Annotated in this window: 93 protein-coding genes and 6 tRNA genes; 68 read left to right on the forward strand and 31 right to left on the reverse strand. The window is 59.6% G+C overall.

Annotation, left to right across the window (positions count from 1 at the left end; genetic code table 11):
- Positions 1-2,742, forward strand: a 2,742-nt coding sequence (locus tag V0U79_RS12140) for an Ig-like domain-containing protein (protein WP_330199784.1), incomplete at its 5' end; no start/stop codon positions are given.
- 570 nt (positions 2,743-3,312) lie between these two features.
- Here V0U79_RS12140 and V0U79_RS12145 read toward each other — a convergent pair.
- Positions 3,313-3,388, reverse strand: a tRNA-Asn gene (locus tag V0U79_RS12145).
- A 254-nt stretch (positions 3,389-3,642) separates the two neighbouring features.
- Between V0U79_RS12145 and V0U79_RS12150 the strand changes: the two genes are divergently transcribed.
- Positions 3,643-3,990 carry an Mpo1-like protein gene (locus V0U79_RS12150; RefSeq protein ID WP_330199785.1) on the forward strand — a complete coding sequence of 116 codons (348 nt, stop codon included), beginning with the start codon at positions 3,643-3,645 and terminating at the stop codon, positions 3,988-3,990.
- Between the two features lie 53 nt (positions 3,991-4,043).
- On the opposite strand, the gene V0U79_RS12155 is transcribed toward V0U79_RS12150, so the two are convergent.
- Positions 4,044-4,117: transfer RNA gene (locus V0U79_RS12155), tRNA-Cys, on the reverse strand.
- Between the two features lie 141 nt (positions 4,118-4,258).
- On the opposite strand from V0U79_RS12155, the gene V0U79_RS12160 reads away from it, so the two are divergent.
- The 6 genes from V0U79_RS12160 (at position 4,259) to V0U79_RS12185 (ending at position 11,984) form a co-directional block, all read left to right on the forward strand.
- On the forward strand, positions 4,259-4,912 hold the full coding sequence (locus V0U79_RS12160) for a protein-L-isoaspartate O-methyltransferase family protein (RefSeq protein WP_330199786.1): 654 nt from the start codon (positions 4,259-4,261) through the stop codon (positions 4,910-4,912).
- Between the two features lie 143 nt (positions 4,913-5,055).
- Positions 5,056-6,405 (forward strand): TolC family outer membrane protein, encoded by a 1,350-nt coding sequence (locus tag V0U79_RS12165; RefSeq protein ID WP_330199787.1) that lies wholly within the window; start codon positions 5,056-5,058, stop codon positions 6,403-6,405.
- 94 nt (positions 6,406-6,499) lie between these two features.
- Complete coding sequence (locus tag V0U79_RS12170) at positions 6,500-7,123, forward strand: DUF2497 domain-containing protein (RefSeq protein WP_330199788.1); 624 nt, start codon at positions 6,500-6,502, stop codon at positions 7,121-7,123.
- A gap of 68 nt (positions 7,124-7,191) precedes the next feature.
- Positions 7,192-9,915, forward strand: a complete 2,724-nt coding sequence (locus V0U79_RS12175; RefSeq protein WP_330199789.1) for a valine--tRNA ligase — start codon at positions 7,192-7,194, stop codon at positions 9,913-9,915.
- Positions 9,916-9,960: 45 nt separating this feature from the next.
- Positions 9,961-10,950, forward strand: coding sequence for a DUF3137 domain-containing protein (locus V0U79_RS12180; RefSeq protein ID WP_330199790.1), 990 nt, complete (start codon positions 9,961-9,963; stop codon positions 10,948-10,950).
- On the forward strand, positions 10,947-11,984 hold the full coding sequence (locus V0U79_RS12185; protein ID WP_330199791.1) for a hypothetical protein: 1,038 nt from the start codon (positions 10,947-10,949) through the stop codon (positions 11,982-11,984). The genes V0U79_RS12180 and V0U79_RS12185 overlap by 4 nt, the downstream gene beginning before the upstream one ends.
- Here V0U79_RS12185 and V0U79_RS12190 read toward each other — a convergent pair.
- From V0U79_RS12190 to erpA, 5 genes are all read right to left on the reverse strand, one after another.
- Entirely contained in the window at positions 11,957-12,805 is an 849-nt protein-coding gene (locus V0U79_RS12190) for a DUF2145 domain-containing protein (RefSeq protein WP_330199792.1), read from the reverse strand. The genes V0U79_RS12185 and V0U79_RS12190 overlap by 28 nt on opposite strands.
- On the reverse strand, positions 12,802-13,179 hold the full coding sequence (locus V0U79_RS12195; RefSeq protein WP_330199793.1) for a hypothetical protein: 378 nt from the start codon (positions 13,177-13,179) through the stop codon (positions 12,802-12,804). The genes V0U79_RS12190 and V0U79_RS12195 overlap by 4 nt, the downstream gene beginning before the upstream one ends.
- Before the next feature lie 99 nt (positions 13,180-13,278).
- Entirely contained in the window at positions 13,279-14,067 is a 789-nt protein-coding gene (locus V0U79_RS12200) for an exodeoxyribonuclease III (RefSeq protein WP_330199794.1), read from the reverse strand.
- Positions 14,068-14,076: 9 nt separating this feature from the next.
- Positions 14,077-14,799: a nitroreductase gene (locus V0U79_RS12205; RefSeq protein ID WP_330199795.1), complete on the reverse strand. Its 723-nt coding sequence runs from the start codon at positions 14,797-14,799 to the stop codon at positions 14,077-14,079.
- Positions 14,769-15,098 (reverse strand): iron-sulfur cluster insertion protein ErpA, encoded by a 330-nt coding sequence (erpA, locus tag V0U79_RS12210; RefSeq protein WP_330199796.1) that lies wholly within the window; start codon positions 15,096-15,098, stop codon positions 14,769-14,771. The genes V0U79_RS12205 and erpA overlap by 31 nt, the downstream gene beginning before the upstream one ends.
- An 83-nt stretch (positions 15,099-15,181) precedes the next feature.
- Here erpA and V0U79_RS12215 point away from each other — a divergent pair, with 83 nt between their 5' ends.
- The 16 genes from V0U79_RS12215 (at position 15,182) to V0U79_RS12290 (ending at position 28,985) form a co-directional block, all read left to right on the forward strand.
- Entirely contained in the window at positions 15,182-16,372 is a 1,191-nt protein-coding gene (locus V0U79_RS12215) for a deoxyguanosinetriphosphate triphosphohydrolase (RefSeq protein WP_330199797.1), read from the forward strand.
- A 73-nt stretch (positions 16,373-16,445) separates the two neighbouring features.
- Complete coding sequence (locus tag V0U79_RS12220; protein ID WP_330199798.1) at positions 16,446-17,282, forward strand: SPOR domain-containing protein; 837 nt, start codon at positions 16,446-16,448, stop codon at positions 17,280-17,282.
- Entirely contained in the window at positions 17,279-18,292 is a 1,014-nt protein-coding gene (nagZ, locus tag V0U79_RS12225) for a beta-N-acetylhexosaminidase (RefSeq protein ID WP_330199799.1), read from the forward strand. Before V0U79_RS12220 ends, nagZ begins: the two co-directional genes overlap by 4 nt.
- Positions 18,289-19,092: a segregation and condensation protein A gene (locus V0U79_RS12230; RefSeq protein ID WP_330199800.1), complete on the forward strand. Its 804-nt coding sequence runs from the start codon at positions 18,289-18,291 to the stop codon at positions 19,090-19,092. Before nagZ ends, V0U79_RS12230 begins: the two co-directional genes overlap by 4 nt.
- Complete coding sequence (gene scpB / locus V0U79_RS12235) at positions 19,089-19,859, forward strand: SMC-Scp complex subunit ScpB (protein ID WP_330199801.1); 771 nt, start codon at positions 19,089-19,091, stop codon at positions 19,857-19,859. The genes V0U79_RS12230 and scpB overlap by 4 nt, the downstream gene beginning before the upstream one ends.
- 78 nt (positions 19,860-19,937) lie before the next feature.
- Entirely contained in the window at positions 19,938-20,177 is a 240-nt protein-coding gene (locus V0U79_RS12240) for a twin-arginine translocase TatA/TatE family subunit (protein ID WP_330199802.1), read from the forward strand.
- Positions 20,178-20,186: 9 nt separating this feature from the next.
- A complete protein-coding gene (tatB, locus tag V0U79_RS12245) occupies positions 20,187-20,633 on the forward strand; it encodes a Sec-independent protein translocase protein TatB (RefSeq protein WP_330199803.1) in 447 nt (148 codons plus the stop codon).
- Entirely contained in the window at positions 20,630-21,448 is an 819-nt protein-coding gene (gene tatC, locus V0U79_RS12250) for a twin-arginine translocase subunit TatC (RefSeq protein WP_330199804.1), read from the forward strand. The genes tatB and tatC overlap by 4 nt, the downstream gene beginning before the upstream one ends.
- 65 nt (positions 21,449-21,513) lie before the next feature.
- Positions 21,514-22,791, forward strand: coding sequence for a serine--tRNA ligase (gene serS / locus V0U79_RS12255; protein ID WP_330199805.1), 1,278 nt, complete (start codon positions 21,514-21,516; stop codon positions 22,789-22,791).
- Positions 22,788-23,576, forward strand: a complete 789-nt coding sequence (surE, locus tag V0U79_RS12260; protein WP_330199806.1) for a 5'/3'-nucleotidase SurE — start codon at positions 22,788-22,790, stop codon at positions 23,574-23,576. The genes serS and surE overlap by 4 nt, the downstream gene beginning before the upstream one ends.
- Positions 23,573-24,220: a protein-L-isoaspartate(D-aspartate) O-methyltransferase gene (locus tag V0U79_RS12265; RefSeq protein ID WP_330199807.1), complete on the forward strand. Its 648-nt coding sequence runs from the start codon at positions 23,573-23,575 to the stop codon at positions 24,218-24,220. The genes surE and V0U79_RS12265 overlap by 4 nt, the downstream gene beginning before the upstream one ends.
- Before the next feature lie 75 nt (positions 24,221-24,295).
- Positions 24,296-25,282 carry a peptidoglycan DD-metalloendopeptidase family protein gene (locus V0U79_RS12270; RefSeq protein WP_330199808.1) on the forward strand — a complete coding sequence of 329 codons (987 nt, stop codon included), beginning with the start codon at positions 24,296-24,298 and terminating at the stop codon, positions 25,280-25,282.
- A gap of 84 nt (positions 25,283-25,366) precedes the next feature.
- A complete protein-coding gene (gene yajC / locus V0U79_RS12275; protein WP_330199809.1) occupies positions 25,367-25,741 on the forward strand; it encodes a preprotein translocase subunit YajC in 375 nt (124 codons plus the stop codon).
- 6 nt (positions 25,742-25,747) lie between these two features.
- A complete protein-coding gene (gene secD, locus V0U79_RS12280) occupies positions 25,748-27,334 on the forward strand; it encodes a protein translocase subunit SecD (protein WP_330199810.1) in 1,587 nt (528 codons plus the stop codon).
- 9 nt (positions 27,335-27,343) lie between these two features.
- Positions 27,344-28,312 (forward strand): protein translocase subunit SecF, encoded by a 969-nt coding sequence (gene secF, locus V0U79_RS12285; RefSeq protein WP_330199811.1) that lies wholly within the window; start codon positions 27,344-27,346, stop codon positions 28,310-28,312.
- A gap of 61 nt (positions 28,313-28,373) precedes the next feature.
- On the forward strand, positions 28,374-28,985 hold the full coding sequence (locus V0U79_RS12290) for a urate hydroxylase PuuD (RefSeq protein ID WP_330199812.1): 612 nt from the start codon (positions 28,374-28,376) through the stop codon (positions 28,983-28,985).
- 64 nt (positions 28,986-29,049) lie between these two features.
- Here V0U79_RS12290 and V0U79_RS12295 read toward each other — a convergent pair whose 3' ends face one another.
- Entirely contained in the window at positions 29,050-29,655 is a 606-nt protein-coding gene (locus V0U79_RS12295) for a superoxide dismutase (RefSeq protein ID WP_330199813.1), read from the reverse strand.
- A 113-nt stretch (positions 29,656-29,768) separates the two neighbouring features.
- Here V0U79_RS12295 and V0U79_RS12300 point away from each other — a divergent pair, with 113 nt between their 5' ends.
- Positions 29,769-30,581 carry a squalene/phytoene synthase family protein gene (locus V0U79_RS12300; protein WP_330199814.1) on the forward strand — a complete coding sequence of 271 codons (813 nt, stop codon included), beginning with the start codon at positions 29,769-29,771 and terminating at the stop codon, positions 30,579-30,581.
- Here V0U79_RS12300 and V0U79_RS12305 read toward each other — a convergent pair.
- Positions 30,578-32,548 (reverse strand): S9 family peptidase, encoded by a 1,971-nt coding sequence (locus V0U79_RS12305; RefSeq protein WP_330199815.1) that lies wholly within the window; start codon positions 32,546-32,548, stop codon positions 30,578-30,580. The two genes, V0U79_RS12300 and V0U79_RS12305, sit on opposite strands and share 4 nt — an antisense overlap.
- An 87-nt stretch (positions 32,549-32,635) precedes the next feature.
- Positions 32,636-34,021, reverse strand: coding sequence for a methylenetetrahydrofolate--tRNA-(uracil(54)-C(5))-methyltransferase (FADH(2)-oxidizing) TrmFO (gene trmFO, locus V0U79_RS12310; RefSeq protein WP_330199816.1), 1,386 nt, complete (start codon positions 34,019-34,021; stop codon positions 32,636-32,638).
- Between the two features lie 98 nt (positions 34,022-34,119).
- On the opposite strand from trmFO, the gene V0U79_RS12315 reads away from it, so the two are divergent.
- The 4 genes from V0U79_RS12315 (at position 34,120) to V0U79_RS12330 (ending at position 38,201) form a co-directional block, all read left to right on the forward strand.
- Positions 34,120-35,265 carry an energy transducer TonB gene (locus V0U79_RS12315; RefSeq protein WP_330199817.1) on the forward strand — a complete coding sequence of 382 codons (1,146 nt, stop codon included), beginning with the start codon at positions 34,120-34,122 and terminating at the stop codon, positions 35,263-35,265.
- Between the two features lie 30 nt (positions 35,266-35,295).
- On the forward strand, positions 35,296-36,210 hold the full coding sequence (locus V0U79_RS12320; RefSeq protein WP_330199818.1) for a hypothetical protein: 915 nt from the start codon (positions 35,296-35,298) through the stop codon (positions 36,208-36,210).
- Between the two features lie 70 nt (positions 36,211-36,280).
- The gene (locus tag V0U79_RS12325; RefSeq protein WP_330199819.1) at positions 36,281-37,255 is read left to right on the forward strand and encodes a hypothetical protein; all 975 of its coding nucleotides are present in this window, start codon (positions 36,281-36,283) and stop codon (positions 37,253-37,255) included.
- A gap of 61 nt (positions 37,256-37,316) precedes the next feature.
- Entirely contained in the window at positions 37,317-38,201 is an 885-nt protein-coding gene (locus tag V0U79_RS12330; RefSeq protein ID WP_330199820.1) for a hypothetical protein, read from the forward strand.
- Here V0U79_RS12330 and uvrA read toward each other — a convergent pair whose 3' ends face one another.
- Entirely contained in the window at positions 38,202-41,093 is a 2,892-nt protein-coding gene (gene uvrA / locus V0U79_RS12335; RefSeq protein ID WP_330199821.1) for an excinuclease ABC subunit UvrA, read from the reverse strand.
- Positions 41,094-41,218: 125 nt separating this feature from the next.
- On the opposite strand from uvrA, the gene ssb reads away from it, so the two are divergent.
- The 6 genes from ssb (at position 41,219) to V0U79_RS12365 (ending at position 47,347) form a co-directional block, all read left to right on the forward strand.
- Positions 41,219-41,692: a single-stranded DNA-binding protein gene (gene ssb / locus V0U79_RS12340; protein ID WP_330199873.1), complete on the forward strand. Its 474-nt coding sequence runs from the start codon at positions 41,219-41,221 to the stop codon at positions 41,690-41,692.
- Positions 41,689-42,435, forward strand: coding sequence for a hypothetical protein (locus V0U79_RS12345; RefSeq protein WP_330199822.1), 747 nt, complete (start codon positions 41,689-41,691; stop codon positions 42,433-42,435). Before ssb ends, V0U79_RS12345 begins: the two co-directional genes overlap by 4 nt.
- Positions 42,436-42,654: 219 nt before the next feature.
- Positions 42,655-45,411, forward strand: a complete 2,757-nt coding sequence (gene gyrA / locus V0U79_RS12350) for a DNA gyrase subunit A (protein WP_330199823.1) — start codon at positions 42,655-42,657, stop codon at positions 45,409-45,411.
- Positions 45,408-45,902, forward strand: coding sequence for a pantetheine-phosphate adenylyltransferase (coaD, locus tag V0U79_RS12355; protein WP_330199824.1), 495 nt, complete (start codon positions 45,408-45,410; stop codon positions 45,900-45,902). Before gyrA ends, coaD begins: the two co-directional genes overlap by 4 nt.
- The gene (locus V0U79_RS12360; RefSeq protein WP_330199825.1) at positions 45,899-46,891 is read left to right on the forward strand and encodes a peptidylprolyl isomerase; all 993 of its coding nucleotides are present in this window, start codon (positions 45,899-45,901) and stop codon (positions 46,889-46,891) included. The genes coaD and V0U79_RS12360 overlap by 4 nt, the downstream gene beginning before the upstream one ends.
- 3 nt (positions 46,892-46,894) lie before the next feature.
- Positions 46,895-47,347 (forward strand): peptidylprolyl isomerase, encoded by a 453-nt coding sequence (locus V0U79_RS12365; protein WP_330199826.1) that lies wholly within the window; start codon positions 46,895-46,897, stop codon positions 47,345-47,347.
- On the opposite strand, the gene V0U79_RS12370 is transcribed toward V0U79_RS12365, so the two are convergent.
- Positions 47,344-48,378, reverse strand: a complete 1,035-nt coding sequence (locus V0U79_RS12370) for an endonuclease/exonuclease/phosphatase family protein (protein ID WP_330199827.1) — start codon at positions 48,376-48,378, stop codon at positions 47,344-47,346. The two genes, V0U79_RS12365 and V0U79_RS12370, sit on opposite strands and share 4 nt — an antisense overlap.
- A gap of 68 nt (positions 48,379-48,446) precedes the next feature.
- Here V0U79_RS12370 and queA point away from each other — a divergent pair, with 68 nt between their 5' ends.
- Together queA and tgt are read left to right on the forward strand one after the other, a co-directional pair.
- Positions 48,447-49,502 carry a tRNA preQ1(34) S-adenosylmethionine ribosyltransferase-isomerase QueA gene (gene queA / locus V0U79_RS12375; protein ID WP_330199828.1) on the forward strand — a complete coding sequence of 352 codons (1,056 nt, stop codon included), beginning with the start codon at positions 48,447-48,449 and terminating at the stop codon, positions 49,500-49,502.
- 107 nt (positions 49,503-49,609) lie between these two features.
- Positions 49,610-50,740 (forward strand): tRNA guanosine(34) transglycosylase Tgt, encoded by a 1,131-nt coding sequence (gene tgt, locus V0U79_RS12380; protein WP_330199829.1) that lies wholly within the window; start codon positions 49,610-49,612, stop codon positions 50,738-50,740.
- Here the strand turns inward: tgt and V0U79_RS12385 are convergent.
- Positions 50,737-51,357 (reverse strand): hypothetical protein, encoded by a 621-nt coding sequence (locus V0U79_RS12385; protein ID WP_330199830.1) that lies wholly within the window; start codon positions 51,355-51,357, stop codon positions 50,737-50,739. The two genes, tgt and V0U79_RS12385, sit on opposite strands and share 4 nt — an antisense overlap.
- 109 nt (positions 51,358-51,466) lie before the next feature.
- Between V0U79_RS12385 and V0U79_RS12390 the strand changes: the two genes are divergently transcribed.
- The 6 genes from V0U79_RS12390 (at position 51,467) to astB (ending at position 58,388) form a co-directional block, all read left to right on the forward strand.
- Positions 51,467-51,542, forward strand: a tRNA-Lys gene (locus V0U79_RS12390).
- A 450-nt stretch (positions 51,543-51,992) separates the two neighbouring features.
- Positions 51,993-53,147, forward strand: coding sequence for an OmpA family protein (locus V0U79_RS12395; RefSeq protein WP_330199831.1), 1,155 nt, complete (start codon positions 51,993-51,995; stop codon positions 53,145-53,147).
- A 171-nt stretch (positions 53,148-53,318) separates the two neighbouring features.
- Positions 53,319-54,590 carry a hydrolase gene (locus V0U79_RS12400; protein WP_330199832.1) on the forward strand — a complete coding sequence of 424 codons (1,272 nt, stop codon included), beginning with the start codon at positions 53,319-53,321 and terminating at the stop codon, positions 54,588-54,590.
- Positions 54,584-55,591, forward strand: a complete 1,008-nt coding sequence (gene astA / locus V0U79_RS12405) for an arginine N-succinyltransferase (RefSeq protein ID WP_330199833.1) — start codon at positions 54,584-54,586, stop codon at positions 55,589-55,591. The genes V0U79_RS12400 and astA overlap by 7 nt, the downstream gene beginning before the upstream one ends.
- Complete coding sequence (gene astD, locus V0U79_RS12410; RefSeq protein ID WP_330199834.1) at positions 55,588-57,048, forward strand: succinylglutamate-semialdehyde dehydrogenase; 1,461 nt, start codon at positions 55,588-55,590, stop codon at positions 57,046-57,048. The genes astA and astD overlap by 4 nt, the downstream gene beginning before the upstream one ends.
- Positions 57,045-58,388, forward strand: a complete 1,344-nt coding sequence (gene astB, locus V0U79_RS12415) for an N-succinylarginine dihydrolase (protein ID WP_330199835.1) — start codon at positions 57,045-57,047, stop codon at positions 58,386-58,388. The genes astD and astB overlap by 4 nt, the downstream gene beginning before the upstream one ends.
- Here astB and V0U79_RS12420 read toward each other — a convergent pair.
- Together V0U79_RS12420 and V0U79_RS12425 are read right to left on the reverse strand one after the other, a co-directional pair.
- Positions 58,385-59,962, reverse strand: coding sequence for a beta/gamma crystallin-related protein (locus tag V0U79_RS12420; RefSeq protein WP_330199836.1), 1,578 nt, complete (start codon positions 59,960-59,962; stop codon positions 58,385-58,387). The genes astB and V0U79_RS12420 overlap by 4 nt on opposite strands.
- A gap of 77 nt (positions 59,963-60,039) precedes the next feature.
- Positions 60,040-62,133 carry an AsmA family protein gene (locus V0U79_RS12425; protein WP_330199837.1) on the reverse strand — a complete coding sequence of 698 codons (2,094 nt, stop codon included), beginning with the start codon at positions 62,131-62,133 and terminating at the stop codon, positions 60,040-60,042.
- Between the two features lie 92 nt (positions 62,134-62,225).
- Between V0U79_RS12425 and V0U79_RS12430 the strand changes: the two genes are divergently transcribed.
- The gene (locus tag V0U79_RS12430; protein WP_330199838.1) at positions 62,226-63,008 is read left to right on the forward strand and encodes a M48 family metallopeptidase; all 783 of its coding nucleotides are present in this window, start codon (positions 62,226-62,228) and stop codon (positions 63,006-63,008) included.
- Here V0U79_RS12430 and V0U79_RS12435 read toward each other — a convergent pair.
- Entirely contained in the window at positions 63,005-63,403 is a 399-nt protein-coding gene (locus V0U79_RS12435) for a DUF6491 family protein (RefSeq protein ID WP_330199839.1), read from the reverse strand. The genes V0U79_RS12430 and V0U79_RS12435 overlap by 4 nt on opposite strands.
- Positions 63,404-63,459: 56 nt before the next feature.
- Here V0U79_RS12435 and V0U79_RS12440 point away from each other — a divergent pair, with 56 nt between their 5' ends.
- From V0U79_RS12440 to spbR, 3 genes are all read left to right on the forward strand, one after another.
- Complete coding sequence (locus V0U79_RS12440) at positions 63,460-64,554, forward strand: NAD(P)/FAD-dependent oxidoreductase (RefSeq protein ID WP_330199840.1); 1,095 nt, start codon at positions 63,460-63,462, stop codon at positions 64,552-64,554.
- Between the two features lie 60 nt (positions 64,555-64,614).
- Positions 64,615-65,418 carry a hypothetical protein gene (locus tag V0U79_RS12445; protein ID WP_330199841.1) on the forward strand — a complete coding sequence of 268 codons (804 nt, stop codon included), beginning with the start codon at positions 64,615-64,617 and terminating at the stop codon, positions 65,416-65,418.
- Between the two features lie 101 nt (positions 65,419-65,519).
- Positions 65,520-66,665 (forward strand): SpbR family protein, encoded by a 1,146-nt coding sequence (gene spbR, locus V0U79_RS12450; protein ID WP_330199842.1) that lies wholly within the window; start codon positions 65,520-65,522, stop codon positions 66,663-66,665.
- Here the strand turns inward: spbR and V0U79_RS12455 are convergent.
- The 4 genes from V0U79_RS12455 to V0U79_RS12470 all read right to left on the reverse strand — a co-directional run bounded on the left by V0U79_RS12455 (position 66,641) and on the right by V0U79_RS12470 (position 69,494).
- Positions 66,641-67,159, reverse strand: coding sequence for an Hpt domain-containing protein (locus tag V0U79_RS12455; RefSeq protein ID WP_330199843.1), 519 nt, complete (start codon positions 67,157-67,159; stop codon positions 66,641-66,643). The two genes, spbR and V0U79_RS12455, sit on opposite strands and share 25 nt — an antisense overlap.
- A gap of 19 nt (positions 67,160-67,178) precedes the next feature.
- A complete protein-coding gene (locus V0U79_RS12460; RefSeq protein ID WP_330199844.1) occupies positions 67,179-67,544 on the reverse strand; it encodes a hypothetical protein in 366 nt (121 codons plus the stop codon).
- Between the two features lie 80 nt (positions 67,545-67,624).
- Positions 67,625-68,401 carry an NAD kinase gene (locus tag V0U79_RS12465; protein ID WP_373696474.1) on the reverse strand — a complete coding sequence of 259 codons (777 nt, stop codon included), beginning with the start codon at positions 68,399-68,401 and terminating at the stop codon, positions 67,625-67,627.
- Positions 68,402-68,438: 37 nt separating this feature from the next.
- Entirely contained in the window at positions 68,439-69,494 is a 1,056-nt protein-coding gene (locus V0U79_RS12470; RefSeq protein ID WP_330199846.1) for a DUF2336 domain-containing protein, read from the reverse strand.
- A gap of 145 nt (positions 69,495-69,639) precedes the next feature.
- On the opposite strand from V0U79_RS12470, the gene V0U79_RS12475 reads away from it, so the two are divergent.
- Positions 69,640-70,410 (forward strand): class II aldolase/adducin family protein, encoded by a 771-nt coding sequence (locus V0U79_RS12475; protein ID WP_330199847.1) that lies wholly within the window; start codon positions 69,640-69,642, stop codon positions 70,408-70,410.
- A 65-nt stretch (positions 70,411-70,475) separates the two neighbouring features.
- Positions 70,476-71,165 carry a hypothetical protein gene (locus V0U79_RS12480; RefSeq protein ID WP_330199848.1) on the forward strand — a complete coding sequence of 230 codons (690 nt, stop codon included), beginning with the start codon at positions 70,476-70,478 and terminating at the stop codon, positions 71,163-71,165.
- Here the strand turns inward: V0U79_RS12480 and V0U79_RS12485 are convergent.
- Entirely contained in the window at positions 71,162-71,677 is a 516-nt protein-coding gene (locus V0U79_RS12485; protein WP_330199849.1) for a c-type cytochrome, read from the reverse strand. The two genes, V0U79_RS12480 and V0U79_RS12485, sit on opposite strands and share 4 nt — an antisense overlap.
- 143 nt (positions 71,678-71,820) lie before the next feature.
- Between V0U79_RS12485 and V0U79_RS12490 the strand changes: the two genes are divergently transcribed.
- From V0U79_RS12490 to V0U79_RS12515, 6 genes are all read left to right on the forward strand, one after another.
- Positions 71,821-74,208, forward strand: coding sequence for a M1 family metallopeptidase (locus V0U79_RS12490; protein WP_330199850.1), 2,388 nt, complete (start codon positions 71,821-71,823; stop codon positions 74,206-74,208).
- Positions 74,208-74,702 carry a DUF6702 family protein gene (locus tag V0U79_RS12495; RefSeq protein ID WP_330199874.1) on the forward strand — a complete coding sequence of 165 codons (495 nt, stop codon included), beginning with the start codon at positions 74,208-74,210 and terminating at the stop codon, positions 74,700-74,702. The genes V0U79_RS12490 and V0U79_RS12495 overlap by 1 nt, the downstream gene beginning before the upstream one ends.
- Positions 74,703-74,759: 57 nt before the next feature.
- Positions 74,760-75,197: a hypothetical protein gene (locus V0U79_RS12500; RefSeq protein ID WP_330199851.1), complete on the forward strand. Its 438-nt coding sequence runs from the start codon at positions 74,760-74,762 to the stop codon at positions 75,195-75,197.
- A 62-nt stretch (positions 75,198-75,259) separates the two neighbouring features.
- Positions 75,260-76,561: a hypothetical protein gene (locus tag V0U79_RS12505; RefSeq protein ID WP_330199852.1), complete on the forward strand. Its 1,302-nt coding sequence runs from the start codon at positions 75,260-75,262 to the stop codon at positions 76,559-76,561.
- A 43-nt stretch (positions 76,562-76,604) separates the two neighbouring features.
- The gene (locus V0U79_RS12510) at positions 76,605-77,009 is read left to right on the forward strand and encodes a DUF1330 domain-containing protein (protein ID WP_330199853.1); all 405 of its coding nucleotides are present in this window, start codon (positions 76,605-76,607) and stop codon (positions 77,007-77,009) included.
- The gene (locus tag V0U79_RS12515) at positions 77,006-78,100 is read left to right on the forward strand and encodes a 2-hydroxychromene-2-carboxylate isomerase (protein ID WP_330199854.1); all 1,095 of its coding nucleotides are present in this window, start codon (positions 77,006-77,008) and stop codon (positions 78,098-78,100) included. Before V0U79_RS12510 ends, V0U79_RS12515 begins: the two co-directional genes overlap by 4 nt.
- On the opposite strand, the gene V0U79_RS12520 is transcribed toward V0U79_RS12515, so the two are convergent.
- The 3 genes from V0U79_RS12520 to V0U79_RS12530 are packed head-to-tail and all read right to left on the reverse strand — an operon-like array spanning position 78,080 to position 82,316.
- Entirely contained in the window at positions 78,080-79,243 is a 1,164-nt protein-coding gene (locus V0U79_RS12520) for a HupE/UreJ family protein (protein ID WP_330199855.1), read from the reverse strand. The genes V0U79_RS12515 and V0U79_RS12520 overlap by 21 nt on opposite strands.
- A gap of 20 nt (positions 79,244-79,263) precedes the next feature.
- The gene (locus tag V0U79_RS12525; RefSeq protein ID WP_330199856.1) at positions 79,264-80,046 is read right to left on the reverse strand and encodes a peptidyl-prolyl cis-trans isomerase; all 783 of its coding nucleotides are present in this window, start codon (positions 80,044-80,046) and stop codon (positions 79,264-79,266) included.
- Positions 80,043-82,316, reverse strand: coding sequence for a DUF3604 domain-containing protein (locus V0U79_RS12530; protein ID WP_330199857.1), 2,274 nt, complete (start codon positions 82,314-82,316; stop codon positions 80,043-80,045). Before V0U79_RS12530 ends, V0U79_RS12525 begins: the two co-directional genes overlap by 4 nt.
- Before the next feature lie 263 nt (positions 82,317-82,579).
- On the opposite strand from V0U79_RS12530, the gene V0U79_RS12535 reads away from it, so the two are divergent.
- The 4 genes from V0U79_RS12535 (at position 82,580) to V0U79_RS13710 (ending at position 84,992) form a co-directional block, all read left to right on the forward strand.
- Positions 82,580-83,803 carry a site-specific integrase gene (locus V0U79_RS12535; RefSeq protein WP_330199858.1) on the forward strand — a complete coding sequence of 408 codons (1,224 nt, stop codon included), beginning with the start codon at positions 82,580-82,582 and terminating at the stop codon, positions 83,801-83,803.
- A gap of 173 nt (positions 83,804-83,976) precedes the next feature.
- Positions 83,977-84,162 (forward strand): helix-turn-helix transcriptional regulator, encoded by a 186-nt coding sequence (locus V0U79_RS12540; protein ID WP_330199859.1) that lies wholly within the window; start codon positions 83,977-83,979, stop codon positions 84,160-84,162.
- Positions 84,163-84,439: 277 nt separating this feature from the next.
- Complete coding sequence (locus tag V0U79_RS12545; protein WP_330199860.1) at positions 84,440-84,757, forward strand: winged helix domain-containing protein; 318 nt, start codon at positions 84,440-84,442, stop codon at positions 84,755-84,757.
- Positions 84,744-84,992: a transcriptional coactivator p15/PC4 family protein gene (locus V0U79_RS13710; protein WP_373696473.1), complete on the forward strand. Its 249-nt coding sequence runs from the start codon at positions 84,744-84,746 to the stop codon at positions 84,990-84,992. Before V0U79_RS12545 ends, V0U79_RS13710 begins: the two co-directional genes overlap by 14 nt.
- 795 nt (positions 84,993-85,787) lie before the next feature.
- Here the strand turns inward: V0U79_RS13710 and V0U79_RS12550 are convergent.
- Positions 85,788-86,360, reverse strand: coding sequence for a hypothetical protein (locus tag V0U79_RS12550; protein ID WP_330199861.1), 573 nt, complete (start codon positions 86,358-86,360; stop codon positions 85,788-85,790).
- 253 nt (positions 86,361-86,613) lie between these two features.
- On the opposite strand from V0U79_RS12550, the gene V0U79_RS12555 reads away from it, so the two are divergent.
- A complete protein-coding gene (locus V0U79_RS12555) occupies positions 86,614-87,111 on the forward strand; it encodes a hypothetical protein (RefSeq protein WP_330199862.1) in 498 nt (165 codons plus the stop codon).
- Between the two features lie 116 nt (positions 87,112-87,227).
- On the opposite strand, the gene V0U79_RS12560 is transcribed toward V0U79_RS12555, so the two are convergent.
- Both V0U79_RS12560 and V0U79_RS12565 read right to left on the reverse strand, forming a co-directional pair.
- Positions 87,228-87,303 (reverse strand) — tRNA-Thr (locus V0U79_RS12560).
- A gap of 55 nt (positions 87,304-87,358) precedes the next feature.
- Complete coding sequence (locus V0U79_RS12565; protein ID WP_330199863.1) at positions 87,359-87,766, reverse strand: DUF1761 domain-containing protein; 408 nt, start codon at positions 87,764-87,766, stop codon at positions 87,359-87,361.
- A 114-nt stretch (positions 87,767-87,880) separates the two neighbouring features.
- On the opposite strand from V0U79_RS12565, the gene metG reads away from it, so the two are divergent.
- Positions 87,881-89,593 (forward strand): methionine--tRNA ligase, encoded by a 1,713-nt coding sequence (metG, locus tag V0U79_RS12570; RefSeq protein ID WP_330199864.1) that lies wholly within the window; start codon positions 87,881-87,883, stop codon positions 89,591-89,593.
- Here metG and V0U79_RS12575 read toward each other — a convergent pair whose 3' ends face one another.
- Positions 89,594-89,857 carry a GlsB/YeaQ/YmgE family stress response membrane protein gene (locus V0U79_RS12575; RefSeq protein ID WP_330199865.1) on the reverse strand — a complete coding sequence of 88 codons (264 nt, stop codon included), beginning with the start codon at positions 89,855-89,857 and terminating at the stop codon, positions 89,594-89,596.
- A gap of 1,248 nt (positions 89,858-91,105) precedes the next feature.
- Here V0U79_RS12575 and V0U79_RS12580 point away from each other — a divergent pair.
- The 4 genes from V0U79_RS12580 to V0U79_RS12595 are packed head-to-tail and all read left to right on the forward strand — an operon-like array spanning position 91,106 to position 94,484.
- The gene (locus tag V0U79_RS12580) at positions 91,106-92,431 is read left to right on the forward strand and encodes an amidohydrolase (RefSeq protein ID WP_330199866.1); all 1,326 of its coding nucleotides are present in this window, start codon (positions 91,106-91,108) and stop codon (positions 92,429-92,431) included.
- Between the two features lie 2 nt (positions 92,432-92,433).
- Positions 92,434-92,832 carry a RidA family protein gene (locus V0U79_RS12585; protein ID WP_330199867.1) on the forward strand — a complete coding sequence of 133 codons (399 nt, stop codon included), beginning with the start codon at positions 92,434-92,436 and terminating at the stop codon, positions 92,830-92,832.
- Positions 92,829-93,242: an avidin/streptavidin family protein gene (locus tag V0U79_RS12590; RefSeq protein WP_330199868.1), complete on the forward strand. Its 414-nt coding sequence runs from the start codon at positions 92,829-92,831 to the stop codon at positions 93,240-93,242. Before V0U79_RS12585 ends, V0U79_RS12590 begins: the two co-directional genes overlap by 4 nt.
- Before the next feature lie 27 nt (positions 93,243-93,269).
- Complete coding sequence (locus tag V0U79_RS12595; RefSeq protein ID WP_330199869.1) at positions 93,270-94,484, forward strand: DUF819 family protein; 1,215 nt, start codon at positions 93,270-93,272, stop codon at positions 94,482-94,484.
- On the opposite strand, the gene V0U79_RS12600 is transcribed toward V0U79_RS12595, so the two are convergent.
- The 3 genes from V0U79_RS12600 to V0U79_RS12610 are packed head-to-tail and all read right to left on the reverse strand — an operon-like array spanning position 94,481 to position 96,353.
- Positions 94,481-94,843, reverse strand: coding sequence for a GFA family protein (locus V0U79_RS12600; RefSeq protein WP_330199870.1), 363 nt, complete (start codon positions 94,841-94,843; stop codon positions 94,481-94,483). The genes V0U79_RS12595 and V0U79_RS12600 overlap by 4 nt on opposite strands.
- A gap of 2 nt (positions 94,844-94,845) precedes the next feature.
- A complete protein-coding gene (locus tag V0U79_RS12605) occupies positions 94,846-95,511 on the reverse strand; it encodes a Fe2+-dependent dioxygenase (protein ID WP_330199871.1) in 666 nt (221 codons plus the stop codon).
- Positions 95,512-95,561: 50 nt separating this feature from the next.
- Complete coding sequence (locus V0U79_RS12610; RefSeq protein ID WP_330199872.1) at positions 95,562-96,353, reverse strand: TrmH family RNA methyltransferase; 792 nt, start codon at positions 96,351-96,353, stop codon at positions 95,562-95,564.
- Positions 96,354-96,489: 136 nt separating this feature from the next.
- On the opposite strand from V0U79_RS12610, the gene V0U79_RS12615 reads away from it, so the two are divergent.
- The 3 genes from V0U79_RS12615 to V0U79_RS12625 all read left to right on the forward strand — a co-directional run.
- A tRNA-Tyr gene (locus V0U79_RS12615) sits at positions 96,490-96,575 on the forward strand.
- 19 nt (positions 96,576-96,594) lie between these two features.
- Positions 96,595-96,668 (forward strand) — tRNA-Gly (locus V0U79_RS12620).
- A gap of 262 nt (positions 96,669-96,930) precedes the next feature.
- Positions 96,931-97,024: GTP-binding protein (locus tag V0U79_RS12625; RefSeq protein WP_273020513.1), on the forward strand; the 94-nt coding region annotated here is incomplete at its 3' end.

A 97,024-nucleotide genomic window follows, 5' to 3' on the forward strand; every position in this document is an offset into this window, starting at 1 on the left:
ACGGTGGATGTTGCGGCCGATGTCGCCGCAGACGCTGCCGGCAACAACAACACGGCGGCGACACAGTTCTCTGTCGAGAATGACCAGACAGCACCCATCTTGTTGTCTATCCTGCGCAACACGCCGGCGACTGAGCAGACCGATGCCGACAGCTTGGTATTTGCGATCGCGTTCGAAGAGGCGGTGACTAATGTCACGGCCGAAGATTTTGTGATCTCGGGAACAAGCGCAACAGGAGTTCTAGCCGGATCGGATGCCAGCTATTTGCTAACGGTTTCCGGCGGTGACCTGGCTAGCCTCAACGGCCGCGTCGGCCTGGATGTGGCTGCTGGTCAGGATATCGCCGACCTAGCAGGCAATACCCTCAATGGCGCTGAGCCAGCGACCGATGAGACCTATAATGTCATCAACGATACGGAAGCGCCCACGGTGGTGTCGATACTTCGCGACCTAGAAGGCGAGGTGACGAACAGCGATACGCTGGGCTGGACGGTACGCTTCTCTGAAGACGTGACGGGCATTGATACGGCCGACTTTGTTATATCTGGTACGACCGGCACGATCACGAATGTCTCCCCGCTAGCGGTGGCCCTGCCGCCAAGCGTGACCGGCGGTAACCTTGCGGCTCCGTTTGCGGTGTCTTCATCTTCCTTCACGGTGATGGCCTCAGGCGGGGATCTGGCGAGCTACAATGGCGTGGTTGCGCTGTCTTTTGCTGCAGCCCAGAACATTACTGACGAAGCGGGCAATGCATTGATCAACACGACACCGACCGGCGCGAACGAGGCCAGCTATACGCTCGATAACACGGCGCCGACGGTTTCGATCACGACCGCAGCAATGAGCCCAGTAAGGGCGCCTTTCGAGATCTCGATCTCGTTTTCGGAGGCCGTTTCTGGCTTTTCCATAGACGACATACGGTCTGGCGGCGATGCCAACGATTTTGATGCTCAGAATCTGATTGCCCTCAGCGAGTTGGAATACACTGCCACGATTTTCCCGGGTTATGGGGCCAATCTGGTTATCGAGATTCCTGCCGGTGCTGCGCGTGATGAGGCCGACAATGAAAATACGGCAGCTACACCGCTTTTGATAACTCATGATCAGAACCGTACCCTGACATTGCAGATGCCGGGTGTCGGAGCCGGTAGGGTTACCAGTAGTCCTGCTGGCGTGGACTGTACTGCCAGCTGCGCTACCGATTTCACTTATGCCTCGGTCGTCACGCTGACGGCAACGCCCGAGCCTGGCTCCTCGTTTGCCGGATGGCAAACCGGAGACTGCCGTGAGGAAACGGAAACGACGTGTGAAATTGGACTAAAGCGGGATGCGACCGTGACGGCTCGATTTGTACTGGACAACCCACCAGCGGGCCAGATCGTTGCCGCGACCCTTCCCGGAGCGCGCTCTGGCTATGTTGGCGGTCCCGCCCTGTCTGCGTTCCTGTCTGTGGTAAGTTCAGCGACAACACCTGCCCAATCTTGCCGTGTGACGGCGCCGTCAGATGCGCCCTTCACTCTGAACTACAGCCAGATAGACGCCTCAGGAAACCCAACCGGACCGTCTGATCCACTCTTTGATATTGCGGCAGGTGGAACCCTTAGCTTCGTGCTGGGTATGACGCCGTCGGCCCAAACTGGCGATGGTGGGTATCAGTACTTGCCCATGGTGGTGTGCGAAAATGCCAGCCTCGATCCCATCGTCGGCGTGAGTTCGGTTTCGCTGAATATCGGCCCAGCTCCGACCCCAGACATTCTATCAATCAACGCGACGATATCAGGTGACGGTGTGATCCGCATTCTGCCGCCTGACCGGATCGCATTTATGACCGCTTCGGCGATTAATATAGGTGTAGGTGACGGGACGGCCGGGCCTGGCCAAGTTACCTTAACCGTCTCGGTTGATACAGGTGCCGTAAAGCTGCCCGTTGCGGTCGATGTCTGCCAGATCAATGCTTCATCCGTCTGCATTACACCGCGTAGCAGCAATTTGACCACAGTGATGAATGGTTCCGATCCATTATTCTTTGCGGCTTTTGTTCGCGATGTCAGCGCTGCCGGCATTCCGTTTGATCCTGCGAACTCTCGGGTGTTCTTGCGCTTTAGAGATGGCAATGGCGTCCTGCGCTCTTCGACGAGTGCCGCTGTTATGGCTCCCACATCCGATGATGATCCATTTATGGTGTCATCTATGCCGTCTGGTCGCTGGAGTGTGTTGCTTCGGCAGCCGGATGGCGTCTGGCCAGGGCTGACGCGCGCCGACTTGTTCGTCATGGAGGGGGGGGCCGTTCTCGTGGATGATGGTCAAATGGTTTCACAGTTGAGCATTGCGGCTCTGGGTGAGCCAACAGACGGCCGCGGCCTCTTTTTGCTCTCCAATGAAGTGGGTATTTGGATGAGTAATGGTGCGATCCACTTTGGTCCGCCTTGGGCGCCTGAGACGGGCCACTTCTGGGGCGTGCGCGATATGCGTGGCGACAGCGCAGAAAGCTGGTTGGATTATGCCGGCCGTTTCGGTGAAGATGTTGTCTTGACCGAGGCAGGCGAGTTGCGTGGTCGGATTGGGTCTTGTTCGGTCTACGCCGACGCGCCGTTGGCTGCGCGGGATGCGGCAACGGTGATACTTAGTGGCTGTTCACACTCTGGTGAATATCTTGGCGTCCTCAACATACCGGTCAATGACAACGGCGAGGCTGTACTGTTAATTGCGAACGCCAATAGGGGCTGGCGACTTCCACAATAAGATGAAAATTTTAGCGACTGCTGGTTCCCGATGCAAAAGTGACGATCTGTTGGGGCGGCGAAAGTCAGTATTCCGATTTCGATAGCCGGTAGTCGCGCATGGCCTAATTCGCATTTTGGATATCGATCGGTGGCATCAAGCGCCATCTTGTAGGCTGCTTATGTGCCGCCTTTCGCTTAATCCCTCATGGCACAAAGCCGCTCATGACCTTCTGGGCCCTGACTTTAAACTCGGACCACCAACCAGGGGCACAGAAGTTGACAGTGCTTTCATTCAAACAGTTTCTGCGAGCGGGCCTTACAACCCATGCGACAATCCCAAGATCCGGTAATCTGAATTAATTTGGGTCGAGCAATCTCTGTATCGGATTGCCGCGAGATATTGATGCGCAATAGACTTGTGATTCTGCTCCGGCGGGAGTTTTTACGTCCCACAGTTACCGCCTTAGGGGTTTCATTTCTGCATTTGGCGGGTGTGGGGGTAGCGGCTGTTCGGAACCCCAGCGGAACCCCAGACGCAAAAGAGGGCCCACCGCGGGCCCTATAAAACATACTAAGCTATTGAAAAAGATGGCTCCCTGGGACGGGCTCGAACCGCCGACCCGGTGATTAACAGTCACCTGCTCTACCAACTGAGCTACCAGGGAATAACCAACTCAATGAGCGGGCGGCTATATCACCGGAACGCTTCCGCCGGCAAGCCTTGCAATCCACTCAAATGCACAAAGAAAGATCGGGAGCCAAAAGGCTCCCGATAAGGCATTGGGTGGATGGTGGGGTGTCTTCACGGGAAGACAGTTACACTTTCCCTAAAGAGGGTAAATGTTAGGTTAACGACTTGCGGATTGGGTCGAAAAAGATTCAACCTGTTTGAAAAAGTCTTATCGGGAGGGCGCCGTATATGCGCGAATACACAACATATCGCGATTTCTTTCCCTACTATCTACAAGAGCACGCCAAGCCGGTGACTCGCTATTTCCACTATATCGGATCGATTCTGGCGATCGGAGTGCTGATATATGCGCTGGCGACACAGACCTGGTGGGCGCTGTTGCTGCCGCCGGTTGCCGGATATTTCTTCGCCTGGGTCAGTCATGCCTTTGTCGAGCGCAACAAGCCGGCGACGTTTACCTACCCGTTGTGGTCGCTGCGCGGCGATTATCACATGCTGTGGCTGGCGCTGACGGGAAAGCTGGATGCCGAGCTGGAACGCGCCGGAATTCCCGTCACGCCCGCCGGACAAAGTTGATTCATTGCGTGAAGTGCAACGGAATGAGTTTCTGAAGTTCTTGCCGGAAGTGCTGGAGGCTCCGCCCGGAATCGAACCGGGGTACACGGATTTGCAATCCGCTGCGTCACCACTCCGCCACGGAGCCATCCTTGCGGTGAAGCGCGTTTGTAACCGAGGCGAATTCATGCGGCAACGTGTCTTCGCACGAATGCCGTCATCAGGTGTTGCCGCAGGCTTTCAACGCGCGATATAAGCGGCGCGCATTAACGACAGAAGGGGGGCATCCGTGCTCGATTTCTCACGCGAACGCGACGCCATGGTCGACAGCCAGGTTCACACAGCGGACGTTACCGAACGCCGTCTGCTGAAAGCCATGCGGACCCTGCCGCGGGAGACCTTCCTGCCGAAAAGCAAGCAGGCCATTGCCTATGCTGATTGCGAGGTCGAGGCGGCGTCCGGGCGCTGGATGATGCGGCCGCGCGAGCTGGCCATGCTGATCCAGGCTGCTGATATCGGCGACAAGGATCTGGTCCTGAACATTGCCAGTGGGCGAGGCTATGCCGCAGCGGTTCTGTCGCGCCTCGCGGAAACCGTGGTAGGTGTCGAAGCAGACGACAAGCTGGTTGAGAAGGCTTCCCTCGCGCTCAGCGATGCCGGCTGTGACAATGCCGTGGTGATCAAGGGCGACCCTCATGCCGGCGCTGCGGGGCAGGGACCGTATGACGTGATATTCGTGGAGGGTGCTGTCGAGGAAACGCCGCGCGCCTGGTTCGACCAGCTCAAGGATGGTGGTCGGCTGGCCGTGGTGGCCCGCAAGGGTCCTGTGGGCAAGGCGACGATCTACACCCGCTCGGGCGACAGTATCGGTCACCGCGTTGTGTTTGACGCTACGCCGCGGCTGATCCCCGGATTCGAGCGCGAGCCCGGATTCGTGTTCTAGGCCTGACGGCCTGCTTGATTTTGGGTGGGGGCTTACTAAGTGAACGCTGTTCACTTAATTCGGCTTCGTTATAAATCTTACAAAGCCGACACTATGCTGGCGTGCATTGCTGTATAAACTGCGGTGAAATTCGAGGAACCCACATGTTCAAGCAGATCATCTGTACCGGTGTCTTGGCCGCCGCTGTCATCGCCAATCCCGCCAATGCCCAGACTTTCGAAGAAACGCTGGAGCTGACCTACCGGTCGAACCCCACCCTGCAGGCCGAACGGGCCGGCGTCAGGGCCATTGAGGAGAGCGTGACACAAGCGCGCTCTGCCTGGCTTCCCAGTGTGTCGGCGCAAGCCAGCATTTCCAGCACGCGCACCGAACAGTCGGGTGGCTTCTTCGGCAACCGCACTGACAGCGTAACACCGCAGAATTATCGTATTGATGCCAGCCAGGCGATCTGGCGGGGCGGCGAGATCACTGGCGCCATCAATCAGGCCGAAGCCAATGTGCTGGCGGCCCGTGAAGGTCTGAGGACCACCGAACAGACCGTCCTTTTGCAGGCCGCAACCGCATTTCTGGACGTCCGGCGCGATGGCGCAATTGCCCAGATCCGCCGCAATAATGTTGAAGTCCTTCTGGCACAGCTGGACGCCGCCGAAGACCGGTTCGAAGTCGGCGAGATTACCCGCACGGATGTTTCCCAGGCTGAAGCCCGTCTCGCCAGCGCCCGCGCCCAGCTGGCTGCAGCCCTGTCGCAACTGGCCGCCAGCCGTGCCCGCTATGACGCCGTCGTGGGGCAATATCCGGCAACACTGACGCCAGAGCCGCCGCTGCCCGAAATGCCGCAATCGGTCGAGGATGCTCTGGAAATCGCTCTGGATTATAGCCCCGTTCTCCGTGCGGCCGCTTTCAATGAAGATTCGGCGATTGCAAATATTCGCTCGGCCCGTGGCGCCTACTCACCAGATGTTTCGCTGAACGCGTCTGCCAGCCGGACCAATGACCAGAATTTGTCTGGCGATCAGACAGATCGCTACTCCGTTACTGCGTCGGTTTCTGTGCCACTCTATACGGGCGGCCTGAACCGGTCGCGCGTTCGTCAGGCGACCTTCAATGCAGATCAGGCCCGCATCCGGGTGATTGCCGCCCGCCGTCAAGTTGAGGAAGTCGTGACCACGGCCTTCAACACGCTGATTGCCAGCCGGTCGGTGATTGATTCGAGCCAGCGCTCGGTCGAGGCCAATGAGATCGCGCTGGAAGGTGTGCAGCAGGAAGCTTTTGTCGGCCTGCGGACGACACTGGATGTTCTGAACGCCGAGCAGGAATTGCTCGAAGCGCGACTGACGCTGGTCAGCGCAGAGCGTGATTCGTATGTAGCCGGCCTTACCCTGTTGCAGGCGATGGGCCTTCTGACCGCGGAAACGCTGGAAATTTCCGGCGACCCGGAACCCTATCTGAGCGAGCCTACACGCGCGAATTTCGATCTGACGCCGTGGAATTAGCATTGAAAAACTGGTGTTGGCGGCTGGACACATAGCCCCAACACCGGTTTTATTCCCTCAACAGGGGAAGCGATGAACAAGGAATCGCGCGCTTATGACTGAAGCTGCTGAAAACGAACCGTCCATGGAAGAAATCCTCGCTTCGATCCGCCGGATCATTGACGAGGACGAAGACAGCGGCGAGAGCGAAGCTGCTGCGGAGCCGGAAGCCGCAGCCGAGCCCGAACCTGCTGCCGAGCCAGAACCAGAGCCCGAACCGGTCGCCGAGGCTGAGGAAGAACCGGAAGAAGAAGTGCTCGAGCTGACCGATACGGTTGAGGACGAATCGTCCGGGACCGATCCGCTGGCTGTCGATGATGATCTGATGATTGTAGATCGTGAAGACGAGCCGGAAATTGCTGCCGAGCCGGAACCCGAACCGGAGCCTGAGCCCGAGCCGGCCATGGAAGCCGAACCGGAACCGGCCCCTGAACCGGTTGCGGACGTCAGCGAGGATGCCGAAACGCTGGTCGGGGCTCCGGCCGCGACGGCGGCTGCCGGCGCATTTGACGCCCTGGCTGAAAACCTTCGTGTTGCCAGCGCAGACGGCCTGACCCTGGAAGGCATTGTCCGCGAGATGATGCGCCCGATGCTGAAGGAGTGGCTGGACGCCAATCTGCCACGCATCGTCGAGGAGAAGGTCGAATCGGAAATCGAGCGAATTTCGCGTCGACGCTGAGCCTTTTCTGAAACAGACAACAACAGGGCGTCGACGAAACCGTCGGCGCCCTTTATGTATCCGCCGCCATGCTAAACAAGACCTTTGATCCGAAAGCCGCCGAACCGCGCCTCTACGCGGAGTGGGAAAACGCCGGGACCTTCCAGCCGAAGGACGCCCCGAACGCTGAAACGTTCTCGATTGTCATTCCCCCACCCAACGTAACGGGCAGCCTGCATATCGGCCATGCTCTGAACAATACGCTTCAGGATGTGCTGATCCGGTATCAGCGCATGCTGGGCAAATCTGTGTTGTGGCAGCCGGGCACCGACCATGCCGGTATCGCGACCCAGATGGTGGTCGAGCGCCAGCTGGCCGCCGAAGGGAATATCTCCCGCCGCGACATGGGCCGCGATGCCTTCATCGAGCGCGTCTGGGAATGGAAGGAAGAATCCGGCGGCACGATCATGAACCAGCTGCGCCGGCTGGGGGCCTCCTGTGACTGGAGCCGCGAGCGTTTCACCATGGATGAGGGCCTGTCCAAGGCGGTGCTGAAGGTCTTCGTCGCGCTTTATGAAGAAGGCCTGATCTATCGCGACAAGCGCCTGGTGAACTGGGACCCGCATTTCCAGACAGCGATTTCCGACCTCGAGGTCGAGAACAAGGAAGTCGACGGGCATTTCTGGCGCTTCCGCTATCCGCTGGCGGATGGCTCGACCTATCAATTCCCGATTGCCTTTGACGAGGATGGCAAGCCGACCGAGTGGGAAACGCGCGACTATGTCGTCGTGGCCACCACGCGCCCGGAAACCGTGCTTGGCGATACCGGCGTGGCCGTGCACCCGGATGATGAGCGCTATGCCGGCCTTGTCGGCAAGACATTGCGCCTGCCCATCGCTGATGTGGAAATTCCGATCGTGGCCGATGAGCATGCCGATCCGGAGCAGGGCTCCGGGGCGGTGAAGATTACCCCGGCGCATGACTTCAACGACTTCATGGTCGGCGAACGGCAGGGTCTGCCCATGGTCAATCTGTTTGACCGTGAAGCCCGGCTGATCCGCGAAATCACCGATGAGAAAGTCGACGGGTTGGACCGCATTCCCGAGGAATGGCGCGGTCTGGACCGGTTCGAGGCGCGCAAGGAGCTGGTTGAGCGCATGGAGGCGCTGGGTCTGCTGGACGGGGTCGAGGACCGCAAGGTGCAACAGCCCTTCGGTGACCGGTCCGGTGTGGTCGTCGAACCCTTCCTGACGGACCAGTGGTTCGTGAAGGCCGATGTACTGGCGAAAGACGCCATTGCTGCAGTCGAGGGCGGCCGCACCAAATTCCATCCAAAGAACTGGGAAAACACCTATTTCAACTGGATGCGCAACATCCAGCCCTGGTGCATTTCGCGCCAGCTCTGGTGGGGACACCGGATTCCGGCCTGGTATGATGAAGACGGTAATGTCTATGTCGCCGAGAGCGAAGCTGAGGCTATTTCCAAGGCGGGCGGCAAGACCCTGACCCAGGACGAGGACGTTCTCGACACCTGGTTCTCCTCGGCGCTATGGCCGTTCTCGACGCTGGGCTGGCCGGACGAGACAAAGGAACTGGAACGCTTCTATCCGACCTCGGTGCTGGTGACCGCGTTCGACATCATCTTCTTCTGGGTTGCCCGGATGATGATGCAGGGCCTGCATTTCCGCCACGAGATCCCGTTCCATGACGTCTATATCCACGCGCTGGTCCGTGACGAGCACGGCGCCAAGATGTCCAAGTCCAAGGGCAATGTGATCGATCCGCTCGAGCTGATCGACGAATTCGGCGCCGATGCCGTCCGCTTCACCCTGGCCGCGTTGGCCGCGCAGGGGCGCGATATCCGCATGTCGAAAGAGCGCGTCGAGGGCTACCGGAATTTCGGGACCAAGCTTTGGAATGCGGCGCGCTTCTGCCTGATGAATGACTGCCTGCCGCAACAGGATTTCGATCCGAAGGCGGTAAAGCAGACGGTCAATCAATGGTTGCTGGGCGAGGCTGAAGCCGCCAGCGCCGCTGTCGCGAAGGGACTGGAAACCTACAAGTTCAACGAGGCGGCGGGCGCAGCCTACCGCTTTGTCTGGAATGTGTTCTGCGACTGGCATCTGGAATTCGCCAAGCCGCTTCTGTCTGGCGATGATGAAGCCGCCAAGGCCGAGACGCGCGCAACGACGGCCTATGTGCTGGAAGTGGCGTTGAAGCTGCTTCATCCCTTCATGCCATTCGTGACCGAGGAATTATGGGCCAAGACGGCAGGGGATTCTGGACGTGATGGCCTTCTGATCGTTGCTGACTGGCCGAAGCTGGACGGGCTGGCCAATGAGACCGCGCAGGCGGAAATGAACTGGCTGGTCAGTCTGATCACCGAGATCCGCAAACTGCGCTCGGAAATGAATATTCCGCCAAATGCCAAGCCGGATGCGCTGGCGGTGAGCGGCGATGCCGATCTGGCTGCGCGTCTGCAGCGTCATTCGGCGCTGATTTGCCGGTTGGCCCGGTTGGAATCGATCGCGCCTGCGGCCGCAACGCCGGACGGTTCAGCCCAGATCGTGGTCGACGAGGTGACCTATGCGCTGCCGCTGGAAGGGGTCATCGATTTTGATGCCGAGCGCGCACGCCTCGAAAAGGAAATCGAGAAGGTCGCCGGCGAAATTCTCCGGCTCGAGAAAAAGCTGGGCAATGAGAAATTTGTCGCCAATGCGCCGGAGGCCGTCGTCGCCGGAGAACGCGCGAAGCTGGTGGAATATACGGCGCAGAAGGATGCTCTGAGGGAAGCCCGGGCACGGTTGGGATAACGAAATTGGGTTTGACCCTTTTCGCGAGGCCGTTAGCCTCGGCCCATGACCGGGACTCAACAACTATCCTCTGAAATGGAAACCATCTGGCGCGAGGAACTTTCGCCCTTCCTTGCCGAACGTGAATCCCGGCGGAAAGTGGCGGTTCGTGAGCTGTTCATCGGCACCGGCGGCGGGATTGTTGGCGGCGTGGTTGGCCTGATCGTCCTGGCCGGGCTGGGCGTGCCGCAGTTCGGCTTTTTTGCGCTGATCGGATTAGGTGTGCTCGGCGGATATCTCGGTGGCCGGAAATTCACGGCCCTGCGCCGTGAGGTGAAAGTCGGGCTTCTCAACCGTCTCGCAGAAGTATCCTCCATGCGTTATTCGTTGAAGCCGCCCGTCCCGGCGCGGTTTGATGTATTCCGCGAGCATGGTCTGATCCCGTCCTCGGACCGCCGCTCCTTCGAAGATCATTTTATCGGCGAACGCCACGGCTCGGTTTTCGAGCTTTATGAGGCCAAGCTGGAAGAAAAACGCCATTCGGACAAACGCACCTATTGGGTGACCGTGTTCCGGGGGCTGATGATCCGCATCGAGTTTCCCCGCACTGTCGAAGGGCTGACGGTCATTACCCGCGACAAGGGCATATTCAACGCTTTTGAAGGATGGGGCCGGAAGACGTTCGGCAACAAGCTGAAGAAGGTCGGTCTGGTCGATCCGAAATTCGAGAATATTTTCGAGGTCTATTCCACCGATCAGGTGATGTCCCGCTACCTGCTGACACCCACCTTCATGGAGCGGCTGATTGCCCTGGAAAACGCCGTGAAGGGCAAGAAAGTGCGGGCCGCATTCGATGAACGCCAGGGCGGCGGAGAATTGCTGATTGCCGTCGAGACGGGCAATCTGTTCGAGCCGGGCAGTCTGTTCAAACCGCTTGATGATGAAGGCCGCGTCCGAACCCTGCTGCATGAAATCGAGATGGTAACCGGCATGCTCGACCTGATGGTCCGCCCGCCAGAGCTGGACGAGGATGTTCTGGCGGATCAATCAAAGTGACGGCAATTGAAGCCGGCAAAGGTTCCGGGCGCGTTCGAGAAGTCGAGCGCCGCCTGGCCCCATACAAGAAACGCTATGGTGCCGCTTACCGTAATTTCCTGATGTTGAGCCTGGCTTCAGCGGTGGCGACGGCCGCGGGACTTTGGTGGATCGACCTTGTTCCCGCACCCTTGCGCGTCGCTCTCTGGATCTTGATCGCGGGGGCTGCCGCCAGCTTCGCTTATCGCCCATTGGGCGCACTGGAAAAAGAACTCAAACCAATCATCGAACAAACAATCCTTGAGCCCTATGAGCTATCAAGTCAGGGAAGTCAGCGGACCGACCCGCATATGTCGCCATTCAGCGATGCGTTTGGTGATACCGACCGAAATCAGTGTCATTCGCCATTCGACATGCTCGATCTGTTGCCTAGCGGGGAAAAGGTAGTCTATTCGCGACGGTATGCGCGAAGTGCGCCGAATGCTCTTTCGATTCAGGAAATCGAAGTGAAGCAATTGCAGCTCAACAGGGTGAATTATCCTGACCTTTATCGGCGCAACTGGCGGACTGTTTTTATCGGGCAGGGCGTTGAGGCTGGATTGCCGGATTATTCTGGCCCGCCGTTCGTGCTGGTTCCGCGCCGGCGTGAAATTCACAGTCTCGAGCTGTTGGAGCGAAATACATATCTCCAAGAAAAATATGAAAGGCGCGTGGAAGACTCTGCACTTTCAGAAAGGTATCAAATATGGATCCCGGAGAGACTTCGCTCGTTTAAAATTCCGGGCGGAACTGTGTGCGAGGCAGCGCTGAAATCTGCCGATCTGTTTCCATATAATCAGCTGTGTTTGGCCGTAACGCCCGATAATGGCGGCGACTACATGTTCAGACTCACCATCGATATCGGTCGCCTCTTCAGAGACTCTTCAAGCTCTCGCGGTGCCATGGATATGGTCGTGATCGCTGGTTTTGATGAGAAGTTGCACAAGATTATGGAGGCCGTATCGGTGATGACGAAGGCCCTGAATAATCATGCATCAGACTCGCCCACTCCCTGAGAAAGGTGATCGGCCGTGAGTTCGTAGACATCCGATGCGAGATTGTTCGTCTGCATGAAGTCAGCCAGTGAGCGGAAGGTCACGGTGCGAATAGCGCCATTGTGATCGTCGATCCGCAGGCGCTCGTCCACCGAGGGGCCAAACACCCGCATCATGAATCCCGCACGGATATGAGCTGGGCGGAAATGCGTGTTGATGGCCTCCTGGATGAATACCGGATCATCGGTTTCCCAGACAGCGGCTGCGAGAACCCGCAGAATGAATTCATTGCAGTTCTGATAGCGGCCGTTGAACGGGTTCGAGACCAGCGAGTAGGCCGGGTTATGCATGTCGGAATAGGTCGAAGAGGTCATCACCTCGAACAGGCGCCGCTGCATTTCCGGTGACGGAATAATGATCCCGGCCTCGCCGACCACATCGCCGCGGGCAAAATCCAGCGGCCAGTCCTGAACGAGGTTTGAAACCAGACGATCCTCCTCACCGTGATAGAGATTGTAGACGGCATACCCGTAGAGCGTTTCACCGTCTTCGGTCCGGATTGGCTGGTAGACCCAGAATGCGCCATGCGTGTAACGGACTCCGTCGGGCAGATCTTCGCGGTCCCGCCCGGTCCGGAAGACGAGCGCGATCCGGGCGCCTCTGGCGGCTAGATCGCGTTCGATTTGTTTGGAGAAATCGGCTGCCTCTTCAACTGAGAAGCGGTTGGCGGGCGCCGCACCCGACCCGGCATTGGCGTTGGGAACGATCACCAGAAAGAGGACCGCCAACACTATTCCGGTCAGTCCTGCATAGCGGATTCGCAGCAAGATGGAGCGGCTCATTGTGGTTTGCCTCCCGGCTGCAGGGGATCGTCAGCCGGCTCGAAGGGGACATCCGGTGCCGGCGGGGCGGCGACGATCACTTCGTCGCTGACAAAGAGCGGCCCGGCCTGTTCAAAGCCGAATGACATGATGTCTGCGCCCAGTTCCGCGCCTTCTTCGAGATAGACAATCTCTCCGGTTGCCAGGGCAATCGTCCCGCCGGCCAGAAGAACAGCCGAGCCGAGCGCAACCGGGATGCCGGATTCCACCAGTTCACCCGTTAGAAGGGCCGAGCCTTCAGCAGAGTCACCGGATGCCGCGGCCGAGTCCTGTGCGAATGCAGGTGGGCTTGTCGTGAGAAGGCCTAGGGCTATAATGCCAAATGTAAATTTCATTCACTCCTCCCTCATCTGGGTAGGTATGTGAATGATCACGCACTGAATGCTTGATGAATAAAAGCGTGAATCAAATTTACATTTGAATCTGCGAGCGCTCTATATTTCGAACGTCCCGACTACCGGCACGTGATCGGACGCTTTCGTTTTACCTCGCACCTTTTTATGGATCTCGACCGATTTGAGTTTGTCTGCAGCCTGGGGCGAGCAGAGCAGATGGTCGATGCGGATGCCATGGTCTTTTTGCCAGGCACCGGCCTGATAATCCCAGAACGTGTACTGGTGCGCGCGGCCATCGCATTGCTCGAACGCGCTGGAATATCCCTGGAATAACAGCTCGCGGAATGCGGCGCGGGATTCCGGGCGGGTGAGGGCATCGCCTTCCCAGGCCGCCGGATCATGGACATCGCTGTTACCGGGAATGACATTGTAGTCGCCGGCAAGCACCAGAACTTCCTCATATTTGAGGAGCTCTGTGGCGCGAGCATTCAGGCGCTTCATCCAGGCCAGCTTGTAATCGAATTTCGGCCCCGGAGCCGGGTTGCCATTGGGCAGATAGATAGAGGCGACACGCACCACACCGCTATCGGCCGAGATCACCGCTTCGAGATAGCGCGCCTGCTCGTCCTGATCATCGCCGGGCAAGCCGGCCACGACGTCCTCGATCGGAAATTTCGAAAGAATGGCCACGCCATTATAGCTCTTCTGGCCGTGGGTCTCGACATTATAGCCAAGGTCCTCGATCTCCAGTCGCGGGAAATTCTCGTCCACCGTCTTGATTTCCTGCAGGCAGACAATGTCAGGCGATGCCTCGCGCAGCCAGTCGAGCACATTCTCCAGGCGGGCCTTGATCGAGTTGACGTTCCAGGTGGCGATAGTGAGGGTCATGGGCTCTGCTTATGCCGCGTCGTTTGAGCCGTCAAAGCCCCGGAAGCCTGCTATTTCATCGACGCTTGCCCGCGCCGTGCGCATGGTGTTCAGTGGCGCGTCCGGATCGGCATAACCCAGCGCCAGGCCGCAATAGACCTGCTCGTCTTCGGGCAGATCCAGAACTTTTCCAACCGTGAGGGTAAACCTTGTCCAGGCTTCCTGCATGCAGGTGGCGAGGCCATGGCCTTCGGCGGCGAGGGTGACGGCATAGATGAACATACCAAGATGCGCCCACTGATTGGGGTTCATCTTCGGGTCGATGGTGAAGAAGAGGCCGACGGGTGCATCGAAGAAGTCGAAATTCTTCAAAACTTGGCCCAATCGCCCCATCTTGTCTTCGCGCGGGATGTTCAGGATCTCATACATTTGCTCGCCGACCGCATAGCGGCGCGAGCGATAGGGCTCCCAAAGCTTTTCCGGATAGACCGGGAATGAATTCTCGTCAGCGAAGGGATCGGTCTCCATCTTTGCCTTCACGGCATCAATGACGGCCTGCCTGGCCTTGCCCGCCACGACATGGACTTTCCAGGGCTGGAGATTGCCGCCGGATGGTGCCCAGCGCGCATCATCCAGAATGGCGCGGACGGTGTCTTCAGACACCGGCTTGTCCAGGAAGGCGCGCGTGGAAATCCGCTCGCGGATTGCGGTGAGAATGTCCATCAGATCGAAAAAGACACGCCGCAGCCACACGCCGCTGTGGCATTGGGGTTCTCGATCCTGAAGGTTGCGCCGATCAGATCGTCGGTGAAATCGATCGTGCAATCAGCCAGGAAGGGCAGGGAGGCCGAGTCGATTGCCACCTTTGCGCCGTCGCGTTCCAGAACAGTATCATCGTCTGTTGCCGACTGGTCGAGGTCAAACTTGTAGGAAAAGCCGGAACAACCGCCGCCTTCGACGGAAATCCGCAGAAGGCCGGCTTTCTCGCTTTCGAGAATGGCATTGATGCGCTTTGCGGCGCGCTCGGTCAGTTCGATCTGGGGCGTTGTCACAGGGACGGGCTCCGCTTTCGTTTTATCCTGTGGTGATATATGGACCGCGCAAGGCGGAACGCAAACCCCGCGATGGAGATGCCATGAGTGTCGGTGCGACAGACCGGAGCCGTGCGGCCTATGCCTGCCACCCTTCGCAATCGCGCGGGCGGGTCTATCCGCAAGCCGACAGCGCCTCGCGAACCGCTTTCCAGAGAGATCGTGATCGGATCATCCATACAACTGCCTTTCGCCGGCTGAAGGAAAAGACACAGGTTTTCGTTGCGCATGAAGGCGATCACTACCGAACGCGCCTGACCCATTCACTGGAGGTGGCCCAGATTGCCCGCACCATCGCCCGGGCTCTGAATGCGGATGAGGATTTGACCGAAGCGCTGGCGCTGGCCCACGATATGGGCCACCCGCCTTTTGGTCATGCCGGCGAACGGGCACTGGCCGAATGCATGAAAGATTTCGGCGGCTTCGATCACAACGCCCATACGCTGCGTATCGTGACCAAGTCCGAAGTGCGTTATGCCGAGTTTGAAGGCCTGAACCTGACCTGGGAGACAGTCGAGGGGATCGTCAAACACAACGGTCCGCTGATCACCAAGGCGCGGCCGGAAAGCGCACTCAACTGGGGTATCACTGATTACTCGCACTGGCGCGAACTGGAGCTCGACAGTTTCGCGTCTCTGGAAGCCCAGATCGCCGCCCTGTCCGATGATATCGCCTACAATAACCACGACATTGATGACGGGCTCCGGGCCGGTCTCCTGGATCTGGATGAGCTGGCCAAGCTGGCTCTGGTTGGCCGCACACTGGACCGGGTTCGCGCGCGCTATCCCGCTGCCAGCGGCGAAATCCAGGTTCTGGAAATGGTGCGTGAGCTGATCGGTGTGATGGTGGACGATGTTCTGAAAGAAACCCGCAAGCGCCTGGAAGTGCTGCAGCCCGACAGCGCGGATGCCGTCCGCCATGCTGGAAATGAAACCGCAGCCTTCTCGAATGATATGCTGATCGAGCTGGCCGATCTGCGCCGCCATCTCTTTGCCAACATGTACCGTCATTACAAGGTGAACCGTATGATGGCGCAGGCCGAGCGGGTGGTGAAGGAATTGTTCGAATTGTTCACCGCCGACCCCGGTCTTTTGCCGACCCGGTTTCGCAAACAGGCGGGTGATCCGGGCAGTACGGAGCTGGCCCGGCTGGTTTGTGACTACATTGCAGGTATGACCGACCGCTATGCACTGGAAGAACACCGGCGGTTATTCACAGTTCAGGGCTATTTCTGACCCCCTTTGACACCTTTTATTGGTGTTATCCTGAAGGCAGTCAGGTGATTCGCCGCATGAAGAACGGAACGCCATGAGCGATCGCGACAGCGAATATCCCCACGGGGACGACTATGACGATGAAGAAACCTTCGACGCGCGCGGAGAATCGCGGCGCGGACCCTTGCTATTGACCACAGCCTTTGCGGTTTTTGTTCTGTTCGTCGCCGTGGTCTGGAGTGCTTATCAGCAGGGCGTGCGCGACCGAGATGCTCCCCCGCGAATACTCGCCGATTCCTCGCCCTACCGTGAACGCCCGGCAGATCCCGGCGGTGCAGAGACGCCGGACCTCGATATCGAAGCCTACAATCTGATCTCCGGAGAAGACGGGGACGGCGCCGGTGAAACAACCGTGCGCGACGGGCCTGAAGAACCGGTCACGGACGGCGGCCGGCCTGCGTTGAGGCTGGAGGAGACCACGCCGGATGAGGCGGCAATCCAGACGCCAGCGGAACGGCCGGCCGAAACACCTGACAGCCCGCCCGCGCAACAGCAGGCCGCAGTCGAGGCAGAGGAGGAGACGACGCCGGTTCCGCCGCCACCACCACCGCCTCCGCCGCCACCACCTGCGCAAGAAACCAATACGGCGGCGAGCCTTGCTGTTCCCGCGCCAGTGTCCGATGGCAGCTGGGTGGTGCAGATCGGATCCTTCCGCACCGAGGAAGAAGCTGAAGGTGCCTGGGTGAATTTTGTCACCGGTTTTTCCGACATTGCGGCCGGCGCATCGCCGGATATCCAGGCCGCCGAAATCGAGGGACGTGGAACCTATCACCGCTTGCGTATTGCGGCTTTTGCCGGACGCGATGAAGCGTCGGCCTATTGCCAGGTGCTGCAATCGCGCGGGCAGGATTGTTACGCCACCCGCCGATGAGCGCACGGGCAATGATCTTCGGCCTCAAGGGGCCGGTTCTCGATGAGGGCGAGCGGCGTTTTTTCCACGATGCGGATCCGTGGGGGTTCATCCTGTTTGCGCGTAATGTCGAAAGCCCCAAGCAGTTGGCGAAACTGTGCGTCAGCCTGCGTGACAGTGTGGGCCGCAATGCGCCGGTTTTCATTGATCAGGAAGGTGGGCGCGTGCAGCGCCTGCGCGCGCCGCTATGGCGCGAAGCGCCACCGGCCGCGGTCTTCGGCAAGCTCTACCGTCAGGATCGCGAGGCAGGCATCGAGGCGACCTGGATCAATCATCGCCTGATCGCGCATGAGCTCGCTGCCAGTGGTATCGATGCAGATTGCGCACCCTGTCTCGACCTCGCCATCAAGGGAGCGGATGCTGTCATCGGCGACCGGGCCTATGGCGATGACGTTGAAATGATTGCCGCTCTGGGGCAGGCGGCGATGGATGGGCTGATGGCGGGCGGTGTTGCGCCGGTGGTCAAGCACATTCCGGGGCATGGCCGGGCTGATGCGGACAGCCATTTCCATCTGCCGCGTGTTCGTGAACCACTGGAATTGCTGGAAAAAACAGATTTTGCGCCGTTTGCCGCTCTAAAACATGCGCCGATGGCGATGACCGCGCACATTGTCTATGACGCGTTGGACCGCCAAACGCCGGCGACCATGTCCGACAAGGCGGTGTCCTATATCCGAAACGAAACCGGTTTTGACGGTCTCCTGATGACGGATGATCTCTCCATGAAGGCGCTCAGCGGATCATTTCAGGAAAAGACGCAACGGTCTCTGGAGGCGGGTTGCGACCTGGTTCTTCATTGTAATGGCGACCGTACGGAGATGGACGCCATTGCCGATGCCTGTCCACCGCTGACAGGCCGGGCTGCTGAGCGTGCTCTTGCCGCAGAGGCGGCGCGCGACCGGGGGGAGGGCTATAACTTCGACAAGGGGGTTGCAGCCCTGGATGACCTCCTGTCGGGGGTGGCGGCATGAGCGACGAGTTCGAGGAAGACCTGCCCTTCGAGGCCGCTGAAGATGCCGATCATGAAGCGCTGATCGTCGATCTCGATGGCTATGAAGGCCCATTGCACCTGCTTCTGGCGCTGGCGCGCAAGAAAAAGATCGATCTGACCAAGCTGTCGATCCTCGAGCTGGCTGAACAGTACCTGGCCTTTGTCAATGCCGCCCGCAAGCGCCTTGACCTCGCCGCCGAATACCTCGTGATGGCGAGCTGGCTGGCCTATCTCAAATCCCGCCTACTCTTGCCCAAACCTGCCAAGGACGAGGAAGCGCTCGAACCGGAGCAGATGGCGGCTGCACTGGCATTCCGCTTGCGCCGGCTGGATGCCATGCGCGCGGCGGGTGAAGCACTGTTTTCTGGCAAGCTCTACCGCCGCGACGTGTTTCCGCGTGGCATGCCCGAGGGCGTGCGGACGCTGCGCGCGTCGCGCTATGAGGCCAATCTCTATGATCTGTTGAGCGCTTATTCGAAGCGGAGGCAGGCCACGATACGTGCGAATTACACGCCCAAGCTTCCCAAGGTTTACGCGCTGGATACGGCGCGCGTCCGCCTCGAACGGCTTTTGCCCGAAGTGAAGGACTGGAAGACACTGGAGAGCCTTTTGCCGCAAGGCGCAGAGCTGGGCATGGATCCACCGCCTCGCCGGTCGGTTCTGGCGAGTTCCACACTTGCCGCGCTGGAAGTGACAAAAGATGGCCGCGCCGAATTGCGTCAGGCCAAAGCCTATGATCCCATTGAGGTGAAGGGCAAGGACAGCGGAAAAGAGGCATGACGGACAAGCCGGACCTCATCAGCGAAGCGATTGAAAAACTTCGTGCGCGTGCCGAGCGCCAGGGCGAGGCCGAGACCGGTAGCGAGGAAAAAGGGCCGCGTCTGGCCGTCAATGCCGAGAAGGAACGCCTGCGGCGGATGGAAGCCTTGCTGTTTGCGGCATCCGAACCACTGGATATCGAAACCCTTCAGACTCGTCTGCCTGCAGAATCAGATGTCGAGGCCCTGTTGGCAGCTTTGCAGGAAGACTACGCCGATCGCGGCGTCAATCTGACGGAAGTTGGCGGACGCTGGCGGTTTGAGACGGCGCCGGATCTGCGTGGCCTGCTGGAGGAAATCCGCGAAGAACCGCGCAAGCTGTCGGATGCTGGTCTCGAGACGCTGGCCATCATTGCCTACCACCAGCCTGTGACCCGCGCCGAGATCGAGGAGATCCGCGGCGTGGCGGTGTCCAAGGGGACACTCGATTTGTTGTTCGAATTGAACTGGATACGGCCTCGTGGCCGGCGGCGGTCGCCGGGGCGGCCGGTGACCTATGGCACGACGAACAGCTTCCTCCAGTATTTCGGTCTCGGCGGGATTGCCGATCTGCCGGGACAGGCGGACCTCAAGGCGGCCGGGTTGCTGGATGCCCGTTTGCCGCCGGGCTTTGAAGTGCCGGATCCGGGATTGGGCGGCGCGAGCGATGACGAAGACCCGCTGGACCCGGAAGATGATGCGCATCTCTTCCATGTCGATTTCATGGAAGAAGACGGCGAAACCGACTGATTTCCTGACTTGGAAAATGGACGTGTGCGTTTGGCTCGTCTAATCCTATAAAAAATCGGGCTTCCGGAGGAGGAATGGATGGCGCCGGGTATTTGGCAAATCCTGATCATTGTCGTGCTGGTCGTGCTGTTGTTTGGCGCTGGCCGGATTTCCGGGCTCATGGGTGAGGTTGCCAAAGGCATCACCAGTTTCCGCAAGGGCCTGAAGGAGGGCGCGGAGGGCGAAGAGGAAACCGATAGCGCTTCCGGTTCGATCGAGGCCGATGCTCCCGCCGAGGACGCGTCAGCTTCCCGCGAGGAAGAAACGACGCGGAACTAGGGGCCGGATATGAATCCCGGCATTGGTGCTCCCGAACTAATAGTCCTTGCGGTGGTGGCCCTGATCGTGGTCGGACCGAAGGATCTGCCCATGATGTTCCGCCGTATCGGCCGGTTCGTCGGGCAGGCACGCCAGATGGCACGCGACTTCCAGCGCAGCTTTGACGATATGGGTCGCGAGTCGGAAATGGCCGATCTGCGCCGCGAAATCGAGGCGCTGAAATCCGGCAATCCGGCGAACGACCTCAAGCGTGATCTGGAATCGGTGAAGCGTGACCTGGCTTCGCTGGAACACGAGGATATCGTTCAGAAGAAGATTGCGGCGGCGGAAAAAGAGCCCGTCCCGCCGCAGAAATTCGAGAACACCATCCAGGCGCCCGATGAGACAGCCAAGCCGACGGTGGAGCCCTACAAGAAGGGCGCGTCGAAAAAGACAAAAGCGGCCGACGACGAATGAGCAACAAGATCGAGACCGACACCGAGGATGAGGTCGAGGCCAGCCGGGCACCGCTATTGGAGCATCTGGCCGAGCTACGCACCCGGCTGATCCGCCTGGTTATCGTTCTGGCGATCGGATTCATCGCCTGCTTCATCTTTGCCGAGCCGATCTACAATTTCCTGCTGGTGCCGTTCGAAGACGCGGCCGCGCGCGTTCGCGAGGGCGACCTTGCGCTGGAACTGATTTTCACGGCGCCGCTGGAATTTTTCTTTGTGAAGGTGAAGCTGGCCTTCTTCGGTGCGCTGATCCTCGCCTTCCCCTGGGTCGCATACGAGGTCTATGCCTTTGTCGCGCCCGGGCTCTACAAGAATGAGAAGGGGGCGTTCGCGCCCTTCCTGCTGGGCGCTCCGGCCCTGTTCGTTTCCGGTATGGCTTTCGTCTATTATTTCGTTCTGCCCTTCGTGATGCGCTTTGCGTTGAGCCAGGAACAGATGGGTGATGGCAATGGTGTTTCCATCCAGTTGCTGACGCGCGTCTCCGACTATCTGAACCTGGTGACGACGCTGATCCTGGCCTTCGGTTTGAGCTTCCAGTTGCCGGTCTTGCTGATGCTGCTGGGGGCTGCTGGCATCGTGAACTCGAAACAGCTGGTGAATTTCTGGAAATTCGCACTGGTCGGCATTTTTGCTTTTGCCGCCTTTGTGACGCCGCCGGATCCGATCAGCCAGCTGATCCTTGGCAGCGTTCTTATGGCGCTCTACGGCATGTCCATTATCGGCGTGAGGATGGTCGAGAGACGTCCGGACCCGGATTCTGAAGACGCTGCGGCGTAAGGCATGATTGCCAGCCCTGCCGGGGCTCGCTATCACCCGGCAAAATCCTTGTTCGAGATGGTTCCATGCATGATATCCGCCTGATCCGCGACAATCCCGCCGAATTCGATGCCGGCCTGGCGAAACGATTTCTCCCGCCGCAGGCTGACGAGATCCTGCGCCTTGACCGCAAGCGCCGGGAAGCCCTGACCCGCCAGCAGGAAGCCGAGACCGAGCGCAATGCGCTGTCCAAGCAGATCGGTCAGGCCAAGGCGAAAGGCGATGAGGACGAGTTCAACAGGCTGCGCTCGGAAGTCGAGCGGCTGAAAGGCGTGCTGGAAGCAAGCGGCGCCGAGGCTGGCAAGTTCGACGAGGCGCTGAACATGCACCTTGCGGGCCTGCCGAACATCCCGCTCGACGATGTGCCGGTGGGTGAGGATGAGGAGGCCAATGAGGAAGTCCGTGGCTGGGGCGAGCCGCGGGAGTTCGATTTTGAACCGAAGGATCATGTCGATCTGGGCGAGGGGCTGAAACAGCTGGACTTTGAGCGCGCCGCCGCCATGTCGGGTTCGCGCTTTGCAGTGCTGACCGGCGGCCTGGCCCGGCTGGAACGGGCGCTGGCGCAATTCATGCTGGATCTGCACACCACCGAGCACGGATTTACAGAGGCCAGCCCGCCTTATCTGGTCCGCGATGAAGCCATGTATGGTACCGGCCAGCTGCCGAAATTTGCGGAGGATTCCTTTCATACAGACAATGGCTACTGGCTGATCCCGACCTCGGAAGTGCCGCTGACCAATCTGTTTCGCGAAACGATCCATGCCGAAGCCGATTTCCCGGCGCGGTTCACCGCCTTTACGCCCTGCTTCCGTTCCGAAGCCGGTTCGGCCGGACGCGATACGCGCGGTCTGATCCGCATGCACCAGTTCCACAAGGTGGAAATGGTCTGCATCACGAAGCCGGAAGATTCCGAAGAAGAACTCGAGCGCATGACCAATTGCGCTGAGGAAGTTCTGCGCCGGCTGGAACTGCCCTACCGGGTGATGCTGCTGTCGTCGGGCGATATGGGTTTCGGGGCCCGCAAGACCTATGACCTCGAAGTCTGGCTTCCGAGCCAGAAGACCTATCGCGAGATTTCCTCCTGCTCGAATTGCGGGGACTTCCAAGCCCGTCGCATGAATGCGCGTTTCCGACGTGACGGTGAGAAGAAGCCGGAATTCCTGCACACGCTGAATGGTTCGGGCGTGGCGGTGGGCCGGGCGATGCTGGCAGTGATGGAAAACCGTCAGAATGCCGATGGCTCGATCACCATACCTGATGTGCTGCGCCCCTATATGGGCGGGCTGGAGGTGCTGGGCGCATGAAGAACCCCCGCATCCTGCTCACCAATGATGATGGCATTCGGGCCCGTGGACTGAAATCCCTGCAGAAGATCGCTGCGGAACTTTCCGACGATGTCTGGATTGCAGCGCCGGCGGAAGAACAGTCAGGCGCTGGCCGGTCGTTGACCCTTCATGATCCGCTTCGGGTCCGCAAAGTCGATGACAAGGCTTTTGCCATTAGCGGTACGCCGACCGACGCGGTGCTGATGGGGGTGCAGGACCTGATCACCGACAAGAAACCCGATCTGGTGCTGTCGGGCGTCAATCGCGGAGGCAATGTCGCCGAGGATGTCACGTTTTCAGGAACGGTCGCCGGGGCCATGCAGGGCATGCAGCTGGGCATCCCCTCGATCGCGCTGAGCCAGGTCTATTCCTTCCTGCCGAATGCTCATATCCGCTGGGATGTGGCCGAGACTTTCGGGGCGCCGATCATCCGCAGGCTGCTGGAAGAGGGCTGGCCGGAGGATGTTCTGATCAACATCAATTTCCCGGACCGCGAAATCTCCGAAATCACCGAGGTCGAGGTGACCAGGCAGGGACGCCGCGATCAGGCGATTGTCCATGCCGACAAGCGGACCGATCCGCGCGGCGTGGATTATTACTGGATCGGTTTCCGCGGTGCGCCGCAAAGCCCGCTGGAAGGCGATGATCTGCACGCTGTCATGGGCGGCCGCATTTCTGTGACGCCCTTGCATGTCGATCTCACCCATATGGAAACCCATCATCGCCTGAAGGGCGTTCTGGGTGGGGCGCCGCCGCGCAAATGACCGAACCGGACGCCCGCGTCATCCAGCTCGTCATGAGCCTGCGCGGCCAGGGCGTGACGGACAAGCATGTTCTGGCCGCTATCGAACGCACACCGCGCGGCCTGTTCGTGCCCGAGCGGTTTTCAGAACATGCCTATGATGACCGGGCGCTGCCGATTGATTGCGGGCAGACCATCAGCCAGCCGCTGGTCGTTGGATTGATGACGCAGGCCCTGAAGCTGGATGACCGGCACAAGGTTCTCGAGATCGGGACCGGGTCCGGATACCAGGCGGCTGTCCTCGCCCGGTTGGCGCGCCGCGTTTACACGATCGAGCGTTACCGCACTCTGGCGAAGGAAGCCGAGGCCCGCTTTACCCAGCTGCGCCTGACCAATATCACCCAGCGCATCGGGGATGGCACAAAGGGCTGGCCGGAACAGGCCCCGTTTGATCGCATCATCGTCACGGCGGGCGCCCCGGTCCGGCCTGAAACCCTGCTGGATCAGCTCAAGCCCGGTGGAATTGCGGTTGTGCCGGTCAACAACGCATCCGGGACGCAGACACTGATCCGCTATCTGCGCGATGCTGAGGGCGAGCTTGCAGAGGAAGCGCTGATGGATGTGCGCTTTGTGCCGCTGGTGGAAGGCGAGGCAAAAGCCCTCTGACGGCCATAATTGGCTAACCGGAGCTTAACGCCTGTTGGGCTTACTATCGCCGATTGGCCATCGAGATCGTCGCCTGTGTTGTCTGTTCGCCTGATCCTCTTGCTGTCACTGGCTTCCAGCCTTGCCGCGTGTGCTACGCCAGCGCCGCGCGATCCGGCTCATATCGATTATCGCCGCGCCAATGCCTCCGGGCCATCGAGAGATATCGTCAGCCCGGCACCGCGATGCGAACCGGGATCTCGCTACATTGTCCAGACTGGCGATACGCTTTCCGAAATTGCGGAGGCCTGCAGTGTTTCGACGGCGGCGCTGGGCGAAGCCAACGGGCTCTATCCGCCCTATACCGTTTATGCTGGCCAGGAACTGACCTTCCCCCGTCCGTCCACTCACACGGTGCGGCGCGGCGAAAATCTCTACCGGATCGGCTTGCGCTACAATGTCAGCCATCTGGAGATCGCGTCCCTGAACGGGATCGGCGCGCCGTATTCGATTGAAGTCGGGCAGGTCTTGCAATTGCCGGGCAGCGCCTCTTCAGGCCGGTCATCGCCACCGCAAACACGCCGCGAGCCGCGAACAGAAACTCCGACGCGGACCGCTTCCGTTGATTCCGGTGTCACCATCGAGGAAACGGCCCCGCCGCCGCGCCGGACAACGCCGCGCGATGCGCCAGCATCCAGTGGGCCGGTGACCTTCCAGTGGCCGATCCGCGGCGAGATTCTCTCCACTTTCGGCCCCAAACCCGATGGCCGACGCAATGACGGGGTCAATATTGCTGCTGAAGAAGGCGCCAGTGTGCGCGCGGCGGCAGCCGGAACAGTGGTTTATGCCGGAGGCGAATTACAAGGCTATGGAGAGCTGATCCTGATCCGCCATGATGGCGGCTGGGTGACGGCCTATGCGCACAATTCCCGTTTGCTGGTAGGCGAAGGCGACCGGGTCGATCAGGGTCAACTGATTGCCGAGGCGGGCTCAACGGGCTCTGTCGACACGCCGCAAGTGCATTTCGAGATCCGGCAGGGCGTCACGCCTGTCGATCCTGCAGGTCATCTGCCAGGAAGTTAGCGGTTACCCCTTGTTGCATGGGGCGTGCGTCCCGATATATTCCCGCGACCTTCCAATCAACGGCTCGCTTCAAGGGGCAACTTCATGTTTGACGCAATTCTCACCGCTTCCGCTTCCGCGCCGAGCGGTCCCATGGCTGCATTCCTCAACTTTGCGCCGCTGATCCTGATCTTTGTTGTCTTCTATTTCCTGCTGATCCGTCCCCAGCAAAAGCGGATGAAAGAGCACCGTGAAATGGTGGCCGCGCTTTCCAAGGGTGATGAAGTTGTCACCTCGGGCGGTATTCTCGGCAAGGTCACCAAGGTGGATGATGCTGAAGCCCAGGTCGAGATTGCTACGGGTGTGAAGGTTCGCGTCCTGAAGTCGACCATTTCCGAAGTGCGCTCGCGTACCCAGCCGAAAGCGGCCAATGACACAAAGGCCGACAAGAAGGCCGACAGCAAAACTGTCTCGGAGTAAGAGCTTATGCTCTATTTCGCACCCTGGAAAATCGCCCTGATCCTGGCCGTATCGCTGCTCGGGATCTGGTATGCCGCTCCGAATTTCTCGCCGGTCCCCGGCCAGACCGTCAATCTGGGTCTGGACTTGCGCGGGGGTTCTCACCTGGTGTTTGAAGTGGATCTCGAAGGGGTCCGCGAGGAGCGCCTGACCGGGCTGTCCCAGGAAGCGAATGTCCTGCTTCGCCAGCAACCGAACATACCGGTCGCTGCCAATGCCGTGATCGGCAATGAAGTGGTTATCCGTGTCGCGCGCGATGATGACATGGAGGAGGCGTTCACGCGGCTTCAGTCCTTGTCGCGCCCGATCGGCGATTCCACGGCCGCACTGACGGGCGCTTTATCAGCTCGTAACGTGTCGTTTGTCCGCGAGGACGAGGAGCGGACCATTCGCATCAATCTGACCGATGCGGCACTGGTCGACATTCGTGATCGTACACTCAGTCAATCAATTGAAGTGATCCGCCGCAGGATCGATGCCACAGGAACGACCGAGCCGAGCATCACCCGCCAGGGCGATGAACGCATCCTTGTCCAGGTTCCCGGCGAGGATGATCCCCAATCGATTATCCGATTGGTGGGGACCACCGCTGTAATGACGTTTCACCTTGTTCGCGAGGATGTTGCTGTTGGAGCGGATGGGCAGGCCCGGACGCCTCCAGGCGTTATGATTTTGCAGCAGGAAAATCTGTCAGAGCCTTATATCGCGGTGGAACGCCGGGCGATGGTTCAAGGCGAAAATCTGACCTATGCTGGATCCACGTTCCAGGAAGGCCGATGGGTTGTCGAGTTCCGTTTCGATACAGCAGGCGCCGCGGCTTTTGGCCGTGTGACTGCTCAGAATGTGGGCCGCCGATTTGCGGTTGTCCTGGACGATGTAGTGATTTCGTCGCCCGTCATTCTGGGGCCCATTCTTGGAGGCTCCGGCGTCATCCAGGGAAGTTTCGATGCAGAGAGCGCTAATGAACTGGCGGTCCTGCTGCAGGCGGGTGCCCTGCCGGCCGATTTGACCGTGGTCGAGCAGCGCTCGGTCGGGCCGGGCCTTGGCCAGGACTCAATCGACAAGGGTACAATCGCCGTTGTCATCGGCTTTATTGGCGTCATCGTCTTCATGCTGGCGGCGTATTCATTGTTCGGCGTGTTCTCGAATATCGCCCTGATGCTGAACGTCACCCTGATCCTCGGTGCACTGTCCGGGCTTCAGGCGACGCTGACCCTGCCGGGGATTGCCGGTATCATCCTGACCATTGGTATGGCCGTGGACGCCAATGTGCTGATCTATGAGCGTATCCGTGAGGAATCGAAAAATGGCCGTACGCCGGCCAATGCCATCGAGCGGGGCTATTCCGAAGCCCTGTCCGCGATCCTTGATGCCAACATCACGACGCTGATTGCGGCCGGTGTGCTTTACATGCTGGGTGCGGGTCCGGTGCGCGGCTTTGCCGTGACGCTGGGTATCGGCATCCTGACCTCGGTCTTTACCGCCTTCGTGTTCTCTCGCCTGCTGATTGCGATGTGGGTGAAGGGGCTGAAGCCCAAGAAGCTCCCGATCTAGGAGACGGCCATGTCCCTCGCACTTGTCAATTTCATGCCGGATACCACCACGATCCCCTTCATCAAGGGGCGGCTGGCGGCTTTCGGCTTCTCGGCGCTGATGATTATCGGCTCGATCGCTGCTTTCCTGTCGATGGGCCTCAATTTCGGAATCGACTTTACCGGCGGTGTGACGCTGGAAGTCCGCACCGAAGAAGAGATTGATGCCGCCCGCATCGACGAAATGCGGGGATTGCTGAATGGCCTCGGCCTGGGCGCCATCGAATTGCAGGGCCTTTCGGAGCTGACAGAAGGCTCGGACTGCTATGGCAACCATTGTGCTTTGATCCGGGTGCAGCCGCAGGAGGGTGAAGGCCTTGAGGCTGAAGAGGCCCAGCAGGCAGCCAATCTGACGGTTCAGGGCGCACTGACCGACGCATATCCGGGCATCGAATTCCGCGCCGTTCAGGTTCTGGGACCGAAAGTGTCCGGCGAGCTGGTGCAGGCGGGGGTGCTTTCCATCGTTGTCGCGCTGTTCCTGATGCTGATCTACATCTGGTTCCGGTTTGAATGGCAGTATTCCGTGGGTGCCGTGCTGGCTCTGGTGCATGATGTGATCATCACTATCGGCATGTTCTCGGTGACCCAGCTAGAATTCAACCTTTCGACCATCGCGGCCATCCTGACCATAGTTGGCTATTCGATGAACGATACCGTCGTTGTCTATGACCGAATCCGCGAGAAGCTGCGCAAGTTCAAGAAAGAGCCGCTGGCCGAAGTCTTGAACAAGGCGATCAACAAGACGCTGTCGCGAACCATTCTGACATCGATGACCACGCTGGTGGCGCTTGTCTCGTTGTGGGTTCTGGGCGGCGCGGCTCTCCAGGGCTTCGCCTTCGCCATGATCTTCGGTGTGGTGATCGGGACCTATTCCTCGATCTTCATTGCCGCGCCACTTCTCTTGGTGACCAAGGTCAAGCGCGACAGCACTGAAGGCTGATTTCGCTTTTCACGCGAGCCTGTTATGCTTTCCCGGTAAATGAATCGGGGAGGGTTCAAACATGGCAGGTATCCTGTCGAATCTGCGCACAACCGTGCACATATCACTCGCGCTCGCGATCCTGTTTTTCGTTGGCTATGCATTTGCCTATGACAGCGTCAGCTTTGATGGCGCTTTCTGGATGGCTGTTGCCCGCTGGAGCCACGTTGTGGCCGGCATCATGTGGATCGGCCTGCTCTGGTATTTCAATTTCGTCCAGATACCAACCATGCCGGAAATTCCGGACGAACAGAAGCCGGCGATTGGCAAGCATATCGCGCCCAAGGCACTGTTCTGGTTCCGCTGGGGCGCTGCCTTCACGGTTCTCACAGGGCTGATCGTTGCCTATCTGCGGGGGTATCTGCTCGAGGCGTTGAGCCTCGGCGCGTTGGCTGAAACCTATTCTGCCCAGTATTCCTTTATTGGCCTGGGCATGTGGATGGCGCTGATCATGGCCTTCAATGTCTGGTTCGTGATCTGGCCAAACCAGAAGATCGCACTGGGCCTGATCGAGGCCGATGCGGACGCCAAACCCAAAGCCGCACGGACCGCCATGTTGTTTTCCAGAACCAATACGTTGTTGTCGCTGCCCATGCTGGTGGCGATGGCCGGTTCCCAGACCCTGTTCGGCTAGACCGGCAGTTCCAACAAAAAAAGGCCCGCCAGATGGCGGGCCTTTTGATTTGGGAAAGGGCGCCTTACTGGCCCGATGCTGCCAGATTGTCGGCCGCAAAGTCCCAGTTCACCAGCTTGTCGAGGAAGGTGGTGATGTAGTCCGGGCGCCGGTTCTGGAAGTCCAGATAATAGGCGTGCTCCCAGACATCCATGGTCAGCAGCGGCACAACACCGTCCTGCGTCAGTGGGGTTTCGGCATTCAGCGTCTTGCAAACGTCCAGCTTGCCGTCCTTGACCACCAGCCAGGCCCAGCCCGATCCGAACTGCGTCGCGCCGGCATCGGCGAAGGCTTTCTTGAACCCTTCGAACGAGCCGAAATCCCGGTCGATGCGGTCGGCGAGATCGCCGCTCGGCGCACCGCCACCATTCGGCTTCATGGAGTTCCAGTAGAAGGTGTGGTTCCAGGTCTGTGCTGCATTGTTGAACAAGCCCTGATTGCCATCCTTGGCTGCCTTGCGGACGAGATCTTCCAGCGAGAGCGCTTCTTCGTCCTTGCCCGCGATCGCGTCATTCATCTTCGTCACATAGGCCGCGTGGTGCTTGCCATGGTGAAAGCCGAGGGTTTCCGCAGAAATATGCGGAGCAAGGGCGTCCTGGGCGTAAGGCAGGTCGGGGAGGGTGTGGGCCATCTGGCGAGCTCCATCTGTTAGTGATTGGCGACACCGCCCGGCGGGCGGCCTATCTCTTGCCCCTGATATGGTGAAGCCGCCTCTGTTTTCTACCCGTAGACGATGAAGTCGTGATGTCAGTTACAGCTGAAAACCGATCCGATCGCGAATTGGCGGCGATGTTTGCGCCGGCCGATGTCCGGCAGCGTCTGCTGGGATTTTATGCCTGGTTGGAGGAGATCGAACAGATTCCCGTCAAGGCCAGAGAGCCGGCCATCCAGGCCATGCGTTTTGCCTGGCACCGCGAGGCCGTGTCCGATCTGTTTCTGGAGCCCCCGAAGGTGCGCCGCCACGATGCCTATGAGGGGCTGGCGGGGCTGCTAGAGGTGGATGGTCCTACCCAAGCGGAGCTGACCGGGATCATCAACGCAATCGAGGACGGGCTGGATCCTGATGGCCTGGCCAATGGCGATGTTCTGCTGAGCCTGATTGATGCGCACCATGGTCAAGCCTTGAAAATCGGTTTGCGTCTGGCGGGCGCTGACAGCAATGAGGCGCAAACGCTCGCGGCGGGCCGTGCGGCGGGACTGGCTCATTGGCTTGGCAGTTTTGCCTTCCGCGCCGGGCGGCAGCTGGCAGTGATCCCGCAGGCCGATCTGGCAATGGCCGGGCTGAATACCCATCGCCTGGCGACAGGGCGCGAGCCGGATCTGGCGAAGCTGGCACTGGCGCCGATACTGGATCATCTGGAAGATGCTTCTCAGACGCTACGTCTCACCGGGAAATGCGCGTCCGAAGCCTTCCCGGTTATGGGCGCGGCGCGGCTGGCGCGTGGGATGCTGAAACAGGCAAGGGCCACCAATGACCCTTACCGGTCGCACTTCGATCGTCCGCTTCTGGCCCGGCAGTGGGAATTGCTGCGCGCCTCGATCAGCGGCCGGCTCTAATTGCCGATATGCTCTGCCAGAAAGGCTTCCAACCGGGTCAGCACTTCGGTTCGTGTGGCCTGGCTGGTCAGCCAGTGATCGGCCGTGCGCAACTCGACGTATTCGATGGCCTGATTGTCGTCTTCCATCTCTTCTTCGAAACGCCGGCTTTGCGCGATCGGGACGACTGAATCCTCGCGTCCATGCATCAACAGGACCGGCGCCTGAAAGGCACGGGTGTTGTGGATAGGGGAAACGTCATCGAGACGCTGGCGGTCATCTGCTGTAACGACACCGCCGAGTATCTCAGCCCAGGCATCCGCGACCCAGTTTCCGGCGCCACCGCGGATTTCGGTTTCGCCTAGAAACAGGCCGAGATCAGTGACCGGGGCATAGGCTGCCACACAGGCGTAGAGATCCGGCGTGAATGCGCCGCCAGCGAGCGCTGAGTATCCGCCATAGCTGCCACCGAAGATGCAAACGCGACCGGCATCGGCCCAACCCTGCTGGACGGCATGGTGCAGGGCATCGGTGACATCATGTTGTGCGACGCCGGTGCCCCAGGCGCCGCGGCCGGCATCACGGAATTCCACGCCGAAGCCGTCAGAGCCCCGGAAATTGGGCTGGATGACGAGATAACCGCGAGAGGCGAGAAAGTGCGCGATCCAGTCGAAGCCACCCGCATCAAGTGTTTCAGGTCCGCCATGGGGCAGAATGACGGTCGGCAGATTGCTGCCGCCCGACGCCGGGCGCGTTACAAATCCGGAAATGCTCGCGCCGTCGCGCGCCGTGTATTCGAATGCCTCACGCTGACCCAACGTGGCCGTCTCGAGCTCGGGGTATTCGGCCGCCAGAATGGACAGGTTCCGGCTGGCATCGTCATAGAAATAATAGATCGGTGTGGCGCTGGCCCCATCCGTGCGGACGATGTACCGCGTGCGGTCGCGCGACCAGGATGTGATTGTCGTGCTCGGGTCACCGAGCGCATTGACCAAAGCGTCCTGCAAACCCTGCAATTCATCATCCAGCCAGACCGTTCGCATGTAGTCATCGGCAAATTCGATGCCTGCAATGAAGCCGGTATAGGGATCTTCATGTACGGCGAGGATGTCCCGGCCGGATACGGCTATATCATCGCCGGTAGCATTGCCGGTTTCCAGACTCACCGGACGAAGTGAACCATAGCCGTCGACATAGAGCGAGACGGCGGCTTCTTCCGTATTGAAGAGGCCCCAGACGATCGACTGGAAGACCGGATTGTCGAGATCGAGCACCGTGCTCCAGTCGCCATCGCGATAGGCATCGAAACGGTACTGGTTCCGGTCATCGTCAAAATATTCCCGCGCCAGGGGCGAGCCGTCCGAAGCGACCAGCCATGTTCTCTGGTCGGGGAGGCCCTGCATCTGCCGCCAGACATTGCCGCCATCAGCAGCAACCCGCCAGAGAGAGTATCTCGGCCGCTGCTGCGCGTCGCTCATACGAAAGGAATTGACGCCGCTTTGACGCGGCGCCTCATAGCCAGGGATAAAGACGTTGCCGTTGTCGTGGTCGACAGCGACGATATTGCCGCGACGAACGTCCATGGAATGGATCTGGCGGTCATTCGCCGTCAGCTGGACCACATTGGACGGATTGGCCGCTTCCACCGAGAAAGCAGCCGAAACATCAATCGGGTTCCGACGTTGCAGCAGGGTGAACCGCTCCGTGTCGCTGGCCAGCATGATGACGTAATCATTGCCGGCCCAAACAAGGTCGTAGGGACGAATCTGGCTGGTCCCGACGCCACCGCGATCGCCGGTTTCAAGGTTCAGGATATAGAGCGCGCTCGCATCGCCATCATTGGCGATATACGCGATGCGACTACCGTCCGGAGAGAGCGTCGGATGGGCCATCGCAGGCAATCGGGCGAACGCATCAACAGCGGGCTGTTGTGCCTCCGAAAGACTGCTGAAAATCAGGCACAGTCCGAGTATGGCCGGCAAACGCATCTCATCTCTCCCCTCAACAAGATTCCGCTGATGCTGGCCCAGCCGGCTAGAGAGATCAATCGTCTAAATTGCAGAAACTCACAATGCTCAGACCGGAGCTTGCAGCCAGGAATCGATGTCACGCAGGGCGCGTGCGCTCATGGCGCGCTTGCGGGCGAGCGACTTTTCCTTGCCGCGGATTCGTTTGCCATCCGCGGTTTTTGCCGGTGTCTCGACAGCCGGGAAGAGCCCGAAATTGACATTCATCGGCTGGAAGCTGGCCTTGGGCCCCGACATGTGTCCGCCCGTGACATGGCTGATCAAGGCGCCGAAGGCCGTGGTTTCCGGCGGTGGTGTAAGGGTCTTGCCGAGACGTTCAGCGGCTGCAAAGCGGCCGGCCATCAATCCCATTGCAGCGCTTTCGACATAGCCTTCCACACCGATCACCTGACCGGCAAAGCGCAAGGCGGGCCGCGCCTTCAGGCGCAGCTGATTGTCCAGCAGCTTTGGTGAATTAAGGAAAGTGTTGCGGTGAATACCGCCAAGGCGGGCGAACTTTGCATCCTCCAGGCCGGGAATGGTCCGGAAGATGTCGGCCTGCGCGCCATATTTAAGCTTGGTCTGGAAGCCGACCATGTTGAACAGCGTGCCCAGCTGATTGTCCTGACGCAGCTGGACAACCGCATGGGGCTTTTCGTCTGGCTTGTGCCTGTTGGTCAGGCCACGCGGCTTCATCGGGCCAAAACGAAGGGTTTCCGGTCCGCGTTCGGCCATCACCTCGATGGGCAGGCAGGCCTCGAAATAGGGCGTATCCTTTTCCCACTCCTTGAATTCGGTGTGGGGCGCGGACAGCAGCGCCTGGATAAAGGCCTCGTATTGAGCCTTGTCCATGGGGCAATTGATATAAGCGGCCTTGTCAGCTTCGGTCTCGCCCTTGTCATAGCGTGACTGCATCCAGGCGATATCCATATTGATACTATCGCGCTCGACGATGGGTGCGATGGCGTCAAAAAAGGCCAGAGAATCCTCATCCGTCAGGTCCAGCACTGCCCGGGCCAGGGCGGGCGAGGTGAGGGGGCCGGTGGCGATGATCACGCTGTCCCAATCTGCCGGTGGAAGGCCGGCGATCTCGCCGCGCTCAACCGTAATCAGAGGGTGCTCGCTCAAGGTTTTTGTCACGGCATCAGAAAAGGCTACACGATCGACGGCCAGAGCGCCGCCGGCCGGCACCTGGGTTTTGTCGCCTGTCGTCATGATCAGGCTGTTCGCGCGACGCATTTCCTCGTGCAGCAGGCCGACCGCATTGGTCTCGGTATCATCCGAACGGAAGGAATTGGAGCAGACCAGTTCAGCCAGTCCATCGGTGATATGGGCTTCGGTGCCGCGCACCGGGCGCATTTCGTGCAGGACAACAGGAACACCAGCGCTGGCAAGTTGCCAGCTGGCTTCCGAACCGGCCATTCCGCCGCCGATAACGTGAACAGGTTTCGTCATGGCGCGGGGGTATAGTCGCTTGTCGTTCCGGACCCAAGCCCTCTTCGCAATGGCACGTTTGGCGTGTAATGTCTCTTCGGGAGAAAATTGGGGGGAAGATGCGTTATCTGGTTGGTCTGCTGGCGATTATTTGCCTGACAAGCTCTGCCTCTGCGCAGGACATTCCGGCATCTGTCATGGAAGCCTATGAGGGCTATACGCGAGCGGCCGAGAGCAATGATCTCGAGGCCGGTTTGAGCTATGCCTACACCGCCTGGCAGGAAGGAGAAAACGCCGAAATCGACCGCGCCACGCTCTCGGTACTGGCTTCAAATTATGCCGAGCTGGCGGGGCTTTCCGGACGTCATCGGGAAGCAGCAGAAGCATATCAGCGCGCTGTGGACTTGCACCTTGAAGCCGGCGGCGCTGAAGCAGAGACAGCGACCTTTCGGACCGAGATCGCCCGGTCTTTTCTGAGGGCCAACCAGTTCCGGTCCGCCCGGCTGCAGGCAGATGAGAATATCGAGTTCTTTGAAACGCACTTCGATGGTGAGCAGCGGGATCTCGGCCTGTATTTTAACCGTGTCGTTGCGGCATTAGCTGCTTTTTCTGCCAGCAGTGAAGCCGCGGCCGTCCGGTATGCCGAACCGGCAATTGAATACGTAGAACGTAACAACGGTGTACAGAATGAGGATATAGCCTACCTGGCATTCATTCTCGCCCGATCGTCCTACGATCTCCGCCGGTGGGAGGATGCGGCCTACTACGGCGCGATCGCCTACGTCATTGGCCGCAATGTCATGCCGGATGCCGAGCTGGTGGCGTCCTCTACCGGAATAATCGGTGGCGCCGGACGCCGTGGAGAACAGGAAGGCCGTCTGGATGAATTGCAGGCGCGCGTGCTGGCAAGCAATTTCAGGCCGACGGAGTGCGCATCTGATGATGAGACCTGCCCTGCAACGATCGCTGCCGAATTGGCTGCAGGAGAAACTTATATTCCCTCTATTCCGATGTTTCGGATTCCCCCTGTCTATCCCTCGCGAGCAGCTCAGCTTGGCAGGGAAGGGTATGTAGACGTTGTCTTCTCTGTCGACGAACGCGGCCGAACATTCAATGTGGAAGTGGTGGAATCATCGTCGACGCTTTTTGAAAATGCCGCTCTCGATTCGGTTGAGCGATGGCGATACTGGCCTGCCATTCGAAATGGCGAACCTGTGCAAAGGCATGGCGTGCACACGCGGATCGAGTTCGAGTTCGCATACTAGCGCACATGCCGCATTGCTGAATCTTCGTGCTTGGCTAATTTCGGCACCATGACACGCATGTCGTCCTTCTCTGCCCTGCCGGGTGCGGTTGTTCGAGCCGTTTCTTTCCTGCGCCAAAACGTCATGGCAGCCATGATCGTGGCGATCCTGCCAGGGCTGGCGGCTGTATTCCTGACATATGAAACGGGGCTGGTGACGTCCGAGGCCATGGCGCCGGACTGGACGCGCTATCTGATCGCCCTGGTGTTCTGGTATTTCGCCATGGTGATGTCCCAGGCCGCCATGTTCCGGTTGAGCCTGCGTGGCAAACCTGAAGGCTTTTTCGGTCTGGCAGTGGGCGGAGACGAATTGCGTCTGGCGGCCAGCTGGGCGCTGGTGTTTTTCCTCATTCTTGTGGCGGCTGGCATCGGTCTGGTGATCTATGCCGCCCTGATGGCCGCCGTCTCCATGGTGTCGATGGACACGGCCGGTCTGACACCTGAAAACCCGGTAGAGACCGGAAACATCCCGGATCTGGCGGCCTATTATGGCCCGGTCGAGTGGAGTATCGCGATCATCCTCGGGGCTTTCGCCCTGGTGATGCTGGCGGGATATGCCGGCCGGTTGCTGTTGGCACCTGCTGCGAGCATGGCGCGGCGGAAGGTTCAGGCCTTGTCGGTCATGGCAATGACGAGAAAGCGAGGCTTTGCTGTCGCGCTGGGCTGTGTCCTGGTCTTTGTGCCGGCCGGTTTGCTGGTTCATGGCTTCGGCGTACTCAGTGAGCGCCTCGCGGATGTGCCGGTGCATCAACCGGCGCGGCTGTTTTCCGATAACGGGCTTGTTGCCGGGCTTCCGCTCTATGCCGTTCTGGCCTTTCTGCACGGCTGGCTAGCCGCATTTTTGACCTTGCCCGTCTTCGCCGGGCTGACGACGGCGCTTTACCGGGCCTGGGGCGGGGACGACTGAGCCTGTTTTCCCCCTGCCTCCACGCCGCTTTTCTGGCAGTATAAGCGCGGGTCAGACAGGGGAGGATCGTATGGGCGCGCAGCCATTCGATTTCGGGAAAGCCACCTTTCACTTTTTCAATGTGTTCGGGCGCAAACCCGCCGCCGTCATCTGGATTGCGCTCTGGCAGGCCATGCTGAATGCCGGATTGATGTATCTGGCCTTCGTCACGATCGGAGATTTCTACATCTGGATCCTTGGGGAAGCCTTTTCCGGCACCGGTCCTGATGAGGCGGAAATGTTCAACCGTATGGGCAGCATCATGTCCGTCGGGCCGCTGATTTCCATTGGCGGCATGCTGATCGCATTGATGGCGCAGGGGGCGTGGTTGCGCCTGCTTGTCCGTGACGAAATGGCACCGCTTATTCCCTTCCGCCTCGCCGGTGACGAATTGCACCTTTTTGCGACGAATGTCGGCCTGTTGGGGATCGCTATCGGGCTTTATTTCCTGTTCGCTCTTGTGCTCGTTTTCACAGGCGTTGCTGTGGGCCTTGCGGCGGCCGGTGGCGGCAGTTCGAATGCCGGACTGGCGGGCGGGCTGACGTTCGCCATTGCGGTTCTGGTGATGCTGGGTCTGGCGCTTTTCATTGGGGTCCGGGTTTCGGCGGCCCCGGCAGCAACAGTGCTTGAGCGCCGGATCGCCTTTCCCGCGTGGAGCGTCACGAAAGGAAAATTCTGGCCGGTGCTGGGCGCCTATATCCTGGTGGCAGTCATGCTGATGGTTCTCGGCGGCGCATTCATGATGGTCGTCAATTTTGCTTTTCTCGGCGCGCTGATGCCGGTCTTCCAGGAACTTTTCCTTGCGGCTCAAACCGGAATTGAGCCGAATCCGGAGGCGCTTCTCGGCGCCCTGGAGGAGGCCGTGACCTCTACCGGCGCGCAGATCTCGCTGGTCTCGGCGGGCCTCGTCATGCTCTTCTTCCGGTCCGTCTACGATGCCATCTGGCACAGTGTCGGGGCGTCGGTCGCTATCCAGTCGCAAGCAACGCAGCCGGTCAGTGAATGATGGCTTGAACCCATCACATTGCCGCTGAAGAATGGCGATCCAAGGCAAGCCGGACACCAATATGAAACCTGACTTCAACGCCGGTCGAGCGCTGAGCTTCGCGATCGAGGTTTTCACCGCCCGGCCGGCTGATTTTATCCTGATATCGGTCTGGACCGTGCTCTACGGTGCGGCCTTCAGCGTCATACAGGTCCAGTCGATTGGTGCGGAAATGCTGGCGGTGGCCGGCTATTCCGATCTGTCAGGCGGCGATCCGGCAGAGATGTTTGGCCTGCTCGGCAATTATCTGCGTGCACTCTTTCCCTTTATCGCTGCCGGGATGGTGCTGAGCGTGTTTTTCGAAGCCGCATGGTTGCGCCTGTTTGTCCGTGGCCAGTCGCTGGGCGTTATTCCCTTCCGCCTGGGACGGGATGAATTCGTCTATGCGTTGAGCGGCGTTCTGGTCCTTCTGGCGCTCCTCGCCAGCGTGGTGGTGGGCTTTCTCGGCATGTTTCTGCTGACGCTGATTTTCGGCCTTGGCGGCGCCGGGGGCATGGCCATCGGAACCTTGTTGGGCACGGTATTTTTTGGCGTCGCCGTTGGAGCCACAGCGACAGTCACCCTGCCGGTGTTGGCGCTGGGCGTATTGAAGGGCCGGGTGGCGCTGCAGGAGGGCGTGCGCGGTGCACGCCAGATTTTCTGGCCGCTTCTCGGAAGCGCGCTTGTCGCAATCGTCGTCGCCTTTATTGCGACGGCCTTCTATTCCGCGCTGATCGCCTATCTGCCGTTTGACCAGTTCGGGCAGGGAGCAGACGGCCAGCCGGCCAGCTGGGCTGCGCTTCTCGGATATTATCTGATCGTGCAGATGATCAGTCTTGTCCCGGCGGCAATCCTGCGCGGGGTGGCCAGTTATGCGGCCTTGCGGATCGATGAAAGCACCCGGCCTCTGTCGCAGACCTTCGAGTAATCAGGCGCTTTTCTTGCGCTTCGCTTTCTTGCGGGCGGCATCACGGTCCAGCATCGGCTTGAGATAGCGGCCGGTCCAGCTGGCCTCGACCTCTGCCACCTGTTCGGGCGTGCCGGCCGCGACGATCGTGCCGCCGCCATCACCACCCTCCGGGCCGAGGTCAATCAGCCAGTCGGCCGTCTTGATGACGTCGAGATTGTGCTCAATGACGACAACGGAATTTCCGCTTTCGACCAGCTCGTGCAGGACTTCCAGAAGCTTGCGGACATCCTCGAAATGCAGGCCGGTCGTCGGCTCGTCGAGAATGTAGAGCGTCTTGCCGGTGGCGCGCTTGGACAATTCCTTGGAGAGCTTCACGCGCTGGGCCTCGCCGCCGGACAACTGGGTGGCCGGCTGGCCGATCTTCACATAGCCGAGGCCAACGCGCTTCAGGGTTTCCATCTTGTCGCGCACCGCCGGCACCGCCTTGAAGAAGTCGGCGCCTTCCTCAACCGTCATGTCCAGCACGTCGGCGATGGACTTGCCCTTGAAGGTGACTTCCAGCGTTTCCCGGTTGAAGCGTTTGCCATGACAGACATCGCAGGGAACGAAGACATCCGGCAGGAAGTGCATCTCGATCTTCACCACACCATCGCCCTGACAGGCTTCGCAGCGGCCACCCTTCACATTGAAAGAGAAACGGCCCGGCTTGTAGCCGCGGGCTTTTGATTCCGGCAGGCCGGCGAACCATTCGCGGATTGGGGTGAACGCGCCGGTATAGGTGGCCGGGTTGGAACGCGGCGTGCGGCCGATCGGGGATTGGTCGATGTCGATAATCTTGTCGAGATGTTCCAGCCCGCGGATCCGGTCATAGGGGGCAGGCACATTCTGTGCCTTGTTCAGCTTGCGGGCCGCGGCCTTGTAGAGCGTCTCGATGGTCAAGGTGGATTTGCCGCCGCCGGATACGCCGGTCACGCACAGGAAAATGCCCAAGGGAAACTCGGCAGTCACGGACTTCAGATTGTTGCCCGTAGCCCCCTCGACGATGAGCTTCCTGCCCTTTTTCGGCTTGCGGCGCGTGTCGGGAATATCGATTTCACGTGTGCCGGACAGATATTGCCCGGTCAGGCTTTTCGGATTGGTCTTGACGTCGTCCGGTTTGCCCGAGGCAACGATTTCGCCGCCATGAACGCCGGCGGCCGGGCCCAGATCGACGACGAAATCGGCGGTCAGGATGGCTTCTTCGTCATGTTCGACAACGATGACGGTATTGCCTAGGTCACGCAGGCCGCGCAGCGATTCCAGGAGACGCGTATTGTCACGCTGGTGCAGACCGATCGAGGGTTCATCGAGTACGTAAAGCACGCCGGTCAGCCCGGACCCGATCTGAGAGGCGAGGCGAATGCGCTGGCTTTCTCCTCCTGACAATGTGCCCGAGGACCGGTCCAGCGTCAGATAGTCGAGCCCGACATCGACCAGGAATTTAAGGCGCTCGCGGATTTCCTTCAGAATACGCTCGGCGATGGCCTTGTCCTTCGCCGACATGCCGTCCTCGACATGGCTGAACCACTCGGCAGCCTCTCGGATCGAGACGCGGCTGGCATCGGAAATATCCTGGCCGCCAATCTTCACAGCGAGGGCTTCCGGTTTCAGACGCTTGCCGCCGCAGGTCTCGCACGGCTGCGCCGACTGGAACCGGGCGAGATCGTCGCGAACCCAGCTGGAATCGGTTTCCCGCCAGCGGCGCTCAAGATTGGGTATGACACCTTCGAATGTCTTGGTGGTCTCGAACGTGCGCAGACCGTCTTCATACTTGAATTTGATCTTCTCGGATGTCCCGAAGAGAACGACTTTCTTGAAATCGTCCAGCAGGTCGCGCCAGGGCTCGAACATGGAAGCGCCGAAATGGTCGGCGAGCGCGGTCAGCGTCTGCTGGTAAAGCTTTGACGTGGTCCGGCTCCAGGGGGCAATAGCGCCATCATAAAGGCTCTTGCTGCGGTCGGGGACGACCAGGCTTTCGTCGAATTTCAGTGACTGGCCCAGCCCGTCACAGGCCGGGCAGGCACCGAACGGATTGTTGAAGGAAAACAGTCGCGGCTCGATCTCCTCGATAGTGAAGCCGGAGACCGGGCAGGCAAATTTTTCGGAAAAAATGATACGGCGGGGTGCGTCCTCCCCCTTCGCCTTGTCGGCAAATTCGGCGACGGCAATGCCATCGGCAATATTGAGCGCGGTTTCCAGCGATTCAGCAAAGCGCTGCTCCATGCCTTCGCGGACTATGACCCGGTCGACGACGACATCGATATCGTGCTTGAACTTCTTGTCCAGCACGGGCGGTTCTTCCAACGAATGGAATTCGCCATTCACTTTCACCCGCTGGAAGCCGGATTTCAGCCAGTTGGCAAATTCCTTTCGGTATTCGCCCTTGCGGCCGCGTACCGCCGGAGCCAGCAGATAGAGCCGCGTGCCGTCGTCCAGTTCCATCAGCCGGTCGACCATCTGGCTGACGGTCTGGCTTTCGATGGGCAGGCCGGTGGCCGGCGAGTAGGGAACACCGACGCGCGCCCACAATAGACGCATGTAATCGTAGATTTCGGTGACCGTGGCGACAGTCGATCGCGGGTTCTTGGAGGTTGTCTTCTGTTCGATCGAGATTGCCGGGGAGAGACCCTCGATCGAATCCACATCCGGCTTGGACATCAGTTCCAGAAACTGCCGGGCATAGGCGGACAGACTTTCCACGTATCTGCGCTGACCCTCGGCGTAGATCGTGTCGAAGGCCAGCGATGACTTGCCGGAGCCGGAAAGTCCCGTGAAGACAATCAGCTGGTCGCGCGGGATCTCCAGCGACACATCTTTCAGATTGTGTTCGCGCGCGCCCTGTACGCGGATCGACTTCATGGGATCAGTCATGGACTTGTGCCTCTTGGTGCGTTCAACTGCAGGGAATCGCGCAATTGACCGCGAGAACATTATGTGAACAAAATGGCCGGGTCTACCTCTTGAGGAGACCCGAAGCAGACAAGGAAGATGGTGATATGGCGGGCAGCGTCAATAAGGTCATTCTGATTGGCAATCTAGGAGCGGATCCGGAGATGCGCCGGCTGAACTCCGGCGACCCGGTCTGTAATCTGCGGATTGCAACCTCGGAAAACTGGCGGGACAAGTCCTCTGGCGAACGCCGCGAGAAGACCGAGTGGCACAATGTCGTGATTTTCAACGAGAACCTCTGCAAGGTTGCCGAGAATTATCTGCGCAAGGGTTCCAAGGTCTATATCGAGGGCCAGCTACAGACCCGCAAGTGGCAGGACCGCGACGGAAATGACCGCTACACGACCGAAATCGTGCTGCAGCGTTTCCGTGGTGAATTGCAGATGCTGGACAGCCGGGGCGACAATGCCGGCGGTGGCGGGTATGATCGCGCTGAAGATCGTTCCGGTGGCGGTGGACAGGTGTCCGACAGCCGCGACAGTTTCCGGAATGACGATATGGACGACGAGATACCGTTTTGATCGAGTTTACACGTATTGTTTGCGGCCTTGCGGCCGCTTTCACGCTGTCAGCAGCTTCTGTGGCGCAGGATGAATATGGCGGCACCCGCTATCCCGAGCTGATCGAGGTTCCGGTTGGTGATGAGGGTGTGACCCATTTCGTGGTCGGCCAGTATGGCTGGGGCGAGATGCTGGCGGAAATGGGCAATCTGCGGGCCGAGTCCGCAGATCGCGACCGCGAGATCGCGACCCAGCTCTATGAGGCTCGCGATACGATCCCGGCAGGGATGCTGTTCGAGGCCGCTCGCCGTTATGCTTCGTTTGATGAGGAGCAGGCGGTGTATGTGTTCTTCTTGGCGCGGGCGCGGACCTTCTACGATGCGCTGCGGTGTGTGGACTCGACGGCCATGAATGCCATCGAGATCATCACTGACATGTCAGGTCAGGAAGTGGCAGCGCTGCTGAATATCACGACTGACGGGAATACCGTGGCACGAACCGAGCGTATGCAGCGGGCACTGGAGCGGGTTCTCTCTTCGGGTGAGATCGCGACCGGCCAGTTTTCGCCCTGGTGGATATGCTCGGGTTCGGACTCGGCTTATTTCGCTGCCGTAAACGGAGCTGAAATGCCCGAAGGTGAGTGGTTGAAGAACCGCTCTCTCTGGCCGGGTATCGAAGAGCAGGTGCGCCGCAATATCCGTGAAAACCAGGCTTTGCTCGCCATAACACTGGGCACACGTGAACTCGGAAGCCAGCCGCAATAAACGGGCGGGAATTCCGCCAACCGGAAATTTCCGGGCAAAATGTAATAAAGCAAAATGAAATCAGGGCTGTAGAGCTGTTGCTCTACGGCCCTGTTCATTTGATCCCGGGGCATCAAAAGGCTAGGTTAACAGCTCGATTCTGCTGGCGATTCCTGCGCCGGCTTTCCGTTCGCGCGTGGCCCGTCTTTCAGCCACCTGCGCCAGACGCAAGAGGTTTTCTTGAGCGACGAGAACGAACCGCCAGTATCCGACGAGGCTCCGCAGCCGATGGGGGATGGCGTTGCGCCGATTTCCATCGAAGACGAGATGCGCCGCTCCTATCTCGATTATGCGATGAGCGTGATTGTCAGCCGCGCCATTCCGGATGCGCGCGACGGGCTGAAGCCGGTTCACCGGCGCATTCTCTGGTCGATGCATGAGCAGGGCTATACCCACGACAAGCAATACCGGAAATCGGCCCGCGTCGTCGGTGATGTGATCGGTAAATACCACCCGCACGGCGATCAGGCTGTTTATGACGCGCTTGCGCGGATGGCGCAGGACTTTTCCATGGGGCTGCCGCTGCTGGACGGGCAGGGCAATTTCGGTTCGGTGGATGGCGACCCGCCGGCTGCCATGCGTTACACCGAAGTCCGCATGGACAAGCCCGCCGAGGCGCTGCTGGCAGATATCGACAAGTCGACCGTTGATTTTGCCGAAAACTATGACGGCTCGGAAAGCGAACCCGTCGTACTGCCGGCCCGTTATCCCAATCTGCTCGTGAATGGCGGCGGCGGCATTGCCGTGGGCATGGCCACCAACATACCGCCGCACAATCTCGGCGAAATCGTGGATGCGACTGTCGCGCTATTGGAAAATCCGGAAATCGCGGACCTCGATCTTCTGGAAATGGTGCCGGGACCGGATTTCCCCACTGGCGGACAGATCGTTGGCCGTGCCGGCGCGCGGGCCGGCCTGGCTACGGGGCGTGGTTCGGTGGTCATGCGGGCCACAACCTCCATTGAGGAAGTCCGCAAGGACCGTAAGGCGATTATCGTCACCGCCATCCCCTACCAGGTGAACAAGGCCTCGATGATCGAGAAGATTGCCGACCTGGTACGGGAAAAGCGCATTGAGGGTATCGCTGACCTTCGCGATGAAACCAACCGCACTGGCATGCGCGTGGTGATCGAGTTGAAGAAGGATGCGAATGCCGAGGTGATCCTGAACCAGCTTTACCGCTGGTCTCCCATGCAACAGAATTTCGGCGTCAACATGCTTTCGCTGGTTGGTGGCCGCCCTCAGCTGATGGGCATGCGCGGCTATCTGCAGGCTTTCCTGAGCTTCCGGGAAGAAGTGGTCGCCCGCCGTGCCCGGCATGATCTGAAGAAAGCCCGTGATCGCGCCCACGTCATCGTCGGTCTGGCATTGGCTGTGGCCAACATCGACGAGGTTATCAATCTTATTCGCAAGGCGCCGAACCCTGCCACGGCCCGTGAGCAATTGATGGAACGAGACTGGCCGGCCGCTGATGTGGCATCGCTGGTCGCGCTGGTGGCAGACCCGCGCTCGGTCCTCAGCGACGGTCAGACACTGCGGCTGACGCTGGAACAGGCACAGGCGATCATGGATCTGCGGCTTGCCCGCCTGACCGCGCTCGGCCGCGAGGAGCTCGGTGATGAGGCCAAGGGACTGGCCGAGAAAATTACTGACCTCCTCGACATCCTGAAATCCCGCGCCCGGATCCAGGAGATCATCAAGTCTGAATTGCTCGAGGCGCGTGAACAGTTTGCGGTGCCGCGCCGGACAGAGATCCTCGATGTGGAGCTGGAAGTCGAGGACGAGGATCTGATTGCGCGCGAAGACATGGTCGTGACCGTCACGCATGGCGGCTATGTGAAGCGGACGCCACTGTCGGATTACCGGGCCCAGCGCCGCGGCGGCAAGGGCCGCTCGGGCATGTCGATGAAGGATGAAGACTTCGTGGCGACGCTGTTTGTCGCGAACACCCATGCACCGCTTCTGTTCTTCTCCTCGGACGGTATGGTCTACAAGTCCAAGACCTGGCGTCTGCCGATCGGGGCGCCGAACACACGCGGCAAGGCGCTGGTCAATCTTTTCCCGCTGGATGAAGGCGTGACAATCACCTCGGTGATGGCTCTGCCCGAGGACGAAACGGAATGGGAAAAGCTGGACGTGATGTTCGCCACCACGGCCGGCACGGTGCGCCGCAACAAATTGTCGGACTTCGTCCAGGTCAATCGCAACGGCAAGATCGCGATGAAGCTGGAAGGCGAAGACCAGATCGTTGATGTCCGGCTTTGCACCGAAAACGACGATGTCCTGCTGCACACTTACAAGGGGCGCGCCATTCGTTTTGCCACGACCGATGTAAGGGTCTTCCGGGGCCGCAATTCGGTCGGCGTCCGCGGGGTAAAACTGGCCAAGGGCGATCATGTGATCTCGATGGCGATCCTGCATCATGTCGGCATTACCACCGAGGAGGCTCGCGCCTACCTCAAGCACGCAGCCGCCATGCGGCGGGCGATGTCCGGACTTGAGGAGGGCGAAGAGGCCGAGGAGATCTCGCTCGAAGACGGCGAGGAAGCGGCCCTGTCGCCAGAGCGGATCGCCGAACTGGGTGCGGCCGAGGAGTTTGTTCTGACGGTGGCAGCCGATGGTATCGGCAAACGCAGTTCGGCCTATGAATACCGCACCATGAACCGCGGCGGGCAGGGCGTGGCGGGGCATGACCTTTCGCGCGGGGTTCCGCTGGCCGCCAGCTTCCCGGTCGAGGATGCCGATCAGATCATGGCGGTCACCGATGGCGGACAGCTCATCCGGTTCCCTGTCGACAGTGTGCGTATAGCGGGCCGTGCCACCAGGGGCGTGACGCTGCTGAAGCCACGAGAGGGAGAATCCGTGGTCTCGGTTGTGCGGATTGCTGAAAGCGGCGAGGATGACGACGAAGCGGTCGAGAGCGACACCGAAGAATGACCCAGCGCATTGCGCTCTATCCGGGCACGTTTGATCCCATCACCAATGGTCATGTCGATATTATCGGCCGGGCCGTGAAGCTTGTGGACAAGCTGGTGATTGGCGTGGCGATCAATGAGGACAAGGGGCCGCTCTTTAACCTCGATGAGCGTGTGAAGATGGCCCAGGATGTTGCCGACCAGCTGAAAACCTCTACCGAAATAGAAGTGAAGCCCTTTGACGGGCTGTTGATGCATTTCGCGGAGGAGGTCGGGGCGTCGAGTATTGTACGCGGCCTTCGCGCCGTGTCCGACTTTGAATACGAGTTTCAGATGGTGGGCATGAACCAGCGGCTGAACTCGAATATTGAAACCGTCTTCCTGATGGCCGATCCAAGGCATCAGGCGGTAGCTTCGCGCCTGGTCAAGGAAATTGCCCGCCTCGGCGGGGATGTCAGTGCGTTTGTCTCACCTTCGGTGAAGGCAATGTTGATGGAGAAGTTCAAACGATGAAACGGTTCTGGATGTCAGGTGTATTCGGGCTGGCACTGGCGGCAGCGGCTTGTGCCGACAACTCCGCTGACGAAGCGGCCGTGACCGGTGATGCAACAGAGACCAGTGAAACGTCCGGGTCGGTCGGCGAAGTCGAGATGGCCAACCTCGTGCAAGAGCCAGCCGCGGAGCCGGTAGAAGAGGTCGAGCCGTTCGAGTTTCCTGAAGACGCTTGGCGCGAGGTGCCGCAGGACAGGCTTCTCTATATCGAAACCGACCACGGCATGATCATTGTCGAGATGGCACCGGAATTTGCGCCATTGCATGTCGAGCGCATGACAACGCTGGCGAATGAGCGCTTCTACGATCTTCTGGTCTGGCACCGCGTGATTGATGATTTTGTCGCGCAAGGCGGTGGTAGCCGTTCCAACCCGTCGCATTCGACGACAATGGACCGCGTGCCCGGTGAGTTTACAGTGCGCCGCAGCCCTGCCGAGATCGTCATCTACGAAACCCAGGACCGGGTGATCAATCCGCGCAGCAACCCGTCTATTGCCCGTGCCGGATTCTGGAATGGCTTCCCTGCAGGAACGCAGGCAGCGGCTCTGGCCGGCATTACGGCGGATGGACGCGTGGAAAGCTGGCTTCTGCATTGCGAAGGCGCTGCCGCCATGGCGCGCACCAGCGATCCCAACAGCGCCGGCAGCCAGTTCTATATCACTCGCGGCAATGCCGAGCATCTGAACGCGCAATACACGGTCTGGGGACGTGTGCGTTCCGGGCAGGATGCCGTGAATGCGATTGCGGTTGGCACGGCCGGTCAGGATGCGGGGTTCACGCCGGATACCATCCGCTCGATGCGGGTTGGCTCGGACGAAAGCTTTGACGGCCAGGTGAATGTCGAGGTCGTCGACACAAATTCGGATGCCTTTGCCATGTGGCTGGGGCCGTACACGGACGAAGGACTGGATATCTGCGACATTGATGTCCCGGTCCGCATCACGGAGTAGGACATGGCTGATAAAAATCTGGTTTTCCAGCTGGATGGCGGCGACGTCGTCATCAAGCTGCGCGACGATCTGGCGCCCAAGCATGTGGCGCGGATTTCAGAGCTGGCCGAGGACGGCTTTTATGACGGGCTGACCTTTCACCGCGTGATCGATGGCTTTGTCGCTCAGGGCGGCTGCCCTGACGGCAATGGCATGGGCGGCACTGGCCAGAAGATAGACGCGGAATTCAATGCACAGCCGCATGCCCGCGGCGCTTGCTCGATGGCCCGGACGTCAGATCCGAATTCGGCCGATTGCCAGTTCTTTATCTGCCTCGATGAAGTGCCGTATCTGGATAACCAGTACACGGTTTGGGGCGAGGTGATCTCGGGCATGGAACATGTCGATGCGCTGCCCAAAGGCGAGCCGCCTGCCGATCCGGGCAAGATCATCAAGGCCAGCCTCGTCGACGCCTAATTGGCGCTCTCGGCCTCCAGAAAAATCATTCTGCTGAATACCGGGCGGTGATCCGACCCGGTATTCGGGCCGACCTCGACCGTGCCCGTTATCCAGCGCTCGCCTGCATAGATATGGTCGATTCCCGCGAACATGGTCGGTATTGCGACCGTGTTTCCTGCTTCATTCGTCCAGCGGCCCTGGGACGGCCAGGTCGGCATTGATTGGGTGCGCCTGACGGGTATCAGGTCACGATCGAAACGGGAAAGCGCTGAAGAGGGCGTGGCGGCATTGAAATCTCCAAGAATTACAAGGCTTTCCTGATCGAACATTTGTGCGATCTCGGCGAAATTGATGCGTTCCTCGTTTTGCGAGCTCAACGGGTTCGGCCAGGTGAAATGGACCGAAATCACAACGAAGGTTTCACCATCCGGTAGTTCGATCCGGGCCCAGACGGCGGCCGGAAAATCCCAGCGCCAGAGGGGCTCCCCCGCGCTCCGGTTCTCGTCGAGGATGTCGCGTAGGCAGCCCGATTCGGTAACGGGAAGCCGGGAGAAAATGCGGACCGGTGCTCTGTTGCAGGTTACTTCGTTAGCGTAATGATTAGCCAGCGCCTGGTGGATGGACCGGGTCCGGATGCCGGATTCCTGCAGCGCCAGAATATCGGCGTCCATCCCGATCAATACATCGGCGGTCAGATCGTGCGCCCGGTTTCGTCCCCACAGATTATGGGTGGCGAACGAAACGTCCTGCCCCCGATCATTGCTATTCCAGTTTTCGCCGCGCTCAACGAAAAAGACCGGGCCAATCGCCGGAACGAGGATCAGAAATGCAAGGCCACTCACGAGGATGCGCCTGGGTGCGCGCAACAGGAAAGTCGAGATCGACAGGGCCAATGCCCCTGCCATCCACACCGGCCAGACTTGCCGGAAGAGGTCGGCAAACGACCAGAAAGGCGCCATCCAGACCATCAGGGTGACGATCACGAAGCCAAGAATGGGAAGGTCGATCAGATGGACTTGCCGGGGCTGGGTCCTGAACCGGTAATTCACGCAATAACTCCCTTGATCGACAGCCAGAAACTTGCCGTCGATTACGGCAGAATATAGACCCCGCCACGATGAAACTGAGCGACTTCGATTTCGATCTGCCGGAAGACCGGATTGCCCTGCGGCCTGCAAGACCGCGGGATTCGGCTCGCTTGCTGTATATCCCTGCCGAGGGGCCGTTCGGAGATCTGGGCGTGCTGGATCTGCCGTCGTTGTTACAGCCCGGCGACCTCTTGGTGTTCAACGATACACGGGTGCTGCCGGCGGCCTTGAGTGGCATCCGTCCCGCGCGCGATGAAGGCGGGCAGGATGTGACGGTCTTGGTCAATCTCCATCAGCGGTCGGGGCCGGATGGCTGGCGAGCCTTCGTGAAGCCGGGCAAACGTTTGCGGCAAGGGGATGTCATCCGCTTTGGAGCGTTCGAAGCGCAGCTTGAATCAAAGTCCGAAAGCGGCGATGTCATCTTGCGTTTCGGCCTGTCCGGCCAGGAACTGGACGCTGCGATCGAAGCCGCCGGCGCACCGCCGTTGCCACCTTATATCGCGTCAAAGCGCGGCGTGGATGTGGCCGACGAGGCCGACTATCAGACCATCTTTGCCGATCCGGAAAAGACCGAGTCGGTGGCAGCTCCGACGGCTGGCCTGCATTTCACCGAGGGGCTGATGGAAGCCTTGCGCGCGCGCGGTGTGGCCATGACCAAGGTCACGCTGCATGTCGGCGCAGGCACCTTCCTGCCGGTGAAAACCGAGAACGTGTCCGAACACAAGATGCATTCGGAATGGTGCGAGATTTCGGATAGTGCGGCTGCCGCAATCAATGCGGCCAAAGCCAGGGGAAAGCGGGTTGTACCGGTTGGCACGACCGCGCTGCGGACGCTGGAAAGCCTGGCCGAGGGATACGGGGTTCGCGCCGGTACAATGGATACCGACATCTTCATCACGCCGGGTTATGAATTCCGCGTCACCGATGCGCTGATGACGAATTTCCACCTGCCGAAGTCCACGCTCTTCATGCTGGTGTCCGCTCTGGCGGGTCTGGACCGCATGCAGGCCGCCTATGCCCACGCCATCGCGCGGAATTACCGCTTCTTTTCCTATGGCGATGCCTGCCTGATCGAAAAAGCCTAGCGGCCGGAACAGCGGGGCAATGAGCTTCACCACCTGGCGATCAGCGCATGAGCGTTCAATGAGCAGGCGTCTTTGCGAATGGTCGCTGGACGTTTAGAAGCCAGCGCATGTCGCAGATCAGATTTGAACTCCATGCCAACGATGGCGCTGCCCGGACCGGCGTTCTCAAAACGCCAAGAGGCGATATCCGGACACCGGCTTTCATGCCGGTGGGAACCGCCGCTACGGTCAAGGCGCTCTATCCTGAACAGGTGCGTTCTGCCGGGGCGGATATCATCCTCGGGAATACCTATCACCTGATGTTGCGTCCGGGTGCAGATCGCATTCACCGCCTTGGCGGCCTGCATGAATTCATGCGTTGGGATGGACCGATTCTGACCGATAGTGGAGGGTTCCAGGTCTGGTCGCTGGCGGGTCTGCGCAAGCTGACCGAGGAGGGCGTCGACTTCCAGTCGCATATCGATGGATCGAAATATCACCTCTCGCCAGAGCGGGCGATCGAGATCCAGGCTGACCTGCTGGGCGCTGATATTTCCATGCAACTGGATGAGTGCACCAACTTCCCTTGCACAGAGGAAGACGCCCGGTCGTCCATGGAGTTGTCGTTGCGCTGGGGCGCGCGCTGCAAGGCCGCTTTCGGCGCGCGAGAGACGCAAGCGCTGTTCGGTATCGTGCAAGGCTCGGTGTTCGACGATTTGCGCAAGGAGTCGGCGGCCCGAACGATCGAGACCGGTTTTGATGGTTACGCGATTGGCGGGCTTGCTGTGGGCGAGGGGCTGGAGACGATGTGCCATGTGCTGGATATCACCGTGCCGGCACTCCCCGCGAACAAGCCGCATTACCTGATGGGCGTCGGCAAGCCGATTGATCTGGTCGAGGCGGTGTCACGGGGGATCGATATGTTCGATTGCGTCATGCCGACGCGATCCGGTCGCCATGGTCAGGCCTGGTCGGATTACGGCCCCGTCAATCTGAAACGGGCAGAGTTCGCCGAAGACAACTCACCTCTGGATCCGGACATTGATTGCCCGGCCAGCCGGGACTACTCGAAGGCTTATCTGCATCATCTTGTTCGCGCTGGTGAATACCTGGCGGCCATGCTGCTCAGCTGGCACAATGTCGCCTATTACGAACATCTGATGGCGCGCATGCGGGCGGCTATTCGCGAAGGCCGGTTCGACGCGTTTGCCAGCGAATTCCGCGCGCGCTGGGCGCAGGGAATGTCCGCGAAAGACTAGCTGCCGTCGTCTTCTTCGTCCGGCGGCGTCAGCCCATATTCATTGAAAGCCCGTGTCAGATAGCTTTCGCCGCAACCAAAGCCATCGAACAGTCCGCGCAAATACGCCCGGCGGTTCAATGCCGTCATGCGCTGCTCCCGCGCTTCGCGCTCGATCTCTCCGGCACGCCCGACGAAACGGATCACGGGACGGGCAGGATTCAGCCCGACAATGGCCGAATGATACAAATCGCGTGCCCCCTGGGTCACGGCATTGCCGCCGCGGCTGGCCCACATCGAGCTTCGCTCGCGCCAGCTCCGTTCTTCCTCGGTTTCGCCTTCCCGTTCCTCTGGCACATAGATACGCTCCGCACCAAGAACCGCTGTTAGCCGGGCAATATCTCGCGCTGTCGTCGAGCAGACCCGGCGAGCGCCTTCACCACCATAGGGCGTAGGCACGGTGACATTGCCTTCATCCACCATGATTTCTCCCGGCCGTTCTTGCGGCAGGCCAAGAGCGTCCGAGACAGCACTTTGTGTTGTTTCCATGCTGCCCGACCTCATTGCATCGCGGCTGGTCGACGAACAGGCGCCCAGCACAAGCGTGGCGAGCAAAACCGGAAAGATTGCATTTCTCATGCCGGCGATTTTATCAGCGCTCCACAAAAACTGCACCCGCGAATTCGAAAGGCATGAGAGATTATTGACCTTGCGCACAGGGTCCTATACGTCGAGCCTTCCTTTCCGGGAGCCCGTAGCTCAGTTGGTAGAGCAACTGACTTTTAATCAGTAGGTCCAGGGTTCGAATCCCTGCGGGCTCACCATTTCCTTCACCTGACACTCAGCCGTGCGAATTCGACAGAATGCCTGGCCAGACGTGTTGCGAATCCATGTCGCCGACCAGACGCGGAAGGCTGTGTCTGCTGATGGAAAGCGCAGCCGGTTTTCCAAATGCCCGCCGGACCGGTGCGATTATGCAACACCGGAAAAGGGCGGGATTTGCGTTCCTGATCGCAGTTCGCAGCATGTCGAAGTCGCATAGATAAAGGTTCTACCGGATAAAAATCGCGCTGCAGGGGAAAAACACGCGTTGATCTCGTCTCTGCCGAACGTCGTCGAAACCTGTCAGGCAAAGCGTGCTTAGGACTGGCATCGCAGAAAAATATCCTGTAGTTATTTCAACAGCGCGTATCGTATTGCGCTTCACCTGTGTCTGGATTTTTTCCAGACCTTTAGTTCACGCGATGGAGGCATTTGCCTCCGGAGGGGGTAAAATGAAAAAGTGGCTTCTCACAGCGGCCGCGACCGGTGCCATCGCGATGGCGACCGCCGGTACTGCGTCTGCTGACGAAGGCTGGTATGCCAGTGTTGGTATCGGGAATGGCGGCTTCGGTGATGCCGAAGTTGAGGGCTACTTCCCGGGCGATGAAATTGATGGCCGGGGCGATTGGCGCCAGAACGTAGCCTTTGGTTACGACTGGGCTGACGGCTGGCGCGCCGAACTTGAAGCGGCTCACCGCTACAATGATTTCGGTGCCATTGGTCATCACCTGAATTCGTCCAGCTCCATGCACAACTGGTCGGCAATGGTGAATGTGTACCGTGACTTCGGTGAAAGCGGTTTCGCTATCCCGTACATCGGTGCCGGTATCGGTGCGGCCTATATTGATGGCCATCTGGAAGGTTTCACGAGCGGCGCAACCCCGCAAACGACCATTCCGGGCGGTGTATTTGTGAGCCCTCCGGGGACCACGTATAACGTGATCGACGATACGGACATCACGTACATCATGAACCTGATTGCGGGTATCGGCTGGCACCTGTCGGATCAACTGATCCTCGACACCCAGTATCGTTACCTGATCGTTGGTGAGTCGGACTTCTCCGGTCTGGCTTACCGCAGCTCGGCTCTGACGGGCGGTAATCAGGCTCAGGCCAAAGTCGATCGCTACGCCGGACACGAAGGCTGGATCTCGCTGCGGTATCTGTTTGCGGCTCCGCCGCCGCCGCCGCCTCCGCCGCCTCCGCCTCCGCCTCCGCCGCCTCCTCCGCCTCCTCCGCCTCCGCCGCCTCCGCCGGCTCCGGTGTGTGAAGACGTTGGTTTTGTTGTCTACTTCGAGTGGGATCGCTCGAACCTGACAGACCAGGCTGGTGCGGTGATCAACCAAGCGGTCAACCAGGCCCGTAACTGTGGCGTTGCAAGCGTCTCGGTTGATGGCTTCACCGACCGTTCGGGTTCTGCAGCCTACAATGTGGGTCTGTCCGAGCGCCGTGCACGTGCGGTCCGCGACGAACTGGTACGCCTCGGCGTTCCGGCCAGCGCGATCTCGCTGCAAGCCTTCGGTGAAACCCGCACCGCGGTTCAGACGCCGGATGGCGTTCGCGAGCCGCTCAACCGTCGCGCCGAGGTCCTCATCGACCTTCGCTAATCTGACGGTTGGCTTGAACAAGGAAGCGGTCCGGCCTTTGGCCGGGCCGTTTTCTTTTGCCCGAACGCCCGGTACAAAAGGGCTCAGAGGGCCCGGGTTGACCTACAGGGCAGGCCCAATAGAAGTGGGGCTCACGTCCGCTTTTCCAATCATTTCGTATCCGGCACGCTCATGACCAAAACGCTTGCGCTCTCCCGACAGGAACAGGACATCCTCGCCTGGATCGATGGCGAGGCTGATGCCATGGTCGCGACCCTGAAGGATTGGGTGAATATCAATTCGGGCAGTCATAATGCCGAGGGCCTGGAGGCCATGCGGGCCCAGCTTGAGGCGGCGTTTGCTCCGCTGGGTGGGACCATAAAGGCCGAAACTCTCGCCCCGACCAAAACGGTCCTGGCAAATGGCGAAGTGACCCTGCAGCATTACACGCCGTCTTTCCGGCTGACCCAGCGTCCCGACGCTCCCATCCGGATCGTTCTGACCGGTCACCATGACACGGTTTTTCCGAAGGATGACAGCTTCCAAAGCTGGACGATGCGGGATGCCGACACCATGAACGGGCCCGGCGCGGCCGACATGAAAGGCGGGATTCTTGTCATGTTGCATGCCCTGATGGCTTTGGAAAAACACCAAGACCGCGACCGGATCGGGTATGATGTTCTGATCAGCCCGGACGAGGAGATCGGTTCGCTCGGATCGGGGCCCATCATTCATGATCTCGGCTCGGCAGCAGATATAGGCATGACCTATGAGCCGGCCCTGGCCGATGGATCCCTGGCGGGCGCCCGCAAGGGGTCAGGAAACTGGTCGCTGAAAGTGGGTGGCCGCGCGGCTCATGCAGGCCGCGAACACCATCTCGGCCGCAATGCCATTGTTGCTGCGGCACACTTTGCTTCTCGGCTGGATTCTTTGAACGGCCAGCGGGACGGTGTCACTTTCAATGTGTCGCGTATTGACGGAGGTGGGCCGCCAAATGTCGTGCCTGCAAATGGCGTGGTCCGTTTCAATGTGCGGGTGGGTCAGGAAAGCGATCAGGACTGGGTGCTGGAAAAACTCGAAAGGCTCACGCAGGAGACCGCTTCACGCGACGGAATATCGGCCGAATTGTTTGGCGGCTTCACGCGCCCCGCCAAGCCCATGACGCCGGCAAATGCGCAAATGTTCGAATGGACGCGGGCGGCCGGCTCGGCGCTGGGGCTGGATATAAAATGGAATGCGACCGGGGGTGTTTGTGAGGGCAATAATCTCTGGGCCGCCGGATGCCCGAATGTTGATACGCTTGGCGTATGCGGAGCGGATATTCACTCGCATGACGAAATCGTGCTTCTGTCCAGCCTCCCGGAGCGAGCGAAATTATCGGCGATCATGCTGATGAAATTTGCCACCGGTGAATTTGATGCCAGGGCGGCGCGCGCGCTGGCAGCGGGAGCGCAGACATGCTGAGAGTCCGGGCGGCACGCCGCGATGACGTTGATGCTTTTGCAGCGCTGGCGGAAGCCGCAGGAACCGGCTTTACCAGCCTGGCGCTCGGGCGCGACGAATTGGCAGAGAAGCTGGAGAAATCCGAGCTGGCTTTTGCTTCGACGGCCGGTGCGCCTCGGGAAATGGCCTACCAGATGATGCTGGAGGATACTGAAAGCGGCGAAATTGTCGGCTGTTCCGCGGTCAAGGACGCGGTCGGATTATCCAAGCCCTATTACGACTTCAAGATCGTGACCCTGGCGCAATCCTCGCATGAGGCTGACCGTCGTTTCGATATGGAAGTGATGTTTCTGGTCAATGATTTTGCCGGATGCACCGAAGTCGGCACGCTGTTTGTTGGCGAAAAAGCCCGCGGCAATGGAGCAGGACGGCTGGTGGCCCAGACCCGGTATCTGTTGATTGCTGCGGATTACAGCCGCTTTGGTCCGCGCGTCCTTGCAGAACTCCGCGGAGTGGTTCGCAAGGACGGTTCGTCACCCTTTTTCGATCATGTGACGCGCCCCTTTTTCCGGATGACGTTTGACGAGGCCGACCGGATGAGCGCGGCGTCGGACAACCAGTTCATCCTGGATCTCATGCCCAAGCACCCGATCTATCTGGATATCCTTCCGGAAGCGGCGCGCAAGGTCATTGGCAAGACCCATGAACACGGCAAGGGCGCGCGCGCCCTGCTGGAATGGGAAGGCTTCACTTATGACCGCTATATCGACATTTTCGACGGTGGTCCGTTGATGTCCGTCCCGACGCGGCAGGCGCGGACTGGCCGTGAAAGTCAGGTGATGGAAGTGACCGCTGGTGGCGGCTCCCATGATGCCATCGTGACAACTGACCGATTTGATGATTTCCGGGCCATCCGCGCCAAGGTTGCCTTGAATGGCGGACGCCTGGGTTTGTCTGCCGACGCACAAAGAGCGCTAGGCCTGGCCGAAGGTGATAAAGCACGCGTTTGGAGCAGAACATGAGTTTGACAGGCGATTGTCTGATTGGCGGAAAATGGGTTGCCGGCAGCGGCGAGGCTTTTCGTTCTCTTGATCCGTCCAATGGCGATACGGTCTGGTCCGGGCAGGCCGCCGGGCCTGACGACGTATCACGCGCCTTTCAAGCCGCGCGCAGTGCGTTTTCGTCCTGGGCGAGGCGCCCGCTCGCCGAGCGAATTGCCATTGTTGAACGGTTTGGCGCGCTGCTCGGTGAACGCATGGCCCAGATCGCCGAGCTGATTGCCCGCGAAACCGGTAAGCCGCTCTGGGACTGCATGGGCGAAGCCGGCGCCATGGCCGGCAAGATTGCGATTTCAATCCGGGCCTATCATGACCGGACCGGCGAAACCCGCGATGACACCGATTTCGGCGCCGCCGAGCTGCGCCACAAGCCGCTAGGCGTCATGTTTGTTCTCGGCCCGTATAATTTTCCGGGCCATTTGCCGAATGGCCATATCGTTCCGGCGCTGATTGCCGGGAATACATGTGTATTCAAGCCGTCCGAGCTGACCCCGGCGGTTGGCGAATGGATGGTGCGTGTCTGGCAGGAGGCCGGTCTTCCGGACGGTGTGCTCAATCTGGTGCCGGGTGCGCGCGAGACCGGTGCGGCGGCACTGGACAATGCCGAGCTGGATGGAGTCCTGTTCACCGGCTCTCACAATACCGGCCAGTTCATCCACAAGAAGTTTGCCGGACGGACCGGTATCCAGCTGGCATTGGAGATGGGCGGTAATAATCCGCTGGTCATCTGGGATGCTGCCGATGACGAAGCCGCGGCACGGATCGCGGCTTTCTCGGCGTTCATTACATCTGGCCAGCGCTGTTCCTGTGCGCGCCGCATCATTGTCGCCGAAGGCGAGCGTGGCGATCGGATTGTCGAGCAGCTTGTTGATATGGCCGGCCGATTACCCGTCGGCGCCTGGAATGATGAGGTGGAACCTTTCATGGGTCCTCTGGTCTCTGCACAGGCTGCAGAGCAGGTTATCAAGGCACAGGCCGGGCTTGCCGCCGCCGGTGGCAAGACATTGCTGGAAAGCCGGCTGATGGAGCGCGGCGCTGCTTTCGTAACGCCGGGCATCGTGGACGTGACCGGCACAGATCATCCTGATGCCGAAGTCTTCGGCCCGCTTGTGAAGATTATCCGGGTTGCTGATTTCGACGCCGCCATCAGCGAGGCCAATAATACAGCCTATGGCCTGTCGTCCGGTCTGGTGAGTGATGATGCCGGGCTCTGGGACCGGTTCCGTGTGGAATCCCGCGCCGGGATCGTCAATTTCAACCGGCCGACTCCGGGCGCGGCTTCCAGCATGCCCTTTGGTGGTCCGGGCCATTCCGGGAATTTGCGTCCGTCTGCCTATTATGCGGCGGATTATTGCGCCTACCCCGTGGCCAGCCAGGTCGCCAGCAAGCCGGAACGGATTGCGCTGAAGGGCCTGTCATGACGGCTGTCGAAGCCAATTTCGACGGGCTGATAGGTCCGACTCACAATTATGGCGGGCTCAGCTTCGGCAATATTGCATCCGATCGGAACCGCGGAGTCGCGTCATCGCCACGCAGTGCTGTCCTTGAAGGACTGGGCAAGGCCAAAGCGCTCGCCGATGCCGGACTGGTTCAGGGTATTCTGCCGCCGCAGGAGCGCCCGGTTATCGGTTATCTGAGAGAGCTGGGCTTTTCCGGAAATGATTCCGCCGTGATCGAGGCGGCTTTCCGGGCTGACCCCACCCTGGTCCGCAATGTCTATTCGGCTTCGCCCATGTGGGCGGCAAATGCCGCCACGGTGTCGCCCTCTGCCGATACCGGGGACGGGCGATTGCACATGACGCCAGCCAATCTCGTCACCACGCTACACCGTTCACTCGAAGGCCCCGCCACGCAGCGCGCCCTGGGCCGGATTTTTGCCGGCCGGCATTTCGCTATCCATTCGCCTCTGCCGATGCAGGCCAGCTTTGCAGACGAGGGGGCCGCCAACCATGTCCGGCTGTGTGCTTCTCATGGTGAGCCGGGGGTCGAGATCTTTGTCTACGGACGCGATGCGGGAGAACCGCAAACCAGTGGTTTCCCCGCGCGTCAGACACGTGAAGCCTTCGAAGCCATCGCCCGCCGGCATGGACTTGACCCCAAGCGCTGCGTTTTCATCCGGCAGTCGCAGGCCGCCATTGATGCGGGAGCTTTCCACAATGATGTGGTCTGCGTCGGCACTCTGAAGACGCTTTTCTTCCATGAGAAAGCCTTTGCCGATCCCCAGCAGGCCTGCCATGACATCCGCCGGGCTGCGGAGGGCCTGTTTGATCCGGTTTTTGTTGAGGTGCCCGAGGATGAAGTGCCCATTGGCGATGCTATCTCCAGCTATCTCTTCAATTCGCAATTGCTGGCGATGCCGGGCCAGGACCGCTTGATGCTGAATGCGCCGATCGAGTGCGAAGAGACAGACAGCACGCGGACTTATTGCGAGCGGCTGGTCGCGGGTAATGGTTCCATTGGCCGTGTGAATTATGTCGATGTACGCCAGTCGATGCGGAATGGCGGCGGGCCCGCCTGTTTGCGGCTGAGGGTCGTACTGACCGAACGCGAGCTGGCGGAGGTCAATCCGTCCTGTTTGATGGATGATGGTCTGTTTTCGAAGCTCTCGGACTGGGCCAATGCGCATTATCGCGACCGATTGCGCCCAGAAGATCTGCGTGACCCGGCCCTGATAGAAGAAAGCCGGTCAGCGCTGGATGCGCTCACCGGCCTTCTGGGTCTGGGGTCGGACTTTTATCCGTTCCAGAAACTGGCTGCCTAGTAAGGCCGAACCGAAGTGATCCGGTTGCCCAGCCCGTAGGCGTTCAGATTGTTGACCCGTCCGGAAATTGTTCGGCAGGGTGTACCGAAATTGGCATCTTCGCAGACCGTCCACTGGCCATAGCCGTTGACGATGGCCGACATGGCCCGGTCATTCCAGCCTTGGCTGGTGAGGTTGTAGGTCTCGCGGTCAATGACAATCGAGGGGCCGGAGAAGTTGGGGCCGGCAAACAGGGTCAGGGTTCCGTCCTGACCGTAATTGCCGCCATAGCCACCGCCGCCGCCATAGCCGCCGCCATTATTGTTGTAGCCATCAGGGCGTGCCGACGTGATGCGATTGCCCAGACCATAGCTGTTGAGATTGTTCACCCGTCCGGAAATCGTGCGGCAGGGTGTGCCGAAATTGGCGTCCTCACACACCGTCCAGCTGCCATAGCCATTGACGACGGCAGACATGGCGCGGTCATTCCAGCCTTGGCTGGTGAGGTTGTAGGTCTCGCGATCCAGCACGATCGACGGGCCGGAGAAATTCGGGCCGGCATAAAGCGTCAACGTGCCGTCTTGCCCGTAATTGCCGCCATAGCCGCCGCCACCGCCATAACCACCACCATTGTTATATCCTTCAGGACGCAGGGAGGTGATGCGATTGCCAAGCCGGTATTGGCTGAGATTGCTCACGCGTCCCGAAACCGTGCGGCAAGGCGTTCCGAAATTGGCGTCTTCGCAGATCGTCCAGCTGCCATAACCGTTGACGACCAGAGACATGGCCCGGTCATTCCAGCCCTGATTGGTCAGATTATAGGTCTCGCGATCAATATTGATCGACTGGCCGGTGAAATTGATGCCGGAATACAGCGTGATCGAGCCATCCTGATAACCTCCACCGGGACGGCCACCGCCCGGGCGTTCGCCGCCAGGCCGGCCATTATCTGCAATTCGCCGGACCGAAGATACCTGGTTACCGAGATTATAGACCCGCAAGCCAGGAACATCATCGCTGATCGTGTAGCAGCGGCCGTTATAGAAGCCGTGCTCACAAATTTCCCAGGTTTCGCCGCGAGCAACCTGGATGGACTGGGCGCGATCATTGAAATTGCGGCCCATCAGGTTCGGATTATCGCTGCGGATTTCCACCGCCTCGCCGCGATAGCGCGGGCCGTCATAGAGAATGATGCCGTTGCGGGGACCATATCCGCCACCACCGGGATATCCGCCGCCACCGGGGCGTCCGCCGCCACCCGTATATTCGCGCCGCGCCGAGCTGATATTGCCGGCCAGCTGGTGTGGGTTGAGGTTGGCGACGTCGTCGGAGAACTGGCGACAATGGCCATTGAAATTCGAATGGTGACACAGCGTCCAGGAGCCTCTTCCATTGATCCGGATCGACTGGGCCCGGTCATTGAAATTGATCAACTGGAAATTGACGACATCCTGATTGATGGTCACCGACTGGCCCGTGAAGTTCAAGCCGGAATAAAGGGTCAGGGATCCGTCGCGTCCGCCGCGCTGGGCATCGGCGGCTGCCGTGAGCAGCAAGGCGCCGCCCAGAGCCATGATCAACATGTTCACTTTCATCGATATCTCCCGGTTTCGGGCCCCAGCCCATTTCACATTGCCAATCTGGCTCCACTTTCCTGAACCTGCGGCAACAGCTAGTTCTGCCCGCCGTCATCATCGTCATTATCGTCGGAGTTCGTACGGCCGCGGCCGAACAGACCCCTGATAAGTGTTTCTGCCGGATCCGTGGCCTCTTCACCATTGTCATTATTGTCGCTGTCGCCGGTGTCATCCTGATTATTCCCGCCAAGACCCAGCGCGCTGCCAAGCGCGTTCCGGATGGCGTCTTCCGGATTCTGGCCATTGACCGCGCCCTGAACGGCACCTTGCAACAAGGCCCGGCCGACAACATCCCAGTCGATGCCGACGCTGGGATTGTTGAAACTGCCGCGGATTATGATCGGCACGACCACGCCCCGCAGATCCCGGTCGCCGCCTTGACCCTCAATGCTGGCGACGGCTCGCGGACGCAGCCGGTAATCCATGGTCTGACCGCCGATATCGATCGTGCCCGCACCGTCGACGCGAACCAACGGGCTGAGCAGGATCAAATCATTATTGGTGGCAACGCCATTGCTGACCGTGAATGTCCCTTCCAGCGCCGAGAAATCGGTCTGTTGCTGTTCGCCGAACCCGTCAGGAAGCTGCCGCGTTGTCAGCGCGCTTTCGATTCCCCGGATGGCCCGGGCGAGGTTCACGCCGCGGATTGCGCCATCTGCAAAAGCAAAGCTTCCATTGCCGCCAAGCGCGTTCATCAGTTCAGACTGGCTATGCCCGGATGTCAGGAGATCAATATTTATGCGGCCGGTTCCGGAAAGCCGGTCAAATCCGGCGGCTGCCTCCAGCAGGGGGCCTGCGGCGATCGACTGGAGGTTGGCCGCAATACGGAAGGACGGCGTGGCCGTCCGGTTGTTGGCAACAATCGTGGCCGTTCCGCTACCGTCGTATAAAGAAATGCGCGTCAGATTGGCTTCCAGCCTGGAATTGACCAAAGCCAGTGTGAGGGCAGCGTCCGATATCTCGATATCCTGGATTTGCAGTTGATCGACGGACAGATCCAGATTGGCATCCACCAGCCCCAGCGAGGACAGATCGATGCGTTCTTCTGACCATGGCGGCACGCCCGAGGATGAGCTCGATGTGTCCGGTGCTACGGGGATATAGCGGGTGAGATCCAGCTGAGGAACGTTCAACGCGCCGGAAAGGGATGGGCGCGCGCCCGACAGGTCGGCTGCCAAGCGCCCTGTGGCGCGAATATCATCCAGCCGGATTCGTCCATTGCTGCCGGAGGCATCAAGCGAGATCGTTTCGAGGCCACCGGACAATTGTCCCGCGAGCTCGAAGCGCTCCAGTCCATCGCCGTCCGGCAGCGGGGAGCCGGCGAAACTTGCCAGCGCCCGGATAGAGGGGATGTTGGCATTGAGGAGGCCATTATACCGTAAGTCCTCGCCAGCGGGGATGACACCATCAAAGCCCAGATCGATCAGATCACCGCCGAGATCGATGCGGGCAATGACCTCTTCTCCCTCGAAAAATCCGCGTAATGAACCCAGATAGGCGGCCAGCGTCATGGCTTCGCCATCAGCTGACAATCCGCCGCTGATTTCCAGCGGCTGATCGAGGCCTGGCATGTGGATTCGCACATCCAGCCCCTCGATCTGGCGCTCCTGTGCCCCATCCGAATAGCTGATAAATCCGTCAATGATCCGGATATCACCCAGCGATGCTTCGAAGGGCAGGGCGCCGGGACGACGGACAAATCCTTCAGATGCGGCCGGCGGCGCCTGGGCTTCATCCGTCACAGGCCCGAGCGACCAGTTATTGCGGCCGCCCCGTTGCTGGAGGCGGATGGTTGGCTCTACCAGCACGAACTCCTCGATCACGACATTGCGGGAGAGCAGAGGCCAGAGCTGAACGCCCACACGCATTTCGGCCATTTCAGCGAAGGCGGCCTCTCCGAAACCGTCCTCATTGGCAATGGTGACGTCTTTCGCCTGGATCTCGACGCGCGGAAGAATGCGCAAGCTGACATCGCCCGACAGCGTAACGTCCCGCCCGAGATTCTGACTGGCCGCCTGCTGCGCCTGATCCCGGTAGACAGATTCGGGAATAACGAAGGGCAGAATGATCGCTGCCAGTACGATCAGTACGGCGAGAAATACGACAAGGGACAGAATGCGACGGATCATAAACTCCTCCCGGCCTTCGATTCGCGGCTATTTTTCAAACGGCATTTGCGTTTACTATAGCGCCAAGAATGACAGCCGTTCAGGGGGAAGGCATGAGAATTCGAAAAATTTCGATGAATCGGCGGGATATCGTATTGGGCCTGGCCGCCGGATCGATCATTCCGGTTTCAGGTTGTGCGCAGAATGATGCGCTCGGGCGAAGCCAGCTTCAGCTGGTGTCGCAGAACCAGTTGATGTCGCTATCGCAGCAGGCCTGGACCGATGCTCTGCAGCGCGAACGTGTCTTGCGCGACCCGGGCTATAACCGGCGTTTACAACGGGTTGGCGCCAATATGGTGTCGAGTACAGGGATGACTGATCTCGATTGGGAGTTCGTTGTGATCGACTCCGATCAGGTCAATGCGTGGGTCCTGCCGAATGGCAAGGTCGCCTTCTATCGCGGTATCCTCGATATCATGGAAGAAGATGGCCATATCGCCACGGTCATGGGCCATGAAATGGGCCATGTCGCCGGGCGGCACGCTGCCGAACGGGCCAGTCAGCAGCGGGCCAGTCAGATCGGACTTCAAATTGCCGGCGCGCTATTGCAGCAGCAGGGTGTGAATTTTGATCAGAACATGGCTGCTGCGCTGGGGGCGGGCGTTACTTACGGCGTGATCTTGCCATATTCCCGTCAGCATGAGTTCGAGGCTGACCGTCTCGGTGTCGATTACATGGTGGGTGCAGGATACGAACCTCACCAGGCGATTGATTTCTGGCTCGCCATGTCGACCCTGCACCAGGATGCATCCTTCGAATTCATGTCGACGCACCCGTCTGATGAAGCCCGCGTTGACGCCATGCGCGCCCACATTGCTTCACGGGGCTACAGCTAGTCGGTCTCGCCTTCAGCGTCAGCTGCTGCCCGCTCCTCGATGAGACTGCGGGCGGCATCGACGCTGTCGACTTCCTCGACGCTATCAATGTAGCAACGAAATCCGCTTTCCGGGGTGATGTATTCCATTGCTGGCGGGCAAATGGTGGCGCTGCGGCCAAATGATGTGGTCAGTTGCACACCGAAATTCAGGTCCGGGCAGCGATTGCGGAGCGTTGCCAGGTAATGGCGGCTGGCGCCTCCGCGAAACACAACGTGCTGCCGGTCAATGACGCTATAACCATTGATGTTCGTGAGGCGCACGCACCGCGGAGCTTCTTCGCCCTCATCCTGCGCCATGACCGGAGCGGAACAGATGGCCAGGGCGGCGAAAGCTGCAATTGTCAGATACTTCATCTCGCACTCCTCCCAAAGATAGCTAGTTTGCCCTATCCCAGATGAAGCCGGACTGAATGAGCGTCAAATCAAATTCCATTGACCATGTCGCGGTCATCGGCGGCGGAATCGCCGGTCTGGCTTGTGCGTTTGCGCTGGTCAATCGCGGTGCCAAAGTCACCGTGTTTGAACGCGATCGTGCCGGAAAAGCAGCCTTGTGGGCTTCTGGCGGGATGCTGGCGGGCGTATTCGAAAGCGCCGAGGCTGATGCGATCGACCCGTTTGTCATGCTGGCGCGAAGAGGTCTGGAGCTGTGGCGCGACTGGGCGGCCGAACTGGGGGCAGAGGCGATCGGTTATCAGTCTTGCGGAACGCTTTCGCCCGCGCTCGGCAAGAAGGAGGGTGTGTGGCTCGAAGGCCTCGTGCGCTCGGCCCGACAGCAGGGATTTCGCATTGAATCGCCAGGGCCAATGCCGCCCTGGCTCAAGGCCGATGAATCTGTGCTGTTTCCGGATGATGCGGCGCTGGACAACCGCAAGCTTGGTTCTCGCCTTGTGGATCACCTGCGCAGCAGAGGCGTGGAAATTCGCGAGGGCGTCCGTATCGATGAAATCAGCAGCGACGTTGCCGGCGAAGTATTCATCAAGGCAGAGGGTGAACTGCACCGCTTCTACCGTGCTGTCAGAGCGACCGGGTATGATCCGGCGGAACAATCCTCGAATGAGTCCGCCAGCCGTGCGGTATTTCCGGTCAAGGGTCAGATGGTGTCCTTGCGGGCACCGGGGTTGCGGATCGAACACTGCGTCCGCGCGCGCGATGTCTACATTTCACAGAAAACCGATGGCCGTGTTGTCATCGGCGCAACCAGCGAGCCGCGCCGGGATGATTTGACGGTCCGAAAGAGTGCGATCAACGGCCTTCGAAAGCGGGCCGCAAAGTTGATCCCGGCCTTGCGCCAGGCAGATGAGATCGAGCGCTGGGCCGGCATCCGGCCGGCAACGCCGGATGGTTTGCCCATCATCGGTTATGGGGGAATGCCGGGCCTTTGTCTTGCGACCGGATTGTACCGGAATGGCGTCCTGTTTTCTCCGGCCGTCGCGGAGCTGGTTGCGGCTTCGGTTTTCCATGAAGGGAAACCGCCGGAAGCCTTTTCGCCCTGGCGCTTCACTTAGCATTAACGGCAAGTTAGCGGCTGGCCGGAAGACTGCGTGAAAAGCTGACTGAGTCGTTTGATGAGCACTATCTCACCTGCCGCAGAATCGACCCATGCCCTGATCGCGCGGGCATCACGCGAGACTGGCGCGGATTTCGACTTCATGGTCCGGACAGCGGCGCGCGAAAGCAATTTCGATCCGAATGCCCGGGCTTCCACGTCCAGTGCGGCTGGCATGTACCAGTTTCTTGAGCAGACCTGGCTGGCCATGATGCAGCGCCATGGCGGTGATCACGGTCTGGGCCGCGAGGCCGGGATGATCGAGCAGACCGAGAGCGGCCGTTTCAGCGTCAGTGATCCGGCCCAGCGCCAACGTATTCTCGACATGCGTTTCAATGCCGACATTGCTGCGCGCATGGCAGGCGAGCTGGCTGCGGAGAATGCGTCCATACTGGAATCGCGGATCGGCCGTCAGCCGACATCCGGAGAATTGTATGCGGCTCATTTCCTCGGGGCAGGGGGCGCCTCCGAACTGATCAATGCTGCGAGCCAAACGCCATCAGTCCGTGCCGATCAGCTTTTCCCGGCCGCTGCGGCTGCCAACCGGAATGTCTTCTATGAAGGCGGTCAGCCGCGGAATGTCCGTGACGTATTGGCTGGCCTGACTCGCGAGGAAGCCGTTTCCATTCCGTCCCGGGATGTACCCGCCAACACTTTGCCGCAAAGATCGCTACGGTTTGAATCGCCGACATTGGACCAAGCGGCACCGTTTCTGTCGCGGCGGATCGGATTGGCGGGAACGGGCGAAACATTGTCGCCCGCCGTGGTCGCAATCCTTGCTTCGCTGGATGCGCCGGGCGGACGTGATGAACGTGAAAGTTAACGTTTTAGCGGCGCATTCAAGGATTCATTAACGCGAGAGGCGGAGCCTAGTGGGTGAGGCGAATCGTATGTGTGCGATCGCTCAGAGACAGGATTAGATTCATGAGCATCTCCGCGATGCGGTCCCGGCTGACCGATGAAGACATCCGGCGTCTGGTAAAGGGCGAAAATGCCGAAGACCGGGCCTTGGCGGCGCGCAAGATCTGCCAGCGCATCGACGCGCCTGATCTGACGGCTGAGGAAAGACAGGCAGCCGATGCGATCATCATGATGATCGCGCAGGATGCGGCGACACTGGTTCGGCGCTCGCTGGCCGTAACATTGCGCCAGTCCGAGCATCTTCCGAAAGATGTTGCGATGAAGCTGGCGATGGATATCGATTCCATTGCTGTGCCGGTGATCGCGGGCAGCCCGGTCTTTACCGATGAAGAGCTTATCCAGATTGTGCGGACCCAGCCGGCCTCAAAGCAGTCCGCGGTGGCTGCACGAGAGGTGGTTTCGAAGCCCGTCGTCATGTCACTGATCGATCATGCCGATGAGACCGCGATGGGAATTGCTGCGGCCAATGACGGCGCGGAATTCGATACCGAAGCCTATGAGCGCACGATCAATCGATTTGCCGACTCGCGGAATGTTATGGATTCCTTCGTTTCCCGCTCTGCCCTGCCGATCGAGATCACCGAGAAGATTATTGCGCGTGTCAGCGACGATGCATTGCAGCGCCTGGTGCGCCGTCATGCCTTGCCGCCACAGATCGCGGTCGATCTTGCGGAGGGCGCTCGGGAGCGGGCGACGGTCGATCTCGTTGATCAGGCAGGCGTTGCGCCAGATCTGCCGCGCTTTGTAGAGCAATTGCAGACATCCGGCCGTCTCACGCCATCGCTGATCCTGCGGGCGTTGATGCGGGGTCATATCGGTTTCTTCGAGCATTCCTTGGCGCGTCTTGCGAGTGTGCCGCATTCGAAGGCCTGGCTGTTGATCCACGATGCCGGACCGCTGGGCATGAAGGCGATTTTCGAGCGCACCGGTTTGCCGCCGCGTATCCTGCCGGCTATCCGTGCTGCGATTGAAACCTATCATTCCATCGAAATGGGATCGGGTGAGGAAGGCCGCATCGTGTTCCGCCGCCGCCTCGTCGAGCGGTCGTTGACCCAGTTTCAGGGCGTTCCGGAGGAAGATCTGGAATACATCCTGTCAAGGCTCGACCAGGATGAGGCGGAAATTCAGCCGGCGGCCCTTGCCGGCTGATCTTCGAAGTCGGCGACCAGTTCAAGAACCTGGCGTTCCATCTCTTCGGCAAGCGCACGGCCAACAGGATCGTTTTCGTCCTTGATGTCCTGGCGCAAAGCGGCGCGGATGGCATTTGTATGTGCCAGCGCCAGCTTGGATGTGGCGATCGCGCGCTTTTCCGGGGTCTCGATCAGCTTTGACAATGATGCGGCCATCCGGGTGATGATCGGGAAATTGTAGGTCGTCCCCATGCCGCGCAGATCATGAGCACGGGCAAACAGCTTTTCGCCGGCTTCGCCATCGACACCCTCTGTCTGAACTCGCTTGGCGGCGTCTTCAAGCTTTGCCACTTCTGCTTCCAGCCATTCGGAAAACACATCTTTCATGTCGTCGAGCGCTTTCTCGGCACGAGCGATCGCCGCTTCGTCGACAGGACCGATGCGGCCACCCACCTTCACGCGAAGCATGTTCGGCGGTGTGATCATCTCGATGGGCTGTTGCTTGTTGGCCATGTCAGATGTCCTTCGGTTTCTATGAAGATGCAGCCAGCGCATTGCCGGCAGGGCGTTGCACGCAAGCCAGCATGCTCTCGGCGAGGTCGGCCGGCCGGAACGGCTTTGTCAATTCGGGTTCGTTCCCGCATGGCTCACAGGAAAGTCTGAGGGCCGGAACAGGCAAGGCCGAGAGATCATTGCGGCTGGCCTTGAAGCTGTCGTCAATCAGCGCGAGATCGTGATGCTGCGAGGCCAGCTGTTCGCGGGCGGAGGCTGTCGTGTCAGCGCCTGATACAATCTTGCAGCCCATGGCGCCCAGCAGCGCTTCAAGCGATTGTTGGAGCGGCCGGGAAGAACTGCAAATCAGAACGGACATGTCCAGGCTGCCGGAAAACGTTTTCATATATTCCACCCTCAAGCCGCATCTCTCTGGCGATCTTGATGAAATACGTAGCAAAAGATGCTTAACGGCGCGCTAAACGCTCAGGCGAGGAATTGCTCGATCAGAATACGCTCGCCAAGAGCCCTGCCTTCATCGAACAGCATGTGCAGGCTGACATCGTCGGCTTCTTCGATGTCGACCATGACGACATCCCTGAATTCCTGATTGTCGGCGACCGCCGAGACCGGCCGGTTTTCCGGGTCCAGAACTTCGAAGCGGACCTTGCTGTCATGGCTCAGCAGAGCGCCCCGCCAGCGGCGTGGACGAAAAGCGCTGATCGGAGTCAGGGCCAGTGCACGGGACCCCAATGGCAGGATCGGGCCGTGTGCCGAGGCGTTATAGGCGGTCGAGCCGGCGGGCGTTGCGACCATGATGCCGTCGGCCGCCAATTCCTCGAGCCGGACCCTGTCGTCGACAGAAATCCGGATCTTGGCTGTCTGACGGGTTTCCCGCAGCAGGGAAACCTCATTGATGGCGAGCGCGAAGAAGGTGTTGCCCGCCATGTCCGTCCCGGTGGCACGCAGCGGGTGGATGGACGTCTGTTCGGCGTGACGCAGATGGTCCAGCAGTCCGTCCTCGGACGGATTGTTCATCAGGAAGCCGACCGAGCCATAGTTTATGCCATAGACCGGCGTTTCCTGCCCCATTACAGCGTGCAGCGCTTCCAGCATCATGCCGTCACCGCCGACAGCGACCACCACGTCGGCTTCGCTGATGGCGCAATTGCCATACCGCTTTGCGAGGCGTTCGACGGCCTCCAATGCCTCGGGGCGCTGGCTCGCCATAAAGGCCAGTGTCGGCTTTTCAGGCAGGTCTATCGGGCTCACATATCCCTCCGGAACCGGAAGGTTTCATTCAATCGTCTGGAGCCAGCCTGCGCAAGGCATCGTGCGCTTTGCCTGGTGTGTATTTCTGAAAAACATTGGCTGCTGTCAGCATCGCATCCGACGGCAGATCACCATGAACCCGTCCGGCGCGCTGCATTCCACGAAGCACGGAGGGGAAGAGCGACTTTTCTATCCGCGCAGCACGGCAGGCGAGCGCCGTGGCTCTGACGCCAGCCATCCCGATGGCAGCCCGCCATTGCTCGACGGTAACGCCACACAGGTCAGCTATGGCATAATCAAAGAGGACAAGCTTGCCATCGGTGACAGCGCGGACAGCGACGGTACCCGTCAACTGACCGCTTGCCCCCATCTGCTCGACTAGTTTTCGGGCCTCTGATTCCTCATCGATATCACCATTGAAGATCCCGGCATCTGCGCCAATCTGGTCGAGCTGGCCCTTGGCGAGACCAAAATGGTCCTCGACCTGGGAACGCACAGCCTGTGAAATCCTTTCGGTCAGTTCGCGTACGAGTGTCGGCGAGATATCATCGCGGTCCAGCAAGGCGCGGGCGAGATCGTCATCGTCCCGCGCCATATGAATAGATTGTTCGATGGTCGCGTCCGACAGTCGCGCGGTGGAATTGTCGATCAGGGCGCGGATCACCCTGATTTCGGATTTCCCGGCCAGGGCATCGGTGACACGCAGGCCAATATGCTTCCGGTTGGCGATCTGTATTCTGTGCTCCTCGCTGCCGTCTTCAGCCAGTTCGATCAGATCGTCCGTTGCCAAGACCGGACTTTGGAGGATGACCGATTTGGCAACAACCGGCGCGTCGAATGCCAGGAAACGGACGATGCCACGCGGTGCCCAGGCACAATTTGCGAGACGCGAGGCCATCGTGATGCGCACCGACTCCTCGACCTTGTTGGCCAGCGCCAGCAGAATGTCGTTTGCCAGCGGCTCGGTCCTGTTGGTCAAAGGTTTCGCGACGCAGATATCCGTGACACCCAGCGCGAGTGCGGCGCGGCTGGCGGGGTCCCGCACGCGTGCGAGACTGGTCAGGGCTCTGCCGATATCGCTCATTGTCCTGCCGTTTCGGCCCAGAGTTTCCGATCATTGAATGTCAGTGCTGACGGTTCAGGGTTTATGCCGGGTTAAGCGCTGGCCACACCTCTGCGATTGACGCAGCGGTTGAGAGGTTCAATTTTAGGGCAAAAGGGAGGATGTCATGGACGATCAGTCGACACCCAGCGTGAAAGATGTGGTTTCAGAAGAAGAGTGGAAGGCGCGTTGCGACCTTGCTGCGCTCTACCGGCTGGTGCGGATGCATGGATGGGATGATTTGTTCTTCACCCATATTTCCATGCGGGTGCCGGGACCGGACGAGCATTTCCTGCTCAATCCGTTCGGGTTGCTGTATGAGGATGTGACGGCATCCAATCTTGTGAAGGTCGATCTTCAGGGGAATGTCCTGCCGCCATCGACCTATGGGATTAATCCAGCCGGCTTCACCATCCACTCGGCCATTCACGCCGCCCGTCCGGACGTGAAAGTGGCGTTGCACCTGCACACCGACCAGGGTGTGGCGGTCTCGGCGCAAAAGCGTGGCTTGCTGCCCATTTCGCAGACTGCGATGACCATTCTGAATGATGTGACCTATCACGATTACGAAGGCATCGCGCTTATCGAAGACGAAAAGGCGCGGCTCGTCGCCGACCTGGGCGAGAAGAATTTGATGATCCTGCGCAATCATGGCACTCTATCTGTAGGTGCAAATGCATTTCAGGCCTATCTAAGGATTTTCAATCTCGAGCGGGCCTGCAACATGCAGATCATGGCGCAATCGGGCGGGGCCGAGTTGATTGAATGGGACCAGGACAAACAGGATCTAGTTTTCTCCCAGGCCAACGAAGGGGTCACCAACGAGTTCTTCGCCGAAATCGCCTGGGCCGCTTTGCTGGACCGGGTTCGCCGGGAATCGCCTGGCTTCGATCAGTAGTCCTTTTTTTCATACTGGCGGCGCCGGCCGAGGCCGGTGCCTGGCCGCAGGACAAAGGCCGGGGATTGATCATCTCCGGCCTTTTGCTGTCCGGCGCAGATTATCTGATCGACGCAGATGGTGACCGGCAGGCCGGACTTTATTTTTCGAAATATGAATCCTCCATCCACGCGGAGTACGGGCTCACCAGCCGCTGGACGGTCGTGCTACAGCTGGCGGTTCAACAAATCAGTCAGGACAATAACGGCGCAGCCGATACGGCGTCCGGTCTGTCGGCCAGCCGGATAGGCCTGCAGGCTCGCGTCTGGCAACACGACCGCTGGGTTGTCTCTGTTCAGGGTTCGGCGGTCATCCCCGGCGGCGGCGAGAATGTCGCCGACCGGCCTCTGGGCGACGGTGCGAATGGCGTCGAGATCCGCGCGCTGGCGGGACGGTCCATCAGCAATGCCGGATTTGCGGATATCCAGTATGGCTACACGCTGCGCAGCGATGACTATCCGTCCGAACAGCGCCTTGATCTGACGGCAGGCTGGCGGTTGGCGGATCGCTATTCCGTTATGCTCCAGTCATTCAACACAATCAGCGGTGCCGACCGGCAGCGGAATAACAGGTCTTTTTCACAGCATAAGCTTCAGTTGAGCGCCGGTATCCGTATCCGCAATGGCGAATTGGTCGTCGGTGCCTTTACCACGATTCATGGGCGCAATTCGATAGACGAATCCGGCTGGACGGTCAGCTGGTGGCGGCGCTTCTAGTCGTCTTCAGCCGCGGTCTCGTGCAAGAGATAAGCGATGACATTGCGCCGGTCTTCTTCCTCGCGCAGGCCAACAAAGGACATGCGGTTGCCGGGCAGGAATTCCCGCGGATTGGCCAGCCACTCATCAAGCTGTTCTGGTGTCCAGATGAAACCGGCGCCCGAAAGAGCATTCGAATAATTGAAATTGTCCGCTGAACCGGCCTCGCGGCCGAACAGGCCGTAAAGATTCGGACCCACGCGATGGCTGCCATTCTGATCAAGCGTATGACAGGAACTGCAGCGCCGGAACTGACGCCGGCCGGCGTCATAATCAGCGGTATCGTACGGTGCGGGCAGCGCTGACAAATCAACCGAAGGCGGGGGCGCTGGCGGCGCAGTTTCATCTGACGCATTGCTGACAGAAGCGGCGGGTTCAGGGGCAATCGCAGTTGCGCCTGTATCCTCGCCAGAGCCTGAATTTCCGCAAGCTGCCAGGAGGCTGGCCATGAAGGCGGTTGCTATCCAACGCATTGGCGGTCTCCCGTTCGAATCGCTATGGAAAATAGAGGATAATCCAAGGGTTTCCAGCCGTGCTGCATTGGCGGGTTCGTCTCGTATGCGATTTGTCTCATATTACGGTGTCTAAACCACGCTGAATTGGAATGGGGCTCTTCATGATCCGGTCTGTTCTTGCATTGATGATTGCGTTTCCGGCTGCGGCGTTGGCACAAGTCGACCAGTCGGTCGGAGATTTCGAAGACCTCTTCCGTCAGTTCGAAGGCGAAGTCTGGCCGACACCGGATGAAATCCGCCCGGCGCATGGCGCACCCGGCCCGGATTATTGGCAACAGCAGGTCGACTACGACATTGATGTCAGCCTGAATGAAGATCAAAACCGAGTGATCGGCGGCGCGCGTATCACCTATACGAACAATTCGCCCTATGAGCTGGAATTCCTCTGGTTCCTGATGGACCAGAACCGGTTTCGCCGGGACAGCTGGGGCAATCTGACGTCGATCGTCTCCGAGACCGACCAGGTCAGCCAGAGCCAGGCCCATGCGATGATGCGTTATCGCGAATGGGAAGGTGGCTTCAATGTGTATGCCCTGACCGATGAACGTGGCGTGCCGATGGATTACACCATCGTCGATACGTTGATGCGGATTGATCTCGACGAACCGCTGGCGTCCGGCGACTCAATCTCTTTCTCGATTGCCTGGGATTACAATCTGGTCGAGGAAAACGTCATTCGGGCGCGTGCCGGTTATCAGTGTTTCGAGGAAGAGATCGAGAACGGCGACTGCATCTACCTTGTGGCGCAATGGTTCCCGCGTGCTGCTGCTTTCACCGATTATGAGGGCTGGCACAATCTGGCCTTCCTCGGCAGTGGCGAGTTCACGCTGGAGTTCGGGAATTACGAAGTCGACATCACGGTGCCGGCGGATTTCATCGTTTCGGCAACCGGAGAGTTGCAGAACCCGGAAGAGGTTCTCACCGAGGCCCAGCGCGAACGCCTCGCAACGGCCATGACGTCGGAAGAGCCGGTTTTTATCGTTACTCCAGAAGAGGCGCTGGAGAACGAACGCGAGGGAACGGCCGCGACGGCGACCTGGCGTTTTGCTGCCACGAATGTACGCGACTTTGCCTTTGCCGGCTCCCGGAAGTTTATCTGGGATGCGCTGGGCGTTCAGCAGGAGGGAGAGGGCGATGCGCCGGACGTGGTTCTGGCCATGTCCTTCTATCCCAACGAGAATGAACCCATCTGGTCAGCCTGGTCCACCCGCGTGATCGAACATACGCTGGATGTCTATTCCGGTTTTTCCTTCCCCTACCCATACCCGACGGCGCAGTCCGTTTCCGGTCCGGTGGGCGGAATGGAATACCCGATGATTACTTTCAACGGTCCGCGTACGGTCCGCGACGAAGATGGCAACATCACCTATTCCCGCGGCACCAAGCGCTTCCTGGTTGGCGTGATCGCGCACGAGATCGGACATATCTATTTCCCGATGACCGTGAACTCGGATGAACGTCAGTGGGCCTGGATGGATGAGGGGATCAATTCTTTTCTCGATTACATGGCGCAGCTGGCCTGGGAAGAGAATTACCCGTCCACGGAAGCCGAGCCAGATTCCATTATTCCCTACATGATCTCTGAAGATCATCAGCCGATCATGACCCAGCCGGACTCGGTTCGCAGGCTGGGGCCGAATGCGTATGCCAAGCCGGCAACGGCGCTGGTCATTCTGCGTGAGACCATTCTCGGCCGCGAACTGTTTGATGAAGCCTTCCGGACCTATTCGCGCCGCTGGCGCTTCCGCAGGCCGACGCCTTATGACTTTTTCCGCACAATGGAAGAAGTGTCAGGCCATGATCTCGACTGGTTCTGGCGTGGCTGGTTTTACTCCACTGACCATGTCGATCTTGGAATCTCCAACATCGTCCAGGGCACAATCAATACCGAAGATCCGGAGATTGAAAACGCGCTGGAGCGCGAGGAAGCCAACGCTGTTGAATCGATGACGGTGCGCAGCAATCGGGAGGCCGGCTATCGCACCTATTCAGAGCGCAATCCCGAAGTGCGTGACTATTACACGATCAATGACGCCCACACGGTGACCGAGCGCGAGCGTGAAGCCTATGAGCGTCTCGTCGCCGATCTGGACGAATGGGAAGCGGAATTCCTGAATTCCGGACTGAACCTCTATTTCATGACCTTCCGCAATGATGGCGGGGTGGTGATGCCGGTTATTCTGGACATCACTTTCACCGATGGAGAAACCGAACATGTGCGCATCCCGGCACAAATCTGGCGCCGTCATCAGGATGAGGTGATCTGGCCGTATCTGACGGAGCGCGAGATCCTCCGGGTGGAACTGGATCCGCTGCATGAGATTGCCGATGCCGACCGCAGCGACAATGTCTTCCCACCGCAAATCCAGCGTTCGCGGATCGAACTCTATCGCTCGTCGTCTTCCACCAACATGCTTCAGGACCAGGACCTGACTGTGGGGCAGGGCTCTCTGGAGACGCGCCCTGAAAATGAAGGGGATGATGATTGATGCGCATCGGCTGGCTGGCTGCAGGACTGTTTCTTTTCCTGACCATTGGGCCAGCCAACGCTCATCGCGTGCATGAAGCTGTGACGGAAATCCGTTTCAACGAGCGGACCTCGGAAGTGGAGATCGTGCACAGGCTTTTCGCGCACGATTTGGAATTTGCCATGGTCGAGGCGGGTATGAGTGAAGACACCGTGCCCGGCAGTTCAGAGTGGAATGCAGCTGCCGATGATTTCCTCAGCGCGGCCTTTTCCTTCGGCATGAATGGTGAGATCCGGGAGCCGGATTTTGTCGGGCTCGAGCTCGAGGGCCGTTTCGTCTGGGCATATTATGTGGTCCCGGCGCAGGAGGCCTATTCGGAAGTGGCCGTCGATAATCGCCTGATGATGAGCAGTTTCGAGGATCAGGCCAATCTGACCAATGTCTTCTTCGGAGAGACAGTCCGCACCGCGTCCCAGACGCCACAAAATGCCGATTGGGCCATTCTGACGCCCTGAGAAATATTGGCGCAAGGCGGGAACAGGACTAGTGTTGGAGTACAAGGGGAGCCTCGCATGATTGTTCTGCTAGTCCTCCTGCAATCTGCTTTGCCGCCGGCGACGTCCGAGTCTACCAATCCGGAAACGCGGACTGACCGGTTTGAGTTCCAGTGGGAATGGTCGAGCAATAGTGGCGAGCCGGAGGACACGCGCTCGGAAATCGAATGTCAGAACGAAGACCGGGCGGGCCGGACCGGTGGCTGGGTCGAGACGGCACCGGGGGTGTATGAGTTTCGTGCCCCCGAGCCGGTTGCTGAAGCGGACGATGATTGGGGCTTCGGTGAGATGGATTTCAGCCGCGGCGGTTGTTCTCGCGATGAGCTGGCCGATCGTGCCCGCCTTGCTGCGGCGCTAGGCGTTGACAATCCCGGTTGCGGGCGCGCGGCTTATGACCCCGAGGCTGATAATCCTGAGCTAAGCGATGATGCGGTTCCCTCTGATACGCCCCGCTGAAACGGCCAGGTTCAGCTGGCACCGGAAAATCCCGACGATCCGGAAGACTAGACCCTGAATTGATGTCAGCATCACGAAATGAAAGTTGGCTCAGACCGGCGTTTGATGCGGTGGTCATGGATGATGATGGCCGCGCCTGTACCGACATTCCCGAAAGTGCCTGTCGCGAAGAGGCTGGAAATTTCTTTCGGCATGTCGGTGCTCTCGCCTTGTCCAAGACCGCTGACGGTTTGATCGATCCCAAACTGGTTCTGAGCTGGCTGATTTTGCAGGTTGGCGCGCCGCCTTCACTGGTGGGGTTGCTTGTCCCAATACGCGAGGCCGGGGCTTTGTTGCCACAATTGTTGACGGCAGGCGCTCTTCGGCGCCTGCCACAACGCAAATGGGCGTGGGCGGCAGGGGCTGCCGTTCAGGGGCTTGCCGCGCTGGCGATTGGCACAGCAGCGATTTTCCTGTCCGGACAGGCTGCCGGACTTACGATCATTGCGGCCCTGGCCGTCCTGGCACTGGCTCGAAGCGTCTGTTCTGTCTGTTACAAGGACGTGCTGGGAAAAACTGCCGACAAATCCCGTCGTGGAACGGCGACGGGCATGGCCGCCAGTCTGGCCTCTGCAGTCGTTCTGCTTTTCGCGCTGCTGCTGACCCTCGGACTGATAGAGCGCCTCTCGCTCGTCACGGCAGCTGTGTTTCTGGCGGCCCTGGCCTGGCTGACAGCCGCCGTTGTCTTCGTTGGGCTCAAGGAGGCACCCGGCGCGACAGAGGGTGGCAAAGCGGCAATTTCAGCCGCCCTCGAGAACCTATCCTATCTGGTCAGCGAGCCGCAGCTTCGGCGATTCATTCTTGTGCGCTCATTGCTTACAGCGACGGCTCTCGCTCCACCCTTCATGATTGCCGCTGCACCGCCCGTCTCTGCACTTCCACTCGGTGCAATGGTGATGGGGGCAGCCCTGGCGGGAATGTTGAGCAGCTATGTGTGGGGGCGCCTTTCAGATCGCTCCAGCCGTAAAGTGCTGGTCTTTGCTGCCGCCAGTGGCGGGTTCGCGCTCGCCATGACGTACGCGCTGGCGATCGCTGGCTGGTTACATCCGCTCTATGCTCTGCCCTTGATGATATTTGCGATCATGGTCGCATATCAGGGCGTTCGATTGGGCCGTGTGACACATCTGACCGACATGGCGACACCGGAAAAACGCGCGGGATTTACAGCGCTCTCGAACACGATTGTGGGGCTGGTTTTGCTGGCCGGTGGCGTGTTTACGATTATCGCAGCGATCGCCGGGGCCATCGTTGTTCTGGCCATTATGGCCGGGATGACGCTGATTGGCGGCATTCTGGCTCTGGGTCTGGAGGAAGTGCAGTCTTGACCGGCAGACAAGCTTGCGGCCTGCTGACATCAAGGAGCGCAACATGAAAAACGCCGTCGAGCCAAATGACGATCAGATTAACGCATTTCTCGCGATGGGAGATGCCCCGGTTTACATGGTGAACCTGCTGAAGTTCAGGGAAAAGGCGAACTATCCAGACGGTCGGGATGCCGATATTTCCGGGCGTGAGGCCTATTTCCGATACGCAGAGCCCATGACGCGTCTGGTTCTGGCAGCCGGCGGGTCGCTGGATTTTTCGGGGGATGTAGGCGGGCTGCTGATTGGTGAGCTCGACGAGAATTGGGACATGGTTGCGATCATGACCTACCCCTCACCGAAAACTCTGGTGGATATCAGTCTGACACCGGAATTCCAGGAGATCGCTGTGCATCGCAAGGCCGGTCTGGAAGGCCAGCTGCTTCTGCCGTGCCGCGTGCCCGGCCGATGAGCGCGCGGACACTCTTCACGCAAATACTGACCAGCCGGCGCGTGCGCAGCTTCGCGCGTGGCTGGCGGGCCATTGGCCGGACGCTGAACGGCGGATCGAAGACATTGGTCTTCATCTACGAGGCTAATGATCCCTATTCGGAATTGCTGATGGACGTAATGCCCGGTTTTACCCGGCATTATGGTCTGAATTTGCGTGTGTTGGAGGTCGGACCGCCGGAAAAGTCTGCCGCCCCGGAACCGGAAATGCTGGCGAGGTGGGCCCAGCGGGATGCCAATTCCCTTCGGGACGCCTACGGCATTGATCGACAAGACACCCCGCTTGCCGTTGAAAGCGATCGAGAGGCCAATGCCGAATGGCGCCGCAAGCACGGACATTATGGCAGTGGCATGATCTGGTTCGAAGGCGAATGGTATTGGGGTCTCGACCGGCTGCATTACCTCGAACGCCGGCTCGGTGCGAGAGAGGATGAACTGCTCTATCCGCCGATTGACGAACCGGACGGGCCGACCGGTGGCTCATTCGACATGTTCTTCTCTCTGCGCAGCCCTTACAGCTATATCGCGATGATGCGTGCGCCGGAATTGGCAGAACGCTGGCAAGCCGAGCTGGTATTGAAGCCGATCCTTCCGATGGTGATGCGCTCACTGCCGGTGCCGCGCGAGAAACAGTTCTATATTGTTCGCGACGTCAAACGCGAAGCCGAACGTTTCGATATTCCTTTTGGGAAAATCGAGGATCCGGTTGGCGCCGGCGTGGAACGCGGCCTTGCCATTCTGAACCGTGCCATTCCGGACGGGCAGGCGATCACCTTCACGCAAAGCTTCTACAAAGGCGTCTGGTCCGAAGGGCTAAAGGCATCAAGCGACAAGGATTTACGAGTGATCGTGGAGCGCGCCGGTCTCGACTGGGCCTATGCACAGGATGCAATGGCTGATGAAGGCTGGCGTGAGACCGTTGAGGCCAATCGTCAGGAGATGTTCGGACTGGGTTTGTGGGGTGTACCGACTTTCCGGGTCGGTCAAAACAGCGCTTTCGGCCAGGACCGGCTCTGGCAGGTCGGCCGCTGGCTAGGTGAAGGCGCGGCCTAGAAACCAGAAGCTTCCCAGACAGGCGAGCACACCGATCATGGCGGCCCTGCCCAACGGCAGGGCATTGTGAGCGAAAAATTGGCGGATGAGTGCCAGCACGGCCAATGCGCTGATCACAATGGCCAGCTGACCGAGTTCCACCCCCACATTGAAGGACAGGAGCGACGGAATCAGTTCGGGGCCGGAGATGTCGACTTCCAGTAATATTCCGGCAAATCCCACGCCATGTACCAGACCGAAGCCGGCGCTGAGCGCAGGGGCGGCTACATCGGCCCGGCCCCCCGCTCCCAGCCACTGGAAATAGGTGATGGTCAGGATGATCAGTCCCAGCCAGACGGGCCAGGCGAGCAGCCCACCGGTCAGGGCCGAGATCAGTGCCAGTGCCAGAAGAAGTGCGCCGCCACTCCAGCCGGCCAGGACGAAGTCCGGTCTTCGGGACAGGGCCGCTTCGCCGGCGATGAACAGGATCGAAAATCCGATCAGGGATTCGATAGCGGCGCCCGGGGGCGACACCCATCCCAGGACAGCCAGCGCCAGCGTGATGGAATGGCCGAGTGTGAAGCCGATTGTGACAAGCGCAATGCGCCGCCAGCCGCTGACGAGCAACATCAGGCCCAAGACAAAAGCCACATGGTCGGGACCGCCCAGAATGTGTTCGAAGCCGAGCGCAAGGTAGCCCATCCAGGCCGTCGGCGCGGCATAATGGTCTTCGTTCGGGCTAAAAGTCGTGCGGCCTCGGGAAAGCACCTGCTCGACCACACCGTCATCGGTTTGCCAGCGGATAAAGTGCACATGATTGGCGGACAGGGGCGAGAAGACCTGCACACTGATCTCGACCGGGCCGGCACGCGGGCAGGTCCAGCTTCCTGAGCCTTCGAGGCGTCCGTCCGGCCGCAGGGAGATGGCAGGTGGTGCGTCCAGCGCGCAGGCCTGCCCACCGCGTTCGATGTGTATGCCATCAACAAGCCGTTGCCGGTAAGCGGCTTCGAGGCTGCCGCTACCCTCATTCAGAGCGAGGAGGAGCGTAGCCTGCCGGGCCTCAAGATAGATCCTGCCTGCCACCCCGGCATCCGTCGGCGTCCACACGGAATTCGAGCGGCTGCGCTCGTGCGCCATTGCATGGCTGGCGACCAGGACTGCCAAGAGAAAAGCAACCAGTGACCTCATTGGTCAGGCAGAGGCTGGCGCTGGATGTCGGCGGCCCGTCGTAGCTCCGCAATATAGGACTCCAGCGCGGCTTCCTCGGCGCGCTCCTGCCATAGGGCCTCGACGCGCCGCCGCTGGTCTTCAAACACAGGGGTTCCCGCAGGCGAATATTCGGTGATACTCAACCAATGAAACCGGCCTCCGGTCTCGATCGGGCCGATGGTCTCGCCGGGCGTGGCTGATTGTACCGCAAATGTGAGCGCATCGCCCAGATACCGGCGCAGATCTGTCGCGGTCAGCATGCGATTGGGCGGGTGAGCCGCCGGTCGGCGGCGTTCGCCATCGCGCGTCGGGGCTGATTCCCAGCGGACACGGTAACGATCCTCGGCATCGAAAAATTCGACATTGTCTTCGAAGAAGGCCCGCAATTCGTTATCATCAGGCAACGGCGCCGCATCGGCGCGGGCAAAATCGATCATCGACATGACAATGGACCGGCGCACATTCGAGGCATTGCGTGGCATATCCAGAGCCATGCCGCGCTGGAAGAGGAGCTCTTCGTCGATCAGTCGCTCGATGGCGCGATCCGTATCCTCACCGGTGAGAGGATTGCGGCTGTCGCGGGAAATGGCTTCCAGCGCGATTTCGACATCCTCGACCGGGATGGGTTGCCCGTTGACGATTACCGCCACTTCGCTTCCGGGCGGGATGGAATGATCACCGGGCCAAAGCACGCTGACGAGGACGATGACGCCTCCGGCGAGGGCGCCGGCGCCCCACGCCCATTTTGCCAAATTCATTCGGTGTCCTCGATGATCGCTTCCGGCTGCAGATGGGTCAGATAGATCGGCGAGGACCAGGCCCTGTGTTCGACATCGGCCACGCAATCCTCTTCCATATCCGTACGGTAATCGCCAAAGCACGGATTGACGGCGATGCACTGTCCGTTCTCGTCATAGGTACAGCGCAGATTTTCCGCATTCACCTGACCGGAAGGCTCCTGGATGGCGCGGACATAATAGACCGTATCGCGGCCGGTTTCGGCAAAGTCCGGGTCCGTGAAGGTGACTTCACAGCCTTCACCATGATCATCGCAGGGCAGGATGCGCCAGGCATCCTCGATCAGGCCGTCCAGCGGCTCATCCTCGCTGATCTGCGGCCGGATGCGGACGACTTCGACGCGCGTGATGTGGTAGCGCTCATTACCGGGATTATAGCACTCGCCGCGGCAGAGCTGTTGCAGGCGGTCGGGCGACAATCCGCGCACCGCGTAATCCGGACAGCCTTCATTTTGGCGGAAGGACCCTGCCGCCCGCACCCGGAAGACCGGATTGTCCGAAAGTTCGGCGTCGGCCCCCATGCCCGCGAGGCTGTTGCCGTCTTCATCGATCATGTCGAACCAGAGAAGCTGACGCAGGCCGGACGTGGCATAGACCTGCCGGTTTTCGAGCGCCGTCCAGACGCCGTCGCGTGAGCGCTCGCTGACATGGGCCGCGACCAGCCCGCCACCGGTGAAGAAGCTGGCCTGGCGCTCGACCTCGGTCATCTGGAAGCCGGCATTATTGATCAGGTCCTGACGCGTGAGTCGGATGGATTCTGCGGGCGAACTGCCATCCGGCGGCATCAAATGCTCGGCGACATTCTGCGTGGTCGCACCGCCGGCATCGGTCATGTAATGGCGCTCGAACGGCTTGTAGCCGATGCCGGGGCGGGCGGTATGGGTATCGGATGATCCGACAAATCCCCAGCGAAAGCGGTATTCATTCCCGTCTTCATCAAAATGCGTTGTTGCCAATCCGGCCTGAATGCTGGTTGTCGGCACCAGGTTGAAGGCCGGCAGGAAGCAATCCTGGCACTGGCCGGAATTCAGCCAGTCATCGACATCTTCACCCAGAATGGTCAGATGCCCGGCAAGGCCAACAAAGGCGGCGTTTTCACGCGCGGTCACCGCCCGGTCTTCGCAGATATCGTCCGGCAGGCCTTCTGCCTCACACCGCTCGCGGATGATTTCTCCCGCGCGCCAGCAAGAGGGCAGATAATTGTCGCTGGGTTCCGGGCAGACAATGTTATCGAGATCGCCAATGGTCGGGTGCCAGGAGCGGTATTCCTCGGAATTGCCATGCCCGGAATAGATCTCGATCAGGCGCATCATGTCCGGATGCTGTTCGGGTTCCAGCTGTTTGTTCCAGGTCGTGCCGGGCGGCGTGTAGAAGCCCCATGCCGTACCGTGCGGAATGATCAGAGGCTCCAGTCCCTGGCTCTCCAGCCGGGTGACCAGCTCGGCAGGTGTCGCGGCCACTTCGTAGCATTCGCGCGGCAGGTCACCGGATGCGACATTCTCATCGCACATGGGTACATCGCGGACATCCTGAACGAAGCGGCCGAAATCATAATAATCCTGCCGGTTGGCGAGATCGAGCAGGGCGATCTGCGGCGGCAACATGGCCTGGGCATTGTCGCGCAGAGCCCGAACGGTGACCCCCGCTGCGGCAATGGGCCGGGCGGCGATCTCGGACGGGTCCAGCGAGCGGAAAATGACATTCTTGTGCCCGTAATGATCTTCCGGGAAGGGGGCGACCTGTGTCCACTCGAAGCCGACGAAGGGAATGACGTCGGGAATGCCGTCCGCGTCAGAACGAGCGGCACATTGCTGGACGGTCTGGATAATCTGGTCCCAGCGCGTCGGCGTCAGGGCTTCGGCGTGATCGGTGGCAGCCCAGAAGTCCAGCGCCGAACAATAGCGCGCAAAGTCACAGGCATCGGCTAGCGGGTTGGCGCCTTCGCCCCGCAGCAAAGGCAAGGCCCAGACAAAGGCGTCAGTCGAGAATGTGGAGTGAACATGGAGATCACCAAACAGGATTTCAGTGTCGCCGGGTTCGCCCAGGGCTTCCGCGGCGGCATTGATCCGCGCTACCCGCTCTTCGATGGTTTCCTGCGGGATGGCGGCTCCGGCGATCTCGCCCGGACCGCGGGGTTGCCCATACCAATTGTGGAATATGCCGAACACGTACAAAGTGGCGGCTGCGGCGATTGCGAGCACCAGCCCGGCACCAATCCAGACATAACGCATGACATCCTCCCCGATCTCCCGGCCAGCCTAAGCAGAATCCGGGCGGGGAGGGAATAGGGACCATAGAAAGTGGTGCCGGCTGAGGGACTCGAACCCCCGACCCCCTGATTACAAATCAGAATGTCTGGCTTTCTCGGCATTTCCGCGAGTGCTATAAAGTAATATATATAATGCGATTTTGACGTATTTACTTCCCTCTAGTCCCCTTGCGTTTCCGGTAGCACGGTAGCAGGGTGGTAGCATGTGAACAGGAGCTACCAGTCATGGCGGGACATATAACCAAGCGCATTGTGGATGCAGCGAAGCCAGGCGAGACCTTATGGGACGGTGACTTGCCGGGCTTTGGCTTGCGCGTTACCGCGAAGGGCGTGAAGTCCTATGTTCTGAAATACCGGGCGAGAGGGCAGCAGCGCTGGCTGACTATTGGCCAGCATGGCAAGCCGATGCCTGCGGACGTGGAAGCGGTTGGCGCGAGCACCTGGACGCCCAGCGCCGCACGCAACGAAGCCATGCGGCTGCTCGGCCGAGTGCGGGATGGTGCCGATCCGGCGGGCGAAAACCAGACAGCTCGCAAAGCTGAAACGCTGGCGCAATTCGCCAAGCGATACGAGCGCGAGCATATCGAGGCGCACTTGAAAAAGCGCACAATCGAAGACGCCAAACGTAATTTGAAGAAACACATATTGCCTGCGCTGGGGAAGTTGAAAGTGCGCGATATTACACGCGATGATGTTGCCCGCTTTCATAGATCCATGCGCGAGACGCCCTACGCAGCCAATCGGTGTCTTGCGCTCATCTCCCACATGCTTTCTTCGGCAGAACGCTGGGGTGTAAGCCCGAACGGTTCAACGGTTTGCCGCCATATCACGAAATACAAGGAGAAGCAGCGAAAGCGCTACCTCTCCGCCGACGAGCTGAAAGGGTTAGGCGTGGCTCTTGGTGAAGCCGATGCCAAGGGAATGAACCCGCAAGGTCTTGCGATAATCCGGCTGCTTATTTTTACCGGCGCAAGGCGGTTAGAAATCTCTGCCTTGCGCTGGGATGAAGTTGATTTCGAACGCGGTGCAATTCATCTCCGCGATTCCAAGGCGGGACAAAAGTCCGTCCCGCTGGGACCGCCCGCTCTCGCCATTCTAAACAAACTGGAGCGCGTTGAAGGCTCGCCGTGGGTGTTTCCTGCCATCAGTGGCGATAGCCATTATCAGGGGCTTGGAAAACTATGGCGCGAAATTCGGAAGATGGCGAAGCTGGACGATGTTCGTCTCCACGATTTGCGGCATACGTTTGCCAGCTTTGGCGCTGCCGGTGGCCAGTCTCTCCCGATAATCGGGGCGCTTTTGGGCCACAAGCAAAGCGCCACGACTCAACGCTATGCGCACTTATCGAACGATCCACTCCAACTGGCGGCAACCCGAATCAGCATGGAGATAGACGCGGCAATCAGCGGGAGGGCGCCTGCTGATATTGCTCCAATCCCCAGTAAATAAAGAAACAGTAGCGGCGCACCGCCTGTTTTTTTGCGCAAAATTATTCTTTTTCTGTGGGCGAACTCGAAAATCCCAATGTTAACTCCGTTTCCCGTAGTTGCGCATTCTGCCCTTGAGTGTTCATTATTTGTTCGCGGACTGATTTTGGGTCCGTAAGTAATCGAGAGCAAAAAATGACTTTGTTGAATGTTGCCGCCCTTGCAGAAAAAACGGGCATTTCAGTCAGCACATGGAATAAGCGCCGCCTGAGCGGGGACACTCCCGCATTTTTGAAAGTAGGCCGCCGCGTTCTTTACCGCTGGTCCGATGTCGAGCAATGGCTCGACGGCAAGACTAAGGGGAGCACTAGCGATGCCTGAATCCACAAAAAGAGAAAGCCCCGACGGCAAGTTTGGACACTTCGTCGAGGCTTTCGAAACCAACCCACTAACTAATGGATATGGAATACGATGAAAATATACTGCGAGCGCTATAAGCGCAACGGGCTTGACCTGCCGCTATTCCGCTGGGCCGACACTCGTCAGCCGGTCAGGCGGCGCTCATACGCCGAGCGTCACTTGATGCGACGCTATCACCTCAATCCTCATCACGCCTCGACCATTGCCGAGCTGATTGGGTTCGCGTGGGAGGGTCAGGATGATGCGTAAGCGCAGATACCCTCGGGTTTTGTTCCGCCGACCCGGCAGAAATGGCGGCATGCAGCAGGCAAACGGACGAGAAGGTGAAACCTTGCTGCTGCTTGTTGCGAGGGGCGCTAAGGGCATCACGGCTTTAGACTTCACGGGTGGCCCCGCCTACCGCCTGAGCGCGTATATCAAGAACCTGCGAGATATGGACCTCGATATCGAAACCGTTCGCGAACCGCATGATTGCGGCTGGCATGGGCGCTACATTCTTCACTCATGGCTTGACGTGGAATCTATTGATAGGGGGGTGGAAAATGTCAGCCCCTAACCTGCCCTACACGGTTGCTGAATGGCGCAAGAACGCGAACGAAATAGTCCGGGTTCGCCTGACGATTTTTGAGGGTCACAACCTGCTTGAGATCCGCGCATACTTTCGAGAGCCTTGCGGTCGATACCGGCCAAGTCGCAAGGGTATCAATCTCTCCGTCAGCCACCTGCCCGCTATTTTAGAGGCGCTTGAAGACGCTCGACGGGCGGCCCGTTCGCGCGGCTGGCTGCAATAAGGGTGTTGGGGCCGGGGCGTCTATGCACGCCTTGGCCCCGGCCATTTCAATTATGAGCAACAATCATGGTGGCCGACGAGGCCCGTCTCATGCCCGTTTTCTGGCGGGATGGAGAAAATTGCCCGCATTCCAGAGCCTGTCCGCACCGGCAATTAGGCTGCTTCATCATTGGCTTTGCGAGTATCGACCTGGGTGCTCGAATATATGGCAAGCCGACGAAACGACGGTGGCCCTGACTTTGGATGTATCAAAGCCGACGGCAGGTCGCGTGGTTCGCGAGCTTTTGGAAAAGGGCTGGATTCGCCAAGAAAGAGCCGGAGGCCTGACCGGGCCGCGTCGCTCCCGAACGCGGCAAGTTAGCCTTTCACAATATCCCACCGCCGCCAAAATATCTGAGAGCTGGCGCTATGAGCGGTGGATTGCCCCACAAAATCCGAACGCATAAAAAAGCGATTGAATACACATTCGTCTGTGAAGCGTTAGCGGTCTGGTCATTCAGCTTTGACTTGAAAGCTTAATCATTGAATTGACTTTGTAATTTTGAATTTGCTCTAGTGGGTTCGGGACGGTCGAATGCACCATATGAGTAGATATAATAATAGTTTGGGGTGCGCGGAGACTAAATTTCCCGACTATAAAAAAGCGCTTTTCTCTCCAGTCACTTCAACAATTAAATTGGCCAAGGTCTTTCGGCCGGTGTCTGTCTATGGGACCCAGCGCCGGGAGTCCCAAAGAGGCATAGCTAACCCTGGCCCCCTCGAATAAGGGACCCAAAATTGCCCCAGCATACTTCTTCTAACGCGGAAGGGTGCCCTCTGTAGTCGAAAGTTCTGATACATCGACATTGCCGCAAGTCAGGTCAAATAAGCCCAAATCTGCCGAGCCCGCGGCTGGAATGCGGGTGCGCGGAAGCCCTTGGTCGAAAATGTCCGTGGTCTGAAAGCGTTCGCCATTCACGACGACCCAGTTCTCTCCATCATGTCGAATTGGCCGATAAACAGCATAATCATCGGTAACTGTTCCCCTCTGACAATTCACATAGAAAGCGCGAACAACTTGCACGATTTCCTCGTCACAGGAGTCTCGGAAATTGAAGCAATAATCTTGGCGAGAAGCGTAGGCGCGCAGCCTTGTGCCCCTTTGTTCAATAGCTGAGTAAAAGTCAGCATCGAATAGCCAGCCTGTGTTCAGCCTTATCCAAGGCCCGCCTATATCGGGCTGAGGAGCGCGCTCAGGCCGCGCAGTTAAAACCTGCGCAGAGTAGAGGAGTCCGACCAAAATTAGCATGAATCCAATCAGTGCGGCTACGACGCGTATATCATGTTGCATAAAATAAGACCGTCGGAATTTTTGGGTCTTGTCGCTCAAGTTGAGACGCGAAAACCGCCTTGATAGGCCCGCAGAAATTTCTTCGATTTTCGCCTTAGCTAGTATCCACCACATGTTTATTGCCCCCCCAAAAACTACCAGTAGCTGCTTGGGCTTTAACACAGAGCCTCGGAGGGCGCCCATCGGATAGCGAAAGAAGCTCAAAATCCATCTATCCAAATCTGTCCGTCGGGCTGAGTGTTCCAATCAACGCTTCATGTTAAGTTACGGAATAAAATTAGCGGAGTGCATAATGGAAGCGCGTTGGAGATGGGTTGATGTCTTGGTAACGAGCTTGTGGGTGTGGATTCCGTTGGCTTTGTTGATGAACATCACAACCATTTTTGGCTTTGTTCAGTCGCAAGTCGCTGTGGACCAAATTGTGGCTTACTTAATCGGCAGTTTGCTGGTGCTGGTCGGATTGGGCTTAGCCGCCGCGCTCGTGCTGAAGGTGTGTCGTGACCTCCTCGTTCTCGCGATTCTCAAACGAACAATATCAAGTGAAGCTGGAAGGCTAGCGGTCTGGCAGGTCGCCATCGCTGGAGCTTCCCTTTCTTTCCTTGTTTACCTCGTAATACTCATTTTCTCACTGCAGGGCGGAGACCCAACAGTTTGGTTATGGCAAGTATTTTTTGCCCCGTTATTTTGGGGTGGCTTTTCAGCGCTAATCGCGGTCGTGAACAATTTTCGCGTCGGAAGAAGGCTGGCAGATTCAATCGCCGCGAAAAATCTGACAGACACCTTTGAATGACTTCCAACGATTGGCGCTCGGGGTTTTCGAGTCTCTTCACCGAGTCATCCGGTAGCGCAGTGGTAGCTTAATGCTGAGGCGTTCGGTTATGTGTCTGTCTAAGCCATTGATTTATATGGTGCCGGCTGAGGGACTCGAACCCCCGACCCCCTGATTACAAATCAGGTGCTCTACCAGCTGAGCTAAGCCGGCCGACCAAGGCGCTGCTTATAGCGAAGCCGCGCCCGCCTGCAAGCAGGCTGTGTGCCTACTTGCCGAAACTGATGATGGCGCCTGCCACACCATAGCCAACGAGGATATGTCCGCCATCGATCCACATCAGGGCGAGCGGATAGCCGACGTCATAGGCCAGCGCGTAGAGATTGGTGGAAACGGCAAAGAAAACGGCGATCGCCAGCGCCGATTTCACACAGCGCATCATGCCGACCTGATTGAATTTGTTGAAGGCCCAGCTCAGGCCCAGCACGCTGAGCAAGGGAATGGCGAGGCCAACGCCATACATGCGCCAGGGTGCGGTCGGCGTTTCCATGTCCATACCGGACAGGGCCTGATAGGGTTCTTCGAAGATGATGCCGTACCAGGCAAAGCCGATCAGATACATGACGATGAAGGCGGCCAGCACGAAGAGCGAATTGTGTCCGAATATGCGTGGCATGTGTTTCCTCCCCGGGAAATCGCGCGTATGTCTCGCGCCTGTTCGGGATGCGGCTTGCCGGCGCGCATCCATTGGGAAATCCTAGACGCAATCCGGAATTGAGGCGAAGCGAAAATGGCCCGTTACCTGATCACAAGCGCGCTGCCCTATATCAACGGGGTGAAGCACCTCGGCAATCTTGCGGGCTCGATGCTGCCGGCCGATGTCTATGCCCGTTTCCAGCGCCTGCGTGGTCATGATGTGCTGTATATCTGCGCGACTGACGAGCACGGCACGCCGGCCGAACTGGCGGCGGCGGCGGCCGGTGTCGACGTCAAAACCTATTGCGACCAGGAACACGAGATCCAGCGCGCGGCCGGTGACGGCTTCTCGCTGAGCTATGATTATTTCGGCCGCACCTCGAATGCGCCCAACCATCGCCTGACCCAGCATTTCGCGGCGGTTCTGGAAGACAAGGGGCTGATCGAGGAACGCGCAGACGAGCAGGTCTTTTCCATTGATGATGACCGCTTTCTGCCGGACCGCTATGTCGAGGGCACTTGCCCGCATTGCGAGTTCGAGCGCGCGCGCGGCGACCAGTGCGATAATTGCGGCCGCTTGCTGGAGCCGACGGACCTGATCGAGCCCTATTCGAAGATTTCCGGTTCCAAGAATCTCGAAGTCCGCGAGACCCGCCATCTTTATCTGCTGCAGACGAAGATGGAACCGAAGCTGCGCGAATGGGTCGATGCCGCGGCGGACAGCTGGCCGTCGCTGGCGGTGTCCATCGCCAATAAATGGCTGGATGAGGGCCTGCGCGACCGCTCCATCACGCGCGATCTGTCCTGGGGTGTGCCGGTGGCGCGCGATGGAAAGGTGCGGGCCGGGTTCGAGAACAAGGTCTTCTATGTCTGGTTCGATGCGCCCATTGGCTATATCGGCGCAACCGAGGAATGGGCGCTGGCCCATGGTGGCGACTGGGAAAGCTGGTGGCGCACTGACAAGGGCGCGGACGATGTCACCTATGTCCAGTTCATGGGCAAGGACAATGTGGCCTTTCACACCGTGTCTTTCCCGGCGACGATCCTGGGCTCTGAAGAGCCGTGGAAGACGGTGGACCGGCTGAAGGCGTTCAACTGGCTGAACTGGTATGGCGGCAAATTTTCGACCTCTGAAAAGCGCGGCGTCTTCATGGACAAGGCGCTGGAGCTTTTGCCGGCGGATTACTGGCGCTGGTATCTGACGGCGAATGCGCCGGAAGGCTCGGACACGCAGTTCACCTGGGAACATTTCCAGGGCGTGGCGAACAAGGATCTCGCCGATGTGCTGGGCAATTTCGTCAACCGCATCCTGCGCTTTACCGGCTCGCGTTTTGACGGGCAGGTGCCGGCGGGCGGAGAGCCGGGCGAGCATGAGGCCTGGCTGGCGCGCGAGGTTGATGAGCGCCTGGCCGCGATTGCCGACAATTACGAAGCCATGCGCTTCCGCCCGGCGGCGGCCGAGACCCGCGCCCTGTGGGCGGCGGGCAATGAATATCTGACGCGCGCCGAGCCGTGGACGCATTTCAAGACCGACCGGGAAAAAGCCGCTGTTGGCGTGCGCACCGCGCTGAATCTCGCCGTGCTGATGGGCATTGCCGCCCAACCGATCATCCCGAACACCGCCGCCACTATCCTTGATTGCCTTGGCGTGCCGGAGGGGAACCGCAACTGGCCAAACGAGCCGGCAGCGGGCCTGCTGGATGTTCTGCCCGTGGGCCTGAACGTCACCCCGCCGGACGTGCTCTTCGCCAAGATCGATGATGATCAGGTGGCGGAATGGACAGAACGGTTTGGCGGCGAGGGGTAATCACGCTTTTCTGATCCGCCGCACGATAAACAGGACCACCACGGCGCCGATTAGGGTGGCCACAGACGCACCGGCGAACGCGCCCGGAATGATGACTCCAAAGGCCGCAGGTAGCCAAACGCCCAGATACGCGCCAATCATGCCCAATAGCATGTCGCCCAGAAGGCCGATGGGGCGTCTTCCTTTCGTGATCAGCCCGGCCAAATAGCCAGCGCTCAGGCCAATTGGTAGAAAAACGATCTGAAAGATGATTTCCGTGCCCATGTTCAGGCGCCTCGTGATGGTTAAGTCGAAAGCCAGACCTGCCCCGTTCCTGCCGTTTACCGGTATAAAATGACCCTTGAACAGGGGCGTGGACCGGATTCCGGGGATAGCGAATTTCGACTCCTACTACGACGACTACGACTACGACTACTACTACGACCAAGCCTCCGGCCCCGGCCCGGACGATATTTCCGGCACCGCGGCCAGAGCACCGCCATTATAGGCGGGTCCGCCTGGACGTGGAGAATGTGGGCTTGCCTGACATGCCCGCTATCGTATGATGCTCGCCAAGGTAGAGTTGGCAGGGGCAGGGGACACATACTTGTTTCCCGTACAAGCAGCCGCGTATCGGAGCAAGTTAAAGGGTGTGTGTCCCTGTTTCCTCCGGTGGCTCGTTCCTTCAGCCACACACGGACGAGATCGAAGAATGTGGTCTGTAGAATATTATGATTAGGGCGCTCAAATATATCGCAGCCTTAGCTGTTCTGGGTTTGATGCTTGCGGTTATAGTCCACATGATAATCGTTCGCGATTATGCCATGACGACCGCACTGGGCTTGTTGGTAATATTGTTCAGCTATTGTCTCCAGTGGCTGATCAAGCGTATCGGCGTCGTGAAGTGATGATGGCGCTATTACTGCATTCCTGCATTCTTGAAACGGGGACACCCCCTCGTTTCCCGTGCAAGCAGCCGCGTATGGAGGCAGGTTAAAGGGGGTGTGCCCCTGTTTTCCCCAGCCCCAACAGGGAGGTGGAATATTGTTAGTTCTACTCGCCATGACCGGAACATTGTCGTGTCCCCCGGAGCCCATTTATCCTGCGGCTGACTCCTTTCCACTCGCTTCTGATGCACGAGAGATAGAAAATACGGTTGAGGCCGCCTTTTTCGTTCAGTCGGGTTGGAATGTGCTCAGCGAGTACGCCGGTGGGTGTTTCGATATGGCGCCAAACGCGCACAGATACGCTGGGCTAGTGGATGACGAGTACTATTTTATCCAGTACGCAGCACCCATCGACCCCAACATTGACGACTCCCTGCCAATCATTGCCGATGTTGCGGTTGTTTGCCGGAAAGACACGCGGACCTGCGCCATCGATCAGTTTCAATATTAGCGGTTATGGAATGGTTGCGCCTACAGTGTACGCGCCAATGGCCAATTGTCGTCGTTCATTACGCCGTCCTCCCCCTTGACCCTTTCCCCCTTGCGTCCTCCTATGCGGGCAGAAATTTTCCAAGGGGATGTCTTCATGAAAACGCTTCTGGCTTCTGTTGCCGCTCTGGCCCTGTCTGCGGGCGCTTTTGCGCAGGATGATCTGCGCAGTGCGGTCGAATCGGACTGGTCGGCCAATCTGGAAAGCCTGTACGAGCATTTCCACGCCAATCCGGAACTCTCGCTGATGGAGACCGAGACCGCGGCGCGGCTGGCCGAGGAGATCCGTGCGCTGGGCTATGAGGTGACCGAGGGCGTGGGCGGCACCGGCATTGTCGCCGTCATGGAAAATGGCGAGGGCCCGACCCTGATGCTGCGCGCCGACATGGACGGCCTTCCGATCGAGGAAAATACCGGGCTGGATTATGCCTCCACCGTGATGGGCACGGACCGGCGCGGTCTGGAAAGCCATGTCATGCATGCCTGCGCGCACGATACGCACATGACCGGCCTGGTCGGCACGGCCCGCCAGCTGGCCGAGCGCCGCGATGAATGGTCGGGCACGCTGGTGCTGATCGGCCAGCCGGCCGAGGAGCTGGGCCTGGGCGCGATGATGATGCTGGATGACGGGCTTTATGAGCGCTTCCCGCTGCCCGATGCGGTCGTCGCCTTCCACACCTTCGGCGCCATTCCGGCGGGCATGATCGGCTATGTGCCGGGCTATGCGATGGCGAATGTGGATTCGGTGGATATCACGGTGCGCGGTATCGGCGCGCATGGCTCTACCCCGCATGTCGGGCGCGATCCGGTGCTGCTGGCCTCGCAGATCGTGGTGGCCTTGCAGACGCTGGTCAGCCGCGAGCTGAACCCGCAGGAAACCGGAGTGGTGACGGTGGGCGCGATCAATGGCGGCACCAAGCACAACATCATCCCGGACGAGGTGCATCTGCAGATCACGGTGCGTTCCTACACCGATGCGAACCGTGAAATGCTGCTTTCGGGCATCGAGCGCATCGCGCACGGGCAGGCGGCATCGGCCGGTATTCCCGAAGAATTGTGGCCGACCGTGGAAGTGGAAGAGCCCTACACGCCGGCCACCTATAATGATCCGGACCTGACCGCGCGCGGCGTGGCCGTCCTGCAGGAGCGTTTCGGTCAGCTGGCCGTGCGCCAGCTGGACCCGGTGACGGGCGGCGAGGATTTCTCGCGCTTTGGCCGGACCGAGGAAGACATCCCGATCTTCATGTTCTGGGTGGGCGGTACGCCGGAAGACACGCTGGTGGATTACCAGTCGCGGGGCCTGTCCGCGCCGGGCAATCACTCGGCCCTGTTTGCGCCGGATGCCGAGACCGCCATCGTGCAGGCCACGGAAGGCCTGACGGCGATCGCGCTGGACTTCCTGCAGCCGGACGGCGCCCAATAGGCATGGTGGAACGCATCTCCTCCGGCGCGGTCTGGGAGGACCGCGTCGGTTATCGCCGTGCGGTGAAGGACGGTCCGCATATCTGGGTCTCGGGAACCGTGGCCGTCGGCGAGGACGGTCAGCCTTTCGCGCCGGGCGATATGGAAGCCCAGACGCGGCGTTGTCTCGCCATCATCGAAGCCGCACTGGCAAAGTTGGGCGCGAAAATGAGCGATGTGCGCCGCACCCGCGTTTTCGTCACCGATATGAGCCCGGAAGCGCAGGCCGCGTTTGGCCGGGCGCATTCTGCCGTGTTCGGTGAATTTCCGCCGGCCTCTGCGCTCTATGGCGTTTCGGCGTTGGCGGCGCCGGAGTTTATCGTTGAAGTCGAGGCCGACGCCTATCTGGGAGGCGAGGGGTGAGGGCGCTCCTGCTGTCAATCGCCCTGATCTGGGCGTTTCCGGCCTTTGCCGACGAGCCCCTGGTGCCGTCGGTCTGGGAAAACCAGTCCGGCTCCCTGCTTTATCTCGACGAGATGGATGGCGAGGGCCGTTTTACCGGGCGCTATGTCAACGGCGCAGCGGGCTATCGCTGTCAGGGGATCGAATACCCGGTCGAAGGCCGCGTCTTCGATCCGCTGATCAGCTTCACCGTGGTCTGGATCGCCGGGGCCGAGACCTGCCACACCATCACCAGCTGGACCGGTGAGATCGAAGGCGATGTCATCACAACCGAATGGTCGCTGGTGCGCTGGAATGACCCCGGATCGGAGTCCGGGGCAGGAGGCTTTGCCCGCTTTACCGGCGAGAGCCGGTTTGAACGCCGCGACTGATCGCGCGCAAACGAAGGAAGACACGTCATGGAATCGCTGATCCCCGCCGACAATAATTTCGCGCTGATGGGCGCTTTGTTCGTGATCGCCGGTCTTGGCTTTCTTTCCGAAAAGACGCGGATCGGGGCGGTTCTGACCGGGGCGGTCGTGGCCATCTTTCTGGCGATCTTCTTTTCCAATTTTCCGGTGCCGCTTCCAGCGTCTGGTGGGGGCTGGCACTGGGGGACGATGATCCCGCAATCGGGCGACGCCTATTCCTTTGTCTTCCGCTATTTCGTGCCGCTGCTGATCCCGCTCTTCCTGATGAAGGCGGACATGCGCAAGATCCTGTTCGAGACCGGCCGCATGACCGGCGCCTTCCTGCTGGCGGCGCTGGCGACCGTGATCGGTGCCATTGTGGCGTTCAGCGTGCTTGATTTCGGTGATCTGGAAGCCGAGCTCGCCGGACTGTTCACGGCCACCTATATCGGCGGATCAGTGAACTACGCCGCCCTGGCGGATGTCACCGGGCTGACGGAGAGCGATCCCGGGCTGATCTCTGCGGCCACGGCGGTGGACAATCTGTTCTCGGGCGTGTTCCTGGCTTTCCTGGCCATCATTCCCGGCGTCAGCTTCATCGCCAGCCGCTTTGTCCAGAAGGATCATTCCGAGGGCGATGCCGCCGAAGACAGTGCAGGCAAGGCAAGCGCGCTGACGCTGACCATCACGATTGCCTATGCACTGGTTCTGGTGGCGCTGGCAGATTTCCTGACCGGGCAGCTGGGCCAGCTTCTGGCAGGCATGGGGGTGGAGAATGCGGCGGGCGCTGCCGGGAACTGGCGTTATGCGATCCTGACCGTGATCACGCTGATCCCGGCCACCTTCCTCGCTGGCCAGATGAAGAAATTGCACGGCGGGTACGAGCTGGGCGTGGGCCTGGCCTTTGTCTTCTTTGCCGCGATTGCCGCCGGGGCCGACATTCCCTCCCTGCTGCGCGATGCGCCGCTCCTGCTGGCGCTGGTGACGCTTTTGCTGGGTGTGCATGCGATAGTGCTGTTCGGGCTGGGCTCGCTCCTGCGCTTCTCGTTGCCGGAGCTGATCACCGCGTCCAATGCGGCGATTCTCGGTGCCACCACGGCGCCGGCGCTGGCCGCGGCCAAGGGCTGGAAAGAGCTGATCACGCCGGGCGTGCTGGTCGGCGTGCTGGGCTATGTGATCGGAACCCTGATCGCCACGGCCGTCTATCAGTTCTGGCCGGGCTAGCGGCCCTTCGGTTTGGAGAACGGCAAAGCGTCTTCGGTGAAGACGTCTCCCTTGGGCGTGTAGGTTTCCGGCTGATCAAACACGCCGATCAGGATATGGGTCTCATCCGGCCATTTCTCGCCCTGATAGGTGAGGGGCGTTCCGCATGTCTTGCAGAAGCCGCGCTGAACGCCTTCAGAACTGGCGAAGCGATCGGGCTCGCCTTTCCATGTGATCTGATTGCTCTCGAAACCGACCCAGGTAGAGAAAGCGGCACCTGTGGCCTTACGGCAATCGCGGCAATGGCAATTGGCGATGAAGCGCGGCTCGCCGCTAGTTTCAAACCGGACCCGGCCGCACTGGCAGCCGCCCGTGGCCATGCCTACTCCCCGTCCCACATGCGGCGCAGATTATTGCGCAGATATTCCATGCGGGTGCGGTTTTCCCAGCTGACATTGAAGCCTTCCTCGGCGATCAGCTCGTTGAGCTCGAACAGAAGGTCGCGCTTGATCGGATCCTTCACCAGGCTCTCGATGAAGGCGATTGCGACAATCCGCTCGCCCTTGGTGACGGGTTTGACCTCATGATAGGTCGTTGACGGATAGATCACGGCCGAGCCGGGCTTTCCCTTGACCGTGATTTCACCATTGCCCAGATGGGCAACCAGTTCGCCGCCCTCATAGCTTTCGGGATCCGCCAGGAAGATCGTGCAGGATACATCCGAGCGCACCGGGTTGGGCTGGACGGGAATGATGGCAGCATCCGAATGCACGCCGTAATTCATGCCCGGCTTGTAGCGGGAGATCATCAGCGGCGTCATGCGTGCCGGGAAAACCGCGTCGTTGAAGACGCGATGCTGGGTCAGCGCCTGCATCAGAAGGCGGCTCGTCTCCTGGAAGCGCGGATCGCCGAAATCGATCTGCAGATTGTTCTTCGCCTTGTTGTGCGGGTTCGACGCCCGGCCATCGGCGAAATTCGCCTCATCGGCCAGTTTCAGAATGTGCGCCACCTGATCGGCGCTCAGAAGATCCTCGATGATCCGGAACATGATGGCTTCCTCGCAGTGTCAGGGCAAACCACCACAGGGGGGCGAAAGCGTCAAACCTTGCGGTCAGGCCGCGCAGCATAGGCGGCATAAAGGGCGATCGCGGCGGCGTTGGAAATATTCAGGCTCTCAATGGCCCCGGTGGTTGGGATGGAAACCAGTGCGTCGCAGTTTTCAGCCACACGCGGGCGCAGCCCCTTGTCCTCGGCGCCCATCACGATCACCAGGCCGGCCCCGCCATGCTTCTGGATGGCTTCCGGCAGGGCGAGTTCGCCATCCCCGGCGAGGCCGATCACGAAGCGGCCGGCCTTTTTCAGCTCGATCAGCGTATCGGCGATATTGGTCACGCGCACGTGGCGCACGGTTTCCGTCGCACCGACCGAGGCCTTGGCCGTGGCGCCGAAGAGGGGCGGGGCCTTGCGGTCCTGCAAGATGATGGCGCGCGCGCCAAAGGCGGCTGCCGAGCGGAAAACGGCGCCGACATTCTGCGGATCTGTAACCTGGTCCAGAACCACCAGAATGCCGTGAGTCGGATCGGCAACGGCTCTGACGGTTTCGGGCGCTGGTGCCGTGGCGCGCAGGGCGAATCCCTGGTGCACCGCCCCTTCGGGCAGGGTCGCGCTGATCGCGTCCGGTTTGGCGTCTTCAAACGCGGTGCCTTCGGGCACTTCGCGCTGGGCATTCAGCGTCAGCAGCAGGCGGCGCTTTTCCCGGCGCGGATTCGCCAGTGCGGCCAGCACGGCATGCCGGCCCCAGATCCAGCCTTCACCGTCAACTGCAGAATCTTTCGATCTATTTGTTTTATATGGTGGTTTCTGGCGGTTGCGCCCCTTATCCATCGTCATTATAGTCCGCGCTCCGTCGATGAGGGATGCCTGTTTCGTCAGCCAGTTTCGACCTGCTGCGCTGATCCGGCATCATGACCTTGTTGATCGGGGGTTCTATCGCTAGATAGGGCCGCTGTCGCGGATCGATATCCGTGGAGGGGTGGTCGAGTGGTTAAAGGCACCAGACTGTAAATCTGGCCGCGAGAGCGTACGCTGGTTCGAATCCAGCCCCCTCCACCATATCGCTGCGATACCGAGTGCGGGTATAGCTCAATGGTAGAGCAGCAGCCTTCCAAGCTGAATATGCGGGTTCGATTCCCGCTACCCGCTCCAGCTCTCGCTCGCGAATGCGAACTTCGGCCAGGCAAGCCAACCATAGAGCAGGCGAGGGCTGTCGCGCCGTAGCTTTGGCGGAGGCGGACCAGCATTTCCAAAATACAGCTGGCTTCGGACGGTCACAGTCCGGCCTATCTTGCAGCTACAGAACGGCTGCCCTCTTGCCTTTGCGGGCGGCTGAGTCTATCCCCCGCGCTCAGTTTTATTACGCGAGCGAATACGCTGCGTAATTTCCGGTCATATCGAAGGGAATAATAGGATGGCCAAGGAGAAGTTTGAGCGGACTAAGCCGCACGCGAACATTGGCACGATTGGTCACGTTGACCACGGCAAGACGACTTTGACGGCAGCGA

Source organism: Hyphobacterium lacteum (assembly GCF_036330345.1).
GTDB lineage: Bacteria > Pseudomonadota > Alphaproteobacteria > Caulobacterales > Maricaulaceae > Hyphobacterium > Hyphobacterium lacteum.

What these genes read in the sequence shown, in the direction of transcription:
- V0U79_RS12230 (WP_330199800.1), top strand. Translation starts at nt 18,289, where the DNA reads ATGAGCGACGAGTTCGAGGAAGACCTGCCCTTCGAGGCCGCTGAAGAT.
- V0U79_RS12575 (WP_330199865.1), bottom strand. Translation starts at nt 89,857, where the DNA reads ATGGGCACGGAAATCATCTTTCAGATCGTTTTTCTACCAATTGGCCTG.
- V0U79_RS12315 (WP_330199817.1), top strand. Translation starts at nt 34,120, where the DNA reads ATGCGTTATCTGGTTGGTCTGCTGGCGATTATTTGCCTGACAAGCTCT.
- V0U79_RS12215 (WP_330199797.1), top strand. Translation starts at nt 15,182, where the DNA reads ATGAGTGTCGGTGCGACAGACCGGAGCCGTGCGGCCTATGCCTGCCAC.
- V0U79_RS12510 (WP_330199853.1), top strand. Translation starts at nt 76,605, where the DNA reads ATGAAAAACGCCGTCGAGCCAAATGACGATCAGATTAACGCATTTCTC.
- V0U79_RS12220 (WP_330199798.1), top strand. Translation starts at nt 16,446, where the DNA reads ATGAGCGATCGCGACAGCGAATATCCCCACGGGGACGACTATGACGAT.
- queA (WP_330199828.1), top strand. Translation starts at nt 48,447, where the DNA reads ATGAAACTGAGCGACTTCGATTTCGATCTGCCGGAAGACCGGATTGCC.
- V0U79_RS12535 (WP_330199858.1), top strand. Translation starts at nt 82,580, where the DNA reads ATGGCGGGACATATAACCAAGCGCATTGTGGATGCAGCGAAGCCAGGC.
- tgt (WP_330199829.1), top strand. Translation starts at nt 49,610, where the DNA reads ATGTCGCAGATCAGATTTGAACTCCATGCCAACGATGGCGCTGCCCGG.
- V0U79_RS12300 (WP_330199814.1), top strand. Translation starts at nt 29,769, where the DNA reads ATGTCAGTTACAGCTGAAAACCGATCCGATCGCGAATTGGCGGCGATG.
- uvrA (WP_330199821.1), bottom strand. Translation starts at nt 41,093, where the DNA reads ATGACTGATCCCATGAAGTCGATCCGCGTACAGGGCGCGCGCGAACAC.
- V0U79_RS12605 (WP_330199871.1), bottom strand. Translation starts at nt 95,511, where the DNA reads ATGTTCCGGATCATCGAGGATCTTCTGAGCGCCGATCAGGTGGCGCAC.
- V0U79_RS12530 (WP_330199857.1), bottom strand. Translation starts at nt 82,316, where the DNA reads ATGCGTTATGTCTGGATTGGTGCCGGGCTGGTGCTCGCAATCGCCGCA.
- metG (WP_330199864.1), top strand. Translation starts at nt 87,881, where the DNA reads ATGGCCCGTTACCTGATCACAAGCGCGCTGCCCTATATCAACGGGGTG.
- V0U79_RS12200 (WP_330199794.1), bottom strand. Translation starts at nt 14,067, where the DNA reads ATGACCCTCACTATCGCCACCTGGAACGTCAACTCGATCAAGGCCCGC.
- tatB (WP_330199803.1), top strand. Translation starts at nt 20,187, where the DNA reads ATGAATCCCGGCATTGGTGCTCCCGAACTAATAGTCCTTGCGGTGGTG.
- serS (WP_330199805.1), top strand. Translation starts at nt 21,514, where the DNA reads ATGCATGATATCCGCCTGATCCGCGACAATCCCGCCGAATTCGATGCC.
- astB (WP_330199835.1), top strand. Translation starts at nt 57,045, where the DNA reads ATGACGGCTGTCGAAGCCAATTTCGACGGGCTGATAGGTCCGACTCAC.
- V0U79_RS12330 (WP_330199820.1), top strand. Translation starts at nt 37,317, where the DNA reads ATGAAACCTGACTTCAACGCCGGTCGAGCGCTGAGCTTCGCGATCGAG.
- V0U79_RS12175 (WP_330199789.1), top strand. Translation starts at nt 7,192, where the DNA reads ATGCTAAACAAGACCTTTGATCCGAAAGCCGCCGAACCGCGCCTCTAC.
- V0U79_RS12475 (WP_330199847.1), top strand. Translation starts at nt 69,640, where the DNA reads ATGGACGATCAGTCGACACCCAGCGTGAAAGATGTGGTTTCAGAAGAA.
- trmFO (WP_330199816.1), bottom strand. Translation starts at nt 34,021, where the DNA reads ATGACGAAACCTGTTCACGTTATCGGCGGCGGAATGGCCGGTTCGGAA.
- surE (WP_330199806.1), top strand. Translation starts at nt 22,788, where the DNA reads ATGAAGAACCCCCGCATCCTGCTCACCAATGATGATGGCATTCGGGCC.
- V0U79_RS12440 (WP_330199840.1), top strand. Translation starts at nt 63,460, where the DNA reads ATGAGCGTCAAATCAAATTCCATTGACCATGTCGCGGTCATCGGCGGC.
- V0U79_RS12540 (WP_330199859.1), top strand. Translation starts at nt 83,977, where the DNA reads ATGACTTTGTTGAATGTTGCCGCCCTTGCAGAAAAAACGGGCATTTCA.
- coaD (WP_330199824.1), top strand. Translation starts at nt 45,408, where the DNA reads ATGACCCAGCGCATTGCGCTCTATCCGGGCACGTTTGATCCCATCACC.
- astA (WP_330199833.1), top strand. Translation starts at nt 54,584, where the DNA reads ATGCTGAGAGTCCGGGCGGCACGCCGCGATGACGTTGATGCTTTTGCA.
- V0U79_RS12400 (WP_330199832.1), top strand. Translation starts at nt 53,319, where the DNA reads ATGACCAAAACGCTTGCGCTCTCCCGACAGGAACAGGACATCCTCGCC.
- V0U79_RS12610 (WP_330199872.1), bottom strand. Translation starts at nt 96,353, where the DNA reads ATGACGATGGATAAGGGGCGCAACCGCCAGAAACCACCATATAAAACA.
- V0U79_RS12240 (WP_330199802.1), top strand. Translation starts at nt 19,938, where the DNA reads ATGGCGCCGGGTATTTGGCAAATCCTGATCATTGTCGTGCTGGTCGTG.
- ssb (WP_330199873.1), top strand. Translation starts at nt 41,219, where the DNA reads ATGGCGGGCAGCGTCAATAAGGTCATTCTGATTGGCAATCTAGGAGCG.
- secD (WP_330199810.1), top strand. Translation starts at nt 25,748, where the DNA reads ATGCTCTATTTCGCACCCTGGAAAATCGCCCTGATCCTGGCCGTATCG.
- yajC (WP_330199809.1), top strand. Translation starts at nt 25,367, where the DNA reads ATGTTTGACGCAATTCTCACCGCTTCCGCTTCCGCGCCGAGCGGTCCC.
- V0U79_RS12325 (WP_330199819.1), top strand. Translation starts at nt 36,281, where the DNA reads ATGGGCGCGCAGCCATTCGATTTCGGGAAAGCCACCTTTCACTTTTTC.
- V0U79_RS12420 (WP_330199836.1), bottom strand. Translation starts at nt 59,962, where the DNA reads ATGAAAGTGAACATGTTGATCATGGCTCTGGGCGGCGCCTTGCTGCTC.
- V0U79_RS12485 (WP_330199849.1), bottom strand. Translation starts at nt 71,677, where the DNA reads ATGCGTTGGATAGCAACCGCCTTCATGGCCAGCCTCCTGGCAGCTTGC.
- V0U79_RS12555 (WP_330199862.1), top strand. Translation starts at nt 86,614, where the DNA reads ATGGAAGCGCGTTGGAGATGGGTTGATGTCTTGGTAACGAGCTTGTGG.
- V0U79_RS12600 (WP_330199870.1), bottom strand. Translation starts at nt 94,843, where the DNA reads ATGGCCACGGGCGGCTGCCAGTGCGGCCGGGTCCGGTTTGAAACTAGC.
- scpB (WP_330199801.1), top strand. Translation starts at nt 19,089, where the DNA reads ATGACGGACAAGCCGGACCTCATCAGCGAAGCGATTGAAAAACTTCGT.
- V0U79_RS12150 (WP_330199785.1), top strand. Translation starts at nt 3,643, where the DNA reads ATGCGCGAATACACAACATATCGCGATTTCTTTCCCTACTATCTACAA.
- V0U79_RS12165 (WP_330199787.1), top strand. Translation starts at nt 5,056, where the DNA reads ATGTTCAAGCAGATCATCTGTACCGGTGTCTTGGCCGCCGCTGTCATC.
- V0U79_RS12425 (WP_330199837.1), bottom strand. Translation starts at nt 62,133, where the DNA reads ATGATCCGTCGCATTCTGTCCCTTGTCGTATTTCTCGCCGTACTGATC.
- spbR (WP_330199842.1), top strand. Translation starts at nt 65,520, where the DNA reads ATGAGCATCTCCGCGATGCGGTCCCGGCTGACCGATGAAGACATCCGG.
- V0U79_RS12170 (WP_330199788.1), top strand. Translation starts at nt 6,500, where the DNA reads ATGACTGAAGCTGCTGAAAACGAACCGTCCATGGAAGAAATCCTCGCT.
- V0U79_RS12195 (WP_330199793.1), bottom strand. Translation starts at nt 13,179, where the DNA reads ATGAAATTTACATTTGGCATTATAGCCCTAGGCCTTCTCACGACAAGC.
- V0U79_RS12455 (WP_330199843.1), bottom strand. Translation starts at nt 67,159, where the DNA reads ATGGCCAACAAGCAACAGCCCATCGAGATGATCACACCGCCGAACATG.
- V0U79_RS12525 (WP_330199856.1), bottom strand. Translation starts at nt 80,046, where the DNA reads ATGAATTTGGCAAAATGGGCGTGGGGCGCCGGCGCCCTCGCCGGAGGC.
- V0U79_RS12495 (WP_330199874.1), top strand. Translation starts at nt 74,208, where the DNA reads ATGCGCATCGGCTGGCTGGCTGCAGGACTGTTTCTTTTCCTGACCATT.
- V0U79_RS12435 (WP_330199839.1), bottom strand. Translation starts at nt 63,403, where the DNA reads ATGAAGTATCTGACAATTGCAGCTTTCGCCGCCCTGGCCATCTGTTCC.
- V0U79_RS12360 (WP_330199825.1), top strand. Translation starts at nt 45,899, where the DNA reads ATGAAACGGTTCTGGATGTCAGGTGTATTCGGGCTGGCACTGGCGGCA.
- V0U79_RS12505 (WP_330199852.1), top strand. Translation starts at nt 75,260, where the DNA reads ATGTCAGCATCACGAAATGAAAGTTGGCTCAGACCGGCGTTTGATGCG.
- V0U79_RS12430 (WP_330199838.1), top strand. Translation starts at nt 62,226, where the DNA reads ATGAGAATTCGAAAAATTTCGATGAATCGGCGGGATATCGTATTGGGC.
- V0U79_RS12190 (WP_330199792.1), bottom strand. Translation starts at nt 12,805, where the DNA reads ATGAGCCGCTCCATCTTGCTGCGAATCCGCTATGCAGGACTGACCGGA.
- V0U79_RS12565 (WP_330199863.1), bottom strand. Translation starts at nt 87,766, where the DNA reads ATGCCACGCATATTCGGACACAATTCGCTCTTCGTGCTGGCCGCCTTC.
- V0U79_RS12490 (WP_330199850.1), top strand. Translation starts at nt 71,821, where the DNA reads ATGATCCGGTCTGTTCTTGCATTGATGATTGCGTTTCCGGCTGCGGCG.
- V0U79_RS12585 (WP_330199867.1), top strand. Translation starts at nt 92,434, where the DNA reads ATGGTGGAACGCATCTCCTCCGGCGCGGTCTGGGAGGACCGCGTCGGT.
- nagZ (WP_330199799.1), top strand. Translation starts at nt 17,279, where the DNA reads ATGAGCGCACGGGCAATGATCTTCGGCCTCAAGGGGCCGGTTCTCGAT.
- V0U79_RS12180 (WP_330199790.1), top strand. Translation starts at nt 9,961, where the DNA reads ATGACCGGGACTCAACAACTATCCTCTGAAATGGAAACCATCTGGCGC.
- V0U79_RS12395 (WP_330199831.1), top strand. Translation starts at nt 51,993, where the DNA reads ATGAAAAAGTGGCTTCTCACAGCGGCCGCGACCGGTGCCATCGCGATG.
- V0U79_RS12595 (WP_330199869.1), top strand. Translation starts at nt 93,270, where the DNA reads ATGGAATCGCTGATCCCCGCCGACAATAATTTCGCGCTGATGGGCGCT.
- V0U79_RS12500 (WP_330199851.1), top strand. Translation starts at nt 74,760, where the DNA reads ATGATTGTTCTGCTAGTCCTCCTGCAATCTGCTTTGCCGCCGGCGACG.
- V0U79_RS12290 (WP_330199812.1), top strand. Translation starts at nt 28,374, where the DNA reads ATGGCAGGTATCCTGTCGAATCTGCGCACAACCGTGCACATATCACTC.
- V0U79_RS12365 (WP_330199826.1), top strand. Translation starts at nt 46,895, where the DNA reads ATGGCTGATAAAAATCTGGTTTTCCAGCTGGATGGCGGCGACGTCGTC.
- V0U79_RS12580 (WP_330199866.1), top strand. Translation starts at nt 91,106, where the DNA reads ATGAAAACGCTTCTGGCTTCTGTTGCCGCTCTGGCCCTGTCTGCGGGC.
- V0U79_RS12295 (WP_330199813.1), bottom strand. Translation starts at nt 29,655, where the DNA reads ATGGCCCACACCCTCCCCGACCTGCCTTACGCCCAGGACGCCCTTGCT.
- secF (WP_330199811.1), top strand. Translation starts at nt 27,344, where the DNA reads ATGTCCCTCGCACTTGTCAATTTCATGCCGGATACCACCACGATCCCC.
- V0U79_RS12305 (WP_330199815.1), bottom strand. Translation starts at nt 32,548, where the DNA reads ATGCGTTTGCCGGCCATACTCGGACTGTGCCTGATTTTCAGCAGTCTT.
- V0U79_RS12445 (WP_330199841.1), top strand. Translation starts at nt 64,615, where the DNA reads ATGAGCACTATCTCACCTGCCGCAGAATCGACCCATGCCCTGATCGCG.
- V0U79_RS12385 (WP_330199830.1), bottom strand. Translation starts at nt 51,357, where the DNA reads ATGAGAAATGCAATCTTTCCGGTTTTGCTCGCCACGCTTGTGCTGGGC.
- tatC (WP_330199804.1), top strand. Translation starts at nt 20,630, where the DNA reads ATGAGCAACAAGATCGAGACCGACACCGAGGATGAGGTCGAGGCCAGC.
- V0U79_RS12545 (WP_330199860.1), top strand. Translation starts at nt 84,440, where the DNA reads ATGATGCGTAAGCGCAGATACCCTCGGGTTTTGTTCCGCCGACCCGGC.
- V0U79_RS13710 (WP_373696473.1), top strand. Translation starts at nt 84,744, where the DNA reads ATGTCAGCCCCTAACCTGCCCTACACGGTTGCTGAATGGCGCAAGAAC.
- astD (WP_330199834.1), top strand. Translation starts at nt 55,588, where the DNA reads ATGAGTTTGACAGGCGATTGTCTGATTGGCGGAAAATGGGTTGCCGGC.
- V0U79_RS12265 (WP_330199807.1), top strand. Translation starts at nt 23,573, where the DNA reads ATGACCGAACCGGACGCCCGCGTCATCCAGCTCGTCATGAGCCTGCGC.
- V0U79_RS12515 (WP_330199854.1), top strand. Translation starts at nt 77,006, where the DNA reads ATGAGCGCGCGGACACTCTTCACGCAAATACTGACCAGCCGGCGCGTG.
- V0U79_RS12460 (WP_330199844.1), bottom strand. Translation starts at nt 67,544, where the DNA reads ATGAAAACGTTTTCCGGCAGCCTGGACATGTCCGTTCTGATTTGCAGT.
- V0U79_RS12470 (WP_330199846.1), bottom strand. Translation starts at nt 69,494, where the DNA reads ATGAGCGATATCGGCAGAGCCCTGACCAGTCTCGCACGCGTGCGGGAC.